The 113915-nt window shown below is 71.3% G+C and carries 106 protein-coding genes and 1 pseudogene (1 of these 107 running past the window's edge); 59 read left to right on the top strand and 48 right to left on the bottom strand.

Annotation, left to right across the window (positions count from 1 at the left end; translation table 11 throughout):
- On the top strand, window positions 1-770 hold the 3' portion of the coding sequence (locus AB0F29_RS30540) for a cytochrome P450 (RefSeq protein ID WP_361878698.1). The gene continues 448 nt to the left of window position 1, outside the view; the window shows 770 of its 1218 coding nt (coding positions 449-1218); its start codon lies beyond the left edge, outside the window; its stop codon occupies window positions 768-770.
- Between the two features lie 31 nt (window positions 771-801).
- Here AB0F29_RS30540 and AB0F29_RS30535 read toward each other — a convergent pair whose 3' ends face one another.
- The 3 genes from AB0F29_RS30535 to AB0F29_RS30525 all read right to left on the bottom strand — a co-directional run bounded on the left by AB0F29_RS30535 (window position 802) and on the right by AB0F29_RS30525 (window position 3214).
- Window positions 802-1404, bottom strand: a complete 603-nt coding sequence (locus AB0F29_RS30535; protein ID WP_361878695.1) for a hypothetical protein — start codon at window positions 1402-1404, stop codon at window positions 802-804.
- Window positions 1405-1469: 65 nt separating this feature from the next.
- Window positions 1470-2378 (bottom strand): zinc metalloprotease HtpX, encoded by a 909-nt coding sequence (gene htpX, locus AB0F29_RS30530; protein WP_361878692.1) that lies wholly within the window; start codon window positions 2376-2378, stop codon window positions 1470-1472.
- A gap of 155 nt (window positions 2379-2533) precedes the next feature.
- Window positions 2534-3214 carry a pyridoxal 5'-phosphate synthase gene (locus AB0F29_RS30525; protein ID WP_361878689.1) on the bottom strand — a complete coding sequence of 227 codons (681 nt, stop codon included), beginning with the start codon at window positions 3212-3214 and terminating at the stop codon, window positions 2534-2536.
- A 123-nt stretch (window positions 3215-3337) separates the two neighbouring features.
- Here AB0F29_RS30525 and AB0F29_RS30520 point away from each other — a divergent pair, with 123 nt between their 5' ends.
- Window positions 3338-3961, top strand: a complete 624-nt coding sequence (locus AB0F29_RS30520; protein WP_361878686.1) for a hypothetical protein — start codon at window positions 3338-3340, stop codon at window positions 3959-3961.
- 64 nt (window positions 3962-4025) lie between these two features.
- On the opposite strand, the gene AB0F29_RS30515 is transcribed toward AB0F29_RS30520, so the two are convergent.
- A complete protein-coding gene (locus AB0F29_RS30515; RefSeq protein ID WP_361878822.1) occupies window positions 4026-5159 on the bottom strand; it encodes an acetyl-CoA acetyltransferase in 1134 nt (377 codons plus the stop codon).
- A gap of 430 nt (window positions 5160-5589) precedes the next feature.
- Here AB0F29_RS30515 and AB0F29_RS30510 point away from each other — a divergent pair, with 430 nt between their 5' ends.
- Both AB0F29_RS30510 and AB0F29_RS30505 read left to right on the top strand, forming a co-directional pair.
- Window positions 5590-6801, top strand: a complete 1212-nt coding sequence (locus tag AB0F29_RS30510) for an acyl-CoA dehydrogenase family protein (protein WP_361878683.1) — start codon at window positions 5590-5592, stop codon at window positions 6799-6801.
- Complete coding sequence (locus tag AB0F29_RS30505; RefSeq protein ID WP_361878680.1) at window positions 6798-7283, top strand: nitroreductase family deazaflavin-dependent oxidoreductase; 486 nt, start codon at window positions 6798-6800, stop codon at window positions 7281-7283. The genes AB0F29_RS30510 and AB0F29_RS30505 overlap by 4 nt, the downstream gene beginning before the upstream one ends.
- Window positions 7284-7499: 216 nt before the next feature.
- On the opposite strand, the gene AB0F29_RS30500 is transcribed toward AB0F29_RS30505, so the two are convergent.
- A complete protein-coding gene (locus AB0F29_RS30500) occupies window positions 7500-8147 on the bottom strand; it encodes a TetR/AcrR family transcriptional regulator (protein WP_026290968.1) in 648 nt (215 codons plus the stop codon).
- A gap of 344 nt (window positions 8148-8491) precedes the next feature.
- Here AB0F29_RS30500 and AB0F29_RS30495 point away from each other — a divergent pair, with 344 nt between their 5' ends.
- Together AB0F29_RS30495 and AB0F29_RS30490 are read left to right on the top strand one after the other, a co-directional pair.
- Window positions 8492-9301 (top strand): VOC family protein, encoded by an 810-nt coding sequence (locus AB0F29_RS30495; RefSeq protein WP_361878677.1) that lies wholly within the window; start codon window positions 8492-8494, stop codon window positions 9299-9301.
- A gap of 346 nt (window positions 9302-9647) precedes the next feature.
- A complete protein-coding gene (locus tag AB0F29_RS30490) occupies window positions 9648-12062 on the top strand; it encodes a PQQ-binding-like beta-propeller repeat protein (protein ID WP_361878674.1) in 2415 nt (804 codons plus the stop codon).
- Window positions 12063-12191: 129 nt separating this feature from the next.
- Here AB0F29_RS30490 and AB0F29_RS30485 read toward each other — a convergent pair whose 3' ends face one another.
- The 6 genes from AB0F29_RS30485 to AB0F29_RS30460 all read right to left on the bottom strand — a co-directional run bounded on the left by AB0F29_RS30485 (window position 12192) and on the right by AB0F29_RS30460 (window position 20812).
- Window positions 12192-13301 carry a hypothetical protein gene (locus AB0F29_RS30485; RefSeq protein WP_361878671.1) on the bottom strand — a complete coding sequence of 370 codons (1110 nt, stop codon included), beginning with the start codon at window positions 13299-13301 and terminating at the stop codon, window positions 12192-12194.
- 88 nt (window positions 13302-13389) lie between these two features.
- The gene (gene fxlM, locus AB0F29_RS30480) at window positions 13390-15471 is read right to left on the bottom strand and encodes a methyltransferase, FxLD system (protein ID WP_361878669.1); all 2082 of its coding nucleotides are present in this window, start codon (window positions 15469-15471) and stop codon (window positions 13390-13392) included.
- A 21-nt stretch (window positions 15472-15492) separates the two neighbouring features.
- Entirely contained in the window at window positions 15493-16758 is a 1266-nt protein-coding gene (locus AB0F29_RS30475; protein WP_361878666.1) for a lanthionine synthetase C family protein, read from the bottom strand.
- Window positions 16755-19709 carry a lantibiotic dehydratase gene (locus AB0F29_RS30470; protein WP_361878664.1) on the bottom strand — a complete coding sequence of 985 codons (2955 nt, stop codon included), beginning with the start codon at window positions 19707-19709 and terminating at the stop codon, window positions 16755-16757. The genes AB0F29_RS30475 and AB0F29_RS30470 overlap by 4 nt, the downstream gene beginning before the upstream one ends.
- A gap of 220 nt (window positions 19710-19929) precedes the next feature.
- Window positions 19930-20109: an FxLD family lanthipeptide gene (locus tag AB0F29_RS30465; RefSeq protein ID WP_361878661.1), complete on the bottom strand. Its 180-nt coding sequence runs from the start codon at window positions 20107-20109 to the stop codon at window positions 19930-19932.
- 256 nt (window positions 20110-20365) lie between these two features.
- On the bottom strand, window positions 20366-20812 hold the full coding sequence (locus tag AB0F29_RS30460) for an ATP-binding protein (protein WP_361878658.1): 447 nt from the start codon (window positions 20810-20812) through the stop codon (window positions 20366-20368).
- A gap of 223 nt (window positions 20813-21035) precedes the next feature.
- On the opposite strand from AB0F29_RS30460, the gene AB0F29_RS30455 reads away from it, so the two are divergent.
- Together AB0F29_RS30455 and AB0F29_RS30450 are read left to right on the top strand one after the other, a co-directional pair.
- On the top strand, window positions 21036-22319 hold the full coding sequence (locus AB0F29_RS30455; protein WP_361878655.1) for an XRE family transcriptional regulator: 1284 nt from the start codon (window positions 21036-21038) through the stop codon (window positions 22317-22319).
- A complete protein-coding gene (locus tag AB0F29_RS30450; RefSeq protein WP_361878652.1) occupies window positions 22316-22855 on the top strand; it encodes a GNAT family N-acetyltransferase in 540 nt (179 codons plus the stop codon). The genes AB0F29_RS30455 and AB0F29_RS30450 overlap by 4 nt, the downstream gene beginning before the upstream one ends.
- A gap of 124 nt (window positions 22856-22979) precedes the next feature.
- Here the strand turns inward: AB0F29_RS30450 and AB0F29_RS30445 are convergent, their stop codons facing one another.
- On the bottom strand, window positions 22980-23666 hold the full coding sequence (locus AB0F29_RS30445; protein ID WP_361878649.1) for a hypothetical protein: 687 nt from the start codon (window positions 23664-23666) through the stop codon (window positions 22980-22982).
- A gap of 203 nt (window positions 23667-23869) precedes the next feature.
- Between AB0F29_RS30445 and AB0F29_RS30440 the strand changes: the two genes are divergently transcribed.
- Entirely contained in the window at window positions 23870-24397 is a 528-nt protein-coding gene (locus tag AB0F29_RS30440) for a hypothetical protein (protein WP_361878646.1), read from the top strand.
- Window positions 24398-24463: 66 nt separating this feature from the next.
- Here AB0F29_RS30440 and AB0F29_RS30435 read toward each other — a convergent pair whose 3' ends face one another.
- The 3 genes from AB0F29_RS30435 to AB0F29_RS30425 are packed head-to-tail and all read right to left on the bottom strand — an operon-like array spanning window position 24464 to window position 26862.
- Window positions 24464-25240, bottom strand: a complete 777-nt coding sequence (locus tag AB0F29_RS30435; RefSeq protein ID WP_361878643.1) for an enoyl-CoA hydratase/isomerase family protein — start codon at window positions 25238-25240, stop codon at window positions 24464-24466.
- Window positions 25241-25244: 4 nt separating this feature from the next.
- On the bottom strand, window positions 25245-25709 hold the full coding sequence (locus AB0F29_RS30430) for a Zn-ribbon domain-containing OB-fold protein (RefSeq protein ID WP_361878640.1): 465 nt from the start codon (window positions 25707-25709) through the stop codon (window positions 25245-25247).
- A gap of 4 nt (window positions 25710-25713) precedes the next feature.
- On the bottom strand, window positions 25714-26862 hold the full coding sequence (locus AB0F29_RS30425) for a lipid-transfer protein (protein ID WP_361878637.1): 1149 nt from the start codon (window positions 26860-26862) through the stop codon (window positions 25714-25716).
- A gap of 96 nt (window positions 26863-26958) precedes the next feature.
- Between AB0F29_RS30425 and AB0F29_RS30420 the strand changes: the two genes are divergently transcribed.
- Both AB0F29_RS30420 and AB0F29_RS30415 read left to right on the top strand, forming a co-directional pair.
- Complete coding sequence (locus tag AB0F29_RS30420) at window positions 26959-28512, top strand: FadD3 family acyl-CoA ligase (protein WP_361878634.1); 1554 nt, start codon at window positions 26959-26961, stop codon at window positions 28510-28512.
- A gap of 76 nt (window positions 28513-28588) precedes the next feature.
- Entirely contained in the window at window positions 28589-28939 is a 351-nt protein-coding gene (locus AB0F29_RS30415; protein ID WP_361878819.1) for a hypothetical protein, read from the top strand.
- Between the two features lie 130 nt (window positions 28940-29069).
- On the opposite strand, the gene AB0F29_RS30410 is transcribed toward AB0F29_RS30415, so the two are convergent.
- Window positions 29070-29231, bottom strand: coding sequence for a hypothetical protein (locus AB0F29_RS30410; RefSeq protein WP_361878631.1), 162 nt, complete (start codon window positions 29229-29231; stop codon window positions 29070-29072).
- A gap of 189 nt (window positions 29232-29420) precedes the next feature.
- Window positions 29421-32387 carry a BTAD domain-containing putative transcriptional regulator gene (locus AB0F29_RS30405; protein ID WP_361878628.1) on the bottom strand — a complete coding sequence of 989 codons (2967 nt, stop codon included), beginning with the start codon at window positions 32385-32387 and terminating at the stop codon, window positions 29421-29423.
- 302 nt (window positions 32388-32689) lie between these two features.
- Here AB0F29_RS30405 and AB0F29_RS30400 point away from each other — a divergent pair, with 302 nt between their 5' ends.
- Entirely contained in the window at window positions 32690-33910 is a 1221-nt protein-coding gene (locus AB0F29_RS30400) for an amidohydrolase family protein (RefSeq protein ID WP_361878625.1), read from the top strand.
- Window positions 33911-33996: 86 nt separating this feature from the next.
- On the opposite strand, the gene AB0F29_RS30395 is transcribed toward AB0F29_RS30400, so the two are convergent.
- Both AB0F29_RS30395 and AB0F29_RS30390 read right to left on the bottom strand, forming a co-directional pair.
- Window positions 33997-34824 carry a MerR family transcriptional regulator gene (locus tag AB0F29_RS30395; RefSeq protein WP_361878622.1) on the bottom strand — a complete coding sequence of 276 codons (828 nt, stop codon included), beginning with the start codon at window positions 34822-34824 and terminating at the stop codon, window positions 33997-33999.
- Between the two features lie 106 nt (window positions 34825-34930).
- A complete protein-coding gene (locus tag AB0F29_RS30390) occupies window positions 34931-35821 on the bottom strand; it encodes a MurR/RpiR family transcriptional regulator (protein ID WP_026290973.1) in 891 nt (296 codons plus the stop codon).
- A gap of 197 nt (window positions 35822-36018) precedes the next feature.
- On the opposite strand from AB0F29_RS30390, the gene AB0F29_RS30385 reads away from it, so the two are divergent.
- The 6 genes from AB0F29_RS30385 (at window position 36019) to AB0F29_RS30360 (ending at window position 42694) form a co-directional block, all read left to right on the top strand.
- Window positions 36019-37272: a C45 family peptidase gene (locus AB0F29_RS30385; protein WP_361878619.1), complete on the top strand. Its 1254-nt coding sequence runs from the start codon at window positions 36019-36021 to the stop codon at window positions 37270-37272.
- On the top strand, window positions 37269-38966 hold the full coding sequence (locus tag AB0F29_RS30380; RefSeq protein ID WP_361878617.1) for an ABC transporter substrate-binding protein: 1698 nt from the start codon (window positions 37269-37271) through the stop codon (window positions 38964-38966). Before AB0F29_RS30385 ends, AB0F29_RS30380 begins: the two co-directional genes overlap by 4 nt.
- A gap of 6 nt (window positions 38967-38972) precedes the next feature.
- Window positions 38973-39920, top strand: a complete 948-nt coding sequence (locus tag AB0F29_RS30375) for an ABC transporter permease (RefSeq protein ID WP_361878614.1) — start codon at window positions 38973-38975, stop codon at window positions 39918-39920.
- Window positions 39917-40768 carry an ABC transporter permease gene (locus AB0F29_RS30370; protein WP_361878611.1) on the top strand — a complete coding sequence of 284 codons (852 nt, stop codon included), beginning with the start codon at window positions 39917-39919 and terminating at the stop codon, window positions 40766-40768. The genes AB0F29_RS30375 and AB0F29_RS30370 overlap by 4 nt, the downstream gene beginning before the upstream one ends.
- 82 nt (window positions 40769-40850) lie before the next feature.
- Entirely contained in the window at window positions 40851-41867 is a 1017-nt protein-coding gene (locus tag AB0F29_RS30365) for an ABC transporter ATP-binding protein (RefSeq protein ID WP_361878816.1), read from the top strand.
- A complete protein-coding gene (locus AB0F29_RS30360; RefSeq protein WP_361878608.1) occupies window positions 41864-42694 on the top strand; it encodes an ATP-binding cassette domain-containing protein in 831 nt (276 codons plus the stop codon). The genes AB0F29_RS30365 and AB0F29_RS30360 overlap by 4 nt, the downstream gene beginning before the upstream one ends.
- Window positions 42695-42819: 125 nt before the next feature.
- On the opposite strand, the gene AB0F29_RS30355 is transcribed toward AB0F29_RS30360, so the two are convergent.
- Entirely contained in the window at window positions 42820-43023 is a 204-nt protein-coding gene (locus AB0F29_RS30355) for a cold-shock protein (RefSeq protein WP_003984261.1), read from the bottom strand.
- 342 nt (window positions 43024-43365) lie between these two features.
- Here AB0F29_RS30355 and AB0F29_RS30350 point away from each other — a divergent pair, with 342 nt between their 5' ends.
- From AB0F29_RS30350 to AB0F29_RS30305, 10 genes are all read left to right on the top strand, one after another.
- The gene (locus tag AB0F29_RS30350; RefSeq protein ID WP_361878605.1) at window positions 43366-44247 is read left to right on the top strand and encodes a menaquinone biosynthesis protein; all 882 of its coding nucleotides are present in this window, start codon (window positions 43366-43368) and stop codon (window positions 44245-44247) included.
- Window positions 44248-44576: 329 nt separating this feature from the next.
- Window positions 44577-46616: a protein kinase gene (locus tag AB0F29_RS30345; RefSeq protein ID WP_361878602.1), complete on the top strand. Its 2040-nt coding sequence runs from the start codon at window positions 44577-44579 to the stop codon at window positions 46614-46616.
- Window positions 46617-46688: 72 nt separating this feature from the next.
- The gene (mqnC, locus tag AB0F29_RS30340; RefSeq protein ID WP_361878599.1) at window positions 46689-47888 is read left to right on the top strand and encodes a cyclic dehypoxanthinyl futalosine synthase; all 1200 of its coding nucleotides are present in this window, start codon (window positions 46689-46691) and stop codon (window positions 47886-47888) included.
- Between the two features lie 14 nt (window positions 47889-47902).
- Window positions 47903-48553, top strand: a complete 651-nt coding sequence (locus tag AB0F29_RS30335; protein ID WP_361878596.1) for a hypothetical protein — start codon at window positions 47903-47905, stop codon at window positions 48551-48553.
- A 72-nt stretch (window positions 48554-48625) separates the two neighbouring features.
- A complete protein-coding gene (locus AB0F29_RS30330) occupies window positions 48626-48772 on the top strand; it encodes a hypothetical protein (RefSeq protein WP_361878593.1) in 147 nt (48 codons plus the stop codon).
- A gap of 86 nt (window positions 48773-48858) precedes the next feature.
- On the top strand, window positions 48859-49575 hold the full coding sequence (locus tag AB0F29_RS30325) for a hypothetical protein (protein ID WP_361878590.1): 717 nt from the start codon (window positions 48859-48861) through the stop codon (window positions 49573-49575).
- A 412-nt stretch (window positions 49576-49987) separates the two neighbouring features.
- Window positions 49988-50374: an SdpI family protein gene (locus tag AB0F29_RS30320; RefSeq protein ID WP_361878587.1), complete on the top strand. Its 387-nt coding sequence runs from the start codon at window positions 49988-49990 to the stop codon at window positions 50372-50374.
- Window positions 50375-50394: 20 nt separating this feature from the next.
- Complete coding sequence (locus AB0F29_RS30315; RefSeq protein ID WP_361878584.1) at window positions 50395-51081, top strand: hypothetical protein; 687 nt, start codon at window positions 50395-50397, stop codon at window positions 51079-51081.
- Window positions 51078-51710, top strand: a complete 633-nt coding sequence (locus AB0F29_RS30310) for an SdpA family antimicrobial peptide system protein (RefSeq protein ID WP_361878581.1) — start codon at window positions 51078-51080, stop codon at window positions 51708-51710. Before AB0F29_RS30315 ends, AB0F29_RS30310 begins: the two co-directional genes overlap by 4 nt.
- Entirely contained in the window at window positions 51692-52690 is a 999-nt protein-coding gene (locus AB0F29_RS30305) for a sporulation-delaying protein SdpB family protein (protein ID WP_361878578.1), read from the top strand. Before AB0F29_RS30310 ends, AB0F29_RS30305 begins: the two co-directional genes overlap by 19 nt.
- Window positions 52691-52948: 258 nt before the next feature.
- Here AB0F29_RS30305 and AB0F29_RS30300 read toward each other — a convergent pair whose 3' ends face one another.
- Genes AB0F29_RS30300 through AB0F29_RS30290 form a run of 3 tightly spaced genes read right to left on the bottom strand, consistent with a single transcriptional unit; the run spans window position 52949 to window position 55392 of the window.
- Window positions 52949-53938 (bottom strand): DUF3152 domain-containing protein, encoded by a 990-nt coding sequence (locus tag AB0F29_RS30300; RefSeq protein ID WP_361878575.1) that lies wholly within the window; start codon window positions 53936-53938, stop codon window positions 52949-52951.
- Window positions 53935-54873, bottom strand: a complete 939-nt coding sequence (locus tag AB0F29_RS30295; RefSeq protein WP_361878572.1) for a hypothetical protein — start codon at window positions 54871-54873, stop codon at window positions 53935-53937. The genes AB0F29_RS30300 and AB0F29_RS30295 overlap by 4 nt, the downstream gene beginning before the upstream one ends.
- A 9-nt stretch (window positions 54874-54882) precedes the next feature.
- A complete protein-coding gene (locus AB0F29_RS30290; protein WP_361878813.1) occupies window positions 54883-55392 on the bottom strand; it encodes a SigE family RNA polymerase sigma factor in 510 nt (169 codons plus the stop codon).
- Between the two features lie 207 nt (window positions 55393-55599).
- Between AB0F29_RS30290 and AB0F29_RS30285 the strand changes: the two genes are divergently transcribed.
- On the top strand, window positions 55600-56292 hold the full coding sequence (locus tag AB0F29_RS30285; protein WP_361878569.1) for a demethylmenaquinone methyltransferase: 693 nt from the start codon (window positions 55600-55602) through the stop codon (window positions 56290-56292).
- 150 nt (window positions 56293-56442) lie between these two features.
- On the opposite strand, the gene AB0F29_RS30280 is transcribed toward AB0F29_RS30285, so the two are convergent.
- A complete protein-coding gene (locus AB0F29_RS30280) occupies window positions 56443-56970 on the bottom strand; it encodes a GNAT family N-acetyltransferase (protein WP_361878566.1) in 528 nt (175 codons plus the stop codon).
- Between the two features lie 97 nt (window positions 56971-57067).
- Here AB0F29_RS30280 and AB0F29_RS30275 point away from each other — a divergent pair, with 97 nt between their 5' ends.
- The 3 genes from AB0F29_RS30275 to AB0F29_RS30265 all read left to right on the top strand — a co-directional run bounded on the left by AB0F29_RS30275 (window position 57068) and on the right by AB0F29_RS30265 (window position 60658).
- The gene (locus AB0F29_RS30275; protein WP_361878563.1) at window positions 57068-58351 is read left to right on the top strand and encodes a geranylgeranyl reductase family protein; all 1284 of its coding nucleotides are present in this window, start codon (window positions 57068-57070) and stop codon (window positions 58349-58351) included.
- A gap of 459 nt (window positions 58352-58810) precedes the next feature.
- Window positions 58811-58987 carry a hypothetical protein gene (locus AB0F29_RS30270; protein ID WP_265599953.1) on the top strand — a complete coding sequence of 59 codons (177 nt, stop codon included), beginning with the start codon at window positions 58811-58813 and terminating at the stop codon, window positions 58985-58987.
- A 459-nt stretch (window positions 58988-59446) separates the two neighbouring features.
- On the top strand, window positions 59447-60658 hold the full coding sequence (locus tag AB0F29_RS30265; protein ID WP_361878560.1) for a Cmx/CmrA family chloramphenicol efflux MFS transporter: 1212 nt from the start codon (window positions 59447-59449) through the stop codon (window positions 60656-60658).
- Between the two features lies 1 nt (window position 60659).
- Here the strand turns inward: AB0F29_RS30265 and AB0F29_RS30260 are convergent, their stop codons facing one another.
- On the bottom strand, window positions 60660-61520 hold the full coding sequence (locus tag AB0F29_RS30260) for a C40 family peptidase (protein WP_361878557.1): 861 nt from the start codon (window positions 61518-61520) through the stop codon (window positions 60660-60662).
- An 857-nt stretch (window positions 61521-62377) separates the two neighbouring features.
- Between AB0F29_RS30260 and AB0F29_RS30255 the strand changes: the two genes are divergently transcribed.
- The 15 genes from AB0F29_RS30255 (at window position 62378) to recQ (ending at window position 80826) form a co-directional block, all read left to right on the top strand.
- On the top strand, window positions 62378-62737 hold the full coding sequence (locus tag AB0F29_RS30255; protein WP_003967084.1) for an NADH-quinone oxidoreductase subunit A: 360 nt from the start codon (window positions 62378-62380) through the stop codon (window positions 62735-62737).
- Between the two features lie 18 nt (window positions 62738-62755).
- The gene (locus AB0F29_RS30250) at window positions 62756-63310 is read left to right on the top strand and encodes an NADH-quinone oxidoreductase subunit B (RefSeq protein WP_018960437.1); all 555 of its coding nucleotides are present in this window, start codon (window positions 62756-62758) and stop codon (window positions 63308-63310) included.
- On the top strand, window positions 63307-64035 hold the full coding sequence (locus AB0F29_RS30245; protein WP_361878552.1) for an NADH-quinone oxidoreductase subunit C: 729 nt from the start codon (window positions 63307-63309) through the stop codon (window positions 64033-64035). Before AB0F29_RS30250 ends, AB0F29_RS30245 begins: the two co-directional genes overlap by 4 nt.
- A complete protein-coding gene (locus AB0F29_RS30240) occupies window positions 64035-65357 on the top strand; it encodes an NADH-quinone oxidoreductase subunit D (protein ID WP_265599949.1) in 1323 nt (440 codons plus the stop codon). Before AB0F29_RS30245 ends, AB0F29_RS30240 begins: the two co-directional genes overlap by 1 nt.
- A gap of 29 nt (window positions 65358-65386) precedes the next feature.
- On the top strand, window positions 65387-66241 hold the full coding sequence (gene nuoE, locus AB0F29_RS30235) for an NADH-quinone oxidoreductase subunit NuoE (protein ID WP_361878810.1): 855 nt from the start codon (window positions 65387-65389) through the stop codon (window positions 66239-66241).
- Window positions 66238-67620 (top strand): NADH-quinone oxidoreductase subunit NuoF, encoded by a 1383-nt coding sequence (gene nuoF / locus AB0F29_RS30230; protein WP_361878549.1) that lies wholly within the window; start codon window positions 66238-66240, stop codon window positions 67618-67620. Before nuoE ends, nuoF begins: the two co-directional genes overlap by 4 nt.
- The gene (locus AB0F29_RS30225) at window positions 67617-70127 is read left to right on the top strand and encodes an NADH-quinone oxidoreductase subunit G (protein WP_361878546.1); all 2511 of its coding nucleotides are present in this window, start codon (window positions 67617-67619) and stop codon (window positions 70125-70127) included. Before nuoF ends, AB0F29_RS30225 begins: the two co-directional genes overlap by 4 nt.
- A complete protein-coding gene (gene nuoH, locus AB0F29_RS30220; protein ID WP_361878543.1) occupies window positions 70124-71527 on the top strand; it encodes an NADH-quinone oxidoreductase subunit NuoH in 1404 nt (467 codons plus the stop codon). Before AB0F29_RS30225 ends, nuoH begins: the two co-directional genes overlap by 4 nt.
- The gene (gene nuoI, locus AB0F29_RS30215) at window positions 71520-72227 is read left to right on the top strand and encodes an NADH-quinone oxidoreductase subunit NuoI (RefSeq protein ID WP_361878540.1); all 708 of its coding nucleotides are present in this window, start codon (window positions 71520-71522) and stop codon (window positions 72225-72227) included. Before nuoH ends, nuoI begins: the two co-directional genes overlap by 8 nt.
- On the top strand, window positions 72224-73090 hold the full coding sequence (locus tag AB0F29_RS30210) for an NADH-quinone oxidoreductase subunit J (RefSeq protein WP_361878537.1): 867 nt from the start codon (window positions 72224-72226) through the stop codon (window positions 73088-73090). Before nuoI ends, AB0F29_RS30210 begins: the two co-directional genes overlap by 4 nt.
- Window positions 73087-73386 (top strand): NADH-quinone oxidoreductase subunit NuoK, encoded by a 300-nt coding sequence (nuoK, locus tag AB0F29_RS30205; protein ID WP_018960446.1) that lies wholly within the window; start codon window positions 73087-73089, stop codon window positions 73384-73386. The genes AB0F29_RS30210 and nuoK overlap by 4 nt, the downstream gene beginning before the upstream one ends.
- A 12-nt stretch (window positions 73387-73398) precedes the next feature.
- A complete protein-coding gene (gene nuoL / locus AB0F29_RS30200; RefSeq protein WP_361878533.1) occupies window positions 73399-75294 on the top strand; it encodes an NADH-quinone oxidoreductase subunit L in 1896 nt (631 codons plus the stop codon).
- A 4-nt stretch (window positions 75295-75298) separates the two neighbouring features.
- Window positions 75299-76870 carry an NADH-quinone oxidoreductase subunit M gene (locus AB0F29_RS30195; RefSeq protein ID WP_361878530.1) on the top strand — a complete coding sequence of 524 codons (1572 nt, stop codon included), beginning with the start codon at window positions 75299-75301 and terminating at the stop codon, window positions 76868-76870.
- On the top strand, window positions 76867-78531 hold the full coding sequence (gene nuoN / locus AB0F29_RS30190; protein WP_361878527.1) for an NADH-quinone oxidoreductase subunit NuoN: 1665 nt from the start codon (window positions 76867-76869) through the stop codon (window positions 78529-78531). The genes AB0F29_RS30195 and nuoN overlap by 4 nt, the downstream gene beginning before the upstream one ends.
- A 147-nt stretch (window positions 78532-78678) precedes the next feature.
- Window positions 78679-80826 (top strand): DNA helicase RecQ, encoded by a 2148-nt coding sequence (recQ, locus tag AB0F29_RS30185; protein ID WP_361878524.1) that lies wholly within the window; start codon window positions 78679-78681, stop codon window positions 80824-80826.
- A gap of 34 nt (window positions 80827-80860) precedes the next feature.
- Here the strand turns inward: recQ and AB0F29_RS30180 are convergent, their stop codons facing one another.
- From AB0F29_RS30180 to AB0F29_RS30160, 5 genes are all read right to left on the bottom strand, one after another.
- Window positions 80861-81481 carry a Uma2 family endonuclease gene (locus tag AB0F29_RS30180; protein ID WP_361878521.1) on the bottom strand — a complete coding sequence of 207 codons (621 nt, stop codon included), beginning with the start codon at window positions 81479-81481 and terminating at the stop codon, window positions 80861-80863.
- Window positions 81482-81599: 118 nt separating this feature from the next.
- Window positions 81600-82292, bottom strand: coding sequence for a GPP34 family phosphoprotein (locus tag AB0F29_RS30175; protein WP_361878518.1), 693 nt, complete (start codon window positions 82290-82292; stop codon window positions 81600-81602).
- Window positions 82289-83518, bottom strand: coding sequence for a fumarylacetoacetase (gene fahA, locus AB0F29_RS30170; protein ID WP_361878515.1), 1230 nt, complete (start codon window positions 83516-83518; stop codon window positions 82289-82291). Before fahA ends, AB0F29_RS30175 begins: the two co-directional genes overlap by 4 nt.
- A gap of 161 nt (window positions 83519-83679) precedes the next feature.
- On the bottom strand, window positions 83680-85674 hold the full coding sequence (locus tag AB0F29_RS30165) for a CocE/NonD family hydrolase (RefSeq protein WP_361878512.1): 1995 nt from the start codon (window positions 85672-85674) through the stop codon (window positions 83680-83682).
- 39 nt (window positions 85675-85713) lie between these two features.
- Window positions 85714-87213: a peptide MFS transporter gene (locus tag AB0F29_RS30160; RefSeq protein WP_361878509.1), complete on the bottom strand. Its 1500-nt coding sequence runs from the start codon at window positions 87211-87213 to the stop codon at window positions 85714-85716.
- A 159-nt stretch (window positions 87214-87372) separates the two neighbouring features.
- Here AB0F29_RS30160 and AB0F29_RS30155 point away from each other — a divergent pair, with 159 nt between their 5' ends.
- From AB0F29_RS30155 to AB0F29_RS30135, 5 genes and pseudogenes are all read left to right on the top strand, one after another.
- On the top strand, window positions 87373-88383 hold the full coding sequence (locus tag AB0F29_RS30155; protein ID WP_361878506.1) for a polyprenyl synthetase family protein: 1011 nt from the start codon (window positions 87373-87375) through the stop codon (window positions 88381-88383).
- A gap of 190 nt (window positions 88384-88573) precedes the next feature.
- Window positions 88574-89818 (top strand): DUF2092 domain-containing protein, encoded by a 1245-nt coding sequence (locus tag AB0F29_RS30150; protein ID WP_361878503.1) that lies wholly within the window; start codon window positions 88574-88576, stop codon window positions 89816-89818.
- A gap of 131 nt (window positions 89819-89949) precedes the next feature.
- A pseudogene (locus AB0F29_RS30145) lies at window positions 89950-91082 on the top strand (ABC transporter ATP-binding protein).
- Complete coding sequence (locus AB0F29_RS30140; RefSeq protein WP_361878500.1) at window positions 91069-91986, top strand: ABC transporter permease; 918 nt, start codon at window positions 91069-91071, stop codon at window positions 91984-91986. The pseudogene AB0F29_RS30145 and the gene AB0F29_RS30140 overlap by 14 nt, the downstream one beginning before the upstream one ends.
- Before the next feature lie 254 nt (window positions 91987-92240).
- Window positions 92241-92831: a TetR/AcrR family transcriptional regulator gene (locus AB0F29_RS30135; protein ID WP_018960460.1), complete on the top strand. Its 591-nt coding sequence runs from the start codon at window positions 92241-92243 to the stop codon at window positions 92829-92831.
- Window positions 92832-93171: 340 nt separating this feature from the next.
- On the opposite strand, the gene AB0F29_RS30130 is transcribed toward AB0F29_RS30135, so the two are convergent.
- Genes AB0F29_RS30130 through AB0F29_RS30110 form a run of 5 tightly spaced genes read right to left on the bottom strand, consistent with a single transcriptional unit; the run spans window position 93172 to window position 98478 of the window.
- Entirely contained in the window at window positions 93172-94398 is a 1227-nt protein-coding gene (locus AB0F29_RS30130; RefSeq protein ID WP_361878495.1) for an MFS transporter, read from the bottom strand.
- 3 nt (window positions 94399-94401) lie between these two features.
- Window positions 94402-94875, bottom strand: coding sequence for a GNAT family N-acetyltransferase (locus AB0F29_RS30125; RefSeq protein WP_361878807.1), 474 nt, complete (start codon window positions 94873-94875; stop codon window positions 94402-94404).
- Window positions 94876-94931: 56 nt separating this feature from the next.
- On the bottom strand, window positions 94932-96101 hold the full coding sequence (locus AB0F29_RS30120; protein WP_361878492.1) for a type III PLP-dependent enzyme: 1170 nt from the start codon (window positions 96099-96101) through the stop codon (window positions 94932-94934).
- Window positions 96098-97432 carry a DUF6271 family protein gene (locus AB0F29_RS30115; RefSeq protein WP_361878489.1) on the bottom strand — a complete coding sequence of 445 codons (1335 nt, stop codon included), beginning with the start codon at window positions 97430-97432 and terminating at the stop codon, window positions 96098-96100. Before AB0F29_RS30115 ends, AB0F29_RS30120 begins: the two co-directional genes overlap by 4 nt.
- Window positions 97414-98478, bottom strand: coding sequence for a phytanoyl-CoA dioxygenase family protein (locus AB0F29_RS30110; protein ID WP_018960465.1), 1065 nt, complete (start codon window positions 98476-98478; stop codon window positions 97414-97416). The genes AB0F29_RS30115 and AB0F29_RS30110 overlap by 19 nt, the downstream gene beginning before the upstream one ends.
- Window positions 98479-98948: 470 nt before the next feature.
- Here AB0F29_RS30110 and AB0F29_RS30105 point away from each other — a divergent pair, with 470 nt between their 5' ends.
- Window positions 98949-100475: a glycoside hydrolase family 3 N-terminal domain-containing protein gene (locus AB0F29_RS30105; protein WP_361878485.1), complete on the top strand. Its 1527-nt coding sequence runs from the start codon at window positions 98949-98951 to the stop codon at window positions 100473-100475.
- Between the two features lie 167 nt (window positions 100476-100642).
- The gene (locus AB0F29_RS30100) at window positions 100643-102832 is read left to right on the top strand and encodes a SpoIIE family protein phosphatase (RefSeq protein WP_361878482.1); all 2190 of its coding nucleotides are present in this window, start codon (window positions 100643-100645) and stop codon (window positions 102830-102832) included.
- A 163-nt stretch (window positions 102833-102995) separates the two neighbouring features.
- Here AB0F29_RS30100 and AB0F29_RS30095 read toward each other — a convergent pair whose 3' ends face one another.
- From AB0F29_RS30095 to AB0F29_RS30045, 11 genes are all read right to left on the bottom strand, one after another.
- The gene (locus AB0F29_RS30095) at window positions 102996-103769 is read right to left on the bottom strand and encodes a calcium-binding protein (protein ID WP_361878479.1); all 774 of its coding nucleotides are present in this window, start codon (window positions 103767-103769) and stop codon (window positions 102996-102998) included.
- A 259-nt stretch (window positions 103770-104028) separates the two neighbouring features.
- Window positions 104029-104544 (bottom strand): lytic polysaccharide monooxygenase auxiliary activity family 9 protein, encoded by a 516-nt coding sequence (locus AB0F29_RS30090; RefSeq protein ID WP_361878476.1) that lies wholly within the window; start codon window positions 104542-104544, stop codon window positions 104029-104031.
- Window positions 104545-104668: 124 nt separating this feature from the next.
- The gene (locus AB0F29_RS30085) at window positions 104669-105571 is read right to left on the bottom strand and encodes an HAD family hydrolase (protein ID WP_361878473.1); all 903 of its coding nucleotides are present in this window, start codon (window positions 105569-105571) and stop codon (window positions 104669-104671) included.
- Window positions 105572-105640: 69 nt separating this feature from the next.
- Entirely contained in the window at window positions 105641-106108 is a 468-nt protein-coding gene (locus AB0F29_RS30080) for a MarR family transcriptional regulator (RefSeq protein WP_361878470.1), read from the bottom strand.
- Window positions 106109-106333: 225 nt separating this feature from the next.
- Window positions 106334-106804, bottom strand: a complete 471-nt coding sequence (locus AB0F29_RS30075) for a hypothetical protein (RefSeq protein ID WP_361878467.1) — start codon at window positions 106802-106804, stop codon at window positions 106334-106336.
- 56 nt (window positions 106805-106860) lie between these two features.
- Window positions 106861-107085, bottom strand: a complete 225-nt coding sequence (locus AB0F29_RS30070; protein WP_018960473.1) for a DUF397 domain-containing protein — start codon at window positions 107083-107085, stop codon at window positions 106861-106863.
- Between the two features lie 161 nt (window positions 107086-107246).
- Window positions 107247-108080, bottom strand: a complete 834-nt coding sequence (locus tag AB0F29_RS30065) for a Scr1 family TA system antitoxin-like transcriptional regulator (protein WP_361878464.1) — start codon at window positions 108078-108080, stop codon at window positions 107247-107249.
- Window positions 108064-108594 (bottom strand): DUF6879 family protein, encoded by a 531-nt coding sequence (locus AB0F29_RS30060; protein WP_361878461.1) that lies wholly within the window; start codon window positions 108592-108594, stop codon window positions 108064-108066. Before AB0F29_RS30060 ends, AB0F29_RS30065 begins: the two co-directional genes overlap by 17 nt.
- Window positions 108578-108790, bottom strand: coding sequence for a hypothetical protein (locus AB0F29_RS30055; RefSeq protein ID WP_361878458.1), 213 nt, complete (start codon window positions 108788-108790; stop codon window positions 108578-108580). Before AB0F29_RS30055 ends, AB0F29_RS30060 begins: the two co-directional genes overlap by 17 nt.
- A gap of 180 nt (window positions 108791-108970) precedes the next feature.
- Window positions 108971-109180, bottom strand: a complete 210-nt coding sequence (locus AB0F29_RS30050; RefSeq protein WP_361878455.1) for a DUF397 domain-containing protein — start codon at window positions 109178-109180, stop codon at window positions 108971-108973.
- Window positions 109177-110013 carry a helix-turn-helix transcriptional regulator gene (locus tag AB0F29_RS30045; protein WP_361878804.1) on the bottom strand — a complete coding sequence of 279 codons (837 nt, stop codon included), beginning with the start codon at window positions 110011-110013 and terminating at the stop codon, window positions 109177-109179. Before AB0F29_RS30045 ends, AB0F29_RS30050 begins: the two co-directional genes overlap by 4 nt.
- 107 nt (window positions 110014-110120) lie before the next feature.
- Here AB0F29_RS30045 and AB0F29_RS30040 point away from each other — a divergent pair, with 107 nt between their 5' ends.
- The 3 genes from AB0F29_RS30040 to AB0F29_RS30030 are packed head-to-tail and all read left to right on the top strand — an operon-like array spanning window position 110121 to window position 111261.
- On the top strand, window positions 110121-110381 hold the full coding sequence (locus tag AB0F29_RS30040; protein WP_361878452.1) for a hypothetical protein: 261 nt from the start codon (window positions 110121-110123) through the stop codon (window positions 110379-110381).
- Window positions 110382-110437: 56 nt separating this feature from the next.
- Entirely contained in the window at window positions 110438-110809 is a 372-nt protein-coding gene (locus AB0F29_RS30035; protein WP_361878449.1) for a hypothetical protein, read from the top strand.
- 11 nt (window positions 110810-110820) lie between these two features.
- Complete coding sequence (locus AB0F29_RS30030) at window positions 110821-111261, top strand: hypothetical protein (RefSeq protein ID WP_361878446.1); 441 nt, start codon at window positions 110821-110823, stop codon at window positions 111259-111261.
- On the opposite strand, the gene AB0F29_RS30025 is transcribed toward AB0F29_RS30030, so the two are convergent.
- On the bottom strand, window positions 111258-111395 hold the full coding sequence (locus AB0F29_RS30025) for a hypothetical protein (RefSeq protein WP_361878443.1): 138 nt from the start codon (window positions 111393-111395) through the stop codon (window positions 111258-111260). The two genes, AB0F29_RS30030 and AB0F29_RS30025, sit on opposite strands and share 4 nt — an antisense overlap.
- A gap of 202 nt (window positions 111396-111597) precedes the next feature.
- On the bottom strand, window positions 111598-112053 hold the full coding sequence (locus AB0F29_RS30020) for a VOC family protein (protein WP_361878440.1): 456 nt from the start codon (window positions 112051-112053) through the stop codon (window positions 111598-111600).
- Between the two features lie 127 nt (window positions 112054-112180).
- Here AB0F29_RS30020 and AB0F29_RS30015 point away from each other — a divergent pair, with 127 nt between their 5' ends.
- Together AB0F29_RS30015 and AB0F29_RS30010 are read left to right on the top strand one after the other, a co-directional pair.
- Window positions 112181-112804, top strand: a complete 624-nt coding sequence (locus tag AB0F29_RS30015) for an ABATE domain-containing protein (RefSeq protein ID WP_361878801.1) — start codon at window positions 112181-112183, stop codon at window positions 112802-112804.
- 616 nt (window positions 112805-113420) lie between these two features.
- Window positions 113421-113759, top strand: coding sequence for a MerR family transcriptional regulator (locus AB0F29_RS30010; RefSeq protein ID WP_018960139.1), 339 nt, complete (start codon window positions 113421-113423; stop codon window positions 113757-113759).
- The last annotated feature ends 156 nt before the right edge of the window (window positions 113760-113915 follow it).

Here is a 113915-nt window from a genome sequence, read left to right as displayed (position 1 = left end):
TGCGGATCACCGTCATCTGCGAACTGCTCGGCATTCCGGAGCTGGACCGGGACGCCTTCAGGCGGTGGTCCGACGAGATCACCGCGCCCACCGGTGCGGAGGCGGCGCGGGCCGCGCAGGCGGAGGCGGTGCCGTATCTCGGCGGGTTGATCGCCGCCAAGCGCGAGGCGCCGGGGGACGACCTGCTCAGCGATCTGATCCATACGGTCGACGAGGGCGGGGACCGGATGAGCGAGGACGAACTGCTCTCGATGGCTCTCCTGCTGCTCCTGGCAGGACACGAGTCCACGGTGAACTTCCTCTGCAAAGGCGTCCGCGCCCTCTTTGCTCACCCCGAGCAGTTCGCCCTGCTCCGTGGCGACCTGGACGGCCTCGTGGAGGGGGCGGTGGAAGAGATGCTGCGCTACGACGCCCCGGTGGAGACCGCGCCGCCCCGGGTGGCCGTCGAGCCGGTGGAGATCGGCGGCCGGCTCGTCCCGGCGGGGGCCGTGGTCCTGATCGCCCTGGCCGACGCCGGGCGGGACCCCGCCCGTTCCACCGCCCCGGACCGCTTCGACATCCGGCGCACCGCCGCCGGGGACCGGGCGCACCTGGCGTTCGGCCACGGCGTCCACTACTGCCTGGGCGCACCGCTGGCCCGGCTGGAAGGGCGCATCGTCTTCCGCACCCTGCTCGGCCGCTGCCCGACGCTCGCCCCGGACGGGGCCGAGGGGGGCCGGATGTCGGGGCTGCTCGCGCGCGGAGAGCGGAAGGTGCCGGTCCGGTGGTGAGGGTGAGGCTCCGGAGTGCGGGCGCGGGCCTTCACAGCCCCGGCGCGCCCCACACCGGGAACCACCGGGACAGGTCCTTCTCCACCCGGAGGTCGTCCCCGAGGACGCCCCGCACCTGGAGCTCCAGTTGGTTGTCCCGTTTCTCGGCACCGCCGGGCAGCGGGGCGAACGGGTAGAACGTGCCGCGTTTGTAGAGGTAGACCAGCGCCAGCGACCGGCTCTCCGCGCCCTCCCCGTCCCTCCCGTCCCGGAAACCGATCAGCGAGCAGAGCAGGTGCGGGCCGAAGCCGCCGTCCTGGAGCAGCGTGTTCACCGCGTGGAGGTCGTTGACCAGGGCGGCGGAGTCGTCGGCGGGGTGGCGGGCGAGCAGCCAGGTGTAGCCGTACGCGTCCCGGCTGAACTCCACCGGGATGCCGCCGCGCTCCGTGTCCGCGTCCAGCAGTTCGCGTACGTCCTCCTGGAGCCGGGCGAAGCCGCCGCCCTCCACGCCCGCGAAGCAGACCGATCCCAGGCCGGTCGGTGCGAAGCCGGCGGCGGCCTGGAGGGTGAGGGCGGCGGAGGGGACGGCGAAGAGCTGGTCGAGGTCGGGGCGGACCGGTTTGCTCCGGCCGAGGATCGCGTCGAGCAGGCCCACGGGCGTAACTCCTCACTGTTCTTTACTGCGTGCTCAGCGGGACAGGCCGGCTCTTTGCTGCGTGCTCAGCGGGACAGGTCGGTGGAGATGCGGGACAGCTGGTCCAGGCGCTGCTCCAGCGTCGGGTGGGACGAGAACAGGCGGCCCAGGGACTCCTTCGCGGAGAACGCCGGCATGAAGTAGAACGCGTTGTACGGCTCCGCCTTCCGCAGGTCCTCGGTCGGGATGCGGGCCATCTGCCCGCTGACCTTCGTCAGGGCGGAGGCGAGCGCGGAGGGCCGGCCGGTGAGCAGGGCGGCGGCCCGGTCGGCGGACAGCTCGCGGTAGCGGGAGAGCAGCCGGGTCAGCAGGAAGCTGATCGCGTACACGACGGCGCTGATCAGCGGGATCAGCAGCAGGAGGATGCCCGCGGGGTCGTTGCCGGGCCTGCTGCGGGCGAAGCCGCCCCACAGGGCGATACGGGTGATGATGCCGGCCAGCACCCCGAGGAACGAGGCGATCGTCATGACGGCCACGTCCCGGTGCGCGACGTGCGACATCTCGTGGGCGAGGACGCCCTCCAGCTCCTCCGGCTCCAGTCTGCGCAGCAAACCCGTCGTCGCGCAGACCAGGGCCGTCTTCTCGCTGCGGCCGGTGGCGAACGCGTTCGGTACGTCGCTCTCGGCGATGGCCACCTTGGGCTTCGGCATGTCCGCCAGCGCGCAGATCCGGTCGATGGTGCCGTGCAGTTCGGGGGCCTGCTCGGGGGTGACCTCGCGGGCCCCCATGCCGTACGCGGCGATGCGGTCGCTGAACCAGAACTGGGCGATGAACAGGCCGCCCGTGATGACCAGGATGATCGGCCAGGAGCCCCGCAGGGCCGCGAGGAGCACGCCCACGAAGACGACGTAGAGCAGACCGATCAGGAACATGGTGGTGACCATGCGACCGGTCAGGCCCCGGTCGGGGGCGTAGCGCGAACGGGCTCGTGGCATCGGTGCCTCCCAACAGCTCACCTCTCACCTGCCTCCCATAGTGCCCCTTAACGGTGAGAACCGGATAAGCGTGCGGTCTGCACCGGTCGAGGGCGGAACGGTTCGGGGCCGCCCGCACCGGTCGGCGGCGGACCGGCTCGGGGGCCCCGCGCCGCTCACGGCCAGAGCAGCTCGCGCGTCCAGGAGCCGCCTGCCGGGCGCCGGTAGCGCAGCCGGATGTGGCGGCGCCGGGCGTCGCCCTGGAAGAACTCGACCTCGGCCGGCTCGACCACGTACCGGGTCCAGGTCGGAGCCTCCGTGTCCGGCTCCGCCCGCGCCCGGTCCCAGGCCGCGTCCGCCGCCAGGTGCAGCTCCGCCGCAGAGCCCACGACCTCGCTCTGCGACCCGGTCAGCGCGGCGGCGAGCGCCCCCGTGGACCGCGCGTGCAGGTCGGCGTGGCTCTCGGCGGGCGTGCAGCGGACGACCGGGCCCCGGATCCGTACCTGCCGACCTTGCGCGGGCCAGTAGAAGCCGAGGGCGGCGTGCGGGCGGGCGGCGAGCTGGTGGCCCTTGGCGCTGGTGGCGTGGGTGGCGAAGTGGAAGCCGCGCTCGTCGGCCTCGTGGAGGAGCAGCGTGCGTACGTCGGGGAGGCCCTCGGCGTCGGCGGTGGCCAGCGACATCGCGTGCGGCTCCGGCTGACCCGCAGCGACGACCTCGGCGAACCAGGCGTGGAAGAGGGGGACCGGGGCGGACGGGGCCGACGCCGGATCGAAGGACGGCAGCTCGGTGTCCCAGACGCGCTGGGCGCGCAGGAGGTCGCGGAAGTGGGGCGGGGCGGGGGAGTCGGCTTCGCTCATGGGCCCATTCCATCCGGTCCCGGCCGTGAGGGGGTAGTGGGGTGGGCGGCGGCGCGCCTCACGCGAACGCACTCGTCGACAACAACAGTTTACGGGCCGTCGAATGTTAACTACGGTTGTCGCATGACTGCATTCGGGATCACTCCGGAAGAACAGGTGGAGCTCGACAAGGCGCTCTATGACGCCCTCGACCCCCTCGCGTCGGCCATCCGCTCCCGGCTGTCGGGGCTGCCCGAGGACCGCAAGTGGGAGGCGGAGCCCGTCGAGGTGGCGTTGTCCGTCCTGGCCGCGTGGAAGGTCGTGGACACGGAGGTGAAGCGGCTGACGGCGATCGCGGCGGGCACGGCCGGGACGTATGGCGCGAGCTACGAACAGTTGGGGTCCGTATGGGGCATCACCCGGCAGGGCGCTCGGAAGAAGTGGCCCGAAGCCGTCAGCCGCCCGGCGGCCCCGGGATCGTCGACGAACCGGACCGTCGAACTGTGCGGCGGAACGGCCGAGCTGACTCGGGAGTCCACGTCCGGCGGCTGGCGGTGGACCGGCGTGGGTGCGGACGGGACGCGGGGGGCGGCCGACGCGGAGGTCTCGTACGCGACGCCGGAGGAAGCCGCCGCCCACGCGGGCGCCTTCCTGAAGGGGCACTCGCGGGTGGACGGCGCGGCGATGCGCCGTGAGGCGGACGACTTCTTCGGCACGGAGGATCGGGTCGGCCACGAGGACCCGTGGGGGCGCGGGGCGCAAGGGTGATTGAGGGGAGCGGGGGCGATTGAGCGGCGCCCGCTCGCGTGGGCGGCCACCCGCTCGCGCCTGCTCACCCCCGCCCCAGCACCACCGTCCCCGACGAGCAGAACCAGCCGCCCGTCCCCGAGGCCACCGCCAGCTCCGGGAGGCGGCCCCCGGCCTTGCGCACCTGGCGTTCGCCGGCCTCGCCGCGCAGTTGCCGTACCGCCTCCACCAGCAGGAACAGCCCCCGCATCCCGGGGTGGCAGGCGGACAGTCCGCCGCCGTCCGTGTTCACCGGGAGTTCGCCGCGCAGCCCCGTGCGGCCCTTCTCGACGAACGCGCCGCCCTCGCCCTTCGCGCAGAAGCCCAGGTCCTCCAGGGTCACCAGCGTCATGTACGTGAACGCGTCGTAGATCTCGGCCAGGTCGATGTCGGCGGGCCGCACCCCGGCCCGTTCGAAGGCCAGGCGGCCGGAGACGGCGGCGGGCGAGACCGTGAAGTCCTCCCACTCGGACATCGAGGAGTGCGAGACGTGCTCCCCGGTCCCCAGGATCCAGACGGGCCTTCTCGCCGTGTCGGGTACGTACTCCTCGGCGGCCAGCAGCACCGCGCAGCCCCCGTCGCTGCGGATGCAGCAGTGCAGCTTGGTGAACGGGTCCGCGATCATCGGGCCGGAGAGGACGTCGTCGACCGTGATCGGGTCCCGGAACATCGCCTCCGGGTTCGCCGCCGCGTTCGCCCGCGCCGTCACCGCCACCTCGGCGAGCTGTTCCAGTGACGTGCCGTACTCGTGCATGTGGCGGCGGGCGGCCATCGCGTACTTGGCGATCAGCGAGTGTCCGTACGGCACTTCGAACTGCGCCGGCCCCCGCGCCCCGAACGACAGGTTCGACGTGCGGCGGCCCGCCTTGATGTCGGCCCGGGCCGTCGACCCGTACACCAGGAGCACGGCACGGGCCCGGCCCGCGGCGATGGCGTCCGCCGCGTGGGCGGCCATCACCTCCCAGGTGGCGCCGCCCACCGCCGTGGAGTCGACCCAGGTGGGCCGCAGCCCCAGATACTCGGCGACCTCGACCGGGGCGAGCGTCCCGAGTCCGGCCGAGGCGAAGCCGTCGACGACCGAGCGGTCGAGGCCGGAGTCGGCGAGCGCGCGGCGGGCGGCCTGGGCGTGCAGGGCGTACGGGGTGGCGTCGTCGACCCGGCCGCAGTCCGCGAGAGCCACGCCGACGACGGCGACCCTGCGCGGACGGCAGGAGGCGGCCGGGGCGGAGCGGTCCGGGGCGGCGGATGACTGGCGGGAGCCGGCCGGGCGGGAGCCGGCCGGGGCAGAGGAGGAGGGGGAGGGAGCCGGGTCGGAGGGACCCGGGGCGGCGGAGGCCTGGCGGGAGGCAGCCAGGCCGGAGGGGGCCGGGCCGGAGGGGGCCGGGTCGGGAGAAGCCGGGCGGGAGGTAGCCGGGTCGGGGGAAGCCGGGGCTGAGGCCATGAATCTGACGGTACATCAGATAGTGGTGGCCGCCGCAACCGTTCGGGCACGACGGCTTCCGCCGCCCAAGCGCGTGCGGGACCCTGGGAAATGCCGCACCCCGCGCCTAACATGACGGCTCGTCAGATCAGGGGCCGGTCGTCGGCCCCTGGGTGGAAGGAGCCCGCAGATGGACGCCGCCTTCACCGCGGAACAGCACGAGATCCGCCGCACCCTGCGCGAACTGCTCGCCCGGAGCGCCGGCCCCGACGCGATCCCCGCCGCCGTGCGCACCGCCGAGGGCTACGACCCGGTTCTGTGGCGCAGGCTCGCCGGGGACCTCGGGCTGCCGGGGCTCGCCGTCGCGGAGGAGTACGGCGGGGCCGGGTGCACGGCCACCGAGCTGGCCCTCGCCTGCGAGGAGACCGGGCGTGCGCTGCTGCCCACACCGCTGCTCGCCACCGCCGCCCTCGCCGCACCCTTGATCGCCGCCCTCGGCACCCCGGACCAGCGGGCCGCCCTGCTGCCCCGGATCGCCGGCGGAACCCTGACCGCCTCCCTCGCCGTCCCCGGCGGCTCGCTCGCCACCGCCCTCGGCCTCACCGGCGACAACGCCGACGGGGCCTGGGCGGGCGGCGGCCGGGCCGGCGGCATCCAGGCCCGCGGACCCGGGGAGGGCGGCGGCCGGCGGCTCTACGGGGAGGCGGAACGGGTCCTGGACGGGCACAGCGCGGGGGTGCTCCTGGTCGCCGCCCACGCCGGGGGCTACCCGCGCAGCCGTACGCTCCTGTTCCTGGTGGACCCCGGAGCGGCGGGGCTGGCACGCACCCGGCTCACCGCGCTCGACGAGACCCGCCCGCTGGCCCGCGTCGAGCTGCGCGACACCCCGGCCGAGCTCCTCGGCGCGGACGACACCGCCGACGCGGCCGCCGCGCTCGCCGCCGCCGGACGCACCGCCGCCGCGATCCTCGCCGCCGAGGCGGTCGGGACGGCGGCGAGCGCCCTGGAGCGCACCGTGGAGTACGTGAAGGCGCGCGAACAGTTCGGCAGGGCCGTCGGTTCGTTCCAGGCCGTCAAACACCGCCTCGCCGACCTGTACGTACGCGTCGAGGCGGCCCGCTCCGCCGCGTACCACGCCGCCCGGGACCCGGAGGCCGGGCCGCTCGCGCTCGCCCAGGCCCTGGAGGCGGCCCGGATCACCACCGGTGAGGCCGTCCAGCTGCACGGCGGCATCGGCTTCACCTGGGAGCACGAGGCGCACCGGTACCTGAAGCGGGCGGCGGGCGACGAACTGCTCTTCGGCCCGGTCCACCGGCTGCGCGACCACGCGGCGCGGCGGGCCGGACTCTTCGGGCCCGACCGGATGCCGCTCGCTGCGGCACCCGGGGCGGGCGTCCGATGACCGCCGCCCGCGGTGTGCGTCTGGTCCAGAAGGTCTCCTCGACCCGCGCGTTCGGGCGGATCGCCCCGCACGTGGTTCCCGCCCTGGACCGGGCCGTGCACCGGCTCACCCGGGGAAAGGTGCTGCTCAGCGCCCGGATGCTGCCGGGGCTCGTCCTCACGGTGCCGGGGGCGCGCACGGGCCGGCCGAGGACCACGCCACTGGCCTGCATGCCGGAGGGCGAGGTGGAGGGCAGCTGGATCCTGGTCGGCAGCAACTTCGGGCGCCCGGGTCACCCGGCCTGGACCGCCAATCTGCTGGCCCGCGGGGGCGAGGCCGTCGTCAACTGGCGCGGCCGGGACATCCCGGTGCGCGCGAGCCTGCTGGAGGGCGAGGACCGGGAGCGGGTGTGGCAGGCCGCACTCGCGTTCTGGCCGCCGTACGCGGCGTACCAGCGGCGGCTGGAGCGGCAGATCCGGCTGTTCCGGCTGGAGCGCCGGTAGCGGGGGTGAGCCCGATGGCCCGTCCTGGTCCTCCGGGAACGAGGCAGGGCGGCCCCGGCGCGACCCCGCCTCCGGGAACACCGACGGCGGACCACCCGCAGGGTGCCTGGGTGGTCCGCCGTCGGTGAGACAGGACGTGGGGCGTCCGGGCGAGCGGGTGCCCGCCCGGTGGCGTGGGGCGTCCGGGGCCGGCCGGCCTCCCGCGCCCCGGGCCGCCTACTTCGTCGGCTTCTTGCCGGTGATGCCGAGGTGTACCAACAGGGCCAGATTGGGCCGCAGTTCGGCCTGCTTCACACCCCAGGTGGTGAAACCCTTCTGGTGCGAGGCGACCGCGGCCAGCATCGCCACCAGGGAGCCCGCCATCGCCGCCGGACTGACGTCCTTGTCGACCTTGCCCTTGCTCTGGAGCTCCTTCACGGAATCCGTGAGGGAGTTGGTGACCGAGTTCAGGATCTTCATACGGATCTTGTAGAACCGCTTGTCCCCCTCCGCCGCTCCGAGGTCGATCACGCGGAGGATCGCGTCGTTGTGCCGCCAGAAGTCGAGGAATCCCTCGACGAGTTGTTCGGCGGTGGTCCAGCCGGCCTTGCCGACCCAGGAGCGTCCGGCGACCAGTTCGGTCAGGCCGGCGCCCTCCTTGGCGACCTCCTCGGCGATTTCGAGGACGGCGCCCTCCACGTCGGGGAAGTACTGGTAGAAAGTCGCGGGTGAAGTCCCGGCCTTCCGGGCGACGTCGATGACTTTGACGTCCCGGTACGGCGAGGAGCTGAGCATCTCGCTGAGGCAGTCGAGCAGCTTCTGCCGCGTCGCCTGACCGCGTCGACCGGCCACGCGGCCGTCGACGGTACGTACTTGTCCTGTCATGCCGTCAGCTTACCGAGGGGTGATGGGAGCGCGATTCGGCCGACTGCAAATGGGGAACGCCGCAGGACCAGCGGGGTGCGCGGGGGTGGCGAGCGGCGGTTTTCAGCCGCCGCGCGAGAGGTGCCGGAGCGTGGAGAGCGGCCGGGTGCGGCCAGGGTCGCAGTCGGAGTAAATGTTATCAACAGCCTGTGGACAACTTCGGTGGACAACTTTCGTCCACATGGTGAGCGCACCCTTCATCAATCGGTCAAAGGTTCCCTTTAGGTGCTTCCGGGGCGCGCGGGGCCGGGCGCGACGTTACGTTGACTGTGACGGGCGTCACTGCTACGGAAGGACCCGGTCCCATGGCCGCATTCGCGCATTCCGCGCCGTGCTGGGCGGACGTGCAGCTCTCCGACCTCGAAGCGGGCAAGCGCTTCTACGGCGGGCTCTTCGGCTGGACCTTCCGGGCCGGCGACGGCATGCCCTTCGCGGACGCGCTCAGCGACGGCCGCCTCGTCGCCGGCCTCGCCGCCAAGAAGGACGGCCGGATGCCCACGGCCTGGGGCGTCCACTTCGCCACCGACGACATCCGGGCCACCGTCGCCGCGATCCGCGAGCACGGCGGCCAGATCATCACCGACCCCGTACGGGCGGGGCGCGCCGCCATCGTGGCGCAGGCGGCCGACCCCGGGGGCGCCGTCTTCGGACTCTGGCAGCCGGAGGAACGCGCGGGCTTCGAGAAACAGAACGACCCCGCCTCCTTCTGCTGGACCGAGGTCTACACCCGGCAGCCGGACAAGGTGGACCCCTTCTACGAGAAGGTCTTCGGCTTCCACGGCACCGACCTGGACGAGGCGGGCCACGACATCTCCGGCGACTCCGAGGCGCTGGTCGACTTCCGGATGTGGTCCCCCGAGGGCGCCGAACCGGGCCCGGACACCGCTGTCGGCGGCCGGAGCGTCATCACGGACGCGTTCCCGGCCGAGATGCCGAGCTACTTCCTCGTCTACTTCGCCGTCGCCGACTGCGACGCCGCCGCCGAACTCGCCGTACAGCTCGGTGGCCGGGTGGCCCAGCCGCCCTTCGACATCCCCTCCGGGCGGATGGCCGTGCTGCACGACGACCAGGGGGCCGCCTTCGCCGTGCTGGAGCCCGCCGAGCCGCGTCCGTAACCCCGGCTCCCGCGCCTCCGTAACCGCGGCTCCCGCGCCTCCGTAACCGCGGCTTCCGTACCTCCGTAACCCCGGTTCTCGCGCCCCCGTAACCCCGGCTTCCGCACCCTTCGCTCCCTCTCCGCACCCCCGGTGTGGGGGATACCGCCCGAAGTGGCATGAGACATCCCCATCCGCCCCCGGGTTCGCAACCGGGGCCCGGGCCAGGAAGAATCGGGGTGCGTACCGCCAGGTGATGCCCAGTGGTGAGACCCTGCACAGGGCGAGCTGCGCAGTGCGGAATTCGACCGGGCGGTAATTCGCGGACTTCGTCGCCGAGGTCCGTCTACGGGGAGGTGGCAGGCAAGTGGTGGAGCAGCTGACGCAGCACGACCCGAGACGGATCGGCCCGTTCGAGGTGCTGGGACGGCTCGGGGCCGGCGGCATGGGGCTGGTCTATCTCGCGCGGTCGGCGTCCGGCCGACGGGTGGCGATCAAGACGGTGCGGACCGAACTCGCCGAGGACCAGCTCTTCCGGGTCCGCTTCACCCGCGAGGTCGAGGCCGCCCGCGCGGTCAGCGGGTTCTACACCGCCGCCGTGGTCGACGCCGACCCGCGGGCCGCCGTGCCCTGGCTCGCCACCGCCTATGTGCCCGCACCCTCGCTCGAAGAGATAGTGAACGAGTGCGGTCCCATGCCGACCCAGGCGGTGCGCTGGCTGGCCGCCGGCATCGCCGAGGCCCTCCAGTCCATCCACGGCGCGGGCCTCGTCCACCGCGACCTGAAGCCGTCCAACGTCCTCGTCGTCGAGGACGGCCCCCGGGTGATCGACTTCGGCATCGCGTCCGGCGTCTCCAACACCCGGCTGACCATGACGAACGTCGCCGTCGGCACGCCCGCGTACATGTCGCCCGAACAGGCCCGGGACTCCCGCAGCGTCACCGGGGCCAGCGACATCTTCTCCCTGGGCTCCACGCTCGTCTTCGCCGCCACCGGGCACGCCCCCTTCCACGGGGCCAACCCGGTCGAGACGGTGTTCATGCTGCTGCGCGAGGGCCCCGACACCGAGGGGCTGCCCGAGGACCTGCGGCCGCTGATCGAGTCCTGCATGCAGATGGACGCCACCCAGCGGCCGAGCCCCGCCGACCTCCAGGCCCAGCTCGCCCCGCACCTCTTCGCCTCCGGCAGCGACGACAGCGGCACGGCCTCGGCCTGGCTGCCGTCCGTGGCCACCGCGATGATCGAGCGGCGCAGGGGCGGCGGGCGCACCGCGCCGCCCGCCCCGGCCGTGCCCCCGCCGCCCCCGCAGCGGCCCCCCAGGGCTCCGGAGCGGGACACCGCCTGGCGCAGCGGGGCGGACCTGCGCTCGCCCTCCCCGCTGTCCTCGCCCTCGCCGCTGTCCGGCGCGTCCGGCCCGTCCGCGGGCCTTTCCGCCGCTCCCGGTGGCGGGCCCGTCCAGCTGCCCGGCGCCAAGGTGCCGATCGGCCCCGGTCCGCGTGCGGGGGAGGGGCGCGGAGCCGCCGCCGCGCACCCGGCCGCCGCGACCGGCTGGGTCCGGCCGCCCGCCGGAGTGAACGGCTCGTCGCCGGTGGCGGCCCCCGTCCCGGCCCCCGGCCCCGCCCCGGACGGCGCGGCCCCCGCCCCCGACCGCTGGCGGCCCTGGCGCTTCCGCATGTCCAACGACGTGTGGGGCACGCCCGTCGTCTCCGGCGACCTGCTGTACGTGACGTCCTTCGAGGTCCACGCGCTGGACGTGGGCAATGGGCGGCGCCAGTTCAAGACCCGGGACGTGGCCTGGGCGATGGCCGTCGAGGGCGGCAGGATCCACGCCTCGGACGGCCCCTCGCTGTACGCGCTGGACGCCACGACCGGCGCCGAGCAGTGGCGGCTGGCGACCGACGCCTGGGTGTACGCCCTCAAGGCCGACCGGGGCACGGTCCTGACCGCGACCCGGGGCGGCGGCGTCCAGGGCTGGGAGGCCTCCAACGGCGAGAAGCTGTGGGAAGTCACCGGTGCGCAGAGCGACTTCGAGACGGCGGAGGCCGGCCCGGTCATCCACGACGGCACGGTGTACGTCTGGCAGGACGCCCGGCTGCGCGCGCTGGACGCCCGTACGGGCATCGAGCGCTGGTCGTACCCGATCGGCGACGCGGCCTCCTGCGGCGGCGTCCCGGTCCGGGTCACCCCGGCCCCCGACGGCTACGTCTACATCGCGGCGGGCACCCGGGTGCTGGCGGTGGAGACCGGCTCCGGCCGGGTGCGCTGGCACTTCGAGTCGCCCGCGGTCTTCCTCTCCCCGCCCGCGTTCGCCCCGGGCCCGGCGGTGACCGGCGGCGGGGTGTACCTCGCGGACTACCTCGGCACGGTGTACGCGCTGGACGCGACGACCGGCAAGGACCGCTGGCGGATCGCCACGGAGGCCCGCTCCTCCATCGAACCGGTGCTGGTCGCCGTGGGCAACGTGCACGTGGGCAGCGGCAGCGCGCTCTACACCCTGGACGCGGTCACCGGCACCCCGAAGTGGCGCTTCGCGGCGGGCGGCGACGTGGTGGGCTCCCCGGTGGTGGCGGACGGCCGGGTCCACTTCGGCTCGGCGGACCACGTCCTCTACACCCTGGACGCGGCGGGCGGCCAGCTGCGCTGGAAGCTCGCGACGGGCGGCGAGATCACGGGATCGCCCGTGGCGCAGGCGGGCGTGGTCTACGCCTGCAGCAAGGACCGCTGCGTGTACGCGCTGGACGCGCTGAAGGGAACGGGCACGGGGAACAGGGCCCGGACCTGAGCCGGGTGCGGTCCTCGAACCCCGGAGGGGTCGAAAGATGTCCTCGATCGCCGGACGGGCTTGATTTCCAGGCCCGCCCGGCGCATACTCAGCCGCGCTCCTTCTCCCACCTCCGTGTGCCGGTGGGACTCAGGGGCAGAGTGACGGCGCGATGCTCTTCCGGATGACGTTGCCGCCGGCACTCAGAGCCGCCTCCAGTTCGCCTCGTAGCCGCTCCGGCAGAGTCCCCGTCCGGAGGGCACAAGCCCGCACCAGGGCACGGCAGTCCCGCACTTGCCGATCCGTGGCGAGCTCGATGAACAGTGGGTGCGCCAAGTTGTCCCGGGCTGCGTAGCCGTCCTCGGTCTCCGTCGCTCTCCGGTGCAAGTCCTCAACGATGCGGCGCGCGGCGGGAAGATCGGCGGACTCCATCACGCCGAGGACGGTCAGGCCCAGCCGGATGTCGAAGACGGTCATCCCCGGTTCGGCCGCCCGCTCAAGGTAAGTGGCTGCCAGATTCGCCAGGGGGCCGTCGACTGGTTGCCCCGCGGCTCGGTGCCGCAGGACAGTCAGACATGCCGTGACAGTCCGCTCCCACGGCTCGCCGGGCACCGTCTCGGCGAGGAGTGCCGAGGCGTGTGCCGTATCTCCCGCAGCGAGCGAGGCGATTACCGCTACTTGGCGTCCGTCGAGCATTCGTTTGCCCACGCCTCGGAGGGCCTCAACGTGCGCCAAGGCCTCGGACCATCGGGCCTGGATGGTGAGAGCGCGTGTGCCGTCGGCGAGGAGCACGCGCCACAACCACGCGACGACCTCGTGACGGTCCTTGTCCGTGGCGGTGAGGTCCGCCGGGATCGCAACGCCTTCGAACCGGACCGGTATGCCCGCCTCGACGGCCGCGTATAGGTCGAGCAGCCCTTGACGGCCCACATCGGCGTGGCCGCCACGGATCTGGAGGCGGGCGAGATTGACGACGGGCTCCAAGCCGCGGATCGCGCTCATGGCGGGCAGGGGGCAGGCAGGGAGATAGGCGGCGGCGTGCTCGTGGCACATCGTGCGTGCCAGGTCGGGAAGGCCGAGATCGGAGGCAATGAGCGCGGCCTGGTTGTAGACGGAGGACGCCACCCCCTGATCGGTCTCCGCCATCGCGCTGTCGGCCAGGTCGGCGAGCGCGCGCACGCGCTTCGGCAGGGGAAGGCAGGCGGGCCGGAATCGGGCGACGAGCGGAAAGCGCTGAGCTGTGGATCCGTGCGGGTCCATGAACTCCCCCAGGTGTGCGTGAGGACGGGTAAGGCGACGGTGGCCGCCGGTTGCGCGCCGACGTCCACGGTCCACTACGCGAGGGGCGTCATCGCCAGTCGACGACGATGCGGTTGAGCGGGGTGACGAGCGCGAAGAGGTCGGCTCGCTGCTCGATCGCGGGGGAGTCGAGGGGCTGGATCTCGAACGTTGCCTCGCGGCCCCGGTACTCCAGGTCCCACACGCGGATGGCCGCAGCGACCCTTGCTGCCAGTTCATCGCTGCCGGGACCATGGCCGATGACCCCGAACTCCCACAGCTTGCCGCCCTCGAGTGTCTTCTTCTCCGACAGGCGCCGGGCGAGATAGGTGACAGCCCCCTTGTCGACGGCTGCGGTCGAGGAGGGGTAGGGGTCCTCGGTGAGCAGAGTGCCCTTGGCGGATTGCGGGAACAGCATCCGGATCAGCCCGGAGGGAAGGGAGCAGGTGAGGAACAGTTCCATCCACTCCGGCGACTCCATGGCACGGAACGTCATGCCCGTCCACTCCTCGGTGCTCGGCTCGTGCAGGACACCGGCGAGGGCCTCGGCGTCGACTTTCTGCCCGGCGGGGGCCTGGAGCCGTACGGTTCCGTCCGCGCTGAGCGGGATGACCTGGCGGTCGTCGTCGGCGATGCCCCGCCTGAGCGGCATGAAGGTGTTCATCTCGCTACCGAGAGACACCCACCGGCCATCGCGCTGCTCATAGGCGATGGACCGGGACACCGTGCCCTTGAGGCGCTGCGGGACGAGGAGCCGGCCCCCGGGAGCAAGCTGCTGCAACCAGGCATGCGGCACGCCGTGCGCGCCCACGGTAGCGATGATGCGGTCGTACGGCGCACCTTCCGCATAGCCGAGGGCCCCGTCTCGGGTCATCGCCTCAACATTCGTGGTTCCGGCGGCGGACAGATGCGCGCGGGCGCCCTCCACGAGGTCGTCGTCGACATCGAGCGTGGTGACGTGCCCGCTCTCACCGACCAGATGGGCGAGCAGACCGGCGTTGTAACCGGTGCCTGCGCCCAGTTCGAGGACGCGCTCGCCGGGCCGGGCGTCGAGCTGGTCCAGCATGAGGGCGACCACGCCCGGCTGGGAGGCGCAGGAGATCGAGCTGCCGTCGGTGTCGTACTTGATGTGCACCGGCGCGTTGGCGTATGCGTCTTCGATCGGCACATCAGGCACGAACACGTGACGGGGCACGGCCCGCAACGCGGTCTCCACGGCGGGAGTGCGGGCGATTCCGTCAGCGTGGAGCTGGTCCACCAGGGCGTTGCGGAGGCGCTCGGCGTCGGACGCCGGGGTGGTGATCGTGTCGGTGTTCACCGCTTTCACGCTATCGGCGTTGGTCGTTGACCCGGTCGGCGACGCGGTGTGGTCACTCGTTCCCATGACTGCCTCCCGTGCGATGTTGGACAGAGCGCTCTGGTCGTCCCTGAGGAGACCGGCGCGGTTGGCGTGGAAGATGATGTGGTGGGCGATGACGGCTCGCAGACCGCGTGTGAGGGCGCCCCGTTGCGCGAGGTCTGCGAGTGTGGCCCCCGCCCGCTCGAAGGCGGTCACCCATGCGCTGTGCCCGTGGAGTGGGCCGTCGCGGAGGGACAGGCTGTGGGCATCAGCGCTCATGAGCTTACGCACGAACGGGGTCAGTTCGGCGACTCGTGCATGTGACAGAACGCCGGCGACCGGCCGGAGGTTAGCGACTTTCGCCCATACGTCGCCCTGCTCGAACCAGTCGAGTCCGGCGCCGCGCATCATGGCGCTCGCCAGCAGGACCGCAGTCTCCTTGCGCCCAAGGTGCTCCGGGCCCGGCTGGTAGATGAGCAGGTGGCGGGAGTCGCTGTGGAACAGACCGTGGGCAGCGTCCATGGCGTCCGGGCCCCCGAACGCCTCGGCCTCGGGCTCGTAGACAGAGGGCAGCCATGACACGACCACCCCGTCACCCACGAGATCGCTCAGCAGCGACTCGATGATCGGGGAGGGCGCGTCGGCGAGGTACCGCAGCGGCCAGGGCTGTTTGTTCATGAACCACCAGCCGGTGAGCTGTCCCTCGGCCTCGGCTGTGATCAGGGCGGGTCCGAGGTGTTCGTCGATGGCGTGCCGGGCGCTCTCGCGGTCGATGAAGGTGATGTTGTGCTGGTGCCAGCGGTCAGGGGGCATCGAAGTCCTTCGGTCGGTGAATCAGGCGATGAGCAGGCAGGAATCCCAGGCGGACCGGGGCGGAGCGGCGGTATCGGCAGCGAGAAGAGCCAGGGCTGTTCCGGCGGCTCCGTCGAGCAGGCCGGGCCCCGCTCCGGTGCCACTGACCAGTGCCGTGGCCGCGCGTTCGAGGTCGTCGTCCACCGGGCAGATCGCGGCCAGAAGTCCCGGGATCGCGGCTCGGATTCGACCGACGGTTGAGGGATGGGCGTCTGCGGCCGTGCGGACGGCGAGGTGAGTGAGGCCGGCGAGACCGTGGCAGAGGCCGTTGCCCGTTGTGGCTCCGAGCTGGTCCGGGTCGGTGAGGGCGGCGGCGAGCGCGCTCTCCGCCGTGATCTGGCGTTCGGTGTCACCGGTAGCGAGCGCGGCAAGTTGCTGGGCGCGGGCGAGGCCGGCTGTGCCGTAACACCATGACGGCCGCCGGAGCTTGGACCCGGGGCGGCGACCGGTGCGTAGTTCGCTCCGAGTGACCCAGTATGGCCAGGTTGATCCTCGGCCTGTCTCCTCCTGCCAGCGGTCGAGCCAGGTCAGGATGGTGCGCAGCGCTCTGTGTTGCCCGTCGGTGGCGGTGCCCTTCCGCGCAGCGAGGGCCAGGAGGGCGAGCACTCCGCCGATGCCGTGTGCCATGCCGGTGTTGGCGTGCCCACCGGGGAATCGTTCGTCCGGGCTGCCCGAGGGCCCGGTCGCAGTCCACCAACCTGGAAGTTCCTCGCCGGAGTGCCTGATCGGTTCGGTAAGGCGTACGCAGTAGTCGACGACAGCGCGCACCGCAGGGCTGCCTGGGTTCCGGCGTAGAAGGTAAGCGCCGTATCCGGCCAGGCCCCGGATGGCGTCGAACTCGGCGAGCTGCGGCAGACATCCAGCATCGATGCGGCGATGCGCGGCGTCGAGACGGCGTCTGACGTCGGTCGCGATCTGCCGGTCCATCGCGTCCAGGGCGCGCTGGTAGGAGGCAGGAAGATGGTCGGCGGCGCAGGCAAGGGCATGGGCGAAGGCGGGCATCCCGTAGAAGGGGTGGCTGTCGGGTCCGCTCGTGAGGGGCCCGTGAGACGCGGCAGCGAGCCAGCCGTGCGCATGCTGCCACGGTCCGAGGCCGTTCGCGGCCCGCTCGATGTGGAGAAGCGCGATTCCGGGCGGGCCATAGGCGAGATGTTGCCGATATGCCTGATAGACGGAAGGCGCCGTGCCGGGGTCGGCGAGCTGCGCAGCAACGGCATCGGCCAGGCCGAGCATCGGGTGCACAGTCACGCCGGCCTCCTGGTGGTGCGGGCAGTCCACGCCAGAGCAGCAGCGCGCGCCAGGTAGAGGCACACCTCTTCCTCGGGGAAGTTCACCGCGACGTGCCGCACGAAGTGGACGTGCAGGAGGGAGGTCAGGACGTCATCGACGGCGATGCCCTGGGTGCCCGGGCCGGGAAGGTGCAACCGGTAGGCGGCGAGTGCCGCATCGCGCTCTGCCCAACCCGACACGATGGCGTCTCCGCCCTGTACCTCGCGCAGGGCGGCCCAGTCGTCGGCCGGGTTCGCGAGCCGTACGGCCTCGCTGAATCGCGGGCGGGGGACGGGCGCGGGTGCTGTCGGTGAGACGTGGTCGGCCAGCCAGCGCATCGCGGCCTCCGTGCTGCCGAGGAACGCGGAGGCGATGGCAACGGTGTGGGCCGCCACCCATGCGCGTTGCGCCAGCCTCTGTGGCTCTGAAAGTTGGGCCAGGACGCTGCGCGAGTCTGCCCGGAACACCTCCTCGGCAGCCTCCCAGGCGGCTCCGGAGCCCCAACGGCCCATCTCTCGATATGAGGTGGGGTAGCGCAGATCTGCCAGCAGACCGGCGTTGCGCAAGTCGTCGGCCCACGCGCTCACGGTTCGCGCCGTCCGAGCGAAGGCTCCGCGGTCAGGGAGGGCGATGCGTACGCGGAGGTGCTGGTCCGGGTCACGGAAGCGGATGAACCACCACGGCGGGTTGCCCAGTCGTTCGAGGAGTCCGGGAAGGTGCTGGGAGAGCAGGGTGTCCTGGCGGCGAGGGTCTCCGTACAAGGCGACGAGCAGCACCGACGAAGCGGCGGGAGTCTGCAACTGAGCCGCAGCGAGGGCGCGGGCCTGAGTGGGAACGGGAAGGGGCGGCCAGGACTGCGTTCGGGTCGCCTTGAGTGGCACCACGACCTCGTGGGCTCGCCCGTCGCACCAGCCGTACGCCTCTGGTTCCGGGGCTTCAATGAGCACGGCCCGGTGCGAGCGGTCGAGGTGTCGGCGCAGGAGCGTCCGGTGGCCGGCTTCGTCCAGGTCGAGGAAGAGACGCCGGTCGTCGTCCACGAGGAACACGCGGCGAGGCAATCCCCGTTGTGCCCGCCATTCGGCGAGCGCGGTGTCCCACTCAGTACGAGGGCGAGCGCGACCGGGTAATTCGGACGCCTCCAAGCGCCAGCGCGCCGGGGCCAGCACTGTACGCCCGTACCGCAGGCGCGGCAGGAACGGCATCGCTGCTGCGACGCCCCAGTCGAAGACGGTGACCTGCGCGCACTGGGCGCGGGACAGCTCGGTGAGGAACCGCGCCAACGGCGGAGTGTGGGTGCGCAGGTTCAGGGCGTTCATGCCGACGGCCTCGACGCGGTGCCCCCGTAGCGGAGCGGCCAGGTACATGCGGCGACCGTCGCACCCCACGGCCAAGTCATCCGGGGTGAGCACGGAGTCCTTCGGTGCGCGGTGCTCCTGGAGACTGATCACCGTGGGCAGGACCTTCGGTGCGCGGGTTACGTGAGCGCTCGCCGGGAGCAGCGGTGGAAAAGAGAGCTGAGCGGGCACGGTGTCGCTGTCCGCAGCCGGAAGATCAGCCAGTTCTGCGCCCAGGGCCTGACGCTTGGTGGGAGCCAGCACGCCGAGGAATCGACCTGACGAGACGCCGGCCCCGCGCGACACGCTCACGACCTCCAGCCGGAATCGCCGACCCCGCAAGTCGTCCAGGCTGGCGCAATGTACGCGCACCCCCACCTCCAGATGCGGCGGCAGCCGTGGTTCGTCGGGTCCCACGTCCAGTCGACCGATCTGTTCGTCAGTGAGCACGACCTCGTCACAGCCGTCGAGCGCGGCACCCTGCGCCAGGCGTACGAGGGCGTCGTCCCGAGCGGAGACGCGAGGCCGACCTGGGCCGGCAGGACTGCCTGGGTAGCCGTCGGGGTAGCCGGTCCCGCTGTCCGCGACGACCTCCGCGAGCGGGACCATCGTGCCGATGCCGTACCGCTCGTAGAAGCGCTGGTGGTAGACGTTCCACTCGGCCGGCCCGTACGGGCGGGTGCTCACCCGGGTCAGGACGAAGGCGGCGCGCTCGATCTCCCGGGCCACTTCCTCGGGTAGGACGAGTTGCGCATCCAACCGCAGGTCAAGCGCGACAGGGTGCCGACGTAGGCCGGGCACGAGGGCCCGCATGCGCGCTGCGGTGCTGTCCCGGCCACCGCGCGTGGCGCACTCCTCCAAGCCTCTCCGGACCCCGTGCAACTCGCGTGTTGTCTCCACGACCGGCGCAAGGTGGTCGATGTCGATCGCGTCGAGTTGGTCGAGCAGGTACCCGAGGGCGTCGGTCTCGGTGCTTGGCGCGTGCAGGCTCGTGATCAGCACTCGCCGGCGGACCAGCTCCGTCAGTAGTTGGCGCGCCTTCTCCGGACCGGCGTCGGGGAACTCGGCCCGGAGCTTCGCCGCGAGGGCTCCGCAGCGAATCGGCGTCCGGGTCACGGCGAGGACCGCACGCACCGGTTCTGTCAGGGCCAGGGATGCCTCGACGGCGCGAACCAGGTCGTCATCGGTGTCGGGCTGGAACGGCACGATGAGCCGGTCTCCCCTGCTCGTCACGGTGTTGTTGACGACGACGGGCAGTCGGTCGAGGAGTTCCGGGCAGGACTCCAGCCGTTCGATCACAGCGGCGAGCCATTCGGCTCCCGCACGACCGACGGCTACGTGTTCCTCGCCCCAGTCCGCACGCACCCGAGGTCCGAACGCCGCGGTGGTCACGCCGGCGAACAGTCCGAAGGGCGTCGCCCGGTGCTGGGCCCGTAACAGGTAACGGGCCACCGACAGCGCCGCGCGCTGCACCTCCCGGAGGGCGGGATGCTCGACGGTACAAAGAGCCTGGACCCGAGCGGCCAGGACCGGGCTGGAGTGCTGGAGTGCCTCGGCGACGTCCCTGTCCGCCCAGACCGACCGTAGCCACGCCACACGGGCAGACGAACCGCCGGGCGAGCGGTCATTGCTGTCAGGGCATGGAGGAAACGGCAGCGAGGGGCGAGCCACGGCGCGCACGACAGCAGTGGGCCCGGTGCGGAACGCTGCGGGCGGAGCAGCAACCACCAAATACCTCCGTAGGTGAGGAGCGGGCGGCTGGTGCCGCCGCGCGGAGACGCGACGGCACCAGACCGAGGTGAACCGGGGGGCTGGTTCAGGCAACGTTGGTGGTGCAGGCTCCGCAGGTGGAACCGCAGTTGTCGTCGGTCAGGTTGACCAGGCCCGCCGGGTCGGCGATCTCGACGAGAGAGACGTCCAGGTCGAAGCCGTCCGATGCCCCCGGGATCTGCGGGAGTACCTCGGTGCGGCTGGGAACTACGGTGCTGCGCGTCATGCTGCACTCCTTTTCATCGTTGGTTGTTGCTGAGCTGGGCTGGAATGCCCACCAGGAGCTGGCAGAGGGGCGATGCCGGACGGCTGGTCCTCGGATCAGCTCCGGGCCTCCCGGCACGAGGGGGCGGGGCCCGCGCAGAAGGCACTGGCCAGACCGACCACTCACACCGGGAAGTTCTGTGTCGGAGCCGATTCGGGTGGAGCTGGCCGTGGGCGGGCGAGGGCCCAGAGGAAGCGAGGGCACCGCAGAAGGGCTCTCACTCGTCGCCCCCGGCGCGGAGTTCGGCCCAGACCTCTTTGCCCCGCAGACGTCCGCCCGCACTCTGAAGGTCACAGCCCCAGCGGTCGGCCACAGCATCGACGAGGAGCAGCCCTCGGCCCGACTCGTCCTCGATACCCGCATGGCTCAGCGCCGGTAGGCGCGAAGGTTCCTCGTCCGCGATCCCGACACGTACCCGTGTCGCGCTCGGCCGTCCGACAACGAGACGGATCTCGGAGCACGGAGTGTGCCTGGAAGCATTCGCGATCAGCTCCGTGATGATCAGCTCGGCGCGGTCGGCGAGGTCGTCGAGGTGCCAGATCCCGAGAACTCCCCGGACGAGTCTGCGTCCGGTCTCGGCCGTGGACGGCTCGCACGGGAAGACCTCGCTGTACGTGGGATGGCTGGTGAGGACCGCCTCAACTGGTTTCCTCGGGATCGGCATGGGATGAGCCTTCGTGTCGTCTCGGCGCCCGTTCCACCCCCACGACTCTTCAGGGCGGACCGAGCCGTCAACAGCCGCTCGCGGGGAGCGACCGACACCCAGATAACCCCGTTGCCTGGGAGGCTGGTTAGGGCGTTCAGGTGCTCGCCTGACGGGATTGCCTAGGGCGTTTTGACCTGCCCTTTACCTGGCGAGGAGGGAGTGCGCGGGCTACCGTGCCCGCATGGACGCGATCCGCAACACCGTCCTTGAGGCGTGGATGACCGAGCACGGATACAGCTCGAACAGCCTGGCCGACGCCGTGAACATGGCTGTCGAACGGCTGACAGGCCACCCTGGCGGGCTTGACGGGTCATCGATCCGCGCGTGGAAAGCAGGCCGGGTTACCTGGCCGAAGTCAGCGACTCGTAGCGCACTTGAGGCCGTCTCCGGATTACCGGCCGTCGCCTTAGGGTTCGTGCCACGGGGGCGGTCGTCGCCCGCCCCAGCACCATCACAGCAGGAGGATCACGACATGAAGCGCCGTACCCTCGTCGGCGGCATCGCAGCGGCAGCTGCCGCAGCAGCAGCCCCGGGGACCGCGTCACCGCGCCGCATCGGCATGAGCGACGTCAACCGGCTGAACAAGCGCTTCGCCGAGATCATCGCCAGCGACCACCGCCACGGCGGGCAACCCGGCATCGAGGAGCAGGCCGCCGCGCTCGCCGACGAGGCGCTGAACCTCCAGAACGCGGGCAGCGCCACGCAGCGGGTACGCAGCAGTCTCTACGCCTCCGGCGCCGCCTTCCGCTCGTCTGCGATGTGGGCGGCCATCGACGGCCGGCGCTACGACGTCGCGAAGGCACACATGCGCGAGGCCCAGACCCTCGCGGAGATGTCGGGGGACCAGGCGATCAAGTTCCGCATCTGGAGTCACGCGGGCACCATGTACCGCCACATGGGCCGTCCCGCCGACGCGTGCGCCGCCAACGATGTCGCCCGTAACCTGCACCTCACCCGCCGCGACCCACTGTTCGCGTCCCTCGGCCTGGCCCGCCAAGGCGCCATCCACGGTACGGCCCAGAACCGGACCGATGCCCGTCGAGCGTTCGATCAGGCGCAGGACGCCATGCTGCGCGCCGATCCCGCGGACCACCGGCCGGTCTGGTTGCTCGCCTTCTACGACCAGGCCGAATTGGACTCCTTGGCCCTCTCCGGGTACCTGTCGCTCGGCGACTACCCGACCGCTGAATACCACGCTCACCGCTGCCTGGCTTCGCTCCGGCCCCATATGGTCAGGTCCCGGGCCATCACCACAACCCGGCTCGCACACGCCCTACTCGCCCAGGGCGCTGCCGAGGCCGCAACGGCCACCGCGATGAAGGTCCCCGTGGATGCTGCCACCCACCACGCTCGCGTGTCACGCATGCTCCAGGAGTTCGGTGCCGCGCTCCGCGCCACCGCCCCACGCAGCGCCACCGTCCGAACCTGGACCGAGCACACGACCTCCTGGAGGACCGCCGCATGACCACGGCACCCGCCACCGACCTGCGCACCAGCACCGACCTGGACGCCATCCGGGGCGATCTCCTCGACGTCTACGCCGAGGTACGTGCCCCGCTGCTCCACCTGCCGAACTACGCGGTGACTGCCTTTGGAGAACGCATCGACCGGCACGCCATCGAGCCAGGCTTTACCGCCGTGCTCGCGTACGCGGCCGGCCAACCGGTCGGCTACGCGTACGGCAACACCATCGAGCACGGCGACCGCTACTGGCAACGCACCAGCCCGACGCCGGCGGAGAAGTTCACCGGACACCCGGCCATGGCCCTGAAGGAGATCGGCGTTCGCCCGGCCTGGCGCAAGACCGGCACCGCCCGCCGTATCCACGACGCCCTCCTCGCCGCCCGCGACGAGAAGTACGTCACGCTGATGGTCAACCCCATGGCCGGCGACGGAAAAGTTCACACACTTTACAAGTCGTGGGGGTACGTGGACATCGGCCGGAGCCAGCCGTCACCGGCCTCACCAGTCCTCACGGTGATGATCCGCACCAGCCGCTGATCGGTACCGACTGTGCCCTGCCCTCCTCGATCTCGAACAGCGCACCGCTCGAAGGGGACGGCCGCGACGACGGGTGATCCAGCCCGTCCGGCGTTTGAGGACGGAACCCTCGACCGGGCGGCCGTCAACCCTGCGTCGGCGGCGCAGGCGGCGGCCGGTGCGGCGGGTGTACCGGGTCCCGGGGATCGTCCTCCGGATGCTGGGTCCGGGGAGAGGGCCGCGTACGGGGGTCATGCGGGTCGGGCCCCGTGTACGGGTCCACCTCCGGCTCCGGCCACGGCGACGTCTGCACGGACATCCCCGGCTCCTGCGTCGGCGGCCAGGTGTCCACCTGGTCCGGCCCCGGCGCGGCGTACGGCTCCACCGGCTCCCGCTCCCGCCGGCTCCGCCGGCCACGCCGGGCCCGCCCGCTCATGAGCAGCGCCCCGATCAGCATCAACAGCCCGCCCGCCAACGCGTTCACCACGCCCACCTGGAGCCCGGACCCGTCCCCGGCCACCACCAGCGACCCCGCGGCCTGCCCCTGGCGGACCATCCACAGGATCGTGAAGCCCAGCACCACCAGACCCGCGAGGGCGACCACGAGCCGCGAGCGGAGCACCACGCCCACGATCACCAGCAGCGCCGCGCCGAGGAACGGCAGCAGCATCGAGACCAGCACCCCCGGCTCCGCGGCGGTGATGCCTCCGAAGAGGTCCTCCACCCGGTAGTCCTGCCCCGCGCGCCCGGCGTACCAGTCGCGGAACGGGCTCAGCACGGCCGAGGCCGCCCCGGCCAGGGCGACGAGGGAGCCGAGGACGTTGCGGATCATCGTCAGCCTCCAGGGCGTCGTCCCGCGAACACGCACCCCCCGCAGCCGACGCTACGCCGGGAGGATCACCCCCGCCATGCGGACGATGACGGGACCGTGACAGGGTCATGACTTGGACGTGGGTCGCGTGCGGCATGCTGAGGGTGACGACGCACGCCATCGGCGCGACGTACCGGCAACGAAACTCAAGGGGGGCTGCATCCATGATGCGGCGACAGACGAAGCTCGCGGCGGTTCTGGTCGTGGTGGTGCTCGCGCTCACCGGGTTCTCCACCTCGTCCAGCGGCGGCAAGGGCAAGAGCGGCAAGAGCGGCAGCTCGGGCGGCGGCGGTTGCTCCAGCTCGAAGAAGAGCAACAACGGCTACCGGGACAACGACTTCGACGAGGACTACGACGACTCCTCGTCCTCCGGCTCGTCCGGCTCCTACGGAACCCCGACACCCACCGCGTCCGACGCCCCCGCCTACCGGGTCGTCCGCTGCGCCCAGCCCCGCAAGGGCAAGCGCAAGGCGGTCACCTCGTCGGTGATCGAGCTGAAGGCGAACGAGCCGGGCTCGCGGGCGTACGAGATCGACGTGCGGTTCGTCGACGCCTTCGGCAACACCATGGACACCGCCGAGACCACCGTGAACCTCGACGACGGCGAGGTCCGCACCTTCACCCTGCGTATGGAGAGCCCCCGCAAGGTGTCCAAGGTCAAGGGCTGCGAAGTGACCGTCGAGGTCCTCTGAGACCGGGTGCCTCGCGCGGACGCGACGGACGGAGAGGGCTCATCGCGCCGGGCGCCCCTCGAACGCTCACCGCACCCGAGGCTCCCCGCCCCCGCCCCGCCCCTCGAACAGCCCCGCCTGCCGTTCCGGCGGCAGACTGCCCAGGGCGATCAGCGCCGGGGCCTGGGACATCGCCTGGGTCCTGGCCGCCTCCTTCGCGGACCACACCGCCCGGACCGTGCCCTGCACCGCCTCCGTCGGGTAGCGGGCGATCACCGTCGCCGACCGCAGCGCCGCCGCCACCGCACAGCCCGGCTCCGTCACCTCGCTGACCAGGCCGACCGCGTACGCCCGCCCGGCGCTCAGCCGTTCCGCCGTGCCCATCAGGGACATCCGGGCGACCTCGCCGAACGGCATCCGCTGGGCCATCGCGATGGCCTCGTACGCCGAGACCATCCCGTACGTGGTGTGCGGGTCGAAGAACGTCGCCTCCCGGGACGCGACCACGAACTCCGCCTCGCCCAGCAGATAGAACGCCCCGCCGCAGGCCATCCCCTCGACCGCCGCGACCACGGGCTTCCACAGGTCGTTCGCCTTGGGGCCGATCCGCAGGAGGGGATCGTCGACGGCGTACGGGGACGGGGGCTGCGGCACGGTGACGCCCCGGTCGATCCCCGTACAGAAGGCACGCGTCCCGGCCCCGGTGAGGACGACCGCCCGCACCGACTCGTCGAAACGCAAGCCCCGCCACAGCCCGACGAGTTCCTCGGCCGTCTCCAGATCGATCGCGTTGAGTTTCGCCGGTCGGTCCAGGGTGACGAGCGCTACCCCCGTCTCCGCGTCCCGCTCGATGCGCAGGGCCATCCGCTCACCGCTCCAGGAGCCAGCGGACGAGTGTGATCCCGCCGCCGGGCCCCGCCGGGCAGAACACGGCCCGCACCGGAGCACCGATCCGCAGCCGCGCCGGGTCCACCGAGTTCAGCGGAGCGTCCGGGGCGGCGACGACGTTCCCGGCCATCCGGATGTGCGGGGCCTCCGCCAGCTCCACCAACGCCGCGTTGTACGGGGCCTGTTCGGCATAGGCTGGGAGCAGCGGCGGATGCGGGACGACGTACGACCAGAGCCGGCCGCGCCCGCTCATCACCCGCCACTCGCTCTCGAACGACCCGCAGTGGGGGCAGCAGGGCCGGGGCGGGAAGCGCAGTTCGCCGCAGGCGGGGGAGGCGCAGGCCTGAACGCGAAGCTCGCCGCGTGCGGTGTACTCCCAGAAGGGTGCGCCGTCCTCGTCGGCGACGGGAAGCAGCAGGGAATCGTTCGAATCGTTCACGGCCATGTCCTCAACTCCTCAGCAGTACGGCCGACGTCGGAACGCCCTCACCTGCGGTGACCAGGCAGGTGGCGGCGTCGGGAACCTGGGCGGTGGAGGTGCCGCGCAGTTGTTTCACACCCTCGGTGATGAGGTTGAAGCCGTGGACGTACGCCTCGCTGAGGCCGCCGCCCCCGGTGTTGACGGGAAGCCGGCCGCCGCTCTCCAGCGCCCCGCCCTCGGTGAACGCGCCGCCCTCGCCGCGCCCGCAGAAGCCGTAGCCCTCCAGGGAGAGCGGGACGAGCGGGGTGAACGCGTCGTAGATCTGAGCCACATCGACGTCTTCGGGTCCGAAGTCCGCTTGTTTCCATAGTTGTCGGGCGGCGGTCCAGGCGGGCCCGGTCAGCGGGTCGTCGTTCCAGTAGTTGACCATCCCGTGGTGCTGGGCGGGCAGCCCCTGGGCGACGGAGTGGAGGTAGACGGGCTTCTGCCGGCAGTCGCGGGCGCGTTCGGCGGAGACGATCACGCAGGCCAACGCCCCGTCGGTCTCCAGACAGTTGTCGAAGAGGCAGAGGGGTTCACTGATCCAGCGGGACGTCATGTACATCTCGCGGGTCAGCGGGCGGTCGTACATGATCGCGGCCGGGTTCTGGTTGGCCCGGTTGCGGCAGGCGAGCGCCACGTTGAAGAGGTGGTCGCGGGTGGCCCCGTACTCGTGCATGTAGCGCCGGGCCAGCATGCCGATCTCGTCGGCGGGCCGCAGCAGCCCGTAGGGGCGGGTCCACTGGGCGGGTGTGGGGAGCTGGACGGCGGTGTTCTTCCAAGGCCGGGGTCCGGAGCCGCGTTTGCGCGACCGCCAGGCCACGCCGACGCTCGCCTGTCCGGTGGCGACGGCGGCGGCGAGGTGCGCGAGCGTGGCGCAGGAACCGCCGCCCCCGTAACCGACCTGGGAGAAGAAGGTGACGTCCCCGGCGCCGATCGCCTTGGCGACCTCCACCTCGTCGGTCTCCTCCATCGTGTACGAGGCGAAGCCGTCGACCTCGGCGGGGGCGATGCCCGCGTCGTCGAGGGCCGCCAGGATCGCCCGGCAGGCGAGGGTCTTCTCCGACTCGGGGAGCCGTTTCGCGAACGCCGTCTGCCCGATCCCGGCTATCGCCGTCGCGTCCTTGAGCGTTGCCATCCGCTGACCTCCCGCACCGTCGCCCCTGCTGACAGCGGCAGAGGCTACCGCTAATCTGACGGATAGTCAGCTATTGCGACGGCGGGAGGGCGCGTGATGCGGGGAGACGAGGAATGGGGCAGCATCCCTGAGCTGGTGCGGGCGGCGGCGCGGCGGTACGGCCCCGCCGAGGCGGTGGCCGACGGCCGTACCCGGCTCTCGTACGCCGAGCTCGGCGAGCGGGTGGAGCGGGCCGCGGCCGCGTGCCTCGCCTCCGGTGTGGAGCCGGGGGACCGGGTGGCGATCTGGGCCCCGAACACCGCGGACTGGATCGTCTCCGCGCTCGGGGCGGTGACGGCCGGCGCGGTGCTGGTCCCGCTGAACACCCGCTTCAAGGGCACGGAGGCGGCGTACATCCTTCGGCGCAGCCGGGCCAGGCTGCTGTTCGTCACCGGCACGTTCCTGGGCACCTCGTACGTGGCGTCGCTGCGGCGGGCGGAGGTGCGACTGCCGGACCTGGAGCGGGTGGTGGTCCTCGCGGACACGGCCCCCGAGGACTACACGAGCTGGCCGGACTTCCTGGCGGCGGGGGAGGGCGTCCCGTCCTCCGCCGTACGGGAACGGGCCGCCGGCATCTCCTCCTCGGACCCCTCCGACATCGTCTACACCTCCGGCACCACGGGCCGCCCGAAGGGCGCGGTGATCACCCATGCGCAGACGCTCCGCGCGTACGCGGTCTGGAGCGACCTGGCGGGCCTGCGCGAAGGCGACCGCTACCTCATCGTCAACCCCTTCTTCCACACCTTCGGCTACAAGGCGGGGATCATCGCCTGCCTGATGCGGGGGGCCACGATGGTGCCGCAGCCGGTGTTCAACGTGGACACGGTGCTGGCGAACATCGCGGCGGAGCGGATCTCGGTCCTGCCCGGTCCGCCGACGCTCCACCAGTCGCTCCTGGACCACCCGGCACGCGACGCGCACGACCTGTCGGCCCTCCGCCTGGTCGTCACCGGCGCGGCGGTGGTCCCTCTCCAGCTGGTGGAGCGCCTGCGCGAGGAACTCCACATCGCGACGGTCCTCACCGCGTACGGCCTCTCCGAGGCGAGCGGCATCGTCACCATGTGCCGCCGGGGCGACGCGCCGGAGGTCGTGGCCACCACGTCCGGCCGCGCGATCCCCGGCACCGAGCTCCGCGTCCTGGCGGAACCGGGCGCTCCGGGCGAGGTGCAGGTGCGCGGCTTCCACGTGATGAGCGGGTACTTCGAGGACCCGGACACGACGGCCGCCACGATGACCGAGGACGGCTGGCTCCGCACCGGCGACGTGGGCGTCCTGGACGCGGCGGGGAACCTGCGGATCACGGACCGGATCAAGGACATGTTCATCGTGGGCGGCTTCAACGCCTACCCGGCCGAGATCGAGCAGCTCCTCGGCCTCCACCCGGACGTGGCCGACGTCGCGGTCATCGGCGTCCCGGACCCGAGGCTCGGCGAGGTCGGCAAGGCGTACGCGGTCCGCCGCCGGGGCGCGACGCTCACCGCGGACGACCTGATCGCCTGGTCCCGCCGCGAGATGGCGAACTTCAAGGTGCCGAGGGCGGTGGAATTCGTCCCGGAGCTGCCGCGCAACGCGAGCGGGAAGGTGGTGAAGGGGGAGTTGCGGGGGCGGTAGATCTCGGATTGCGGGCGTTTGTTCGGTGTCGCTGGATGGGGTGAACGAGGGAGGGCGTCGCAACGCGCTTTCCAGGATCGCGCTGCGGGACCGCACGTTCACGGGCATCCTGACGAAAGCCCACCAGTCGGGCATCCGGGTGGTGACCAGTTCCATGACGCTCATTGAGGCGTATCACGGCAAGATCCGCATGCCGGCGTGGAACTGGGCGAGGGCACGGGTGGTCGTCGAACCCGTCACCAAGGACATCGCCGAAGAGGCGATCCCCCTTCTGCGCGAGGCCGGACTGGACGGCCACAAGTACGCCATGGACGCCGCGCTTGCCGCGCTCGCGAACCGGCAGCCGGGCCGGACGGCGCTCTTCACGTCCGACGTGGACGACCTGGGGAAGCTGTGCCGGCCGAGGGTTCAGCTGCGCGGCCTGTAGGCACGGTCCCGGACATGCGGGAGGGGCCCGATCGCTTCCCCCGACTCGGGCCCCTCACACATCCCCCCGTACCGCGACCGCGGCGGCTCCCCCTCGGCGTCGCCGCGGCCGTTCCATGTCGCCCGGTCGGCTAGGGCTGCTCTCCGGACATGTGGTCGTCCTGGGGCTTCGCGACATTCTTGTCGGCACCGGACATGTGGTCGTCCTGGGGCCCCACGAGACCCTTGTCCGCACCGGACATGTGGTCGTCCAGAGGCTTCGGATTGATCGTGGGCTTGTTGATGTCGCTCATGGTTCGCTCCAACGTGGATCAGCGGACAAGGCCGGAAAGCCCGTCCGGAGACTCCCCCGGAGGTCGCCGGACGGGCTGGGGCCGCCTAATCTAACGCCGCGGCCGCCGGAGGATCCGTCTGCCCCCCGACGCGACGGATTCCTAGGGATGAGAGTGCCGTGGGGGGATAAACGAACGATGAACGCCCTGTCAGCGGCGCCTTTGGTCCGCGTCCAGGGGGGACAGAAGGCCGCGAACCTCCGCCGCTTCCTGCGAGCCGTGGTTCTCGAAGATCGTCAGCGCTTCGACCCAGCACGCGTGCCCCCGGTCCACCTGGCCCAGAAGCTTCAGAGCCTTTCCCAGGACGGTCAGCACGGTTGCCCGCCGCCACTCCCCTCCGATACCCCGGAGTGCGATGGCCTGCTCGGCATGTGCGGCAGCCTGCGTCGGACGGCCGGCGAGAAGGTGCAGTTCAGCCAGGCGGAAGTGCGTCATTCCTTCCCAGAGCGGCTGACGGCTCTCGTGGAAGATGTCCAGCGCGTCGCTGAGTTGGGTGAGCGCGTCAGTCAGGTCTCCCGCTTGGGTGAGGGCGATGCCCAAGGCGTAGCGCCCGTTCGCCAGGCGCAGACTCAGCCCCTGGCGGTCGTATATGTCGACCCCTTGCCGGGCCAGGGTCACCGCGCTGTCCGTCCGGCCCATGGCCAGCTGCGCCCGTGACAGGTTGCAGAGGGCGCTCGCCTCGCTCGGCCAGTTGTCGTCGTTCCTGAAACTGGCGATCGCCACCTGCAGGTACTTCTCCGCCTCCGCGTAGCGGCCCTGGTAGACCGCGATGAAGCCCCGCGTGTTCGCCGCGTACCCGCCGGGGATCGGATCCTCGTCGGCCTCGGAGAGGGCCATGGCCTTCTCGGCCTCCTCCTCGGCCTCGTCGAACCGGCCCGCGAAGTGAAAGACGTTCGTGAGAGCCGTACGAGCCCTGCCCTCGGTGTGGACATCGCCCGTACGAACGGCGGCGGAGAGCACCGCCTGAGCGGCCAGCTCGTACCGCCGGGAGTTGGCCCCGGATTCGGGTAGATCCTTCGCGGCGAGCAGGAGGTCGGCCGCTCGGCGCAAGGAAGCCGAGTCGGTGGACTGGTGGGCGCACGCCAGGATGCACTCGGCCTCCGCGTGGATCCAGTCCAGCGCCGGGCCCCGCCGCTCGAACACCAGGCCCGGCTGGTCGACGCGCGCCAGGTGATCCACCAGCCGGTCCCCCGGCCGCTCCAGCGCGTACACCCCCGCCGCCGTCGCCAGGTAGAAGTCCAGCAGCCTCGACAGGGCCAGCTCCCTTTCCACCGGCGGCTGTTCGTCCCGCTCGGCGCACGCACGCGCGTAGAGGCGCACCAGGTCGTGGTACCGGTAGCGGCCCGGGGCGGCCGACTCCACCAGGCTCGTGTCGACCAGGGCCTCCAGGAGGTCCTCCGCCACGTGCGGGTCCAGGTCGAGCAGGGCCGCCGCCGCGGCCAGGGAGATGTCCGGGCCGTCCGCGAGGCCCAGGAGGCGGAAGGCGCGGGCCTGGGCCGGTTCCAGCTGGCCGTAGCCGAGTTCGAACGTGGCCTTCACCGCGAGGTCGCCCGCCTGGAGCTCGTCCAGGCGGCGGCGCTCGTCCGCGAGCTTGGCGGCGAGGACCGAGACCGTCCAGGTGCGGCGCGCCGCCAGGCGCGAGGCGGCGATGCGGATGGCCAGGGGGAGGAAGCCGCACGCGGCCACGACGTCGAGGGCCGCCTCGCGTTCCGCGCCGACCCGCTCCGCCCCGACGATCCGGGTGAAGAGCTGGAGCGCCTCCTCGGGCGACATGACGTCCAGGTCCACCAGATGCGCCCCGGCCAGGTCCACCATCCGCACCCGGCTCGTCACCAGCGCCGCGCACCCCGGCGTACCGGGCAGCAGCGGGCGGATCTGGGCGGCGTCGTGGGCGTTGTCGAGGAGGATCAGGATGCGGCGGCCGTCCAGCGTCGAGCGGTACAGCGCGGCCCGCTCGTCCAGGGTGTCCGGGATCGCGGAGTCCGCCGTGCCCAGCGCCCGCAGGAACGAACCGAGGACGGTCTCCGGCTCGGCCGCCCGCGCCCCCGCGCCCTGGAGGTCGACGTAGAGCTGCCCGTCGGGGAAGTGCCGGCGGGCCTGGTGGGCCACGTGCACGGCCAGCGTCGTCTTGCCGACGCCGCCGATCCCGGCCACCGCGGAGACGGCCATCACCGAACTCCCGGCGGTGGCCAGCCGGCTGCCCAGCTCGGACACGAACGCGCACCGGCCGGTGAAGTCCGGCACCGTGGCGGGAAGCTGCGCGGGCTTCAGCGGCGCGGGCGCGGGGGCCGGCTCGTCCGCCGGGCGCGCCAGCTCCTCGTCGGCGCGCAGGATGCGCTGCTGGAGCTGGGCCAGTTCGGGGCGCGGGTCGACGCCCAGCTCCTCCGCGAGGAGCCGGCGGGTGTCCGCGTACACCGCGAGGGCCTCGGCCTGCCGGCCGCTGCGGTACAGCGCCACCATCAGCAGCTCGCGCAGCCTCTCGCGCAGCGGGTGCGCGGCGGTGAGCGCCGTCAGCTCGGAGACGGCCTCCGCGTGGCACCCGACCTCCAGGTCCAGGTCGAGCCGCGCCTCGGTGAGCTGGAGCCGCCACTCCTCCAGCCGGGTCCGCTGGTTGTCCGCGTACGGGCCCGGCACCGAGGCCAGCGCCTCGCCGTCCCACAGGCCCAGCACCTTGTTCGTCAGGGTGCGCGCCTGGGCGCGGTCACCGGCCGCCCGGGCCTTTTCCGCCTCGGCCGCGAGGTCCTGCGCCAGCGTCAGGTCGAGCGCCGTCCGGTCGGTCCGGATCGCATAGCCGCCGGACTCGCTCACCAGGGTGTCCTGGCCGAGGATCTTGCGCAGCCGCGAGGCGTACGTCCGGATCGTGGCCAGCGCCTGCGAGGGCGGGTCCTCGCCCCAGAACGCGTCGATCAGCTCGCCCGCGGTGGCCGTCCGGCCCTCGCGCAGCAGCAGCGCGGCCAGCAGGGCGCGCTGCTGGGGCGAGCCGGAGGAGAGCAGCTCCGAGCCCCGCCAGGCCCGTACGGGGCCGAGCACGGTGAATCTGAGGGCGTCCGCCGTAACCGGTTTCTCCGGAGCTCGCTGCTCCGGTACGCGCACGCGTGGCCCGTTGTCACGGTCCATTGATGCCCCCTGTCCTGCTCGCCTGCCGGTCCCGCTCGGCTGCGGATCCTGCCGGTGCTGCCCGCGTCCGTATGTCCGCCCGTGCGTCGAAGTGCGGTAGGCATCCGGATGGCGCGGTACCGCTGGTATCGCGCTCAACAGTCTGCCTTGTCTCGGGCGGGCTCGTCAGCAGTGGGTGATGCTCTGCACAAGCCCTCGACAACGATTCGGGAACCGTGCCACGCGTCGTACACCCGCTGTGCGACATGTCAATGCGCACGCGATAGCTGACGGTTCGTCAGATCGGCGCTACCGTGGAACGCATGGAGACCTTCCCGAAGATCATCTCGGTGGACGACCACACGGTGGAGCCCGCTCATGTCTGGCGGGACCGGCTCCCGTCCAGGTACGCGGACTCCGGGCCGCGCGTCGTCCGCGCACCGCTGAAGGAAATGACCTTCCTGGGCGGCAAGTTCGCGCCCGTGATGGGGGCGAAGGGCGACGACGGACCGGTCGGCGACTGGTGGGTGTACGAGGACCTGCGCCGTCCGCTCACCCGCCTGGACACCGCCGTCGGCTACGACAGGGACGAGATCAAGCTGGAGATCATCACCTACGAGCAGATGCGGCCGGGCTCCTTCTCGGTGCCCGACCGGCTCGCCGACATGGACGTCAACCACGTGCAGTCCGCCCTCTGCTTCCCGACCTTCCCCCGGTTCTGCGGACAGACGTTCACCGAGGCGAAGGACCGCGAGCTGGGGCTCCTCGGCGTGCGAGCGTACAACGACTGGATGGTGGAGGAGTGGTGCGGCCCCGAGGCGCACGGCCGCCTCATCCCGCTGACGCTCGTCCCGCTGTGGGACGCGGAGCTAGCCGCCGCCGAGGTCCGGCGCAACGCGGCGCGGGGCGTGCGCGCGGTCGCGTTCTCCGAGATACCGCCCCATCTCGGACTTCCGTCCATACACGCGGACGACTGGGATCCGTTCCTGGCGGCCTGCGACGAGACGGGCACCGTCATCGCCATGCACATCGGCTCCTCGTCGAGGATGCCGTCCACCTCCGCCGACGCCCCGCCCGCCGTCGGCTCCACCATCACCTTCGCCAACTGCTGCTTCTCGATGGTCGACTGGCTGATGAGCGGCAAGTTCGAACGCTTCCCCAACCTGAGGATCATGTACGCGGAGGGGCAGATCGGCTGGATTCCGTACATCCTGGAGCGCGCCGACGTGGTCTGGGAGGAGAACCGGGCCTGGGGCGGCGTCGCCGAGAAGGTCCACCGGCCGCCGTCCGAGCTGTTCGCCGAGCATGTCTACGGCTGCTTCTTCGACGACACGTTCGGGCTGAAGAACCTCGACGCGATCGGCGTCGGCAACGTGCTGTACGAGACGGACTACCCGCACTCCGACTCCACCTGGCCCCGCTCCCGCGAGGTCGGCGAGGAGCAGATGGGCCACCTGGCCCCGGACGTCGTCGACCGGATCGTGCGCGGCAACGCGATCGAGCTGCTGAGGCTCACCGAGGACGGGCTCTGGGCGGGGGCGTAGAGCTGGGCGTGGGCGTGGGCCCGCGTACGGGGAGGGGGCGGGGCCTCTCGCGGCCGTCGCCCCCTCCTCGTACGCACCGGATCGGATCAGGCCTTCGCCACCGGCTCCTGGAGCTCCGTCACCCAGCTCTCGGGGTCCGGCGGGCACTCCAGGTTGACCTCGCGGGTGTAGCCGGTGGAGCGGTAGCCGTTGGCGTCCAGCCAGCGGGCCAGGGTGTGGGTCGTCGACAGGACGTCGTCCATCGCGCCCCGGTGCACGATCGTGGCCGCCTCGAACGGCGGCAGCTCCACCACCCGCACCCCCGTCTCCCCGACCGCGCCCACCGGGGCCGACACCGTCACCCCGGCGTGCACCGTGATCGCGCCGCCGCCCTCGGGGGCGTCCTCGTAACGCGCGATCCCGGGACCGGCGGGCCGGAGGCCGGCGCCCGCCAGGAGCGGGAAGAGCCGCTCGTACAGCGGGCCGATCACCGGCCCGATGTCCTGCGGCTGGTAACTCGCGGCCGTCCCGGTCAGCTCGGCCACCCGGACCGCCGGAACGGTCTTGACCACAACGTCGTCAGCAGGCATGTGCCCCTCGCTCTCGATCGACCGGAGCCTCGCCTCGACCCGGGCCAGCCGCGCCGACGCGGCCGCCACCGCCTCCGCCAGCTCGGCCCGGCGCAGCCGCAGCATGCCGCGCAGCTCCTCCGGGCCCACCCGCTCGTCCAGGACCGCCCCCACCTGCTGGAGCGTGAAGCCGAGGTCCTTGAGCGCGATGATCCGGTTGAGCCGGGCGAGCTGGGCCGCGCCGTAGCGGCGGTAGCCGGTGGCGGGGTCGGTGCGGTCCGGGCGCAGCAGTCCGATGGCGTCGTAGTGACGCAGCATCCGGGGCGACACCCGTCCGTACCTGGCGAAGTCTCCGATGGTGAACATGATGGCTCCCACTGCACCCCTTCACACGGGGTCAAGGTCAAGCGTCGCCGGGGCGGGGTTCGTCGGAGGCGCTCTCGGCCGTTCCGCTCGCCAGCCATTCCGCTCGCTAGCCGTGCCGCTTCGGGTCCAGCAGCTGTTCGCGCAGGGCGGTCAGCTGGTGCGAGGAGCCGACGGCCCGGTCCTCGTCCAGGGTGGCCAGCGCCAGCAGCAGCGCGTCCGCCACCAGCAGCCCGGTCAGGGACTCCGCCGTTATGCCGGTCGGCGTGTGCGGCGCGGTGAGCACCGCCTCGACCCGGTCCGCGTACGCCTCGCCCAGCTCGTCCGTCACCAGGACCACCTTCGCGCCGACCGAGCGGGCCCGTTCCATCAGGACCGACAGCTCCATCAGCCGCCGCCCCGGCTGGAAGATCACCACCGCGTCGCCCTGCCCGAGCGCCAGCAGCTGATCCGCCAGCGCGAACCCGGTCTCCGAGACGGCCCGGGCCCGGCGGCCGATCCGGCCGAGCGCCAACGCCAGGTGCCGTGCGCCCGGTTCGGAGGCGGCGACCCCGTAGGCGAAGACCTCACGGGCCTCGGCCAGGACGGCGACCGCCCGCTTCAGGGAGTCCGGGCCGGTCAGCCGGCGGGCCTGGTCGATGCGCTCCTGGGCCTCGTCGAAGACATCGGTCCAGATGGAGTCCAGGTCCTGGCCCACGTGCGCGATGCGCCGCTTGAGCCGCACCTCGGGGGCGACGGCCGAGGTGAAGTCGTTGGCCAGTTCCCGCTTGAGCGCCGGGAGGCCCGCGTAACCGAGGCGTTGCAGGGCCCGTACGACGGTGGCGTTGCTGGTGGAGCTGGCCGCGCCGAGCTGCTGCGCGCTGGCGAAGAGCAGCTGCTCGACCGGCGCGCTCACCAGGTACTGGGCCACGGCCCGTTCCGAAGTGGACAGATCGTTCCATTGGTCACGAATGGCAGCACGGAGGCGCGTCACTCCGGTCTCGTTCTCTGGAATTTCCATTACAAGCATTGACTTCCGTGTGACCGGCGTTACTGTCCTGGGCAGAACGTTCCAAAGGGAACGCATTCTGAAATCGACGTTACAGGACCGTGCCGGCTCCCGGTTCCCGGTTCCTGGTTCCCGGTCTCCCGTTTCCCGGGGCCCGGTCTCCGGTCCCTGTCCGTCGGTCGTCGAAGCGTTCCGTCGCGAGGAGAAGAATGGCACCCCTTCCCACGGAATCCGCCCCCGTCCCCACGGATTCCGCACCCCCGCCCACGGATTCCGCCGCCCGGATCCTCCCCGTCATCGAGATCTCCGGCTCCCCGCTGGAGCGCGGCCGGCAGTACGGCGAGGCCGTCCGGCCCCAACTGCACGCCGCCCTCGGCTACTACGAGGAGGCGTTCGGCCGCTCCGCCGGGCTCACCTGGGACAAGGTCACCGCCCGCGCCGCCCGCTGGCTGGAGCCCGTGAGCGCCTACGCCCCCCACCTCGTCGAGGAGATGCGGGGCATCGCCGACGGCGCGGGCGCGGACCTCCTGGACGTCCTGGCGCTGAACGCCCGGGGCGAGGTCATCTACGACAAGTCCTTCGCCGAGATCGCCGCCGACGGGCCGGGGGAGGAGCCGGCCGACGAGGAACCCGCCGAGGGCTGCACCTCGTTCGCCGCGTACGGCCCGGCCAGCGGCGACGGCCACGTCTACGCCGGGCAGAACTGGGACTGGCGGGCCGGGGTCGCCGACACCGTCGTCATGATCCGGATCGTCCAGCCGCCCAAGCCGACCCTGATCATGCAGGTGGAGGCCGGACAGATCGGCCGCCAGGGCGCCAACTCCGCCGGGATCGCCTTCAACGCCAACGGCCTCGGCGGCCGGTTCGACGACCGGATCGGCCTGCCCCAGACCGTCGTCCGCCGTACCGTCCTCGACCAGGACAACATCGCCGACGCCCTCGACGTGCTCTGCCGCACCCGGGCCCACATCGCCAGCAACGCCCTGCTCACCTGCCGCGAGGGCTTCGCCATCGACCTGGAGACCACCCCCGCCGGGCACGGCTGGATGTATCCGACCGACGGCCTGCTGGTGCACGGCAACCACTACCAGGCGGGTATCCCCGCCCCGCTCGCCGCCGCCGGCTACCGCCCGATGTCCTCCGACTCCCTGGTCCGCGTCCCCCGCGCCGAACAGGGCCTGGCCGCCCTGCGCCACTCCACCGGGCCCGAGGAGTCCCGGAAGCTGATCCGCCGGGCCATGTCCGACCACCTCGGCCACCCCGAGTCCCTGTGCACGCACCCCGACCCGCGCCGGCCGGCCGTCGAGCACTGGACCACCCTCGTCTCCTCCCTCGCCGACCTCACCACCGGCGACTACCACGTGACCGCCGGAACCCCCTGCGACCGCGAGTACCAGCACCTTCCCTGGAACCTCTACGACGGCCCGCACGGCGGCCCGGAACCGACAGGAACCCAGCCATGACCCACCGCACGCCCACCGCCTCCTCCTGTCCGACCGCCACCGGAGACCGCCGCGCCCCGCGCCGTACCGTCCCCGTCGCCGCAGCCGTCGTCGCCGCCCTGCTCGCCGCCGGGTGCAGCGGGGCCACCAAGCCCGCCGGCAGCGGCTCCGCCGCCGACGCCGGGCGGCTCACCCTCACCCCGACCACGGCCGCCGCCAAGGGCGAACTCGCCGAAGCCCGCTGGCTCCTGGAGGACGAACCGGACTCCCTCGACCTGGACACCCAGGGCTCCAGCGCCGGCCGGGTCGTCCTCACCAACGTCTGCGAGCGGCTCTACCAGCTCCAGCCGGACATGACGACGAAGCCGTTCCTAGCCGAGAGCGTCGAAACCCCCGACGACACCACCCTCGTCCTGAAGCTCCGCTCCGGCGTCACCTTCCACGACGGCACCCCGATGACCGCCGACGACGTCCTCTGGAGCCTTCAGCGGCACGCCGACCCGGACATGGAGCAGGGCGATGAATTCGAGAACGTCGCGTCCATGAAGAAGACCGGCGACCGCGAGATCACCCTCTCCTTCAAGGCGCCCGACGCCCTCTTCCTCAAGGCGCTCGCCGGCGACGCGGGCATCGTCTGGAACAAGGAGCAGGTCGAGAAGGCGGGCCGGGACTTCGGCACCCCCGGACAGCCCGACGCCTGCACCGGCCCCTACCGGCTGGCGGACTGGAAGTCCGGCGACTCCATCACCATCGAGCGCTACGACGGCTACTGGGGCGAGGCGCCGCTGACGAAGCGCGTCACCTTCCGCTGGGCCACCGACAGCGCCCTGGTCAACGCGCTCACCACCGGGGCCGCCGACGGCGCGTACGCCGAATCGCCCAACACCGCCGCAGCCCTCGACGGGAAGAAGGGCATCACCCAGTACTACGGCCCCTCCACCTCCTCTCTCGTCCTCATCCCCACCGCACGCGGCGGACTGAAGGACCCGGCCGTGCGCCGCGCGCTCTCCCTCGCACTCGACCGCAAGGGCATCGCCGCCTCCGGCTACGGCGGGATGGTCCAGCCCTGGTCCACCCCGGTCGGCTCCGGCGCCTGGGGCTACGAGAAGCCGGTCTTCGAGGCCGCCCAGCGCGCCGCCGACCCGGTCGCCCCCGCCAGCCCCGACGCCGAGGACATCGCCGCCGCGAAGAAGCTGGTGAAGGACTCCGGCGCCGACGCGGCCACCCCGATCGTCATCGGCACCGACGCCAGCCAGGGCCGCACCGTCGTCGCCAACGCCGTCCGGGCCGCCCTCCAGCGGATCGGACTCACCGGGCAGATCAAGACCGTGCCCACCGCCCAGTTCGAGCAGTTCTACAGCGACCCCGAGGCCCGCGGCGGCATCGACGTCCTGGTCGGCGACTGGTACATCTCCAAGGCCGACCCGATGGGCTTCTACGACAACGCGCTCACCGGCTCCTCCAACAACTGGGTCGGCTTCGCGGACCCCGCCTACGACGCCACGGTCAAGAAGGCGCTCGCCACCCTCGACGACGCCGAGCGCGCGAAGCTCGCCGCCGAGGTCCAGAAGAAGTTCACCGACGCCGCCGTCTGGATCTCCGTCGCCCAGGTCCCCTCCGTCCTCGTCCTCGACGAGAAGCTGACCGGACCGCCCGCCTCCATGGCGTACCTCTACTACCCCTGGGCCGCCGACCTCGGCGCCAAGAAGGGCTGACCCGCGATGCTCGCCCGGATCTCCCGGCGGCTGGCCGGACTGCTGGCCACCCTCCTCGCCGCCTCCTTCGTCATCTTCGCCGCCGTGTACGCGGCCCCCGGCGACCCCGCCGTCTTCCTGGCCGGCGGCCGCGACAAACTCACCCCGGAGAAGCTGGAGCTGGTCCGGGCGCAGTACCACCTCGACGAACCCCTCGTCGTGCAGTACGGCCGCTGGCTCGGCGACTGCCTCCACTTCGACCTCGGCCGCTCCTTCAAATACAGCGACCAGGTGGCCGATCTGCTCGTCGCCCGCTTCCCGACCACCCTGGCCCTGGTGGCGTACGCGACCGTCCTCTTCGTCGTCCTCGGCGTCGGCGCGGGCATCCTCGCCGCCGTCCGGCGCGGGACCTGGGTCGACTCGGCCGTGGTCGGCGGTACGACGCTGGCGGCCTCGGTCCCCTCGTTCGTCTCCGCCATCGCGCTCGCCGCCGTCTTCGGCGTCCAGCTCGGCTGGTTCCCCGTCACCGGAGGAGGCGAGGGCTTCACCGGCACCCTGCACCATCTGACCCTGCCCGCCCTGGCGCTGGCGCTCGGCGCGCTCGCCATCATCAGCCGCGTCACCCGGCAGGCGATGGCCGACGCCGGGGCCGCCGACCACGTGGAAGCCGCCCGCTCCTCCGGCATCCCCGAGCGCGAGATCGTCCGCCGCCACATCCTGCGCAACGCGCTGGGCCCGATCGTCACCATGTGCGGCCTGGTCATGGCCGGGATGCTCGCCGGCACGGTCGTCGTGGAGACCGCGTTCGGCATCAGCGGCATCGGCTCGCTGCTCGTCGGCGCGATCAACACCCACGACTTCCCCGTCGCCCAGGCGGTCCTGCTGCTCATGGTCACCGGCTACATCGTGGTCACCACCCTCGTCGACCTCGTCCACCCGCTGCTCGACCCGCGCGTGAAGGAGGCCGCCGTATGACCGCCCCGACCCTGGCCCCCACCCCGGTGGAGCTCCCGGCCGCCCGGCGCCCCTACGGGGCGATCCTCGCGGGCGCGGTCCTCGGCCTGGTGGTGCTCGCCGCCCTCCTCGCCCCGCTGATCGCCCCGTACGCCCCCGACGCCATCGACCTCTCCGCCTCGCTCGCCGGGACCACCGGCGACCACCTCCTGGGCACCGACTCCTCCGGCCAGGACCTGCTGTCGCGGGTGCTGTACGGGGCCCGCACGAGCCTCGTCGCCCCGGCGCTCCTGCTCGCCATCGCCGCCGTCCTCGGCATCGCGCTCGGCACCCTGGCGGCCTGGCGCGGCGGCTGGGCCGACACCGTCATCTCCCGGCTCACCGACGTCATGTACGCGTTCCCGGGGCTGCTGTTCACCGTGCTGATCATCGCGGTCTTCGGCGCCGGAATGACCACCTCCGTGCTGGCGCTCGGCCTCGCCTACACGCCGACCGTCGCCAAGTACACCCGCTCCGTGGCCATCGGGGAACGGCGCAAGCCCTACATCGACGCCTACCGCGTCCAGGGCATGGGCGGCCTGCGGATCTGCGCGTTCCACCTCGTCCCCAACCTCGGCCGCTCCGTCATCGGCTATCTGGTGGTCCTCTTCGGCGAGGCCCTGATGTCCCTGGCCACGCTCTCCTACCTCGGCTTCGGCGCCCAGCCGCCCAGCTCCGACTGGGGGCTGATGGTGCAGGAGGGACAGGCCGCCGTCGTCCAGGGAGCGCTGCTGCCCGCCCTGGTGCCCGGCATCGCCATCGCCCTGGTGGTCGTCTCCTTCAACGTCGTCGGGGTCCGGGCCGCCGACCGACTCGCCAACGGGAGGTAGGAAGCCCATGCCTTACGACACAGCGGCGCTCGCCGCACCGGGACACGACACAGCGGCGCACGCCGCAGCAGGAAGTGACACCGTGCTCCTCGACATCGACCACCTCACCCTCCGCCTCCCCGGCACCGCCCGGCCCGTCCTGGACCAGGTGTCCCTGCGGGTCGCGAGCGGCGAAGTCGTCGGCCTGGTCGGCGAGTCCGGCTCCGGCAAGTCCACGACCGCCAAGGCCGCCCTCCGTACGCTCCCCGAAGGGACGGCCCTCGACGGTTCCGTACGGGTGGCGGGCCGCGACGTCCTCGCCCTGCGCGGCGAGGAGCTGCGCGCCCACCGGGCCCGGACCGTCGCCCTGGTCCACCAGGACCCGCGCGCCGCCCTCAACCCCGTCCGCCGCATCGGCGACTTCCTCGTCGAGCGGCTCGCCGCCGCCGGGACCGGGGTGACCGGAGCGGCCGCCCGGAACCGCGCGGTCGAGCTGCTGGACGCCGTCGGGCTCGACGAACCGGAGCGCCGGGTCCGCCAGCGCCCGCACGAACTCTCCGGCGGGATGCTCCAACGCGTCGTCATCGCCGGGGCGCTCGCCGCCGAGCCCCGGCTGCTGCTGGCCGACGAGGCGACCAGCGCCCTGGACGTCACCACCCAGGCGGAGATCCTCGCCCTCCTGCGCACCCTGCGCGCCGAACGCGGCCTCGGCCTGCTCTTCATCACCCACGACCTGCACCTGGCCGCCGCCTACTGCGACCGCGTGTACGTGATGTACGCGGGCCGGGTCGTCGAGGAGCGGACCGCCGGGGACCTGTTCGAGCGGCCCCGCCACCCCTACACCCGGGGGCTGCTGGCCTGCTCGCCGACGCTGGGGGAGGAGCACCGGGAGATCCGCCCGATCCCGGGGAAGCCGCCGTCGCTGGCCGACGCCTTCACGGGCTGCTCCTTCGCGGAGCGCTGTCCGGACGCCGAACCGGAGTGCGTGACCTGGCGGCCCGAGCCGGTGGCCCTCGCGGACGGCGGTACGGGCTCCGCCGCCTGCCGCCGACTGCCCGAACTCGTCCCTGTACCGCGAACACCGAAGCAGCAGACCGTGCGGAAGGGCACCGGCCGATGACGCTCTCCCCAGGACAGGACCCTTCCCCGCTGCTAGCGGTCGAGGGGCTGCGCAAGACGTACCCGCTGCCCGGCAAGGGCCGCCTGACCGCCGCCGACGGCATCGGCTTCACCGTCCCGGCGGGCGGCTCGCTCGGGATCGTCGGGGAGTCCGGCTCCGGCAAGACGACCGTGGCCCGGATGCTGGTGGGCCTGGTCCGCCCGGACGCCGGAACGGTCCGGGTCGAGGGCCGGGCCCGGGGACTCGCCGCCCCGCGCGGCAGGGCGGCCCGGCTGGCCCGCGCGCGGGAGATCCAGATGGTCTTCCAGGACCCCTACCTCTCGCTCGACCCCCGGCTCACCGCCCGCCGTTGCCTCACCACGGCGCTGCGGCTGCACGGCCGGCCGGCCGAGCTGGCCGACGGGCTGCTGGACCGGGTGGGCCTCGGCGCGCGCGAGGCCGAGGCCCTGCCGCACGCGCTCTCCGGCGGGCAACGGCAGCGCCTGGCCATCGCCCGCGCGCTCGCCGTCGACCCGAAGGTGCTGGTCCTGGACGAGGCGGTGGCGGCGCTCGACGTGTCGATCCAGGCCCAGATCCTGCACCTGCTCGACGGGATCCGCCGGGACACCGGGGTCGCGCTGGTCTTCGTCAGCCACGACCTGGCGGTGGTGCAGCACATCACCGACGAGGTCGTCGTGATGCGGCGGGGAACGGCCGTCGAACAGGGCCCGACCGCTGACGTGCTCGCCGACCCCAGCGACCCCTACACCCGGCTGCTGCTGGCCTCGGTGCCGCGCGCCGGCTGGGACCCGGCCGACGCGGTCGCCGCCCGGTCCGCCGTGGCCTGACCGGTCCGGTCGTCCACAGACGATCCGGGTCGTACACAGGCAGGAGCCCCGTTCCTCCGCCGAAGCGGGGGAGCGGGGCTCCTTGGGCACTGCTATGTACGGCCGCGATCGACCGACCCGGGCAACTAGACCGGGGTGACGTTCTCAGCCTGCGGACCCTTGGGTCCCTGAGTGACGTCGAAGTTCACCTGCTGGTTCTCCTCGAGAGAGCGGAACCCGGAGGCATTGATCGCGGAGTAGTGAACGAAGACATCCGGGCCGCCGCCGTCCTGGGCGATGAAGCCGAAGCCCTTTTCAGCGTTGAACCACTTGACGGTTCCGGTAGCCATAAGCCCTCCTTGGGCCAAAGGGTTGCCCTGCTCCAGAACCTGCAAACAAGTCTGAAAACTACAAAAGCCTGCGGGTTACATGCTCCGCAGGCTCTGTACTGCAAGGGAAACCAAACTGCAACTTGCGGGCGAGCCTAGCACGCAGTCTCCGGCGAGCGGTAGAGGGAAAGATCACTTCACCCGAATGTTTGACAGCCCTCATCGGGCTCCGGCGGGAGGCCCCGGAAAGGGGGCGTGGGCCGGGGTGCGGACAGGGGTGCGGGCAGGGCGCGGGACGGGGCGCGGTACGGGGCGCGCGGCCCCGGTGATGCTCGCGGACGGCTGCGGGTCTAGCCTCGCGATGTGGACAATTCAACCGTCTCCCCCCGTGAAGGCGACGACGACCGTCGCAGTCGGCCCCGCGTCGGCCACATCCAGTTCCTGAACTGCCTCCCGCTGTACTGGGGTCTGGCGCGGACGGGAACCCTGCTCGACCTGGAGCTGTCCAAGGACACCCCGGAGCGGCTCAGCGAGCAGCTGATCAGGGGGGACCTGGACATCGGCCCGGTCACCCTCGTGGAGTACCTGCGCAACGCGGACGACCTGGTGGCCTTCCCCGACATCGCGGTCGGCTGCGACGGGCCCGTCATGTCCTGCGTGATCGTCTCCCAGCTCCCGCTGGAGCAGCTCGACCGGGCCCGGGTGGCGCTCGGCTCGACCTCCCGCACCTCGGTGCGGCTGGCGCAGCTGCTGCTGGCAGAGCGCTACGGCGTGCGCCCCGACTACTACACCTGCCCGCCCGACCTGGGCCTGATGATGCAGGAGGCGGACGCCGCCGTGCTGATCGGCGACGCCGCGCTGCGCGCCAACCTGCACGACGCCCCCCGGCTCGGGCTCCAGGTCCACGACCTGGGCCAGATGTGGAAGGAGTGGACGGGGCTGCCGTTCGTCTTCGCCGTCTGGGCGGCCCGCAAGGACTTCCTCGCCGCCCACCCCGAACGGACGGCGCAGGTCCATGAGGCGTTCCTGGCCTCCCGGGACCTCTCCCTGGAGGAGGTCGCCAAGGTCGCGGAGCAGGCGGCCCGCTGGGAGGCCTTCGACGCGGAGGTGCTGGAGCGGTACTTCACGACGCTCGACTTCCGCTTCGGACCGGACCAGCTGGCCGGCGTCCGCGAGTTCGCCCGCCGCACGGGGCGGGACACCGGTTACCCGGCCGACGTCCACGTGGAGCTGCTCGGCGGCTGAGCGGCTGAGCGGCTGAGCGGCTGAGCGGCCGGGCGACCCGGCGAGTGCGCGGCCGGGCGGCTGAACCGGAGAATGAGGGGAATTCCCTTTCCGTACCCGCAAAGGGTCCGTACCGCAAAGGGAATGGGCGGGAGAGGCCCTGCAACAACACATTCGCGCCTTTCCCCGGGGCGAAAAGATCCCCTCCTGACCGGAGAAGGGGGAATGGTCCGGCCGTTTCCCGGTGACCGCCCCCTTGGCGCCCCCTAGGCTTCGGTCCGGGTCCGGACCGTCCACCGGGTTTACCGTCCACGGGTTCACCGTCCGCAGGGTTCACAGGGGGAGTCCATATGCAGCCGCTGGAAGCGGGCGAACCGCACACCATCGGTTCCTACCGGCTGCTCGGCAGGCTAGGGGCGGGCGGTATGGGCCGGGTCTATCTCGGCCGCAGCGCGGGCGGGCGCACGGTCGCGGTCAAGGTCGTCCACCCCCACTTCGCCCTCGACGAGCAGTTCCGCGCCCGGTTCCGGCGCGAGGTGGAGTCCGCCCGGCGCATCGGCGCCCAGTGGACCGCCCCGGTCCTGGACGCCGACCCGGACGCCCCGGTGCCGTGGGTGGCCACCGGGTACGTCGCCGGGCCGCCGCTCTCGCAGGCGATCACCGAGCACGGCCCGCTGCCCGAACACGCGGTGCGCACCTTGGGCGCGGGGCTCGCCGAGGCCCTCGCCGTCGTCCACGGGCAGGGCATCGTCCACCGTGACGTGAAGCCGTCCAACGTGCTGCTCGCCCTCGACGGGCCCCGCCTCATCGACTTCGGCATCGCACGGGCCCTCGGCGCGACCGTCTCGCTCACCTCCACCGGGGTCTCCGTCGGCTCGCCCGGCTACATGGCGCCCGAGCAGATCCGGGGCCGGGACGTCTCCGGCGCGGCCGACGTCTTCTCGCTGGGCGCGGTCCTCGCGTACGCGGCGACGGGCGCGGCCCCCTTCCCGGGCGACTCCTCCGCCGTACTCCTCTACAAGGTGGTCCACGAGGAACCCGAACTGGGCGACCTGGAGGGCGAACTGCTCGAAGTGGTCGCGGGCTGCCTCGCCAAGGACCCGGAGGCCCGCCCCGCCCCGGCCGATCTCGCCCGGGTGCTCGCCCCCGGCGGGGCGGCGGCGATGGTGGCGGGCGGCTGGCTGCCGGGCGGCCTGGTGCGCGAGGTGAGCCGGTCCGCGGTGGCGCTGCTCGACCTGGAACCGCAGGACGCGCCGGACCGGTCGGGGCCGGTGCCGTTCAGCAGCGCGTCACTGGGGGCGTTCCCGGGAACGGCCGCACCGGGCAGGGGCGGTCAGTTCGGCCCGCCCGCCCCGGGCCCGCAGGAAGCGCCGTACGGGACCCCCCGCTCACAGGAAGCGGCGCGGCAGGAAGCCCCGTACGGGACACCGCGCCCAGAGGAAGCGGCGCGGCAGGAGGCCCCGTACGGCACACCGCGCCCGCAGGAAGCACCGCAGGAAGCACCGCAGGAGGCGACGCAGGACGCGCCGTACAGGATCCCGCACCCGCAGGACGACGCGTACGGCACGCCGCATCCGCAGGACGACGCGTACGGCACGCCGCCCCCGCCCCCGCCTTCGCCCCCGACGCCTCCGCGCGCGAAACCCGCCTCCACCGTGCCCCCGCCCCCCAGGCACGCCGGGACCTACCGCCAGGGCGGCGACGGCGCGCACGGACTGCCGGACCGGCGCGTCGGCGACCCCCGCCTCTCCCTCACCGTCAGCGCCGAGAACCGGCAGACCCCCGGGGAGCGCCGGAGCCGCCGCGTCAGCTGCACGGTCGCCCTGGCGGTGGCGGGCGCGCTCGCGGTCGTCACCCTCGGCACGGGCCTGCTCGACGGCTTCTTCCCGGGCGGCGACGCCGACCGGGACCGGGGCAACGGCGCCGCGACGACCCCCTCGGGCTCCGCCTCTCCGCCCGACTCCGGGAAGCCGACGCCCGCCGAGTCCGCCGACGCGAGCGGGGCCCCGGTCGGCGAGCTGCCGAAGGCGTATCCGGGCACCTGGAAGGGGCCGGTCACCGAGAAGACGACCGGCCAGCCGCACGGCACGCTCACCGCCGTCTTCACCGCGGGGAAACGCGGCGAGCAGGTCGTCCGGATGAGCACGACGATCACCCAGCTCGGCCTCACCGTCACCTGCAACAGCGTCGGCACCCTCGCCTCCGGCACCGCGAAGGAGCTGAACATCCGCGAGCGCACCGACCCGGACCGCCCCAGCACGCCCGGCCTGTGCACCAGCACCGAGGCGGACGTGGTCTTCCGCCTCGCCGGCGACGGCACCCTGGACTACCGCTCGAAGGAACGCGCCGCGGGCCTCCCGTACGGCAAGCTCACCCGGTCCGGCGGCTGACGGCGTCAAGGGCTGGCGTACGCTGGATCGGTCCGAGGAACGTCAATAAAACCGCCGAAAGGTGACAGCCCGGTGACCGAGAAGGCCGACCTCCAGCCCGTCCTCGACCGAGCCGCCGAAGGCGGTCGGATCACCCCGGAGGAGGCGCTCGACCTCTACCGGTCCGCGCCCCTGCACGCGCTGGGCGCCGCCGCCGACGCCGTACGCCGCCGCCGCTACGCCGGTACGGAACACATCGCGACGTACATCATCGAGCGCAACATCAACTACACCAACGTGTGCGTGACGGCCTGCAAGTTCTGCGCCTTCTACGCCCCGCCCAAGGACACCGCCAAGGGCTGGACCCGCGACCTCGACGACATCCTGCGCCGCTGCGCGGAGACCGTGGAGCTGGGCGGCACCCAGATCATGTTCCAGGGCGGGCACCACCCGGACTTCGGCGTCGAGTACTACGAGGAGCACTTCTCCGCGATCAAGAAGGCCTACCCGCAGCTGGTCATCCACTCGCTGGGCGCCTCCGAGATCGATCACATGGCCCGGATCTCGAAGGTCTCCGCCGAGGAGGCCATCAGCCGGATCCACGCCGCCGGGCTCGACTCCTTCGCCGGCGCCGGCGCCGAACTGCTGCCCGCCCGGCCGCGCACCGCGATCGCCCCGCTCAAGGAGTCCGGCGAGCGGTGGCTGGAGATCATGGAGATCGCGCACGGCCTCGGCGTCGAGTCCACCTCCACCATGCTGATGGGCACCGGCGAGACCAACGCCGAGCGCATCGAGCACCTGAGGATGATCCGGGACGTCCAGGACCGTACGGGCGGCTTCCGCGCCTTCATCCCGTACACCTACCAGCCGGAGAACAACAAGCTGAAGGGGCAGACGCAGGCCACGCTCTTCGAGTACCTGCGGATGATCGCCATCGCCCGGCTCTTCCTCGACAACGTCGCCCACATCCAGGGCTCCTGGCTGACCACCGGCAAGGAGGTCGGCCAGCTGTCGCTGCACTACGGCGCGGACGACCTCGGCTCGATCATGCTGGAGGAGAACGTCGTCTCCTCGGCCGGCGCCAAGCACCGCTCCAACCGGCTGGAGATCATCGACCTGATCCGCAAGGCGGACCGGGTCCCCGCGCAGCGCGCCACGACGTACGAGCACCTCGTCGTGCACGACGACCCGGCGATGGACCCGGTCGACGAGCGCGTCGTCTCGCACATCTCCTCCACGGCGATCGAGGGCGGCACGGCCCACCCGGAGCTGAAGCTCCTCAACGCCAACTAGGGCCTCGGCTTCCCGTGCTGACGATCCACGCCGCGCCCCTGGTCCTCCCGGTGGGCGCGGCGGCCGTCGTGAACGGCGCCGTCGCGGTGGACGGGGAGCGGATCGCGGCCCTCGGCCCGTACGAGGAGGTCGTCGCCGCGCACCCGGCGGCCCGGGTCCGCCGCTGGCCCGGCCTCCTCACGCCAGGACTGCGCCAGGACCGGGCCCGGGAGCTGCTCACCCGCTGCTACCACCCCGACCCCCGAGAAGCCGACGAGCTGGGTGAACTCCCCCTGTCCGGCGAGGAGTACGAGCGGCTGGCGGCGACGATGGACACGGCCAGGCGGGCCGGTTCCGTCCGTCGCGGGCTCCAGCGGATGCTGCGCCACGGCACGACGCACCTGGCGGGCTCCCCCGACGCGGAGGAACCCGCGCTGCGCACGGCCGTCGCCCGGTCGGGCCTGGTCCGGGTCCCGCCGAAGCCCCCGCAGGCGGGCCCGCCGGACCTGGACCCCTTCGCGACGGGCGGCGACCTGGCCCGCACGGCGGGCGCCCCGCTGACCGTGGGCGGCCGGGCGGACCTCGCGGTCTTCGACGTACCCGACGAGGCGGCCCTGCGCGCGGACGGCGCACGCGCCTGCGTGGCGACGGTCCTCGGAGGGCGACTCGTGCACCGCGCCCGCTGAGGCGGGGGCCGGCACGCTTGGGCCCGCGGCGAACCGACTCCGCGGCGGGACCTCTTCCGTAGGCTCGCGACCATGACCGCATGCGTACAGGTCTCCACCACGACCGTTGACGGCCGCCCGGTGACGGCCTCTGCCCGCGCGATCGTGGAGGACCTCCGGCAGCGGCCGGCCCTGATCCGGGAGAACCACCCCGTCATGACCAGTACCAAGCTCGCCTGATCCGACCCGGACGTCACCCGCCCGTGATCAAGCCATGGGTACGCGCACTCATGTGCCCCATGTGAGCGTGTGGCAAAGATTCATCCATGCCATCAATTCGCTTCACTGCGTCCGTCGTCATAGCGGCTGCGGGCTCCCTCGCCCTGACCGCCTGCGGCACCCAGACAGCCTCATCCACATCCACCACCCCGGCCGGCTCCCAGGTCTCCGCCTCACCCGCCCGGCAGCCCACCGAGAAGCAGTTCCTCGACATCCTCGACAAGTTCGCGCGCCAATGCTCCCCCGACGCCCCCAGCGGCAGCGGCGCCGTACCAGATCCCGGGACACTGCCCGGCGGCATCCCCAGCGGTGCAGCCCCCCGCACCGACAAGCCCGCCGGGACACCTGACGCGAACGGCGACATACCCATCCCCGTCGATGAGTCAGGTGAGATGCCCGACAAGCCCATGCAGTCCGGCCCACCACGGGAAGTCGAACTCGGCGAAACCGAAATGTGCGCCGCGGCCAAGCACGCCGAGCGCCTGACCACCAAAGCCGCCGGAGAGCCGCACACCACCTACAGCACACTTCAGCAGACCATTGTCGCCGCCGGATACCGTTCCGACCGCGTCCACAAGATGCCCGACCTCGGCGGCGACCCGCGCGCCCGAGTGGACCTTCGGTTCATGGGCTCCGGCCTGGCAGTGGAAGTCATCGGCACCGGAACAGGCGTGATCGCGGAACCCTTCGGCGCCCCCGAAGACGAGAGCGTGTCCGTGACTGAGGTGAGGCGGAAGCCGAACCTGGACGCACCGTCCTCCTGAACTGCGAGTGAGCCGTTCCGGGTCGACCACGGAGGAGTCCACGCAGGTCAAGGCGCTGAAGAAGGGGATCGCCCAGAAGCCGGAGCCTCCCACCCGGCGTCAGAAGAGTCCCCATTGGCCGAGATTGAGCATGGTTGACAAATTTAAGGCACTTGCGGGCTTCCTCCCGAACCGGTGCAGGATGCAAACCACCTGTAATGCGCCATACATCTATCGCGGGTGTCTTGAATCGATCTTCAACTACCTCAAACGATCACGTTACTCTCGCAACACTGCAATGCCCCGCTTGAGGTTCGGGCATATGCGGGGGGTGGGGGAGAATTTGGCGTGTTGGCAGGCGATCTGATCCCTGCCGGTAGGGGGAGGCCTCTCCGAACGGGGAGCGCCGATCTACGCTCTTGGAGGAAAAGCAATGGATCCGGTCGCGGGATTCACTTTCGGCGCGGGGTTGATGGCGCTGGGTGCGGTGATTCATTACATGAAGAGCCAAGTCGCGAGCGGCAGCATCCAACGTAATTCTGCGATAGGAATTCGCACCAAGGCGACGATGTCCTCCGACCGCGCATGGGAAGCAGGGCACGCCTCCGCGGCTCCGATGCTGACGGTAACCTTCCTGACCGCCTATGTCACAGGTGTCATTTCGTTGGCACTCGGCCTGGCGTTCACGCTGAGCGATACCGTGAATGCGACTGTCATCATCGTTCCGTCGGCCGGGCTGGTAGGAGTTCTCACACTTCTCACCGCAGCAGCGATCAAGGCGAATTCGGCTGCACGTGCAGTCGGCCATTCAGACAGATAGCTCGGCTCGCACCGAGCTGTATGACGGAGGACAACGTGAAGTTCAGATCGAGAAACACGGTCGTCGCGGTGGCTGCCGGTGCCATCCTCGTGGCGGGCGGTGTCACCACCCACACCGCCTTCGCCGCCGACGGGCGCGAAGCTACCGCGCCGGGCAAGGCGCAGCTCAAGGTGACGGCGCAGGGGACCGTCAAGTACACCGATGCCGAGCTTCTCCAGCTGCTGCTCGCTGCCCAGGGCCCGATCGCGGACGCGAACCCCGAGCTGAAGCAGATGCTCGGATTCAACCCCGACAAGCCTCACACCGACGAAAAGGCACTGAACCAGATCATCACGCAGTTCCTGGCTGCTCACCCCGGGTTCCATGAGCAGGTGGCGGTGCCGTTCTATTCCGGCGACCCCGTGCGCGTCGACGCGGCCCTCCGTGACTTCTCGATCTCCTTCAACAAGTGGGTCGAGGAAACCGCCGAGCCGACGCCCAACGGCGAGGCCCAGCCGGCCGGCTGGTTCTGGATGGGTGCGAACGTGGCCATCTACGTGAACGCCGTGGGTGCCGCCAACGCCGTCGCGTACACGAATGCCGGGGTTGCCACCAACGCCCTGGCGACCCTCGTGGTCGTCACGTGGTACCTCGAGGACGGCAGCCCGACCGGCTCGGGTATCGAGCGCGACGCGTTCGTGGAAGCCCTCACCTCCGCGCTGACGTGAGTCACGGCCCGGCGACCACCGAGCGGAACGCCGACGAGCGGGCCACCGGGAGGGAAGGGGTCGAGTCGAGTCGCTCGGTATCGGCCCTGGTCTCCGCTACGGGCGGCATTCTCCTGGTCGGAGTTCTGCTGGCTGGATCGATCTTTTTCTCGCTCCCGAGCAACGTACTCTCCACGCGCGACGGAGGTGATCTCCGGTCACTGTCAGCAAGGTTTCTGCCCCAGAGCTGGGCATTCTTCACGAAACCTCCGAATGATCCGGAGTTCGTCCCGTACGTCGTGTCTGACGACGGTGTCGGCTATGCGGCGCAATTGCCCAACTCGCGCTCGGACAACCTCTACGGTCTCACGCGACGTCAGCGTGCTCAGGGACCCGAGGTGGCCAGTATGGCGAACCAGGTGCAGGAGTGGGAGGACTGCGAGGAGACGGAAGGGGATTGTCCAGCGGTGGTCGCCGGGTCTTCGGCGCCTGTCCCTGTCACCAACTCGTCGCCGGTTCCCACCCTCTGCGGGAGACTGGTGCTCGTGGAGACGAGGCCCGTCCCGTGGAAGTTCCGCGAAAAGTATGAGGGGTGGCGGCTCGACAAGAGGGCTGCTCTTGTGGAGGCGAAGTGCTCACGAAGAAACTAGTCACTTCGATGGAACGGGCCCTCCGGCACTTCCCCGCCGAGTCCCGTGCGCTCGGTGCGGGCAGGTCGACGATCGCGCTTGCCCAGGCGTCGATCATGATCTTCACGCCGGCCTCCTACCTCTTCGTTCCGGTGGGTGCGGACGAGATAAAGGTCGACTGTTCAACGTCGGTCCAGGCCCTCTCGTTGTACTGCCTGGCCGACTCCACGGATCGACAACTCCTCAACCTTCTCGTCCTGGCTTTTCTCCTGATAATTGCGAGCGGCATCCTTCCCCGCTACACGACGGTACTCCATTTCTGGACGTCCCTTTCTGTCGGGCAGTCGATATCACTGCCCGACGGCGGCGACGCCGTCGCGCAGGTCGTCACCTTCTTCCTCATTCTGGCCTGCGCCAACGACAGGCGGACGTGGCATTGGCAGAAGTCGGACAATGACGAGGGGAAAGGATCGGTCTGGCAAGGCATCGCCTGGGCCGGCTGGTGGGGTGTGCGCATCCAGGTCGCGTACATCTACCTCAACAGCGCTCTGGCGAAGTTGCCCGTCGACCAGTGGGCGGAAGGCAGTGCGACATACTATGTCGCACGCATGGAGAACTTCGGGGCAGGCGGCCTTTTCGCCGATCTCTTCCGGTGGGCGACGAGCGTTACCCTCATCGCCCTCCTGTCCGCATGGGGAACGATTCTCGGAGAGTCCCTGATTGCGTTTCTTCTCCTGCGGCGCGGATCCCGGCAGGCGATTGCCGCAGCTATCAGTACGTGCCTCCACCTCCTGATCATCCTGCAGCTCGGGATCGTCTCCTTCGGATTCGTCATGGTGGGGGCGGTGATCTGCGCGGCTTCCAGAGGTATCGACGAGCATGCTCCACGAGTGAAAGACACGCTTGCGCGCGCTCGTGGCCCCGTCCCGGGTGGTCCCACCTCCGCACCCGCGGATCCTGAGCCGGCCGACAAGGCCGACGCGGTGAAAATCGGAGCGTAACCTCGAAGTTCCGTGGCGGGCGCCGGGCCTGGCTGATCATCGCAGTGCACACCCGGACCAGGCAGGCCGCTCGGCTCGAAGAACCAGCGGCCCGCCACCCGCTACGACGTGGGCAAGACCGTGAGACGACCCGCCGGCATGACCGAACGAAACCGACTCAGGCCATAACGAGCAAGCTGAGAGCCTGTCGGAGGTCGCCCGACAGGCTCTCAGGCCGGAGTCGAGGCCGGAGCCGGCTCCGTACGGGGGCACCGCAGGTCACGGCACCTTCGGGCCGCCCAGGTAGCGTCCCTTCGTGTCGTACGGCCAGGCGTTGGCGACGCAGCCCTTCAATCCGTCGATCTGCTGCATCATCGCGGGAGCGGGGAGCCCCTTCCCCGGGCAGGTCTCGTGGCCGCGCCCCAGCCAGTGGCCGACCTCGTGGTTGACGATCAGCGCCCGGTACTCCGCCACGGGCCCGTCGAACTGCGGTGAACCGAGCTGCCAGCGCTTCAGGTTGACCATCACCTTCTCGCCGCCCCGGCAGTTGACCTCGCCGCGCGTCCTCAGGCCGTACTCGCCGCAGATCCGGTCCGTGGTCGCCGGGGTGGCGATCTTGATCACCAGCCCGGCCGGTCCGTCGGCGACCTGGCGGAACGACTGTTCGCCGCCGTGGCCCCAGCCGCGCGGGTGGGCGAGAACGGCGGCTATCTCCTCGGCCGCCCGGTCGGGGTCGACGCCGCTGCCGTTCTCCACCTCGACCCGGTACGCGCTGCCCCTGCCCTTCGCCTCGACCCCCGCACGGGCCACGGTGAACGTGCCGGGGCCCGAGGCGGGGATGTCCTCGGCCCGGACGTCGTCGTCCTTCTTGTCCTTGGCCGAGGCCGAGGCGGAGGGTTTCGGGGACGGCGGGGGAGTGGACGGCGGAGGGTCCTCCAGCGGCTCCGACGCGTTGTCCGGTCCGTCCGCCGGGGCCGTACGGGACGAGCCCGGCGCCGCCGCGTCCGCCGGGCCGCCCCCGTCCTGCCAGGGGCGGCCGACCACCAGGGCCGCGCCCGCCACGACCACGAGGGCCAGCACGGTGAGCGAGGCCGCCCGGCGACGGTTGCGGCGTCTGCGGCGCACCCGGGAGCGGGCCGCCGACCGCGAGCGGCCCGGTGCGCGCCCCGGGGCCCGGGGCGGCGGCACGCGCAGCCGGAACGTGTCCTCGTCGCGGTCCGGTTCCCCGTACGCGCGCGGCAGGGTGCCCGTGGGGCGGCGGCGCGTCACGAGGCGGCCCCGCTCCGCTCCACCGGGTTCTCGTCGGCGTACGCGATCAGCTCACGGAACCGCGGGCTCTGGACGACCCGGACGAGGTCCCCGGCGGTGACGGGAGCACCGCCCGCCCCGGAGGGCGCGGGCGAGACGGAGAGGGCCACCGTGCTGCGGCCGGAACGGTACTGGAGGGAGACCTCCGTTCCCGTTCGGCCCTCGGCGGGCTGCCGGTACACCCGGGCGGGCGTGCCGTCGTCCAGGGTGAGGCCCTCGCAGGTCAGCCCCTTCTCCGGGATGTCGCGACAGGCGGGCGCCGGGCCACCCGGCGCCGGGCCCCCAGACTCCGGGCGCACCGACAGGCGGACGGCGTGCACGATGGAGCCGCGCCGCGCCTGGTACCTCTCCGGGTCCTCGCCGACCGGCAGGACCGTCCCGACCGACGCGGGCAGCAGGGCGTCCAGCGCCCCGGCCGCCCACTGCCGGAAGTCCGCCAGCCGCTGGGCCTCCTCGGGGCCGAGGCCGGGCGGGACCGACGGGGAGGGCGTCGAGTAGGGGGGTGTCGCGGGAACGGCCGCGGACTCCGTCGGCACGGGGGTGGACGTGGGGCTCGGCATCTCGGGGCGTGGCTCCGTACGTTGGGGGGACGGGGTGGCAGTGGCAGCGGGCAGGGAGAGGGACGGGCCGGCGGGCGCGGCGGGCCCCGTGTCCGGTCCCGCCAGCAGCCAGGGGCCGAGCACGGCGAGGCCCAGGGTCACGGCGGTGACCGCGACGAAGGTGCCCGCGACCGCGAACGCCCGGGTCCTGGCCCGCCGCCGGCACCCCTCCCGGACGGCGTCGGGGACGAGATCGGGCTGGAGGGACAGTGGGTCGACGGTCCGTCGCAGGGCGTCCCGGAACAGCTCTTCGTCGTGGCTGCGGGGCGGCAGGTGCTCGTGCGGTTCAGGGATCATGACCGGCCCTCAGCTTCCGGAGGAGTAGAGCTGGACGTCGCCCATCCGGGCGCGCAGGCGGACGAGCGAACGCGAGCACTGGCTCTTCACCGTGGACTCGCTGCACCGCAGCAGCGAGGCCACGGTCTCCACGCTCAGGTCGTCCCAGTAGCGCAGGACGACCATTGCCCGTGCCCGGGGAGGGAGTTCGGCGAGCAGGGCGAGCAGCGTGACCCGGAGATCGGCGCCCGGCGCGGGGTTGGGCTGCGGGCGGGGCGCGTTGCGTCGGTGGGCGAGCAGATCGGCCACGGTGCGGCGGCGTTCGGCCACGAAGGTACGGACGAGCACGGTCTTGGCGTAGGCGTCGAGGTTGTCCGCCCTGCTCGCCTTCCGCCAGTGCTGGAACAGCTTGGCGAGCGTCGTCTGCGTCAGGTCCTGCGCGCCCTCGACGTCTCCGCACAGCAGGTAGGCCGTCCGGTACAGCCGGCGCTGCCCGGTCCGGGCGTACGCCTCGAACGCGGCGCCCTCGCCGGCGGCCATGGCGGGCTCAGCCGCTGCGGGCATCCGCCCTCCCCTCTCCTCGCGCTTCCGTGCTCCCCCGGACTCCGCCCCTGGGCGGACTCCCACCCCTTACAGAGCACCGGGGTGCCGAAAAGGTTGAAGAGAAGTGAAGATCAGTTCGAGGGAGGGGCGGGACCCGGCGACCGCCCCCGCTGATCCGGGTAGCCGGGCTGCTTGAATGGCAGGGTGACCCGAGCCTCCCTGGAAAAGCAGCCGCACGAAGTCGCCTCGATGTTCGACGGTGTGGCGGCCAACTACGACCTGACCAACGACGTGATCTCGCTCGGCCAGGCCCGGCTGTGGCGCAAGGCGGTCGCCCGGGCGGTCGACGCCCGACCCGCGCAGAAGATCCTCGACCTGGCGGCCGGCACGGCGACCTCCTCGCAGCCCTTCGTGAAGGCGGGCGCCTACGTCGTACCGTGCGACTTCTCGCTCGGCATGCTCAAGGTCGGCAAGGAGCGCCACCCCTGGATGCCGTTCACCGCGGGCGACGGGATGAAGCTGCCGTTCAAGGACGAGACGTTCGACACCGTCACGATCTCCTTCGGGCTGCGCAACATCCAGGACACCGAGGTCGCGCTGCGCGAGCTGTACCGGGTGACGAAGCCCGGCGGCCGCGTCGTGATCTGCGAGTTCTCCCAGCCGGTCTGGACCCCGTTCCGCACGGTCTACACGGAGTACCTCATGCGGGCGATCCCCCCGGCCGCCCGCGCGGTGTCCTCCAACCCGGACGCGTACGTCTACCTCGCCGAGTCCATCCGCGACTGGCCCGACCAGCCCGCCCTCGCCGCACTGCTCCAGAAGGCCGGCTGGTCGAAGGTCGCCTGGCGCAACCTGACCGGCGGCGTGGTGGCCCTGCACCGGGCCACCCGCGCCTGACGTTCCCGTGACGGTCCGGGGTCCGTGACGGCCCGGGGTCCGTCACGGTCCGGGGCCGGTCACGGTCCGGGGCCGGTCACGGTCCGGGCTACGGCTCCCGTCCGTGGACCCGGACCGGGACCGTCCACGGGCCCGGATACGGCCCCGGGCTCACAGCTCCAGCCGGAAGCAGACGGCCTCCTGGCCGCGCGGGGTGGCGTACGACTCGGCCCGCCGCATCCCGAGCCGTTCCGCGACCGCCATCGACCGGGCGTTGCGCGAGTGGACCATCGCGACGACCTCGCCCACCCCCGCCGCCCGTACCCGCTCCAGCGTCGTGCGGGCGGCGGCGGTGGCGTAACCCCGGCCCCACGCCGGGCGCCCCAGCCGCCAGCCGATCTCGGTCGCGCCGACCGGCCCGTAATGCGAGTGCGGCCACGGCTGCGCCCCGGTGAAGCCGAGGACGGCGTCATCCTCGTCCGTGACGGTCCACAGGCAGTAACCCAGCACCGCGTCGTGCCGCCGCTGGCGTGCGGTGAGCTCCTCGTACGCGGACAGCTCCGCGCTCCGCCCGCCGAAGAACTCCATCACCCGCGGGTCGTCGAAGACCCGATGCCAGGCCAGGGCGTCCTCGTCGGTCGGAACCCGGAGGCGTACGGCGGGGGCCGAAGCATGGGGGAGGACAGGTGCTGTCGACATGAGGGAGCCCTTCGGAGGGTTGGTTCGCAGGCCCCCATAGACTGCACGGGACATGTGCCGCGCGGCACGCGAATTCGAGTCTTCGGGAGATCCGACCGTGACCGAGCCCCTCTCCGAGCACAGCGCGGACGTGATCGTCGTCGGAGCGGGCCCAGCCGGCTCCACGACCGCCTACTACCTCGCCAAGGCGGGACTCGACGTCCTGCTCCTGGAGAAGACCGCCTTCCCCCGCGAGAAGGTCTGCGGCGACGGGCTCACGCCCCGCGCCACGAAACAGCTCGTCTCCATGGGGATCGACATCTCCGAGGAGGCGGGCTGGCTGCGCAACAAGGGCCTGCGCATCATCGGCGGCGGTGTACGGCTCCAGCTCGACTGGCCCGACCTCGCCTCCTACCCGGACTACGGTCTGGTCCGCAAGCGCGACGACTTCGACGAGCAGCTGGCGCGGCAGGCGCAGAAGGCCGGCGCCCGGCTGTACGAGCGCTGCAACGTGGGCGCGCCCATCAGGGACGAGCGCACCGGCCGCATCACCGGCGTCGAGGCGAGGATCGGCGAGGAGAAGACCCCGGTCACCTTCCACGCCCCGCTCGTCGTCGCCGCCGACGGCAACTCCACCCGGCTCTCCCTGGCGATGGGCCTGCACCGCCGCGAGGACCGCCCCATGGGCGTCGCCGTGCGGACCTACTTCACCTCGCCCCGCCACGACGACGACTACCTGGAGTCCTGGCTGGAGCTGTGGGACAAGCGCGGCTCCGAGGACCGCCTGCTGCCCGGCTACGGCTGGATCTTCGGCATGGGCGACGGCACCTCCAACGTGGGCCTCGGCATCCTCAACTCCTCCTCCGCCTTCAAGGAGCTGGACTGGCGCGAGGTCCTCAAAGCCTGGTGCGCCTCGATGCCGGAGGACTGGGGCTACACCCCGGACAACATGACGATGCCGATCCGCGGCGCGGCCCTCCCGATGGCCTTCAACCGCCAGCCGCACTACACCAAGGGCCTCCTCCTCGTCGGCGACGCGGGCGGCATGGTCAACCCGTTCAACGGCGAAGGCATCGCGTACGCCATGGAGTCGGGCCAGATCGCGGCCGACGTCATCGTCCAGGCCCACGCCCGCGCCACCCCCGCCCAGCGCGAACTGGCCCTGAACAACTACCCGAAGGTGCTCAAGGAGACCTACGGCGGCTATTACACGATGGGCCGCGCCTTCGTGAAACTGATCGGCAACCCGAAGATCATGAAGATCGCCACCCAGCGCGGTCTGACCCACCCGTTGCTGATGAAGTTCACCCTGAAGATGCTGGCCAACCTGACCGACCCGCAGGGCGGCGACGCGATGGACCGCATCATCAACGGCCTGTCGAAGGTGGCCCCGAAGGCCTGAGGCCGCTCAGGAAGGGTCCGCCGCACGCGTGCGCTCGTAGGGGCGGGCCACCCGGGCCCGGGTGCCGCAGGAGGGCCTTCACCACTCGGAGGGCATCAGGGGGCGGGCCCCGGCCGGGCTGGGCGGCGCCGAGGCCGACCACCCGCACGAAAGGGACGTCAGGCGGGGGAGTGCCGTCGGCGGCCGGCCACGCACTTCCGCGTCGTCCCCTGAGCACCCCGAATCCGGCGCTCCGGCCGCCTCCGGTGTTAATCCTCATCCCCCCAGGTGATCGTGTGCGATGATTTGCGCGCCCCCGGTCGTCGGCAGTACCGGACCGGACGGCGCCCGCCCGCCCCCGCCCGCAGTGGCGGCACGCGGTGCGTGCCACTCTTCTTGACGCACGCTCACATCGAACGCAGGCCAGCGGGGTACGGAACAAGCCGATACAGCGCTGCTCGACCCCAAGGACAGACAGCCATGACCACCGCCTCCCTGCCCCAGCACCACGGGCTCTTCCTGGAGCCCCGCTTCGCCGTGGACCCCACCGCGACGGACGAGGACGAGGACTTCGACGCCACGTACGACGCGCTGCCCGCGCCCACCACCTCGGCCAAGGAGCCGGAGCGGACGACCCGCCGCCCGCGCCGCCGCTGATCCGGGCGGCGGTACCCTCCGGCCCGGAACCGAGGTGGCGGTCCCCTCCGGCCCGGAAAACCGCTGGAGGCCCCGCCGCCCGCCCGGTAGCCTCTCTGCCATGGCCAGCCCCGAGTCCGACAGACTCAGGCCACCGGTGCGCCGGTGGCCGTGTTCGTGCTGAGCGTCGCCGGCTGACCCACGGGTCACCGGCCCCCTTCATCACGGTTCCACGCCCCCCGCTCACCGCGGGCACGGGCCGTTCCCCCTCGCGTACGCGCTGAAGCACCGCCGTACGCGGGGTTCGTGCCACCGGCCGATCGTCACCGCAGGGCACTTCTCCGTGCCACCGGCCGATCACCGCCGGGCACTTCTCCCGCACCGTCCCGCCGGACCACCGGCGGACGTCTCCGCGGCCCGTATCCCCGCACTCCGGTCTGTCTGTCCACCCGACGGTTCCGTCCAAGGGGCTACTCACCCATGCCATTCGCCGTCTACGTCCTGGGGCTCGCGGTCTTCGCCCAGGGCACCTCCGAGTTCATGCTGTCCGGGCTCGTCTCCGGCATCGCCGCCGACCTCGACGTCTCCCTCTCCGCCGCCGGCCTCCTCACCTCCGCCTTCGCCATCGGAATGGTCGTCGGCGCACCCCTGATGGCCCTTGCGGGCCGCGCCTGGCCCCGCCGCCGTGCCCTGCTCCTCTTCCTCGCGGTGTTCGTCGCCGTCCATGTCGTCGGCGCTCTCACCCCGAGCTACGAGGTGCTCCTGGCGACCCGTTTCGTCGGGGCCCTCGCCAACGCCGGCTTCTGGGCGGTCGCGCTGACCACGGCCATCGCGATGGTCCCGGACCGGCTGAAGGGCCGGGCCACCGCCGTGGTGGTCGGCGGCGTGACGATCGCCTGCGTCGTGGGCGTACCGGCCGGTGCGGTGCTGGGGGAGCGGTGGGGGTGGCGGTCGGCCTTCTGGGCGGTCGCGATCGTCTCGCTGCCCGCCTTCCTCGCGGTCCTGCGCTCCATCCCGGGCGGCCGGGGCACGGACGCGGGCGCCGCACCCGTACCCGTGCGGGACGAACTGCGCGCGCTGACCGGCCCCGGGCCGCGGCCGGTCCTGCTCACGATGGCCCTGGTGCAGGGGGCGACCTTCTGCGCCTTCTCCTACCTGGAGCCGCTCCTCACCCGGGAGACGGGGCTGGGCGCGGGGTGGGTGCCGGTGTCCCTGGCGCTGTTCGGGGCGGGTTCGTTCGCCGGGGTCACGGTGGCGGGCCGGTTCGCCGACGCCCGCCCGGTCGCCGTCATCGCCACGGGCATGACCGCCCTCACCCTCGGCTGGGCGGCCCTCGCCCTGACGGCGGGTCGCCCGGTGCTCGCCCTGGCGCTGATCCCGCTCCTCGGCATGCTCGCCTTCGGTACGGGCACCGCCCTGATCACCCGGGTCCTGGGCCTCGCCGCCGGGGCCCCGACGCTGGCCGGCGCCTTCTCGACGACCGCGTTCAACCTGGGGGCGGCGGTGGGCCCGTGGGCGGGCGGCCTGGCCCTGGACGCCGGGTTCGGCTACCGGGCCCCGGTCTGGGTGAGCGCCCTGCTGATGGTGCTGGCCCTGCTCGTCGCCGCGACGACGGCGAAGGGCCGCCGCTCCCGAGCGGGGGAGCGGCGGCCCTCAGAGGCTGTCGACCTGAGCGCCGACGGGCGCTTGTGAATCAGAGAACGCGGACCGCGCCGGTCGGCCGGTCGTAGTCCATGGAGCGCTGCACCGTGCCGGTGTTGGAGTTCTGCGCACCGACGAACTCGCCGCCGCCGATGTAGATCGCGACGTGGTACGCGCTGCCCGCGCTGCCCCAGTAGAGGATGTCGCCGGGCTGGAGGTTGTCCAGGGAGACCTGGGTGCCGAACGTCGACTGGGACTGCGAGACGCGCGGCAGGTCGATGCCCGCCGTGCGGTACGCGGCCTGGGTCAGGCCGGAGCAGTCCCAGGAGTTGGGGCCGGTGCCGCCGGGCACGTACGCGTCGCCGACCTGCGCCTTGGCGAACGCCACGATGGAGGCGGCGGAGCCGCTCACGTTCGAGGAAGAGGAGGAAGAGGGTGCGGAGGCGGAGCTGCCCGAGTCCGAGGAGCCCGACGAGCCCGAGGAGGCGCTGAGCGTCGTGCGCTCGGAGGTCCGGGAGGCGCGCTCGGCGCGCTCCTCGGCCTCGGCCTCCGCCTTGGCCTTCGCGGCGGCTTCGGCCTTCTTCTCGGCCTCGGCCTTGCGGACGGCCTCGGCGTGCGCCTTCTTGGCCGTCTTGGCGGCCTTCTCGGCCGCGGCGTCCTCGTCGGCCTGCGTCTCCAGGTCGAGGGCGACCTGCTGGGTGGCCTGGGCGGAGGCGGCCACGGCGGTGGAGAAGCCGGACGTGATCGTGGGCATCTCGATCGTCTGGGTCACCGGCTCGGCCTGGGCCGGACCGGCGGCACCCGCGACCGCGATGGTGCTGAGGACGCCACCGGCAACTCCGGCTCGCAGTGCCGACTTCGAGGCGCGCTGACGGGGCTTCCGGTGGCTGGGTATGTGAGCGGTGAGGGACATGGGTACTAGCGCTATCAGGGCTGTAGGGGTCCCATCAAGAAACGTGTGTTGCGACACAGTTACGTTCGGAATCTGTGAATCCGCTTTCTGGCCGCCCTTATTGACGCCGTAACGGGCAAATCGGGCAGAGCTTAACAGGGCCGTGAACATTGCCTTTCGGTAATACGCCCGAATTGCCCGTCGCCTACCATCCGTTCACACTGATGGCCAAGCCCGGCTTTCGGGGGTGCGGGGTCGAGTGGCGCAGGTCACAGTGTGGGTCCGTCGGCACGGGCAACCCTCGCGACCGTGATCCGCGTGGGTGCCCCGCGGCGGCCCTCGGTCGCCCGCGGGTCCCCGCGATCACGTCGAGGCCGTCCCTGGCCGGCGGAGGCGGCGACTCCACTCGGGCGCCGGGCCGACGCGGGGGCGGCCTCCGGGTGCTCGATCCGGAAGTTCGTGAATGCGTGCACATGTCCGGATCGGCCCCCACCGCTCCTCGTGCGGGCCGTCGTCGATCACGACCGGCACCCTTATCACCCCGGGGCATTCCATCGCCAATTTGCTTGTACGGGCTGTCGATTGATAGCGCGGCACGCCTTTGACCAGCGGTAACGCCATCGAATGTCACGTCTCGTGATCACTCGGCCGCTTCGCGTACGAAGATCACCGCTCATAGGACTTCATGATCCTTCGTCAGGTGGTGGAGATCACAAAGCCGTTGTCGTACCCCGTGTCGCAGATCACAGGGGGCCGGGCATAGGATGCGGGGCAGTCGGGCTTGTGAACTGCCTCACATGTGCACGATCTTGGTGAGGTGGCGAGCCGGTCGCCCGATGCGGTCCACAGGTCAAGGACGACTGGAAGGAGCGAGGAGCGTGAATGCCTACGCGCCCATCCTCGTGCTCGGCGCCCTCGGGGCAGGGTTTGCGATCTTCTCCGTGGTCATGGCCACGCTTATCGGCCCCAAGCGGTACAACCGGGCAAAGCTCGAAGCGTACGAGTGCGGTATCGAACCCACCCCGACTCCCGCCGGAGGCGGCCGCTTTCCGATCAAGTACTACCTGACGGCGATGCTTTTCATCGTCTTCGACATCGAGATCGTCTTCCTCTATCCCTGGGCGGTCTCCTTCGACGCCCTGGGGATCTTCGGGCTCGTGGAGATGCTGCTCTTCGTGCTCACCGTCTTCGTCGCCTATGCGTATGTATGGCGTCGCGGCGGCCTGGAATGGGACTGAGGGGCTGAGGGGCACACCATGGGACTCGAAGAGAAACTGCCGAGCGGCTTCGTTCTGACCACGGTCGAGCAGGCCGCGGGCTGGGTGCGGAAGTCGTCCGTCTTCCCGGCCACGTTCGGACTGGCCTGCTGCGCCATCGAGATGATGACGACCGGCGCGGGCCGCTACGACCTGGCCCGGTTCGGGATGGAGGTCTTCCGCGGATCGCCGCGACAGGCGGACCTGATGATCGTCGCGGGACGGGTGAGCCAGAAGATGGCGCCCGTCCTGCGGCAGGTCTACGACCAGATGCCGAATCCCAAGTGGGTCATTTCCATGGGGGTTTGTGCGTCATCGGGTGGCATGTTCAACAATTACGCCATTGTGCAGGGTGTTGATCACATTGTCCCGGTCGACATCTATCTGCCGGGCTGCCCGCCTCGCCCCGAGATGCTGCTGGACGCCATCCTCAAGCTCCACCAGAAGATCCAGAACGGCAAGCTCGGGGTCAACGCGGAGGAGGCCGCCCGCGAGGCGGAGGAAGCGGCCCTCAAGGCACTGCCCCTGATCGAGATGAAGGGGCTGCTGCGGTGACCGAGAACTCCGACGCCAACGGCGAGCAGAACGGCAACGCCGTACCCGCCCCGCGCGACACCGGCGGCGAGGTCATCCGCGTCCGCAAGGGCATGTTCGGCGCCAACAACGGCGGCGACACCTCCGGCTACGGCGGCCTCGTCCGCACCATCACCCTGCCGGGAGCCGCCTCCCGGCCGTACGGCGGCTGGTTCGACGAGGTCGCCGACGAGCTGGAAGGGGCCCTGGAGGAACAGGACCTGCTCCCCTCCAACGCCATCGAGAAGACGGTCGTCGACCGCGACGAGCTGACCTTCCACATCGCCCGTGAGCACCTGGTCCAGGTCGCCCGCACCCTGCGCGACGACCCCGCCCTGCGCTTCGAACTCTGTACGGGCGTGAGCGGCGTCCACTTCCTGGGCGACAAGGGCCGCGAGCTGCACGCCGTCTACCACCTGCGGTCCCTCACCCACGGTCGGCTGATCCGGCTGGAGGTCTCCGCCCCGGACAGCGACCCGCACATCCCGTCGCTCGTCGAGATCTACCCGACGAACGACTGGCACGAGCGCGAGGCGTACGACTTCTTCGGGCTCGTCTTCGACGGGCACCCGGCCCTGACCCGGATCATGATGCCGGACGACTGGCAGGGCTTCCCGCAGCGCAAGGACTACCCGCTCGGCGGCATCGCCGTCGAGTACAAGGGCGCCCAGATCCCGGCTCCGGACCAGCGGAGGTCGTACTCCTGATGACCACTCCCCACGCAACGCCCCGTGCCACGACCGAGGGGACTGTATATACAGTCACCGGCGGCGACTGGGACGAGGTCGTCGAATCCGCGGTGAAGTCCGACGACGAGCGCATCATCGTCAACATGGGCCCCCAGCACCCGTCCACGCACGGCGTGCTGCGCCTCATCCTGGAGATCGACGGCGAGACCGTCACCGAGGCCCGCTGCGGCATCGGCTACCTCCACACCGGCATCGAGAAGAACCTCGAATTCCGCAACTGGACGCAGGGCACCACCTTCGTCACGCGGATGGACTACCTGACGCCGTTCTTCAACGAGACGGCGTACTGCCTGGGCGTCGAGAAGCTCCTCGGCATCGAGGACCAGATCCCCGACCGGGCCACCGTCCTGCGCGTCCTGCTGATGGAGCTCAACCGGCTCGCCTCGCACCTCGTGTGCATCGCCACCGGCGGCATGGAGCTCGGCGCGACCACGATCATGATCTACGGCTTCCGCGATCGTGAACTGGTTCTCGACCTCTTCGAGCTCTTCACCGGCCTGCGGATGAACCACGCGTTCGTCCGCCCCGGCGGCCTCGCCCAGGACCTGCCCCCGGGCGCGGTCGACCAGCTGCGCGAGTTCATCAAGACCATGAAGAAGAACCTGCCGGAGTACGACAAGCTCGCCACCGGCAACCCGATCTTCAAGGCCCGGATGAAGGACGTCGGCTACCTCGACCTCACCGGCTGCATGGCGCTCGGCGCCACCGGCCCGGTGCTGCGCTCCGCCGGACTCCCGCACGACCTGCGCAAGAGCGACCCGTACTGCGGCTACGAGACCTACGACTTCGACGTCCCGACCGCCGACACCTGCGACTCCTACGGACGCTTCCTGATCCGCCTGGAGGAGATGCGCCAGTCGCTGCGCATCATCGAGCAGTGCATCGACCGCCTGGAGCCCGGGCCGGTCATGGTCGCCGACAAGAAGATCGCCTGGCCCGCGCAGCTCGCCCTCGGCCCGGACGGACTCGGCAACTCGCTCGACCACATCCGGAACATCATGGGCACCTCCATGGAAGCCCTGATCCACCACTTCAAGCTGGTGACCGAGGGCTTCCGGGTCCCGGCCGGTCAGGTGTACACCGCCGTCGAGTCCCCCAAGGGCGAACTCGGCGTGCACGTCGTCTCCGACGGCGGCACCCGCCCCTACCGGGTCCACTTCCGCGACCCGTCCTTCACCAACCTCCAGGCCATGGCGGCGATGTGCGAAGGCGGCCAGGTCGCCGACGTCATCGTCGCCGTCGCGTCCATCGACCCCGTGATGGGAGGCGTCGACCGGTGACCACATCACGCCAAGACGTCAGTCTGGGGATGCCGCAGCTCCCCGCCACCCCCTACCCGGCCGAGGTGCGCGCCCGGCTCGACGCGGACGCCAAGGAGGTGCTCGCCCGCTACCCCGGCAGCCGCTCCGCCCTCCTGCCGCTGCTGCACCTCGTGCAGTCCGAGGAGGGATACGTCTCCCGTACGGGCATGGCCTTCTGCGCCGAGACGCTCGACCTCACCACCGCCGAGGTCACCGCCGTCGCGACGTTCTACTCCATGTACCGGCGCAGGCCCAGCGGCGACTACCAGGTCGGCGTCTGCACCAACACCCTGTGCGCGGTCATGGGCGGCGACGCCATCTTCGACACGCTCAAGGAGCACCTCGGCGTCGGCAACAACGAGACCACCGACGACGGCAAGGTCACCCTCGAACACATCGAGTGCAACGCCGCCTGCGACTTCGCGCCCGTCGTGATGGTCAACTGGGAGTTCTTCGACAACCAGACGCCCCAGAGCGCCACGCAACTCGTCGACGACCTGATCGCCGGCCGGACCGTAGAGCCCACCCGGGGCGCGCCGATCTGCTCGTACAAGGAGACGGCCCGCATCCTGGCCGGCTTCCCCGACGAGCGGCCCGGCGCCGTCGCGGCGACCGGCGGCGCGGGCCCCGCCTCCCTCGTCGGGCTGAAGCTCGCCAAGGGCGAGGCGCTCCCGCAGGCGCGCGTGGTCTCCCCGCGCGCCGGACAGCCCCAGGACGCGCAACCGCAGGACGCGCAGCCCCAGGACGCGCAACCGCACGACCCTTCGCCGTCCGAGCACATCAGCTCGCACGACGCACCGCAGCAGACCTCGGCCTCCGACCCGGAGCACCCGGCCGGGCCCGCAGCCGAGGAGGGGGAGTGATGACCTTGGCCGCCGAGATCGACCACAACGGGACGAGCCCCGAGAAGCTGCTTGCACCGGTCCTCTCCGCCTTCTGGGACCAGCCCGAATCCTGGACCCTGGACACCTACCGCCGCCACGACGGCTACGAAGGGCTGCGCAAGGCACTCGCCATGACGCCCGACGACCTCATCGCGTACGTCAAGGACTCCGGTCTGCGCGGACGCGGCGGCGCGGGCTTCCCCACCGGGATGAAGTGGCAGTTCATCCCGCAGGGGGACGGCAAGCCGCACTATCTAGTTGTCAACGCCGACGAGTCGGAGCCGGGGACCTGCAAGGACATCCCGCTCCTCTTCGCGAACCCGCACAGCCTCATCGAGGGCATGGTGATCGCCTGTTACGCGATCCGTTCGTCGCACGCGTTCATCTATCTGCGCGGTGAGGTCGTTCCCGTGCTGCGACGACTGCACGAGGCCGTACGAGAGGCGTACGAGGCGGGTTATCTGGGGACGAACATCCTGGGTTCAGGACTCGATCTGGAACTCACGGTGCACGCGGGCGCCGGTGCGTACATCTGTGGTGAGGAAACCGCGCTGCTCGACTCTCTCGAAGGACGGCGTGGCCAGCCCCGGCTGCGGCCCCCCTTCCCCGCGGTCGCCGGTCTGTACGCCTGCCCCACTGTCGTGAACAACGTCGAGTCCATCGCCTCGGTTCCCGCGATCCTGAACAAGGGCAAGGACTGGTTCAAGTCGATGGGCAGCGAGAAGTCCCCGGGCTTCACGCTCTACTCGCTCAGCGGCCATGTCACCAGCCCCGGCCAGTACGAGGCCCCGCTCGGCATCACGCTGCGCCAGCTCCTCGACATGAGCGGCGGCATCCGGTCCGGTCACCGCCTGAAGTTCTGGACCCCGGGCGGCTCCTCCACCCCGATGTTCACCGAGGAGCACCTCGACGTCCCCCTCGACTACGAGGGCGTCGGCGCCGCCGGGTCCATGCTCGGGACCAAGGCGCTCCAGTGCTTCGACGAGACGACCTGCGTCGTGCGGGCCGTCACCCGCTGGACCGAGTTCTACGCCCACGAGTCCTGCGGCAAGTGCACACCCTGCCGCGAAGGGACGTACTGGCTGGTCCAGTTGCTCCGCGACATCGAGGCCGGCAAGGGCGAGATGGCCGACCTCGACAAGCTCAACGACATCGCCGACAACATCAACGGCAAGTCGTTCTGCGCGCTCGGCGACGGCGCCGCCTCGCCGATCTTCTCCTCGCTCAAGTACTTCCGCGAGGAGTACGAGCAGCACATCACCGGCAAGGGCTGCCCCTTCGATCCCGCCCGGTCCACGGCCTGGGCCGACGACAAGAACACCGACGGCAAGAACGCTCACCGGGGGGTGAACGCATGACAGTCACCACGAGTGCGCCCTCCGGGGGCGGCGAGGCGGCGATCCCGCCCGAGGACCTGGTCACGCTGACCATCGACGGCATCGAGATCAGCGTCCCCAAGGGGACCCTGGTCATCCGCGCCGCCGAGCTCCTCGGCATCGAGATCCCGCGCTTCTGCGACCACCCGCTCCTCGACCCCGCCGGCGCCTGCCGCCAGTGCATCGTCGAGGTCGAGGGCCAGCGCAAGCCGATGGCCTCCTGCACCATCACCTGCACCGACGGCATGGTCGTCAAGTCGCAGATCACCTCTCCTGTCGCCGAGAAGGCGCAGAAGGGCGTGATGGAGCTGCTGCTGATCAACCATCCGCTGGACTGCCCCGTCTGCGACAAGGGCGGCGAGTGCCCGCTCCAGAACCAGGCGATGTCGCACGGCGGCGCCGACTCCCGCTTCGAGGGCAAGAAGCGGACGTTCGAGAAGCCCGTCCCGATCTCCACCCAGGTGCTGCTGGACCGCGAGCGGTGCGTGCTCTGCGCGCGCTGCACCCGGTTCTCCAACCAGGTGGCGGGCGACCCGATGATCGAACTGATCGAGCGCGGCGCCCTCCAGCAGGTCGGCACCGGCGAGGGCGACCCCTTCGAGTCGTACTTCTCCGGCAACACCATCCAGATCTGCCCGGTCGGCGCGCTGACCTCGGCGGCGTACCGCTTCCGCTCCCGCCCCTTCGACCTGGTCTCCACCCCCTCGGTGTGCGAGCAGTGCGCGGGCGGCTGCTCGACCCGGACCGACCACCGGCGCGGCAAGGTCATGCGCCGCCTCGCGGCCAACGAGCCCGAGGTCAACGAGGAGTGGCTCTGCGACAAGGGGCGGTTCGGCTTCCGTTACGCCCAGCAGCGCGACCGGCTCACCACCCCGCTGGTACGCAACGCCGAGGGCGAGCTGGAACCGGCGAGCTGGCCCGAGGCCCTGGCAGCCGCGGCGGCCGGGCTCCTCGCCGCCCGCGGCCGTACCGGCGTCCTGACCGGCGGCCGGCTGACCGTCGAGGACGCCTACGCGTACAGCAAGTTCGCCCGGGTCGCCCTCGACACCAACGACGTCGACTTCCGCTCCCGGGTGCACAGCGCCGAGGAGGCCGACTTCCTGGCCGCCCGGGTCGCCGGACGCGGCCGGGACCTGGACGGCGAGGGGGTCACGTACACCGCGCTGGAGAAGGCACCCGCGGTCCTGCTCGTCGGGTTCGAGTCCGAGGAGGAGGCGCCCGGCGTCTTCCTGCGGCTGCGCAAGGCCCACCGCAAGAGCGGCCAGAAGACCTTCGCGCTGGCGTCGCACGCCACCCGGGGCCTGGTGAAGGCGGGCGGCACGCTGCTGCCCGCCGCCCCCGGCACCGAGACCGAGTGGCTGGACGCGATCGCGGGCGGCGTCGGCCTGGAGGCCGAAGGGGCCGCGGCGGCCGAGGCGCTCCGCGCCGAGCACTCCCTGATCATCGTCGGTGAACGGCTCGCCGGAGTGCCCGGAGCGCTGTCCGCCGCCGTACGCACCGCCACCGCCACCGGCGCACGCCTGGTGTGGATCCCGCGCCGGGCGGGCGACCGGGGCGCGGTGGAGGCGGGCGCGCTCCCCACCCTGCTGCCCGGCGGCCGCCCGGCCACCGACCCGCGGGCCCGCGAGGAGGTCGCGGAGCTGTGGCGCGTGGCCGAACTGCCCACCCGCCACGGCCGCGACACCGGCCAGATCGTCGAGGCCGCGGCCACCGGCGAACTGGGCGCGCTCCTCGTCGCCGGGGTCGGCGTCGAGGACCTGCCCGACCCGAACCGCGCCCTCCAGGCGCTGAACGGGGTCGGCTTCCTGGTCTCGCTGGAACTGCGGCCGAGCGCGGTATCCGCCCGGGCGGACGTGGTCTTCCCGGTCGCCGCCGTCGCGGAGAAGTCCGGCACCTTCCTCAACTGGGAGGGCCGGGTCCGGATGTTCCAGGCGGCGCTGAAGCCGGAGCAGCTGCCCCGGACGCTGGCGCCGACGGACTCCCGGGTGCTGCACATGCTGGCCGACGCCATGGACGTGCACTTCGCCCTGCCGGACCTGACCGCCGCCCGCCGCGAGCTGGACCGGCTCGGCGGCTGGGAGGGCGGCCACGCGGAGGACCCGCGCGAGAGCGCGCAGCCGCTGCCCCGGCCCGGCGACGGCGAGGCGGTCCTCGCCGGCCACCGGATGCTGCTCGACCTCGGCCGGCTCCAGGACGGCGACACCGCGCTCGCCGGGACCCGGCACGCGGCCGTCGCCCGGCTCTCGGCGGTCACCGCCGCCGAGTCCGGCGTCAAGGACGGCGACCTGCTCGCCGTCACCGGCCCCGCGGGCACCGTCGAACTGCCCCTCGCGGTCACCGACATGCCGGACCGGGTGGTCTGGGTGCCGCTGAACTCGATGGGGCGCGGCATCCCCGCCGACACCGGCGCGAACCCCGGCGGCCTGGTGCGGATCGGTCCCGCCGCCGCACCGGGTGCTCCCGTCGAACCATCGGAGGTACGAGCGTGACTGGCCTCGCCGCATTCACGACGGCGCCCGAGAGCGTCGTCCTCGCCGCCGAGGATCTCTCGATGTTCGGCACCGACCCCTGGTGGCTCGTCGCCATCAAGGCGGTCTTCTGCTTCGCGTTCCTGATGCTGATCGTGCTGTTCTCCATCGTGTGGGAGCGCAAGGTCGTCGCCTGGATGCAGCTGCGCGTCGGCCCCAACCGGCACGGCCCCTGGGGACTGCTCCAGTCGCTCGCCGACGGCATCAAGCTGATGCTGAAGGAAGACGTGATCGTCAAGCGCGCGGACAAGGCGGTCTACGTCCTCGCGCCGATCCTCGCCGCGATCCCGGCGTTCATGGCGATCGCGGTGATCCCCTTCGGCCCGGCGGGCAACGAGGTCTCGATCTTCGGGCAGCGCACCACGATGCAGCTCACCGACCTCCCGATCGCCGCGCTCTACATCCTCGCCGTCGGCGCGGTCGGGGTGTACGGCTTCGTCCTCGGCGGCTGGTCCTCGGGCTCGACGTACCCCCTGCTCGGCGGAATCCGTTCGTCCGCCCAGATGATCTCGTACGAGATCGCCATGGGCGCGGCCTTCGCCTCGGTCTTCCTCTACTCCGGGTCGATGTCCACCTCGACGATCGTGGAGGCGCAGGCGGACCGCTGGTACATCATGCTGCTGCCGGTCTCGTTCATCATCTACATGGTGACCATGGTCGGTGAGGCCAGTCGGGCGCCGTTCGACATGCCGGAGTCCGAGGGCGACCTGGTCGGCGGGTTCAACACCGAGTACAGCTCCATCAAGTTCGCGATGTTCATGCTCGCCGAGTACATCCACATGGTGACCGTGTCGATGATCGCGGTGACGCTGTTCCTCGGCGGCTGGCGGGCCCCGTACCCGATCTCCGCCTTCTGGGAGGGAGCGAACCACGGCTGGTGGCCGATGCTCTGGTTCTTCCTGAAGCTCCAGGTGCTGATCTTCTTCTTCATCTGGCTGCGCGGCACGCTTCCCCGCGTCCGCTACGACCAGTTGATGAAGCTGGGCTGGAAGGTCCTCATCCCGGTCTCGGTCGTCTGGCTGATGCTCGTCGCCACCGTCCGCGCCCTGCGCAACGAGGGCTACGACTTCTCCCGGATCGTGCTGTACGTCGGTGCGGCCGTGATCGCGATCCTGCTGATCTCGTTCGTCGTCGACATGTTCCGCGACCGCAGGAACCGTGCCGAGGAGGAAGCGGCCGGACCGGAGCCCGCCTTCGACCCGATGGCGGGCGGGTTCCCGGTGCCTCCGCTGCCCGGACAGACCCTGCCGCCGGTGCCCAGGCGCACACCACGACGGGAGCGGGAGCTCGTTGTCAGTGGTGGAGCGGATACTCAGAGTGACGAAAGCGCGAGTGACGGAAAGGAGGCCGGCGGTGTCTGAGAAACCAGAGCTCACGGGCTCATCGGGATCCGCTGGGTCCTCGGGGCAGGCAGGTCAGGCAGGGGAGTCGGGGGAGAAGTTCCAGAACCCCGTGGCCGGCTTCGGCGTGACCTTCAAGGCCATGTTCAAGAAGCGGCTCACCGAGCAGTATCCGGAGACGCCGAAGGTGACGGCGCCCCGCTTCCACGGCCGCCACCAGCTCAACCGCCACCCGGACGGCCTGGAGAAGTGCGTCGGCTGCGAGCTGTGCGCCTGGGCCTGCCCGGCGGACGCGATCTACGTGGAGGGCGCGGACAACACCGAGGAGGAGCGCTACTCCCCGGGAGAGCGCTACGGCCGCGTCTACCAGATCAACTACGCGCGCTGCATCCTGTGCGGACTCTGCATCGAGGCGTGCCCCACCCGGGCGCTGACGATGACGAACGAGTTCGAGCTGGCCAACACCACCCGCGAGAGCCTCATCTACACCAAGGACGAGCTGCTCGCGGGCCTGGAGGAGGGCATGGTCGACAGCCCGCACACAATCTTCCCCGGCATGGACGAGCAGGACTACTACCGGGGCGTGGTCACCGAGGCCGCCCCCGGCACGGTCCGTCAGACGGCCGTGTCCAAGGGCGAGAGCGACAAGCCCGACGAGGACCCCATCGAGTCCACCCGGGCCGCCGACGCCACCCGGCCGGACAAGGGGGTGGGGGCGTGAACGCGCTGGCCGCAGCCACCACCACCTCGACCGGCGAGGCCATCCAGTTCTGGATCCTGGGCACCGTCGCCGTGATCGGCGCGCTCTCCACGGTGCTGATGAAGAAGTCCGTGCACAGCGCCCTCTCGCTCGCCGGGACCATGATCGTCCTCGCGGTCTTCTACCTCGCCAACGGCGCGTATTTTCTTGGCATCGTCCAGATCGTCGTCTACACCGGCGCGATCATGATGCTGTTCCTCTTCGTCGTCATGCTCGTCGGCGTCACCGCGGCCGACTCCCTCCAGGAGACCCTCAAGGGGCAGCGCTGGCTGGCCCTCGGGTGTGCTCTCGGGTTCGCCGTGCTGCTGATCGCGGGCATCGGCAACGCCTCCCTGAGCACCTTCAACGGGCTCGGCGCGGCCAACGCGCAACACGGCGGCAACGTCGAGGGAATCGCCAACCTCATCTTCACCAAGTACGTCTTCGCCTTCGAGATCACCGGCGCCCTGCTGATCACCGCGACGGTCGGCGCGATGGTGCTCACGCACCGCGAACGCACCGAACGGGCCAAGACCCAGCGGGAGATGTCCGAGGAGCGCGTGCGCGGCAAGCACCTCCCGCCGCTGCCCGCCCCCGGCGTCTACGCCCGGCACAACGCGGTGGACATCCCCGGCCTGCTGCCCGACGGCACCCCGTCCGAGCTGACCGTCATGCAGACGCTGCGTCAGCGCGGTCAGATCCGTGACGTCTCGCAGCAGTCCCTCGCCGATCTCAAGGCCCTGGAGCAGCGCTCCGGGGAGCGGCTCGGACGCGAGGACGCGGACGCCGTGGCGCGCGGAGCCAATCCCCCGTCCGCGGCGGAGAATTCGGAGGCCGCCAAGTGAACCCGGTCAACTACCTCTACCTCGCGGCCCTGCTCTTCGCGATCGGCGCCTCCGGGGTGCTGATCAGGCGGAACACGATCGTGCTGTTCATGTGCGTCGAGCTGATGCTCAACGCCTGCAATCTGGCGCTCGTCACGTTCTCCCGGATGCACGGCAACCTCGACGGGCAGATCGTCGCGTTCTTCACGATGGTCGTCGCCGCCGCGGAAGTCGTCGTCGGACTCGCGATCATCGTGTCGTTGTTCCGCTCCCGCCACTCGGCCTCGGTCGACGACGCCAGCCTGATGAAGCTGTAAGGGGTCGGAAACGTGGAGAACCTGATTGCGCTGCTCGTCGCGGCGCCCCTGCTCGGAGCGGCGGTCCTGCTCTGCGGCGGACGCCGCCTGGACAAGACCGGCCACTGGCTCGGCACCGTCCTGGCCGGCGCCTCGTTCGTCGTCGGACTGATCCTGTTCACCGACATGCTGGGGAAGGACGCCGAGGACCGGGCCCTGCACCAGCACCTGTTCAGCTGGATTCCGGTGGAGGGCTTCCAGGCCGACATCGCCTTCCAGCTCGACCAGCTGTCGATGACGTTCGTCCTGCTCATCACCGGTGTGGGCACGCTGATCCACATCTACTCCATCGGTTACATGGAGCACGACGAGCGCAGGCGCCGCTTCTTCGGCTATCTCAACCTGTTCCTCGCGGCGATGCTCATCCTGGTCATCGCCGACAACTACCTCCTGCTGTACGTCGGGTGGGAGGGCGTCGGTCTGGCGTCGTTCCTGCTCATCGGCTTCTGGCAGCACAAGCCCACCGCGGCCACCGCCGCGAAGAAGGCCTTCCTGGTCAACCGGGTCGGCGACATGGGCCTGTCGATCGCCATCATGCTGATGTTCACCACCTTCGGCACCTTCGCCTTCGGGCCGGTGCTGGAGTCGGCGGGCGAGACGAGCCAGGGCAAGCTGACCGCCATCGGGCTGATGCTGCTGCTGGCCGCCTGCGGCAAGTCGGCCCAGGTGCCGCTCCAGTCCTGGCTCGGCGACGCGATGGAGGGCCCGACCCCGGTCTCCGCCCTCATCCACGCCGCGACCATGGTCACCGCCGGCGTCTATCTGATCGTCCGCTCCGGCGCGATCTTCAACGCCGCCCCGGACGCCCAGACGGTCGTCGTCATCGTCGGCGCGGTCACGCTGATCTTCGGTGCGATCGTCGGTTGCGCGAAGGACGACATCAAGAAGGCCCTGGCCGGCTCCACGATGTCGCAGATCGGCTACATGATCCTGGCCGCGGGCCTCGGCCCCATCGGCTACATCTTCGCGATCATGCACCTGGTGACGCACGGCTTCTTCAAGGCCGGGCTCTTCCTCGGCGCGGGCTCCGTCATGCACGGCATGAACGACGAGGTCGACATGCGCAAGTACGGCGGCCTGCGGAAGTACATGCCGGTCACCTTCGTCACCTTCGGCCTCGGCTATCTGGCCATCATCGGCTTCCCCGGCCTGTCCGGCTTCTTCTCCAAGGACAAGATCATCGAGGCGGCCTTCGCCAAGGGCGGCACCGAGGGCTGGATCCTCGGCTCCGTGGCCCTGCTGGGCGCAGCGATCACCGCGTTCTACATGACGCGCGTGATGCTGATGACCTTCTTCGGCGAGAAGCGCTGGCAGCCGGACGCGGAGGGCCACGAGCCGCACCCGCACGAGTCCCCGAAGTCGATGACGATCCCGATGATCGTGCTGGCCTTCGGCTCGGTCTTCGCCGGCGGGTTCTTCGCCATCGGTGACCGGTTCATCAACTGGCTGGAGCCCGTCACCGGTTACGACCACGGGCACGCCCCGCTCAGCGCGGCCACGGTCACCGGAGCCACCGTGGTGGCCCTGGTCATCGGCGTCGGGATCGCCTGGGCGATGTACGGGCGCAAGCCCGTGCCCGTCGTCGCCCCGCGCGGTTCGGTCCTCACCCGGGCCGCCCGCCGCGATCTCCTCCAGGACGACTTCAACCACGTGGTTCTGGTCCGCGGCGGCGAGCACCTCACCCGCTCGCTGGTCTACGTGGACCACTCCCTGGTCGACGGCGTCGTCAACGGCACGGCCGCCTCGGTCGGCGGGCTCTCCGGCCGGCTGCGCAAGCTGCAGAACGGCTACGCCCGCACCTACGCGGTCTCGATGTTCGGCGGTACGGCGGTCGTCATCGCCGCGACCCTGCTGATGAGGGCGGTCTGATCACATGTCCTTTCCCCTCCTGACCGCGACGGCGGCGCTCCCGGCGATCGGCGCCATCGCCACCGCCGCGGTCCCCGCCGCGCGGCGCACCGCGGCCAAATGGCTCGCGCTGCTCTTCTCGCTCGGCACGCTCGTCCTGGCGGCCGTCGTCTTCCTCCGCTTCGAACCGGGCGGCGACCGCTACCAGCTCACCGAGTCCCGGTCCTGGATCGCCGACTTCGGCGTCCGCTACGAACTGGGCGTGGACGGCATCGGGGTGGCGCTCCTCGGCCTCACCGCGCTGCTGATCCCGTTCGTCATCGTCGCGGGCTGGCACGACGCCGACCCCCAGGAGACGAAGTCCTCGCGCTGGCGTCCGACGCAGGGCTTCTTCGCCCTGATCCTCATGGTCGAGGCCATGGTGATCCTGTCGTTCGTCGCCACCGACGTCTTCCTCTTCTACATCCTGTTCGAAGCCATGCTCATCCCGATGTACTTCCTCATCGGCGGCTTCGGCGACCGGGCCCACGCGGGCACCGACGAGAACGCCGCGACCCAGCGGTCGTACGCGGCGGTCAAGTTCCTCCTCTACAACCTGGCCGGCGGCCTGATCATGCTGGCCGCCGTCATCGGGCTGTACGTGGTCGCGGGCAGCTTCTCGCTCTCCGAGATCACCGAGGCCCGGGCCAACGGCTCCCTGGAGATGGCGACCAGCACCGAACGGTGGCTCTTCCTCGGGTTCTTCCTCGCCTTCGCGATCAAGGCCCCGCTCTGGCCGCTGCACACCTGGCTGCCCAACGCGATGGGCGAGGCGACCGCGCCGGTCGCCGTGCTGATCACCGCGATCGTCGACAAGGTCGGCACCTTCGCGATGCTCCGCTTCTGCCTCGGGCTCTTCCCGGAGGCCAGCAAGTGGGCGACGCCGGTGGTCATCACCCTGGCGCTCGTCTCCATCGTGTACGGGGCGCTGCTCGCGGTCGGCCAGCGCGACATCAAGCGGCTCATCGCCTACGCCTCGATCTCGCACTTCGGCTTCATCATCCTGGGCATCTTCGCGATGACCAGCCAGGGCCAGTCGGGCGCCACCCTCTACATGGTCAACCACGGGATCTCGACGGCCGCGCTGCTGCTGGTCGCCGGATTCCTCATCACCCGGCGCGGATCGCGGCTCATCGCGGACTACGGCGGGGTGCAGAAGGTCGCCCCCGTGCTGGCCGGGACGTTCCTCATCGGCGGGCTCGCCACCCTGTCGCTGCCCGGACTCGCCCCGTTCGTCAGTGAGTTCCTGGTCCTCGTCGGCACGTTCAGCGCGTATCCGGTGGCCGGCATCATCGCCACCTCCGGCATCGTGCTCGCCGCGCTCTACGTCCTGGTCCTCTACCAGCGCACGATGACCGGCCCCGTGAAGGAATCGGTCCGGTCCATGCCGGACCTCAGGGCCCGGGAGCTGGCGGTCGCGCTTCCGCTGATCGCCGTGCTGATCTTCCTGGGCGTCTTCCCGAAGCCGCTCACCGAGGTCGTCAACCCGGCGGTGGAGCACACCATGTCCGACGTACAGAAGAAGGACCCCCAGCCCGAGGTGGAGGCCGCCAAGTGAGCGCAACAGCTGTCCACAGCCTGTGGACGACGGCGAGCGGGGTGACATCGGCGGCACCGGGCAGCACGTTCACGGCGCCGAAGATCGAGTACACCCAGCTGATGCCGGTCCTGATCATCGTGGTCGCCGCCGTCCTGGGCATCCTGGTGGAGGCCTTCGTGCCGCGCCGGGCCCGCTACCACGCCCAGCTCCTCCTGACCGTGGTGGCGGTCGCCGGCTCGTTCGCCGCGATCGTCGGCCTCGCGGCCGGCGGATACGGCACCACGGACGCCGGGATCGTGGCCATGGGCGCCATCGCGATCGACGGCCCCACCCTGTTCCTCCAGGGCACCATTCTCCTGGTCGCCATGGTGGCGGTGTTCACCTTCGCCGAGCGCAGGCTGGACCCCACCGCCCACGGAAACCGGGTCGACTCCTTCGCCGCCCAGGCCGGAGCCGTACCGGGCGGTGAAGGCGAGAAGGCCGCCGTCCGGGCCGGCTTCGCCACCACCGAGGTCTTCCCGCTCCTCCTCTTCTCGGTGGCGGGGCTGCTGGTCTTCCCGGCCGCCAACGACCTGCTGACCCTGTTCATCGCGCTTGAGGTCTTCTCCCTCCCGCTCTACCTCCTGTGCGCCGTGGCCCGCCGCAAGCGGCTGCTGTCGCAGGAGGCCGCCGTGAAGTACTTCCTGCTCGGCGCGTTCTCCTCGGCGTTCTTCCTCTTCGGGATCGCCCTCCTCTACGGCTACGCGGGCTCCCTCTCGTACGCCGACATCGCCAATGTCGTCGACGGGTCGGTCCTGGAGATCGACCCGGCCCTCGCCGACACCATGGGCAACGACGCGCTGCTGCTCATCGGCGGCGCGATGGTCCTGGTCGGCCTGCTCTTCAAGGTCGGTGCGATCCCGTTCCACATGTGGACCCCGGACGTCTACCAGGGCGCCCCGACCCCGGTGACCGGCTTCATGGCCGCCGCCACGAAGGTCGCGGCGTTCGGCGCGATGCTGCGCCTGCTGTACGTGGCGCTGCCGGGCCTGGCCTGGGACCTGCGGCCGGTCATGTGGGGGGTGGCCATCATCACGATGCTGGGCGGCGCGGTCGTCGCGATCACCCAGACCGACATCAAGCGGCTGCTGGCCTACTCCTCGATCGCGCACGCGGGCTTCATCCTCGCGGGCGTCATCGCGGCCAGCCCGGAGGGCATCTCCTCGGTCCTCTTCTACCTGCTGGCCTACTCCTTCGTGACGGTCGGCGCGTTCGCCGTCGTCACCCTGGTGCGGGACGCGGGCGGCGAGGCCACCCACCTGTCGAAGTGGGCCGGGCTCGGCCGACGCTCGCCGCTGGTCGCCGCGGTCTTCGCGGTGTTCCTGCTGGCCTTCGCGGGCATCCCGCTGACCTCCGGGTTCTCCGGGAAGTTCGCGGTGTTCAAGGCGGCCGCCGAGGGCGGGGCCGGCGGGCTGGTCGTCGTCGGTGTGCTCTCCTCGGCCGTCGCCGCCTTCTTCTACATCCGCGTGATCGTCCTGATGTTCTTCAGCGAGCCGAAGGCGGACGGCCCCACGGTCGCCGTCCCGTCCCCGCTGACCATGACGACGATCGCGGTCGGCGTCGCCGTCACCCTGGTGCTGGGCCTGGCCCCGCAGTACTTCCTGGACCTGGCGAGCCAGGCGGGAGTGTTCGTGCGGTAGCCCGCGCAGTATGAGCGACAGCAGCGCCGGACGGTCGGTTATCCACAGACCGTCCGGCGTTGTCGTTGCCGCCGCCTATCGTGGACGGGGACGAGAGCAGGACGGACAGGGCCGGACGCGCGGACCTCGGGGGACAGAGCATTGGGTGTGACCATGGATGTGACCGGGACGGTGACCGACACCGACACGGGCGGCGAGAGCGCCACGGGCGGTGAGAGCGGCACGGGCGGTGAGAGCGAGGCGCGTCGGACGCTGCACCGCGTCTTCGGGTACGAGTCGTTCCGCGGCGAGCAGGGCGCGGTCATCGAGCATGTGGTGGCGGGCGGCGACGCGGTCGTGCTCATGCCCACCGGTGGCGGAAAGTCCCTCTGCTACCAGATCCCGTCCCTGGTCAGGCGGGGCACCGGAATCGTCGTCTCCCCGCTGATCGCCCTCATGCAGGACCAGGTCGACGCCCTGCGGGCGCTCGGCGTCCGGGCCGGCTTCATGAACTCCACGCAGGACTTCGACGAGCGCCGCTCGATGGAGGCGCAGTTCCTCGCGGGCGAGCTGGACGTGCTCTACCTCGCACCGGAGCGGCTGCGGCTGGACTCCACCCTCTCCCTGCTGGCCCGGGGCGAGATCTCCGTCTTCGCGATCGACGAGGCGCACTGCGTCGCCCAGTGGGGCCACGACTTCCGCCCCGACTACCTGGCCCTGTCCGTGCTCGGCGAGCGCTGGCCGGACGTTCCGCGCATCGCCCTGACGGCGACCGCGACCCACGCCACGCACGAGGAGATCACCCGCCGCCTCGGCATGCCGGACGCGAAGCACTTCGTCGCGAGCTTCGACCGGCCGAACATTCAGTACCGGATCGTGCCGAAGTCCGAGCCCAAGAAGCAGCTCCTCTCCTTCCTCAAGGAGGAGCACGCCGGGGACGCGGGCATCGTCTACTGCCTCTCGCGCAACTCCACCGAGAAGATCGCGGAGTACCTCTGCCGCAACGGCGTGGAGGCCGTGCCGTACCACGCGGGCCTGGACGCCGGGACGCGCGCCACCCACCAGGCGCGCTTCCTCCGCGAGGAGGGGCTCGTCGTCGTCGCGACCATCGCGTTCGGCATGGGCATCGACAAGCCGGACGTCCGCTTCGTCGCCCACGTCGACCTCCCCAAGTCCGTCGAGGGGTACTACCAGGAGACCGGCCGCGCGGGCCGTGACGGGGAGCCGTCGACGGCCTGGATGGCGTACGGACTCCAGGACGTCGTCCAGCAGCGCAAGCTCATCCAGGGCGGCGAGGGCGACGAGGCGTTCCGCCGCCGGGCCGCCTCCCATCTGGACTCGATGCTGGCCCTGTGCGAGACGGTCCAGTGCCGCCGGGCCCAGCTGCTGACCTACTTCGGCCAGGCACCCACGGCCCCCGCCTGCGGCAACTGCGACACCTGCCTGGCCCCGCCGGAGACCTGGGACGGCACGGTCGTCTCGCAGAAGCTGCTCTCCACGGTGGTGCGGCTGAAGCGCGAACGGAACCAGAAGTTCGGCGCCGGCCAGATCATCGACATCCTGCTGGGCCGCAAGACCGCCAAGGTCATCCAGTTCGACCACGACCAGCTCTCCGTCTTCGGCATCGGCGAGGAGCTGGCGGAGGCGGAGTGGCGCGGCGTGGTGCGCCAGCTGCTGGCCCAGGGGCTGCTCGCGGTCGAGGGGGAATACGGCACGCTGGTCCTGACCGACGAGAGCGCGACGGTCCTGGGGCGGGAGCGGGACGTGCTGCTCCGCAAGGAGCCGAAGAAGCCGACGTCCCGGTCGTCGTCCTCCGCCGGCGGCGCCAAGGGCGCCAAGGGCAAGGCGGCCGCCGCCGATCTCCCCGAGTCCGCGGTCCCGGTCTTCGAGGCGCTGCGCGCCTGGCGCGGGGCGACGGCGAAGGAGCAGGGCGTCCCGGCGTACGTCATCTTCCACGACGCCACGCTGCGCGAGATCGCGACGCTGCACCCGAGCTCCCTCGCGGAGCTGGGCGGCGTCAGCGGCCTGGGCGAGAAGAAGCTCGCGACGTACGGGGAGGGCGTGCTGGAGGTCCTGGCGCAGACGTCCCCGGGGGCGGCGGCGGAAGCTCCCGCACCGACGGCCCCGACCCCCGCGGCCGCCCCTGCGGCTCCCGTGCCCGCGTCGCGCCCGGCGGCGGCCCCGGCCCGTACGCAAGCCACGAACCCGGCCCCCGCGTCGCGCCCGGCGACCGCCCCGGCCCGAACACAAGCCCCGGCCCCGCAGCACAGCGACCCCGAGTTCGGCTGGGACGAGGAACCGCCCGAGTACGAGTGAGGCGTACCGGGCGGTGGGGGAGGGGCGGCGGGACCTATGCCAGGTCCGCCGCCCGGCGGCGGGGCGTGATCGCCGTGAGGTCCAGGTCGACGGCGAAGGGCACCGACACCTTCATCCGGTCGTGAAAGATCCCCGTCGAGGTGTACGCGCCGGTGGCCGGCTCCCGCTCGAAGACGTACACCACGGCCTGCCCGTCGTGGTTCTCCACCCGCCAGTAGTGGGGGATCTTCGCGCGGGCGTACTTCACGGGCTTGGTCTCGCGGTCGCGGGTCAGTGTCTCGTGGGAGACCACCTCGATGGCCAGAGCCACGGAAGGGCCGGGCACCCGCGTCTGGTCCATGCTCCGGATGACGGATCGGGGGACGACGATCACGTCGGGTTCGGGCCGGTTGTACCGGTCGACGTCGATGGTGAAGCGGCTGAGCGTCTCCAGGGAGGCGGGTGCGGCTGCCCGTACGTGCTCGCCGAAGAAGGTGATCGCCCACGAATGGAACAGGGTCTGCGGGCAGGCGAAGACCAGACTTCCGTCGATCAGCTCCGTGTGCGGAGGCAGATTCGGGAGGGTGTCCAGGTCATCGGCGGTCCAGCCGCCCTCGGGCGGGACCGCCCACCGCGGCTCGGAGGCCTCGGGTTCGGTGCTCGTCGGTGCTCTCATGGGGAGGAGTCTCGCGGGCCTGACCTGCTGGTCCGCCGAGACCGGACAAGGCTCCCCCGAACGTGTGAACGCCTCACGCACCGCTGACCGGGCCCGCTCTCACGGCCTCCGCCGCCTTCTACTCCCCGCCGCCCCCTCCGCAGCCACCGCTCTCTCCGCCCTCGCCGCTCCAGCCGTCGCCGGACTCGTGCTGCTTCACGTTGTAGTGGACCGCTGCGGCGGTCCACTCGGTGCGGCGCATGACCTTCATCACCGTCCGGCCGGTGCGGCCGAGGCGGGTCAGGTCGCCGGCCAGGCCGATGGCGGAGGCCAGGGCGGCCAGCACCCGGTCGCGGTGGTCCGGATACCCCGCCGCCTCGGCCGCCGCGAACCGGTCGAGGACGCCCGGCGCGAGGTCCGGCACGCCCGGGTAGTGGCGGTGGTACGGGAAGACGCCGAGGATGCGGTGGGTCTTCCGGGACAGGACGGAGCGGTCGACCAGGGAGTCCAGGTACTTCTCCTGTACGTACCGGTCGTAGTCGCCCACCCAGCGCCGGGCGCGGATCCCGGGGCGGCGGCGACCCTTGACCGGCGGGTCCAGGGTCCGGAGCAGGGCGGCGAGGAGCGGGTCGGCCGGGTCCAGCGGGTTCACCACCTGGATCCGGCCGCCCTCCTCCCGTATCCGGCCCTGTATCTCCAGCTCCGCCAGGGCCGCCCCGGCGGTCCCGTACGCCAGCTCGCGGGCCCCGCACGTCGGCTTGCCCCGGTCGGGATCCAGGGCGAGCAGGATCAGCTCTTCCGGCAGCGTCAGCGCGGGGGCGTCGTGCGTCATGGCGCGGTGACGATCCTTCCGGTCACGTCGCCGAGGCCCACGCGGGTGCCGTGCGGGCCGGGGGCCCAGGCGGTCAGCGTGACCGTGTCGCCGTCCTCCAGGAACGTCCGCTTGCCCTCGGGGAGTTCGAGCGCGTCGCGGCCGTTCCAGGTCAGCTCCAGGAGCGAGCCGCGCTGGGCGGGCTCGGGGCCGCTGACGGTGCCGGAGCCGTACAGGTCGCCGGTGCGCAGCGACGCGCCGTTCACCGTCATGTGGGCGAGCTGCTGGGCGGCCGTCCAGTACATCGAGGCGAACGGCGGCTCGGCGACCACCTGCCCGTTGATCTCGACGCTGATGCGGATGTCGAAGCCGCCCGGCTCCTCGTCCGCCGCGTCGTCGAGGTAGGGGAGCAGGGGGACGTCGCGGGCCGGGGGCGCGGTGCGGGCGGCGTCCAGGGCCTCCAGCGGGGTGACCCAGGCGGAGACGGAGGTGGCGAAGGACTTGCCGAGGAACGGGCCGAGCGGCACGTACTCCCAGGCCTGGAGGTCGCGGGCGGACCAGTCGTTGAGGAGCGAGAGGCCGAAGACGTGCTCGCGGAAGTCGGCCAGCGGCACCGGGGTGCCGTGCGCGGAGGGGACGCCGACGACGAAGCCGACCTCGGCCTCGATGTCGAGCTTCACCGAGGGCCCGAAGACGGGGGCCGGGTCGGCGGGGGCCTTGCGCTGGCCGCTGGGGCGCACCACGTCGGTGCCGGAGACCACGACGGTGCCGGAGCGGCCGTGGTAACCGATCGGCAGGTGCTTCCAGTTGGGGGTGAGCGCGTCGCCGTCCGGCCGGAAGATCTGTCCGACGTTGGTGGCGTGGTGCTCGCTGGCGTAGAAGTCGACGTAGTCCGCGACCTCGTACGGCAGGTGCAGGGTGACCGCGTCCACCGGGTGCAGCAGCGGCTCGATGTCCGCGCGGTGGGCGGGGACCGTCAGCCAGGCGGTGAGCGCGCGGCGCACGTCCCGCCAGGCCGTGCGGCCCGCCGCGAGCAGCGGTGTCAGGCTCGGCTGCGCGAGCAGCCCCGCGTAGGGGGAGCCGAGCGCGTGGGCGGCGGCCCCGGCGTCCAGGACGTGGTCGCCGATGCGGACGCCGACCCGGCGGTCGTCGGGGTGGTCGGGGGTGGAGAACACACCGTACGGAAGGTTGTGCGGGCCGAAGGGGTCGCCCTCGGCCAGATCGAGCGGGCTGCTCTGCTCGGGCATGTGGTGCTGCCTCGCTTTCCAGGTCGCGTTGGGGGACACGTTACGTCGGTGCTCCTACCCAGCGGCAGTGCCCCGACTATCCCCAACTGTGCGCATTGCCCGGAAAGTTCGTCGGGTCCCCCGGAAAACCGGGGGACCCGAACACGAGAACCGCGCGCCGCTCAGCCCGCCGTGCGCGGGACGCGCTTCTCCCAGGTGCGGTGGAAGACGACCTCCTCGCCGTCCTTGCAGATCACCTCGTTGGAGGTGATGAAGTCCTGGTCGTCGGCGGCGATCTCGGAACGCGTCTCGATCTCCACGTCCCAGGCCATCTCCGGGCGGTGCAGCCGGATCCGCCAGTCGGAGCGGGTCCGCGCGGAGAGCGGGTCGTCCTGCTGGATCGTGTACGCCTCCAGGGCGTCCTCGGTGAATTCGAGGCCGTCGGGGTAGACGCGCGTACCGCCGTAGCGGGGGTCGACCTCCAGGCGCCATTCGCCCTTGGCGACATCGCGGACGACGAGGCGTTCGGGGCGCGGCTCCTCCAGGGTGACCGGGTGGACCACGCCGAGCGGTTCGGACTGCTCGGGCTCCCCGAAGGCGATCGCCGGGTCCTCGGTGTGGCGGCGCACCGGGAGCTCGACGAAGCTGCCGTCCGCGTCCAGGGTGAAGCCCGCCGAGCCGGCCTGCGGCCAGATCCAGGGCCAGTACGAGGAGGAGACGGCGAGCCGGATGCGGTGGCCGGGCGGGAAGGTGTGCCCGATGCCGTTGAGGTCGAGGACCACGTCCTCGGTCTCGCCCGGGGTCCAGTCGTCGGTGCGGTCGCGGCCGTGCCGGGCCGCGAGGTTGAGGACGCCCCGGGTGACCAGGGTGGAGGATCCGTCGGGCGCGACGTCGCAGAGCCGGGCGATGGCCTGGCCGCGCGGCACGTCCATCCGGAGGCGGAGCTTCACCCGGGGGCGGCCGAGGATCTCGATCGGCGCGTCCGCGACGGGGAATTCGAAGGACACCGACTTCGCGTCCTCGTCCCGCTGGTCCGGCGGCAGGTCCGCGTCGTTGCCGAACGGGAAGAAGCGGCCCGCGTCCAGGCCGGTCTGCTGCGGCGAGGCGACGATCCGCTCGCCGCCCTGGAGGGCGTACGCCACCGGGGAGACGTTCTCCGAGGGCCAGCTCGCGTCCCCGACCCAGCGGCCCGGCAGCGTCTCGTACACCGTGGCGGGCGGGTGCGAGCCGCTGATCCAGGACCGCAGCAGCGGCTCCCGCATCACGCCCGTCTCCTGGCCCTTGAGGTGCTGGTCCCACCAGCGCAGCGTCTCCTGGAGGAAGCCGATCGCGGGCCCCGGCGGCAGCCCCCGGTCGGGGTACTGGTGCGACCAGGGGCCGATCACCCCGCGCACCTGCTCCGGGTCCAGGTGCTCCACGAGCCGCAGGACGGTGTCCCGGTACGGGTCGTGCCAGCCGCCGACCGCGAGGACCTTCGCCTTGATCGCGCCGTAGTCCTCGCAGACGCTGCCGTGTCTCCAGTAGGCGTCGCGGCTCTGATGGGCGAGCCAGGTGTGGATGAAGGGGTCGACGGCCTCCAGCCGCTTCAGCCACATCTCCTTCCACTCGTCGCCGACCTGCGCCGGGTCCGGCGGGCGGCAGACGAAGGCGAGCATGGTGGCGGCCCAGGCGTGCATGTCCACGGCGAGGACGGAGCCGCCCATGTAGTGGACGTCGTTGTCGTAGCGGTCGTCGGCCGAGCAGACGGTGACGATCGCCTTCAGCGGCTCGGGGGCGAGCGCGGCGATCTGGAGCGAGTTGAAGCCGCCCCAGGAGATGCCGAACATCCCGACCCGGCCGGAGCACCACTCCTGCTGGGCCAGCCAGTGGATGACGGCGACCCCGTCCTCCAGCTCCCGCGCGTCGTACTCGTCGCCCGGCAGCCCCTCGCTGTTGCCGTGGCCCCGGACGTCGACCCGTACGGAGGCGTAGCCGTGGCCCGCGTACCAGGGGTGGCGCTGCCAGTCGCGGGGCGCGGTCCAGTCGCTGAGCCGGTAGGGCAGGTACTCCAGCAGGGCCGGGACCGGTTCGTCGGTCAGCGGCCGCCAGATCCGGGCGTAGAGCCGGGTGCCGTCGGGGAGCGGGATGTACACGTCCTCGCGGGTGGTCTCGTACGGGAACTCGGTCGTGATGTTCATGGGTCACCTCGATGTACGACGACGGGGGCGAAGGCGCGCTCAGTGGACGGGGTGCATGGTGCGTTTCAGCCACGGGGCCGCGGCGATCATCGCCACGCCCGCCGCCACGGCGATCGCGCCGTTGACGCCGAAGTAGGCGGGGTTGGAGACCTCGCCGTACAGCTTCACGATCTGGGCCTGGATGCCGTTGGCCAGCGCGAGCGAGAGGAACCACAGGGCCATCGTCTGGCTGGCGAACGCCTTGGGGGCGAGCTTGGTGGTCGCGGACATGCCGGAGGTCTCCAGCAGGATGTCGCCGAGCCCGAGCAGCAGGTACGAGCCGACGATCCACCAGGCCGCCATGCGGTACGTGTCGTCGGCGTGCCCGGAGGTGGGCAGGACCATCAGCAGGAAGGAGAGCCCGCCGAGGATCACGCCGAAGGCGATCTTGTTGGAGGCGTGCGGCTGGCGGGGGCCCATCTTCGCCCAGACCGCGGCGACGACCGGGGCGAGCGCGACCTCGAAGGCGCCGAGCGCGGAGGCGTACCAGCTGGCCGGGAAGGTGAAGCCGAGGATCTCGGTCCGGGCGTTCGTCGACGCGAGCAGCATCATCGTCGAGTACGCCTGGAAGAGAATGAAGTTGAAGACGACGGACCCGAGGAAGAGGACGATGTACGGGCGGAGCCTGCCGCGTTCCTCGGCGGTGACCCGGGGGGAGCGGAACATCACCACGAAGTAGACGATCGGCGCGATCACCGAGATGACGGTGAGGACGTCGACGAACCGGTCCATCGTCAGCCAGCCCGCCAGGGCCAGGGCGGTGGCCACCGCGGCGACCACGACGGCCCCGCCGATGATCAGCCGGACCGCGCGGCGCATGGCGTCGGGGGCCAGCGCGAACTCGGCGGCGCGCTTACGCCCGGCCAGGTGACGGCGGCCCGCCACGTACTGGATCAGACCGAGGGTCATGCCGACCGCGGCGGCCGAGAAGCCCCAGTGCCAGCTGACGTGGTCGCCGAGCCAGCCGGTGATCAGCGGTCCGGCGAACGCGCCGATGTTGATGCCCATGTAGTAGAGCGCGAAGCCGGCGTCGCGCCGCTCGTCGTCGGTGCGGTAGAGCTTGCCGACCATGGAGGCGACGTTGGGCTTGAGCAGGCCCGTTCCGGCGCTGATCAGGCCGAGGCCCACCCAGGTCATGGCGTCGGTGGGCACGGCCATGCTGTAGTGGCCGCACGCGATGAGGATGCCGCCGTAGAGCACGGCGCGGTACGAGCCGAGGATCCGGTCGGCCAGCCAGCCGCCCGCCACGGAGACCAGATAGACCAGCGTCCCGTAGGCGGCGGAGACGGAGGCGGCGGTTCCGGGGTCCATGCCCATGCCGCCGTCTCTCACCGTGTCGGCGAAGAACAGCACCAGGATGGCCTGCATGCCCAGGAACGAGAACCGCTCCCAGACCTCCAGGCCGGACAGGGTCATCAGACCCCGTGGGTGCCCGAAGAAGGCGTGGTCGTCCTCGGGCGGGGGCTTGGCCGGCTCGGTGCCGGCGGTGCTGTGCGACAAAACGGGGACTCCTGATCGTATGAGCTGATCCCGAACATACCGGCGGTCATGGGAAGCCGCCCACGGTGATCCATAGCGGACCGGATACGCTGAAGTCGCTAGGAGAGACAGCGACACATCGACATTGCGTGTGATCGTCAGCAGACAGGAGATGCCCTCGTGACCGTCGTCGGGCCGTTCGGACTGCACGTGCGGGACCAGGCTCTTGAGGCCGATGTCCAGTCGGGCCTGGCCGCTGTCGAGGCGGGGCTGCTCGAAGCCACCAAGAGCGATGTCCCCTTCATCACGGATGCCGCGCAGCATCTGGTGCGGGCCGGGGGCAAGCGGTTCCGCCCCTTGCTGGTCATGCTCGCGTCACAATTCGGTGATCCGGGCGCGCCGGGCGTCGTCCCCGCCGCCGTCGTCGTCGAACTGACCCACCTGGCCACGCTGTACCACGACGACGTGATGGACGAGGCCGACGTGCGGCGCGGGGTGCCCAGCGCCAACACCCGCTGGGGCAACTCCGTCGCCGTTCTCACCGGCGACTTCCTCTTCGCCCGTGCCTCCCACATCCTGGCCGACCTCGGCCCCGAGGCCGTCCGCATCCAGGCGGAGGCCTTCGAACGGCTCGTCACCGGCCAGATCCTGGAGACCGCGGGCCCGCGCGACGGCCGCGACCCGGTCGACCACTACCTGGACGTCCTCAGCGGCAAGACCGGCTCGCTGGTGGCCGTGTCCGGCCGCTTCGGCGCGATGATGTCCGGCGCCGACGAGCGGACCGTGGACGTCCTCACCCAGTACGGGGAACGGCTCGGCATCGCCTTCCAGCTCGCCGACGACGTCCTCGACATCGCCTCCGACTCCCACGAGTCCGGCAAGACCCCCGGCACCGACCTGCGCGAGGGCATCCCGACCCTCCCGGTCCTGCGGCTGCGCGCCCAGGCGGCGGCCGACGGCAAGCCCGACGACCTGGAGCTCGTCGAGCTGCTCGACGGCGACCTCGGCGACGACGCCGCCCTGGACGAGGTGCTGCGCCGGCTGCGCGCCCACCCGGCGCTGGAGCAGGCCCGCCAGGACACCGTGCGCTACGCCCAGGCGGCGCGCGCCACGCTCGCACCGCTGCCCGAGGGGTACGCGAAGTCCGCGCTGGAAGAGCTGTGCGACGCCGTGGTGCACCGCGCGGGCTGAGCCCGCGCCGCCGCCGCGGCTGACGCGGCGTCACCGGGGCCCCTACCCCTACTGGATGGCGCGCGCGCCCCGCCCCGGTGTCATACCGGAGCAGTAGGCGGAGTTGATCCCCGGGTCTGACGCTTCAGGCCGTCCGATTTGGTCAGATGGATACCAACGGAAGCCGCCGACCACGGAGGTAGGGCACACCATGGCACCGAACGACAGCGCAGAGACCACCGGCGAGGCCACGAGCACTGTCGTGGGCCGCCGGAAGGCGGCGCGCTACATCGTCCCCGTCGCGGTCGCGGGGGTGGCGGCCGCGACCATCGGGCTCGTCCCGGCGCTCGCCAGCACCGGCGACCCGGACCTGCCGAAGATCACCGCACAGCAGCTCATCGAGAAGATCGCCGCTTCCGACGAGGAGCAGCTCTCCGGCACGTTCAAGATCAGCACCGACCTGGGCCTGCCCCTCGACGGCCTCGCGGGCTCGCTCGTACCGGGCGGCGCGGGCGGGGACAAGGAGGGCGGCGCGGCGGCCCCGCAGGACAAGCTCATGGAGCTGACGTCCGGCACGCACACGCTGCGCGTGGCCGCCGACGGCCCGGAGCGGCAGAAGCTCTCCATCCTCGGGGACGCGTCCGAGTACAGCCTCATCCACAACCAGGGCGAGGTCTGGGCGTACGACAGCGAGTCCGACGAGGTCTACCACGCCGAGGCTCCCGAGGGCCGGGACGGCGGCAAGCTCGCCGAGAAGACACCGAAGGCCCACAAGGGCGCTCCGGCCACCCCGAAGGACTTCGCCGAGCAGGCGCTCGCGGCGGCCGGGGACACCACCTCGGTCACCGTGGACGGCACGGCGCAGGTCGCCGGGCGGGACGCGTACCAGCTGCTGATCAAGCCGAAGCAGTCCGGTTCGACGATCGGCTCGGTCCGTATCGCCGTGGACGCCGAGAACGGCGTACCGCTGAAGTTCACCCTGTCGGCGGCGAGCGGCGGCAAGGCCGTGGTCGACGCCGGGTTCACCAAGGTCGACTTCTCCAAGCCCGCCGCGTCCACGTTCGACTTCACCCCGCCCAAGGGGGCCGAGGTGACCGAGGCCGACGAGCTGGAGACCGGCGAGGACGAGCACGGCGCGGCGCAGCAGGCCCTCCCCGGACAGCTGGCCGAGCTGGACGGCTTCGAGGGCCTCAACGTCATCGGCAAGGGCTGGACCTCGATCGCCGAGATCAGGACCCCCGGCGGCACGGGGCTCCCCACGGCCGGCTCGGGCGACGTCCCGGCCGAGGCGCAGGGCTTCCTCGACGCGCTCGGCGACAAGGTCACCGGAAAGTTCGGTTCGGGCACGGTCTTCAAGACGCGCCTGGTCAACGCCCTGCTGACGGACGACGGCAGGGTGTACGTCGGAGCGGTGACGAAGGACGCGCTGGTCCGCGCCGCCGACGCCGCCAAGTAGGACACCCCGGCGCCCGTCCTGCCGGACGACCGGCGCCGGACACCCCGCCCCGTCGCACACCGTGCGGCGGGGCGGCAGTGCCGCAGGGGCGCTGCCAGCCGCGCGGACGGGACGGGAGAGGTGCGACCGGGATGACGACGACGGGGACGGCCGGGGCGACCGGATCGGCCGGGTCTGCCGAGGCGGGCGCGCGAGCCGCGTCGGGCGGTGAGAGCGGTGCGGGCACGGCGGGTGCGGGCACGGCGGGTGCGGTGCGCGCGTCGGACACGGCGAGCGCCGACGCCGCGGGTACGGCGGGTGCTGCGGGTGCTGCGGGTGCGGAGGAGACCGGTCCGGTCATCCGCACCCGTGGCCTGACCAAGCGCTACCGCGGTGGCCAGCTCGCCGTGGACGGCCTCGACCTGACCGTGCCCGGCGGCAGCGTCTTCGGCTTCCTCGGCCCCAACGGGTCGGGGAAGACCACCACGATCCGGATGCTGATGGGCCTCATCGACCCGACGTCCGGCACCGCCGAGGTGCTCGGCCGCCCGATGCCCGGCGCCGCCGTACGGTGCTGCCGGAGGTCGGCGCGCTGATCGAGGGGCCCGCGCTGTACGGCTTCCTGAACGGCCGGGACAACCTCCTGCGCTACGACCGGGCCGATCCCACCGCCGACCCGCGCACCCGCAGGACCCGTGTCGACGAGGCCCTGGCGCGGGTCGGGCTCGCCGCCGCCTCCGGGAAGAAGGCCAAGGCGTACTCCCTCGGCATGAAGCAGCGCCTCGGGCTCGCCGCCGCCCTGCTCCGGCCGCGTCGGCTGCTGGTCCTGGACGAGCCGACCAACGGCCTCGACCCGCAGGGCATGCGCGAGATCCGTTCCCTGGTCCGGGAGCTGGCCGCCGAGGGCACCACGGTGTTCCTCTCCTCCCATCTGCTGGACGAGATCGAGCAGATCTGCACGCACGCCGCGGTGATGGCCCGCGGCAGGCTGATCATCCAGGGCCCGGTCGCCGACCTCGCCGCGGGGGCCCGGGGCCGGCTCGCCGTCACCACCCCGGACCCCGGGGACGCGGCCCGCATCCTCGAAGGGCACGGGCTCACCGGCCTGAGCGCCGACGGCGACCGGCTGACCGCCGACGCGCCGCCCGCCGCCGTGGACCTCGCCGACCTCAACGCGGCGCTGGTGTCCGGCGGGGTGCGGGTGCGGTTCTTCGGCGTCGAGCGGGGCTCGCTGGAGGACGCCTTCGTCGCACTCACGGGAGAGGGATTCGATGTCGCGGGCTGAGAAGGCCACACCTGCGGGGAGCACGGGTCCCCGCAACCCGTTGTGGGGGCTGGGTCTCCTCCGGTCCGAGATCATCACGCTGCTCCGCCGCCGGCGGACCTTCGCCCTGCTCGGCGTGGTCGCCGCCGTACCCGTACTCATCGGGATCGCGGTCCGGATCGAGACGGGCGGCGGTGGCGGGGCGGGGGGCCCGGACGGCGGGGCGGGACCCGCGTTCCTCGCCCAGGTCACCAACAACGGCCTGTTCCTCGTCTTCGCCGCCCTCGCCGCGACCCTGCCGGTCTTCCTGCCGATGGCCGTCGGCGTCGTCGCGGGCGACGCGATCGCGGGTGAGGCGAGCGGCGGCACCCTGCGCTATCTGCTGGTCGCCCCGGCCGGCCGGACCAGGCTGCTGCTGGTGAAGTACGCCTCCGTCCTCACCTTCTGCCTGGTCGCGACCCTGGTCGTGGCGGCCTCGGCGCTGGCGGTGGGTGCGCTGCTGTTCCCGGTGGGCGAGGTCACCACGATCTCCGGGACCCGGATCGGTTTCGGCGAGGGGCTGGTGCGGGCGGCACTGACGGCGCTGGTCGTCGCGGTCTCCCTGACCGGGTTCGCCGCGCTCGGGCTGTTCGTCTCGACGCTGACCGGCAGCGGGGTCGGGGCGATGGCGGCCACGGTCGGGCTGCTGATCACGGTGCAGATCGTGGACAGCATTCCGCAGCTGAGCGGCGTGCACCCGTACCTGTTCGCGCACCACTGGATGTCCTTCGCGGACGTCCTGCGCGAACCCGTCCACTGGGACGACCTGATCAAGAACTTCCAACTGCAGGGGCTGTACGTCGCGGTGTTCGGCTCGGCGGCCTGGGCACGCTTCACGGCCAAGGACATCACGGCCCGAGAGGCCCGAGAGGCCCGAGAGGCCTGAGACGTCTGGGCGGCGATCCGGGAGAGCGCGTCTCCTGGCTGGCTGGCTGGCTGGATCGGATCGGCGGGAGGCCGTCCGCGCCGTCGGCCGGGCGAGCCGTCCCCCGATCGGCTCGTCGCGGCACGAACGGCACGAACGGTGCGGACACCGGGAACGACACGACACGGTACGTTCCGTTTCCGCCTGGGTATTGTTCGGTCTTTGGCGACGAGATGTCAACAAGAGATTGGCTGGAACCCCCCTATGCTCACCGAATGATCACATCGCCGAGCAGTGTGCGCCGTAGCGAACGTTCACGCCGCGCGATCCTGCGGTCCGCTCTCGATCTCTGTACGGAGCGGGGGTACGGGCACGTCACGATAGAGGCCATCGCGGCCGGTGCCGGGGTCAGCAAGAAGACGATCTACCGCTGGTGGCCCTCCAAGGGCGCGGTGCTGCTGGAGGCGTTCACCGACGCCCTGATCGACGCCACGCCGTTCGTGGACACCGGCGACATCGGCGCCGACCTGCGCGCCCACGTCGCCGGCGCGGTGAGACTGCTCTCGGTCCCGCCGTTCGGCCCCGCCTACGCGGGCATCCTGTCCGAGCTGCACCACGACGACCTGCTGGCCCAGCAGCTGCGGGAGGAGCTGGTCGACCCGCGCGTCGAGGAAGCGATCGGCCGACTGCGCAGCGCCCAGGAACAGGGCCAGATCCCGCCCGGTGCGGACCTCCCGCTCGCCGTGGAGATGCTGTACGGCCCGGTCTACTACCGCCACGTGCTGCGCAAGCCCGTCCAGGACGAGGAGACGATCGCCACCCTCGTGAACCACGTACTGCGCTCGCTGCGCGCGCCGGGGTACTAAGCGCCCCGGTGCGCCGGGCGCGTCGTTGCCCACGGCGGTGCGCCCCTCGGCGTCGGTCCGGCCGAACTCCGCGTGCAGCTGTTCAGAGCGAGGACGTGTCTTACGTCGACCCGTCCTCGAAGCCACTCGCTGAGGAACCCACAGTCGGTACAGCGCACCGGGCAGGGCCGCGGACGACCGGGTGATCAAGCAGGTGTCGGTGTACGCGAAGTCCGGTAGCCGTTCAGCGGAGCACGCCGGAGCACGCCGGAGCACGCCCGAGCCGCCACGCCGCCCGAAGCCGCGCGACACATCTCAGGTGTGCCGGGCGGCTTCGGGCGACGTCGGCAGCCCGAGGGCCCTAACGGACGCTGTCGCCCTCGGCCGCCTCGGCGGGGGAGGGGTCGGCGGGGGAGGGCTCCGCGGCGGGCTCGCGCGGTTCCCAGGTGATCCTGGTGCTGCACACCGCCACGACGAGCGCCGAGAGCGAGACCAGCGCCAGGCCCCAGACCAGGCTGCTCGCGTCCGCCACGAAACCGATGAGAGGCGGCCCGGCCAGCAGGCCGGTCGTACCCATCGCGGCCACCAGGGGCAGCGTGCTGGACCCCTGCTTCGCGGCCGCCACATAGACGCAGGGGGTGACCACGGCGATCCCCAGGCCGACGAAGGCGAAGCCGATGAGCGCCGGTACGACGCCCCCGGCCGCCAGCGCGAAGGCGAGGCCCGCGCCGGCCAGTACGCTGCCCACCAGGACAACGCGACCGTCGCCCCAGCGGCTGCGCCAGCCGTCCGCGAAGATCCGGGCCACCAGCATCATGCCGGACACCACGGCGATGCCCAGGGGCGCGATCTGCCGGGAGGCCCCCGCGACGTCCTCCATGTAGAGGGTCGACCAGTCGTTCATGGAACCCTCGGTGACCGTGCCGAAGGCCATGGCACAGCACATCCACAGCGTGACGCTGCCCGGCATCGCCCAAGCGGTACGCCGCTTCTTCTCCTTCTTCGGCTGCTCGGCCGGCCTGTCGTCGGCCAGGAGACTGCCCTGCGCACCCGCTGCGAGGAGCACGACAAGGACCGCCGCCACGCTGAAGTGGACCATGACGGACGAGGTTCCCGCCATGACGGCCGAGGCGAGGACCGCCGCGAGCAGGGAGCCCGCGCTGAAGGTGGCGTGCAGCTTGGCCATGGTGGTGCGTTCGTGCCGGACTTCGAGGGCCGCGCCCTGGGAGTTCATCGCGGTGTTCAGGCATCCGACGAGGACACCGTCCACGCAGAGCACCAGGAGCGCCGTCGGGTAGTTGGGCGCTGCGGCCAGGGCGACCAGGACCCCGGCGAGGGCCAGCGCCGACCAGAGCGCGAGCAGCCGTGTTCCCATGCGTCCGACCAGGTAGGTCACGATGGGGAACGACACGGACGCTCCGACGCCGGCCGCCATCAGCAGGACGCCCACCTGGGCCGGCGTCAGGCCGAGATCGGTCTTGAGGGCAGGGATACGCGAGGCCCACGTCGCGTACTGGAAGCCCAGAGCGCAGAAGAGCGCCCCCGTGGCCAACTGGCCGCGGCGGAACGGGGTGAGAGCAAGGGACACGTGTCAGTCCGATTCGGTCGGCGGGGAGGATCGCGGTGTGGGAGCGGCCAGCGCTAGGGACATGTACACGGCTAATGGGTCGTAACCGGTGGTGACCACATCGGGACGTGTGGTGAACCCCTGGTGCGACCAGAACGCCCTGCTGTTCCCCACCGCGACCAGCGAAAGCTGCTCGAATCCGAGGTTCCGTGCCGTCGCCACGAGGTGATCCAGCAGCCGCCGGGCCAGGCCCCTGCCGCGGAACGGGGAGGAGACGACGAGGTCGTGCAGGTGAAGGTTGGGCGAGGCGAAGGCGGTGGTCTCGGACTCCCGCAGGCCGGGGTACCGGTCGGCCGGGTAGGGGAGGGCCAGCAGGTATCCGGCGATCCGGTCGTCGGCCTCGACGACGAAGCAGGTCCCGGGAGAGACCCGGGCCCGTGAGCGCAGCGCGTCGAGGCCCTCGGACAGGCCCAGTTCCGCGTAGGCGGCCGACTCCATCGCCACGACGGCTCCCCAGTCCCCGGCTCCGACAGGGCGTATCAGTACGTCATCCGTCACCGGTCGCCGCCGATGCAGCTCTGGGGCAGTGGCGCGAAGCCGTTGAAGCCGGCGGTCATGTAACTGACCGTGTAGGCGCCGCAGGACGCGATCCGTACCGGGTCGCCCGAGGCCAGCCCTTCCGGGACCTGGACCGGGCTGTGAGCGGATGAGTAGGCGTCGTCGCTGTCGCAGGTGGGCCCGGCCAGGACGGCGGGGACGGTGCGCCCCTCGGGATGCGAGGGGAAGGCGAGGCGGTACTGCAGCATGTCCACCTCGTACAGGCCGTTGAACTTGCCGACACCCAGGTAGAGCCACTGCTGCCGCGTACCGTCGGGGAGGTGACGTGTCGTCAGCCTGGAGACCCGCGTGTGGATCGTGCCGTGGTCGGCGACCAGGTAGCGCCCCGGCTCCATGACGACCGCGAGATGCTCGCCGTGAGCACGGCGCAGGGCCGCGATCCCCTCGCGCAGCACGAGGAAGATCTTGTCGATCGGCGGTTGCAACGGGACTCCGCGCCGGTCGAGGGAGTCGAGTGAGGGAAGCCCGCCGCCGAGGTTCACGTGGTCGAGGGTGATCCCGCGGGCCGTGAGCGACGTCATCACGGCGTCGAACTGCTCGAAGGCGGCCCGCCAGGCGTCGGGGTTCATCTGCTGGGAGCCCACATGCACCGACAGCCCCGAAGGGATGAGGCCCCCGGCCTCTGCCTCGGTCAGGATCCCCACCGCGTCGTCGGGGGAGCACCCGAACTTGTGCTTCAGCCCCCACAGCGCGCCCTCGCCGGTGGTGGAGAGCCGGCAGTAGACGCGTGCTCCGGGGGCGTGGCGCACGAGGGCGGCGACGTCCTCGGGACTGTCCGTGGCGAACTCCCGCACGCCCAGACGGAAGGCCGCGGCGATGTCCCGGTCCGACTTCACGGTGTTGCCGTAGGCGGTGCGCGCGAGGGGAGCCCCGACCCGCAGGGCGTGCTCCAGTTCGGGCACGCTCGCCGCGTCGACGCCGGACCCCAGTCCGGCCAAGTAGCCCATGACATCGTCGACCGGGCACGCCTTCATGGCGAAGCGCACGTCGACACCGGGCACCTCGCGGAGCAGGGTCTCGTACCGCTCGCGGACACCGTCCAGGTCGAAGACGATCCTGTCCTCGTCCTGGTCCCGCCGCCCGGGCACGATGGGTTCGCCGGTCATCGGTCCGCCCTCGCGAGGCCGGCCGTCGCAGAGGGGAGGCCGCTGGAGCGTGCGCTGCGCACCAGCTCCGCCCACGCCTCCGTGAGGAGGGCGAAGTCACCGGTGTCCTCGCGGGCCTCCGCCAGGAGGCCCTCCCGCCGCGGGAGTAACAGACCGGCGAAGTCCGCGTACCTGCCGCCGAGCCGCCGGTAGGCGGAGTCGATCCGGTCGAGCCGTTCCCGGTTCTCGTCCGGGGCCGTCTCCATGCTCTGTCGGGCGAAATCGGCGACGAGCGAGGCGCGCACCTGCCCGTGTTCGTCGAGCAGCGAGGGGCCGGCCTCGGCCAGCCGGTCGTAGATGGCGTTGAAGTACTGCATGGACAGGAGGAACTTCACGAACCGCGTCTGGTACGCGATGAAGCCCGCGTCGGTTCTGCGCTCGGCGGTGTAGTAGTTCTCGATGTTGCGGTTGTGCAGCACGCCGGGCAGGCCGGCGTGCTGCACCAGGTGGATGAGGAAGTAGTCGCTGCCGATGGTGTCGGTAGCGGGGGGCAGCGGAACCCGGGTGTGCACGTCGTGAAAGGCGATGTTGCACATGTCCACCCGCATCGGGTCGACCAGGCACAGCTTCGCGTGGTCCCGCTCGAACCGGTCCAGTCCCGCGCCGCGGAAGGATTCGGCCACGAGCTGCCGTCTGCGCTCGTCCGGCCAGTCCAGCGGCGCCCACAGGCCGACGACCTCCGCGTAGACCTCGGGATCGATGCGCGCGACCTCGTCGATGTCCACGGACGGTTCGCCCACGAACGAGCTGCCCACCATCGCCACGGGCCGGTCCGCGTGCTCCTCGCTCAGCACGGTCTCCGAGACGCCGCCCGCGGCGTCAGCGGCACGGCGGCCGATGGAGGCGAGCTCGTGGTGGATGGGGAAGACAGGCGCGCCGTCCGGGCCCCGCTGGTAGGAGCTGTCGGAGTCCCGCCGGTGCACGGAGGAGCATCCGAGGGCGAGGGCGATGAGGAAGGCCCGGTTGGTGCAGGCTCCGTACGACAGTCGCTCCGGGAGCATCAGGTCGAGGAGCAGCCGGGGTTTCGCGGTGTCGGCGCCCGCCGTGACCCGCTGCAGGAAGTCGCGCTGCTCGTCCTCGCTCACGTGGTGCCGGAAGATGCGCGGGTGCGCGGGCTGGGCGCGCAGGGCCTCGGCGTGCTCGGCGCGCACGGGGGGTGCGCAGGAATCGAGCACGAGGACGACCACTTCGACGTCGAATTGGTCGACGGCGTAGGTCGCCTCCCGGACGAGCGCCGCGATCGTCGCGGAGCACGGCCGATTGGTCGGAAGGGTCAGGCAGACGCGCTGCACGCGGCCTCCTCGGTCGGTGCGTCGGCGACCTCGGCCCGCCAGGGCTTCAGGCCGAGGAGCTTCTCGCCGAGCTCGTTCAGGCGGGGCGCTTCGTACCGCTCGCTCTCCGGGCGTACCGCGTCGCCGAGCAGAGTTCCGTTCCAGGTCGGGGTGGAGACGTTGCGCCAGGAGTCGACGCGTGAGTCGCGCAGTTCCGTGTGGCCGTCGAGGGCGGGCATCATCGACAGGTACTGCACGGCCCTCACCCCGTCCCGCGAGAGGTTCGCCGCGACACCGTGCGCCAGGTGGCCGTTGAAGATCAGCAGATCGCCGGCCTCCAGGTCGGGCCGGACGACGGGGAGTTCGCTCCGGTCGACCGCGGGCCGGATCGGGTCGCGGTCGGCCGGCTGGAGCGCCGCCCACCGGTCGAACGTCCGGAACAGTTCGGGGCAGCACTGGAAGCCGCCGTGCTCCTCGGTCGTGTCGTTCAGCGCGATGATGCCCTGGACCCTCTGCGGGGGTATGCCCAGGGTGGTGTCCACGTCCCAGTGCAGTTCGATGTCGAATCCGCGCTCGCGGGCCTCGATCAGGCCCCTGTCACGGTTCTTGACGTTCGGCGGGTTCAGGTTCAGCCGGTCCAGCGTCACCCACAGCTCCTCGCAGTCCCACACGTCGACGAACGCGTCGTAGACGCGCTGGGCCTGCCGGCTGTCCCAGAGCAACTGGTGGTGGTACGCCTCGACGAAGCCGTAGATGTGGAGTTCCCGGTCGAGGTCGGAGCGGTACTCCCGCTCCTCGTACCAGGTGTCCGGGCGGCCGGGGTCCAAGCCCTGGAAGTCCCAGGCGAAGTCCAGCATGCGCTGGGCGGCCTCCGGAGCGATGGCCTGCTTGACCACGACGTAGCCGTACGTCTGCCAGAACGCGAAGTCGGTCGCGGACAGGACCCGGAGAGGGCGTGACTTCTCCAGGTCCCGCAGCCGGGTGGCAGCAAGGTAGGTATCGCCGTCAGCGCTGAAGTAGGGGGTGTCCGAGGCGGCTCGGTGGAGATAGGAGTCGGCCGTTGACATGGAGGCACTCCAGGAACTCGGTTCATTGATGATCGCTGGGCGCAGCCGAATGAACCCCCGCCGGACGGCTACGTCGGCGTCTGTGGTGGCCAGGGGCTCGGAGCAGGGCACGGAGGCGAGAGGCTCCGTTTCCGGCGTTCCACGCGTGATCGTTCGTCTGGCAAAGATGGACTAGACCAATGCGGGTTGTCAACGCGCCAATTGTCCGTGGCGAGTCGTCAACTTCTTATAGAGATGGCGAGTTGACCCACTGGGTTCCGTAGTCGTCCAAGTGATGCGATCGGAGGCGTGTCGCCTGAATCCACCGGAGCCGGCGGCGTCCGCGACAGGGCGGTCCGGGTGTCCGGATCACTTGACACGCAGACCCGGGGTGAGGCCAGAATCGTTGGTGCAGACCAATAGGCGGCCGGGCGGAAGTGGCACGGGCGGTCTCTCATGCATGTCCGCGACCCCTGCGAAAGGCACTGATCATGTCCGGTGTACGTAGTTCGGAGCTAAGGCGGTTGGCACTCGCGGTCCTGCAACCGGGGTTCGTGGGGACCACCGCGCCGGACTGGGTCCTGCGAGCCGTCCAGGACGGTCTGGGTTCCGTCGTGCTCTTCTCGCGCAATATCGTCTCGATCGACCAGGTGGCCCGGCTGACCGCGCAACTGCGCGCGGAGAACCCGGACTTGGTGGTGGCGATCGACGAGGAGTCCGGCGACGTCACGCGGCTCGAATCGGCGACCGGCTCGTCCCGGCCCGGCAACTTCGCTCTCGGATACGTCGACGACGTCGAGTTGACCGCATCGGTCGCCGCGGACCTCGGCCGACAGCTGAGCGCCGCCGGGGTGAGCCTCAACTACGCGCCCAGCGTCGACGTCAACTCCAACCCGGACAACCCGATCATCGGAGTGAGGGCCTTCGGCGTCGACCCCGACGTGGTGTCCCGGCACGCCGGCGCCTGGGTGCGCGGACTGCAGTCCTCCGGCGTCGCCGCCTGTGCGAAGCACTTCCCCGGCCACGGCGACGTGGCCATCGACTCCCACCACGGCCTGCCCGTCTACGGCGCGTCCCGTGAGGAGATCGAGGCGCAGGCGCTTCCCCCGTTCCGGGCAGCCCTGGACGCCGGCGTGCGTGCGGTCATGAGCGCCCACCTCCTGGTCCCCGCCTACGACTCCGACCTCCCCGCCACGCTGAGCCCGCGCATCCTCGGCGGCCTGCTCCGCGGTGAGCTCGGATTCGAGGGTCTGGTCGTCACCGACGCCATCGAGATGGGCGCGGTCTCCGACCGTTACGGTGCCACCGGCGCCGCCGTCGCCGCCGTAGCGGCCGGGGCCGACGCCCTCTGCGTCGGTGGGGAGCACGCGGACGAGGCGTTCGCCGTCGACATCGTCGACGCGTTGGTCCGGGCCGTCCTCGCGGGCGACCTGTCCGACGAGCGCCTCGCGGACGCGGCCCGTCGGGTCCGGGAGTTCGCCGCGGACTCCACCGGTCCCGTCGCGGCCGTCGCGGGCGGTACCCCGGCGAACGGTGCGGTCGGCTTCTCGGCCGCCCAGCGGGCGATCCGCGTGCGCGGCTCCCTGAGCGGAGTGCTGCCGGTGTCCGCCCCGCCCCACGTCGTCGAGCTGTCACCCTCGGTCAACCTCGCCATCGGCAAGGAGACCCCGTGGGGAGTGGCCGACTACCTGGTACGGCAGCTTGCCGGAACCACCTCGGTACGGCTCGGCCAGGAGGATCTGCGCCTGTCGCCCACCGCCGAGCGTGCCTCCGGGCTGGACGACGCCTCGGGACGCCCGCTCGTCGTCGTGGTCCGCGACGCCGCCCGGCATCCGTGGATGACCCGGGCTCTGGAGGCGCTCACCCGGGCGAGGCCCGACGCGATCGTGGTGGAGATGGGGCTGCCCGGCAGGGCCTGGGGAGCGGTGACCCTGGACACGCACGGAGCCTCGACCGCGTCGGGGATCGCGGTGGCGGAATTGCTGGCAGGCGTACGGGAGGCTCAGCCCGCGGCCTGAGCGGGCAGCCCGCCCGTCCCCTGCCGTCCCACCCCCGAGCCCCGGCAGCCCTGCCGTCATACCCCTGCCGCCCACCGGTGGCCGGGTCCGGTGCGGCGGGTGATGCTGGACCGGCGCGTGCCGGAACCGGTAGCCGGCGCGCCGGCTACCGGAGGGTGGGTGGACCCGTGTCGGACAGCGAGACCCCGTCCGGACCCGAGAGGCCCGTGAGGGCGGGAGACGGCCTCGGCAAGGCGCTTCTCGCGACGCTGTTCACCCAGTCCGCCGTCGGTCTGGTCGTGCTCGACCCGCGGCTCCGTCTCGTACGGACCAACTCACTCGTCGACGGTGTGGATACCGAGGAGTACATCGGCCGCCGGTTCACCGAGGCCTTCCGGCTCGACGACCCGGGCGGTGCCGAGCAGCTCATGAAGCGGGTGCTCGCCGGAGAGGGCCCGGTGCGCGACCGCCTCGTGCGCGGCCGGCTGCGCGAGGTCCCCGGCGACCGGGAGTTCCTGGTCTCCGCCTACCGCCTCGACGGCCCCGGCGGCCCCGACGCACCCGCCCTCGGCCTGCTGACCGCGGTCGTCGACGTCACCGAGCGCCAGCGGGCCCGGGCCCGGGACGCCGCGCTCACCGCCGTACGGGACGCCGTCGGCGGCTCCCTCGACGTCGCCGCCATCTGCCGTGACTTCGCCGACGCCCTGGTGTCCGGATTCGCCGACCTCGCCGTCGTCGAGGTGGTGGACGACGTCCTGCGCGGCGCCGACCCGCCGGTGGGCCCGCTGCCGCCCGGCACCCCGCTGCGCCGCGCCGCGAGCGGCCGGTGCGACACCGTCCGGGACACGGCGGAGGGCGAGGGGGAGGCCGGGGGCCGGGAGCGCTCGACGGGGGTGACCCGCCGCCTCCTCGCCCGTACGCCGTACGCGCTCGCCACCACCGACCTGCGGGCCCGGCTCGTCCCGCTCGGGCCCGGCACCCCGTGGCCGGACACCGACCCGGACGGGGTGCGCGCCCTCGCGGAGACCGACGCGCACTCCCTGATCGTGGTGCCCCTGACCCTGCGGGGCGCGGTCCTCGGGCTGGTCAGCCTCTACCGCTGCGGAGCGGCCGAGCCCTTCGACGACGACGACGTCTCCCTCGCCGTCGCGGCGGCCACCCGGGCGGCCCTCGGCATCGACAACGCCCGCCGCTACGAGCGCGAGCACGTCATCGCCTCGACCGTCCAGCGGCGGCTGCTCCCGCAGGCCGAACGGCAGCAGGCCGCCGTCGACACCGCGCACGTCCTGGTGCCCGGGCGGGACAGCGGCTGCTGGTTCGACACCATCGCCCTGTCCGGCGCCCGCACCGCGCTCGTCGTGGGCGGCGTCGCGGGCGAGGGCCTCCAGTCGGCCATCGCCATGGGCCAGTTGCGTACCGTCATCCAGGCGCTGGCGGGTCTCGACCTGGAGCCGGAGGAGGTCCTCGCCCGGCTCAAGGACACCGCCGACCGCCTCGCCCACGAACGCGCCACCCTGCCCCCGGCCGACGCCCTGCGGAGCGAACCCCTGAGCGCGGGCTGCGTGTACGGGGTCTACGACCCGTTCACCCGCACCTGCACCGTCGCGCGCGCCGGGCACCCCGCGCCGTTGATCGTCGGCCCCGACGGACGGGTGGTCGCCCTCGACGTGCCGGAGGGACCCGGGCTCTTCTCCACCGACAGTGCTCTCTTCGCCCCCGCCACCGTCACCCTGGAGGTGGGCAGCCTCCTCGCGTTCTGCACCGCCGACCTGCTCTCCGGCGACCACGCCGCCGAACGCATCACGGAGACCCTCGCCCGGCCGGGGCGAAGCCTCCAGCAACTGGGTGACGACATCGTGTACGCGCTGCCGGAGGGCACCTGCTCCGCCGGTGCCGCCCTGCTCCTGGCCCGTACGGGTACGGTCTCCGACCATCTGGTCGCCACCTGGGACCTGGCCCAGGACCCCACGACGCCCGCCACCGCCCGGGGGCTCGTACACGACCGGCTCCAGGGCTGGGGGCTGGACGAGGACACCGTCGAGGCGACGGAGCTGATCGTCAGCGAACTGGTCACCAACGCCGTCCGCTACGGCACCCCGCCCCTGCGGCTGCGGCTCCTGCTGGACTCCACGCTGACCTGCGAGGTCCACGACGGCTCCACGGCCTCCCCGCACCTGCGGCACGCCGGGACCGTCGACGAGGGCGGCCGGGGCCTGTTCATCGTCTCCCGGCTCGCCTCCCACTGGGGAGCCCGCCACGGGCCGGACGGCAAGGTGCTGTGGACCGAGCAGGATCTGCCGGGTGACGAGCAGAACGACGCGGACGGCGAACAGAGCGAGGCGGGTGACCGGCCGGACGGTTCGGGCGGCGGGCCGTAGCGGCGAGGGACGCCCGAGGCCCCGGAGGCCGGGGCCTCCGCCTCGCCGGCCCTCAGCCTCGCCGGGGCCTCCGCCGCCCCGGGGCCTCCGCCTCGCCGGGCCTTCCGCTGCCCCGGGGCCTCCGCCTCGCCGGCCCTCAGCCTCGCCGGGCCCACCGCCTCGTCTACCGGAGGACGATGTTCCGGCCAGGGCCGCCGTCGACGCTGTCCTTGCCGGGGCCGCCGACGATCAGGTCGTCACCGTCCTCGCCGTGCACCATGTCGTCGCCGGAGCCGCCGAACAGGATGTCGTCGCCCTCCCCGCCCATGACGTGGTCGTCGCCCGGGCCCGCGTACACGAGGTCTCTGCCGTCGTACGCCTCGATCATGTCGTCACCCCGGCCGCCCCACAGCCGCTGGTCGCCGTCGACGGCCATCAGGTGGTCCATGCCGTCCCCGCCGTCCAGGACCACGCGGCCCATGACCATGTCGTTCCCCGCGTCGCCCCGCACCGTGTGCGCGGTGTGGGCGTGCAGCATGTCGTCGCCGGAGCCGCCGCTGACGGTGGCGACCCCGGGGTCACTGGTGGCGATCTCGTCGTCGCCGTCGCCGAGGAAGACGTCGATCCGGTCCGGCCGGGAGCTGTCGGTGGGCAGTTCGCAGACGACGTAGGTCTCGTCCCCGGGGGTGAGGTACGCGCAGTGGTCGCCGGGTACGAGCGGGACCGCGTCGCGGAAGCCGATCCGCCGGACTCCGTCGCCCCGGTCCATGGGCACCACGTGGAGGTCGTTCACCTGTCCCGCGCCCGCGGTGAAGGTGATCGACTGCTTCGCCCAGTCGGCGCCCACGCGGGCCTTCGCCCCGGTGCCGGAGGGGGCGGCGAGCGCCGGGGAAGCGGCGAGGCCGGTGGCGAGCAGGGCCACGACGGCCGCGCGGGCGGTGAGTCGGTGTCGGTTCATGGGACCTCATCTCGATGGGGCGGCCGGTGGGCCGGCCGGTCGGCGGGGGCCTGCCCGGGGTACCGGCGGCCGGGTCGCGAGGGCGGCTTCCTCACGACCCGGCCGGCGCGCTCCGGTGCCCCGGACAGGCTCTGTCCGTCCCGGCGGATACCGGGCGGGTGCGGTACCGCGTCAGCTCACGTTGACGCGGTACCGCGTCAACTCAGCTCACGTCCACGCGGTACCGCGTCAACTCAACTCACGTACACGCGGTACCGCGTCAGCTCACGTTCACGTCCACGCAGGCGTAGAACGCGTTGGAGGTGTCGGCGATGTTCCACACGGCCAGCACCTTCTGCTTGCCGGACAGGCCGCCGAAGCTGACCTGGTGGGTGACGGTCTCGCCGGGGCGGGCCCCGCCGTCGTTGAACTCCGCGATCTTCCGGCCGCCCGCGTAGTACTGCCAGGTGCTGGTGGCGTGCCGTGCCGTCAGCCGCCAGTTGAAGCTGGTCGTCCGGCCGACCGGGGTGACCTTCCAGCCCTTGCTGTCGTTGTTGAGCTCGGCGAAGCCGGCGTTGCCTCCGCTGCAGCTCATCAGGCCCTTGGGGCCCTCGACGCTCTGCGGCTCGTACTGGATGGCGCCGCAGGGGATCGTGCGTGCGGCGCACTGGGCCTGCCGGCTGGGGGGTGACGAGATGTAGCCGTGCGCGCTCGCGCTGCTCGCGGGCAGCGTGACGGCCAGGAGCGGGGCGATTCCCGCGCCGATGGCGACGGCTAAGAGCCTCTTGCTTTTCATGACAACTCCTCTGTGGGGGTCCGTGCCCGCCCGCGCGACAGCAGGTCAGGCATGCGCATGTCAAGCAACTACGCCGTGACGGTGGGGCTGTCGCGGGTAGCGACGAAAGCGTACCGCGCTTGGTCTAGACCAAGCTAGTGCCCGGGGTGACCTCTGTGCCCGGCTGCCGGGCTTCGGCCGTGCCGAACAGGCGCTCCAGGACCACCGCGACCCCGTCCTCCGCGTTCGACAGGGTCACCTCGTCGGCCGCCGCTCGCAGCTCCGGATGTGCGTTGCCCATGGCGACCCGGTGGCCCGAACCGGCGAACATCGGCAGGTCGTTGGGCATGTCCCCGAACGCGACGATGCGCTCCGCCCCGATACCCAGCAGCTCGGCGGCCACCGCGAGACCCGTGCCCTTGTCCACCCCGCGCGGGGCCAGCTCCACCGTGCCGGGGCCCGCCATGGTCACCGTCGCCAGATCGCCCACGGCCCCCCGCGCGGCGGCGGCCAGCGCGTCGTCGCCCAGACCGGGGTGGCGCACCAGCACCTTGATCACGGGCCGCTCCCACAACGCGGCCCGGGAGCCGACGCGTTGGGCGGGAAGCGTCGGGTTCGGCATCCGGTACCCGGCCTCGATCAGGGTCACCCCGTCCACGCCGTCCTGGTCCACGGCGGCGAACACGGCCCCCACCTCCGCCTCGATCTTCCCGAGCGCGGTGTCGGCGGCCTCCCGGTCCAGGGCGACGGACCGCAACAGCCGCCCGCCGCCCGCCCCGGCCTCGTAGAGCTGGGTGCCCTGCCCGCAGACGACGAGCCCGGTGTACGCCAGGTCCGCGAGCAACGCCCGAATCCCGGGCACGGGCCGCCCGGTGACGACCAGGTGCCGGGCGCCGGCGGAGGCGGCGAGGGCGAGCGCGGCCCGGGACCGGGCGCTCACGGTGTCGTCCGGTCGCAGCAGGGTGCCGTCCAGATCCGTGGCGACGAGGGCATAGGCGGGGGTGATGCCGGGGGTGATGCCGGAGGCGTATGCGGGTGGCGTGGGCATGGCCCCAGCCTAGAAGGGCCCGAACGGCCGCTTGCGCGCCAGGGGCGGATCGGGTAGACGGGCCTGCCGTCAGGCGGCTGCGCCGGTGGCGTTGCGGATGAGCTGCCGGAGCACCTTCACCGTGGTGACGTAGTCCGTGTCGGAGATGCCCTCGTGGAGTGCGGCACGGATCGCGGGGGCATTGCGCGCGAGGTCGAGACGCGCCTGTTCCCCCTCCTCCGTGATCCACAACCGACCACCCGCGTCCCGCGCGAGCCATCCGCGCTGTACGAGCTCCTCGGCCGCGACCGCCAGGTCGTCCTCGGGTCGGATGTACGAGGCCATGGCCTGCTGAAGCTCGGGCAGGGTCAGTCCCGCACCGTCGGGCGAGATGTCGTCGGCCGACAGGTTGCGCAGGAGCCAGAACTGGGGCTGGGTGAAGCCCTTCTCCGCCTGCCGCTCCCGGGTGTACGTGATCAGGGCCTCGTAGGCGACGCCGGTCCAGTAGGCGGCGGGCTGTCCGGCGAGTTCGGTGTCGCTGAGCTGCTGATCAGGCATGACGCGTGCTCCCTTGGTGCTTGCGGTCGGGGCCGGTACGGTCGTCGCGGGCGGCGAAGCCCTTTCGGGCGTTACGGCGACCGTAGGACCTCAAGCGCGCTTGAGGACAAGGGGGTTGCGCGACGGTACACGGCCGTCCCCCGCTGAACCCCGACCGGCCGATCGCCACCGCCTCTCCGCCCGGTGCCGACAACGGCCTGAGACTCCTCGGTCATGACCCGTCCGTCAAGGCAGGTGGGAAGGGCAGGGCAGCCCGGGGACGGATCGGTTCGGTGAGCGGGTGACGAGGGCGACCGAGTGGAAGACCGTGCCACGCAGGTAGTGACCGAGGGACACGTCGTCGCCTTCCGCGAGTCGTTCGACGGCTGCCTTGACGAGTAGCAGCAGCCTGGTGGCTTCACGTTCCTGCGGCGAGGCGAACCGCGCGGCGAATTCCGCGAGTTGCCGACCCAGCCACGCTCCGGCCTCCTTGGGCTCCTCCCACGTCCCTCGAATCGTCGAAGAAGGCTTCATGAGCCAGTGGGCTGTCTGGATCGGCGGTGTTTCGGGGGACGGGAACGCGGCTACGGCTTCCCGATACCGGTGGTGCACCTCCTGCTCGCTGGTCGGCGTCGGGGCCTCGCCGGGCGGCCTGCGGACGCTCTCCTTGTCGAACATCGCCTTCTCGCCGACCCAGGCGTAACCGTGGTGGTGCACGTTTCTCCGTTCACGGGTGCGGGGCTGTGCGGCCCCGCACCCAAGGCGGTGCGCCGTCAGGCGGAGAGATCGAAGCGGGCGGGATCGATGCCGGCCGCGTCCAGTTCGGCGGTCGTGAACCGCAACGGCTCGGCCTCGGGACGCTTGCTGTCGCCCACGGCCCAGGCGTCCGGCCCGATCCGCGCGAGGGTCACGCAGGACTCGCCGTCGGGGTGGGTGTTGCCGCCGCATGCCTTGGAGAATGCGGCTCCGTCGATGGGGAGCCTGTACAGGTCATTCACGGTTGGTGCCCTTCTGGTTGCCGACGGGTGTCGTGCCGGTCCGGCGCGGTCGCTTGTGATGCGTTCGCGCCACACACCCTCCGGTGCTGGTTTGACGACACGGGCAATAATCAGTCGGCCATGAGGGCAGTTGGTCGATTATTCGCGTTGCGTGCTAAAGATCATGAGCGGAAGAGAGCCGCCCACTGCGCGAGGACACACCTTGCGTCTTCGCCGAAGAGGGCGAGGCGTTCGTACGTCTCAAAAATCCTCAAGTGCTCGGAAATGTCGCGGGCGTCCTGGAAGACTATGCGCCCTGTAAAGGTTTCGACCGTGGTGAGACGTTGATCGTAGACCGTGAATGTGTTCATGGGGCCGCGGCTCAGGGCTGGCCCGGCCAGAAGTAGTCCGATGCGCACGTTGGGCAGATAGGAAAGGGAAACCAGACGGTCGACCTGTACGGCGATGGCAGCACGATGGAGTACGGGCCATCGCACTGCCTGCTCCGTCAGTAGGAAAGTGAACGACTTGCTGGTGTCGTACAGAATGGCCTGCCTTTCCAGCTTCCTGGCGATCGTCACTGACTTGTCTCCCGGCGATCCGCTGAGGCTTGCGCTCACGTATTCGGGCGTGGCGAGGAGGCCGGTCACCATGGCGGGCAGAAAGTAGCGGAGAATCCTGGCCTCGGACTCCAGGCCGGCCAGCTCGGCTTGACGCTTCTCCAGGCCCCTACGCCACGACGCCCGTTTACCCTGCCACTCCGTATGTGCGAGCCGGGCCAGCGACATCACCTCTGCTGTGATGCCCGGTGAGGCCTCAAGGGCTCTCAGGATCAGCTCCACATCGACGAGGTTCGGGCTTACCCGGCCAGTCTCGATGTTGCTGAGTTTCGTCTGTGACATGGCGCAGCGCTGAGCGAGCCGGATCTGGGACAGTCCGGCTCGCTTGCGAAGGTCGCGAAGTGACATGGCCAGATCGGCCGCGGACCTGATCAGTTGCTCAGGTTGGAAGGTCAAGGCCCTTCACGTACTCCCCGAACGGAACGGACCGTTCCAGAGCGATCCGCTTCCATTCCCGATAGGGCGCGGGATCCCCTTCGTATGCCTCGCGGTTGATCTGCGTGCCGTCCGGGCGGAAGTTGAGGTGAGCGATGCGGCTCTCGTCGAACATCCACCAATCGCAACCGGTGAGAGGCAAGCCGAAGTCGCCGTGTGTGACATCCAGTATGCGGATGTCCTCGCCGGCTTCGATATTTCCCGGAATGCCCCAGGAGAACTGGTAGCGCTGGTATTCGGTGAGAGGTCGACGTACTACCCGTACGCGCCCGATACTGCGCCCCGCATCCTTGTGCCCCTGGACTCGCTCGTGCCAGCGTGAGTTGTGACCGAGTGGTTTGCCCTCACCTCTCAGGAACCGGGCAATGTTCTCCTGTTCCCTGGGCATTGTGTAAGTGGGTTGTGCCTCGAACCGCCATGCCTCTCGCTCGAAGGTGTCGAAGAATTCACGCCAGGCGTCACCATCCAAGAGCACGAACGGCCTCCCCGAGGACGTGCTCGGGAATTTTCACCAGAGCCTCACCGGTCGGAGGCTGGAACGCGGAACATTGGTTTCCTTGCACCACGATCCCGCCGTCCGCAGTATCCACGTAAACGTTCGGGCAGTCGTCGTCGTCACAGTTGGGCCCGCCAGTTCTTCCCGTGAGGCGGTGCAGATCACTTCGCGCCATAGTGTCTCCGCTTCGGTTCAGGGCTGATCCCTGTCAAAGATGACGCTAGAGCGGAGCGTCAATGTCCGTCTACCGAAGAAGGCGGATATTCGCGTTGTCGGGTAGACCTGGCCCGGTCCGCGCACGCCGAAGCCCCACCGTGCGGGCACGGTGGGGCCGTGGTTCGCCGGCTCGGGTGGCTCAGGCGGTGCCGAAGTCTCCGGCTCGGACGCCCGTGACGAACGCGGTGAACGCGGTGGCGGGGATGGTCAGGGCCGGGCCGCTGACGTTCTTGGAGTCGCGGACGGGGACGATGCCGTGCGGGGTGGCGAGGTTGGTGGCGACCTCGACGCACTGGCCGCCGTTGTTGCTGTAGGAGGACGTGTACCAGCGGGGGGTCTCGGTTGTCACGGGGTGCCCTTTCGCAACTGCCTGAACATGTCTACGGACGCCGCCTGGGAGGGCGCTACCGCCTGCATCTGATGGTAGGCCGTCAGATGCGGAAGCACAGAGCCACTTTCGCGCTCCAAGTAGCCCTGCTGCGCGGACTCGGCGTACGACATGAGCGTGCGGTCGGGCATGGTCAGGATGGTGACCGGGAGGTCGAACGGACGGTGCTCGCCCATGTCGAACGCCGCGACCTGGATCACGGTGTTCGGCTGCTCCGCGAACTCGATCAGGCGGTCCATCTGCGCCTTCATGACCTCCGGTCCGCCGACCGGCCTCCGGATGCAGCTCTCGTCCAGCATCGCGAAGACCAGCGGCGGCTTCTCCCGGACCAGGGCCGCCTGGCGCTCCGCGACCAGCGCGACGCGCTCCTCTGCCTGGTCGGCCGTGATCGCCTGTCGCCTGACGGCGCTATCGGCCAGGACCCTGGCGTACTCCGGGGTCTGGAGCAGCCCCGGCATGACCCCGACCTCGTACAGCCGGATCTCCGCCGCCCGCCGCTCGTAACCCAGGAACTCCGGGAAGCCCTCCAGCAGGCTGCCGTGCTTGATCTGGCCCAGCTCGCGCTCGAACGACGCCTCGGTCCCGGTGAGCCCGAGCACCCGGTCCGTACTACGCGAAAAGCGCAAGGTCGCGAGTTTACGACCAGTTTCCACCGACGAGATGTGCGTGCTGGAGTAGCCGTTGCGGTTCCCCAGCTCCTCCTGTGTCCAGCACCGCTGCTCCCGTAACCCGCGCAGACGTGCACCGTAGGCCGCCTGCGCGGAGCTTTCCGGGTTCAACTCCTTGATGTTCACGGACACCGCCCCGATCTTCCGTGCCGAATAGGCAAGTTGAATGCCTCCTCACGGTAGGTCACGCTGAATCGTCCCGGTAGTCAATTGGCTACAGAGAGGAGCGATAGGTGTATGGCGAGAACGTTTGCCCGAATGCGCAGGAGCCTCCTGACCCTCCGGCCCTCGGAACGCTCGTGGTGGACACCGGTCGTGGTGACCGGGTGGGGGAGTTCCGTGGGATCGCCGGCCCCTACTGGTCGTTGCGGCCGGTGGGTGGTGGGGCGGAGTGGGAGGCGGAGCCTCACTGTGTCCGGCCCGCGCTCCTGATAGAGCAGCTTCGGGCCAGGACGGCGCGGCTGAATGCCCGCAGTCGGGGTGAGGTGCTGTGAACGCGGTCCAGGTGCGGGGGTGTTGGTATGTCGCCGAGAGTCACGGTGGTGACGCGGTGAGGACTGTCCGGCTGGGCGGGGTTCTCGCGCCGACGCGGCGGCTGGCGCTGTGTTGGCTGCGGCGGCAGGCCCGGCGTTTCGCGGACGCGCTCGATCCGGACCCGTACGTGCCCTGGGTTCCGGCCCGTGCGCTGTACCTGGCTCCCGTGGGGGGCCGGCGTGACGCGCCGGCCGAACTCCGGTCCTGGGCGGGCAGTGTCCGTGAGCACGACTACGCGCTGGGGCGGCTCGCGGAGGGATTGCCGTACGAGTTCGTCGCCCGGGACACCGCGTCCTGGTACGGGCTGGTCATGCGCCCCCTGACCCCCGCCCCCGCCCCCGCCTATATCCCTGTCTCTGTCTCTGTCCCTCTCTCTTCTCTCCGGTAAGGATGAGCGTCGTGTTGCAGTGCACCGCCTTCAGCGAACTCCCCGAGATGGGTGCGCGGGTCGCGCTCATGGGCCTGGCGGAGGGGCCGGGGCAGGCGTCGGAAGCGCCCGATCTGGATGAGTTCCTGCTCTGTGAGCTCGGCGAGCACGAGGAGGGGGCCGAGCACGCGGCCCAGCTCTGGTCGGCCTCGGCTCCGGCCGGGCGGGATCTGTGGATGTTCTGGACCGACGGCGACGGGCGGCGGAAGTTCCGCTTCGCGGAACTGCTGCCGTGCCCGGCCGTCATCCACCGGCTGTCCGTCAAGGACGGGGACGCCTGCGTGCTGTACGACCGGCACCCCGCCGCGCACTCCTGGGACGTGAGGGATCCGCTCGCCGACCTGATGGCGGAGCGCATCCGGGAGGACGTACGCCGCGACCGAGACGGAGACGGCGGGCCGGACGTTCCCTAACGGCGCTTGCGGCCGCCGGCGTTCCGCAGGCCGCCGGTCAGCGTGCCGACGCCGGTGCGCAGGGCGATGTAGTCAAGGGCGCCGCCCACACCGCGAGCAGCCCACCTGAACGCTCTCACCAGCTGTTCGTCCATCGCGCCGTTCTTCCTCTCGGCCGTACGTCGTCGTCTTGCTGTATGACGCATCTACCGCAAGGGGGGTTGCCCCGACCGGATTCGTCGTCGGCGTCTGCCGATCGGCTTCCGTGCGGGACCACCCCCGACGGAAGCCCCGGTGCTCGACCGCAGACGCCGGTTCGCGTGCGAGCGCGGCTGCTGGGCCGACGCCCGCCGCAGGTCAGCTGAGGCAGAACTCGTTGTCCTCGGGGTCCGCCATGAGGACCCAGCTCCCGCCCTGCTCGTCGTACGTGCGCAGCACCCGCGCACCTAGCCCCACCAGCCGTTCCTCCTCCGCGTCCCGCTGCCCCGGCGCGGAGTGCACATCGATGTGGAGCCGGTTCTTCACCGTCTTCGGTTCCGGTACCCGCTGGAACAGCAGCCGCCGCCCCTGCCCCGTACCGCTGACCTCGTCGTAGGGGTCGTCCGGATGCCGGGCCGCCGCGAGGTCGTGCCAGGCGCGGCGGCCGTGGGCGTGGGTCGTGATGGCCTCCGGTACGGCTCCGGCGGCGAGCAGTCGCTCGACGAGCGGGCTGTTGTCCTCGACGAGATAGCCCAGGGCCGCCGCCCAGAATCCGGCCTGTGCGTGCGGGTCGGCGCTGTCGATCACGAGCTTCCAGGACAGTGTCTGTGTCATGGAAACCGTTTATAGTGGTTACATGAGCGAAAGGGCAACGGACGCGCCGGAACAGTCCGAACGGCCGGAGCGGCCCGTAGGACCTCAACGGTCCGTGCGGGCGGGGCAGCAGAAGCCTTCCGGGCTGTTGCCGCGGCATCCGGACGGCAGTTCGTTCCGGTTCGATCCGGGTGCGCTCTGTCTGGAGCTCCTGCCGACCGGGGGCCCGGGCGCTTTGGCGTACTTCGAGGTGCTGCACGAGCCGGCCGACCTGGTGCGCTGGGCGGAGGAGAGCCGGCTGCCGGACGGGCTCGGTACGGGCGCCGGGCCCGGCCCGGGTCCGAATTCGGGCCCGACGCTCGTCGTCAGCGCGGGGGAGGTGGCGGACGCGCGCGTTCTGCGCGATGCGCTGTGGCGGCTGGCGGAGAGCCATGTGGGCGGAGAGCCGCCCGGCCCGGACGACCTCGCCACCCTCAACGGCGCGGCGGCGCACCCGCCCCTGGCGGCCCGGCTCACCCCGGGCGGGAACCGGGAGTGGGCTCCCGGGGGCACCGGGACCGGGTTGCTGTCCACCGTCGCCCGCGACGCGGTCGAGCTGTTCACCGGGGCGTTCGCCCACCGGATCCGTACGTGCGGCGCGCACGGCTGCCGCCTGCTGTTCGTCGATACCTCCCGGCCCGGCAGGCGCCGCTGGTGCTCCATGGAGCGCTGCGGCAACCGTCACAAGGTCAGGACCCACCGCGCCCGGCTCGCCACCGCCGCCGACGAGTGAAGAGTGCTCCGCGTCCACCCGTGGTCGATGCCCACTCTCTCTGGGCAGTCGACTGCCTCTGTGCATGAGACACGAAAATCTATGGTCGCCAGAGTAGACATTGGGCGGTGCCGTGGTTATGGTTTCTCTTGTAGCCCACAGAGACAGCAGGGCCCGGCAGAGACGAACTGCCGGGCAGCAGTACAGCAGTTGCCGTTCGAAGACGGTGCGGTGGCGGAGTTTCGAAGCCAGGGTTGTTGCAGGACGGCGACGGGGCTGGCGACCGCACCGGGTGGCCCGCAGTGATCAGGGGCCGCCGCCGGCAGTACCGCGATTTTCGCGGGAGCAGTACCAGCAGTGGGCAAGTGATGCATGTCAGAGGAAGAACGGAGGAGCGAGGCGCCATCGGGATCGCCCGGGCGGAGTGATGAGCCCGGGTACCGCAGGACATCGATAGTGAGGTGGTCTCCGGTCAAGCAACCGCGATCCCCGCGACCCCGGCGACTTTCGGACCGGGTCAGCGGAAACAGAAGGCCGGCGCAGTGATCAGGGCCGGCGGATGGTGTTAGCAGTTCCTTCGGGGCCCGAGTGCCGTACGGCACTCGGGCCCCTCCACGCGTTCCACAGAGAGGTGCAAATGACAGCAGGCGACTCGTTCGGACGTCTCGATGACGACGACTTCCCCGCCTACACGATGGGCCGGGCCGCCGAGATGCTCGGTACCACGCAGGGCTTTCTCCGAGCCATCGGAGAAGCCCGCCTCATCACCCCGCTGCGTTCCGAGGGCGGACACCGCCGCTACTCCCGCTACCAGCTGCGCATCGCCGCACGCGCCCGGGAGCTTGTCGACCAGGGCACCCCCATCGAGGCCGCCTGCCGCATCGTCATCCTTGAGGACCAGCTCGAAGAAGCCCAGCGCATCAACGCCGAATACCGCAAGGCCGCCACATCGGAGAACCCGACGAGCGCAGGCTGAGGCGGCGTCGCCCCTGCCCGCCCCTGCCCGGCCCTGCCCTGATCAGTGGCGGGGCGGGCCGCAGGAGGCGTGGGCGCCCGGACGGATAGGCCCGCAGCCGCCAGGGGGCGTGTGCTGGCACTGCGCCGCCACGGACACCAGGCTCTTCGCGGGGGC

Source organism: Streptomyces sp. NPDC026589, from assembly GCF_040638385.1.
Taxonomy (GTDB): Bacteria; Actinomycetota; Actinomycetes; order Streptomycetales; family Streptomycetaceae; genus Streptomyces.
The sequence above is the reverse complement of the archived record's forward strand: the minus strand, read 5'-3'. Positions and strand labels throughout refer to the sequence as shown.

Excerpts from the sequence above, each read along its gene's own strand:
- AB0F29_RS30395 (WP_361878622.1), bottom strand. The coding sequence starts at position 34,824 with ATGTTCACCATCGGAGACTTCGCCAGGTACGGACGGGTGTCGCCCCGG.
- AB0F29_RS30440 (WP_361878646.1), top strand. The coding sequence starts at position 23,870 with ATGATGCGGCGACAGACGAAGCTCGCGGCGGTTCTGGTCGTGGTGGTG.
- AB0F29_RS30120 (WP_361878492.1), bottom strand. The coding sequence starts at position 96,101 with ATGACCGGCGAACCCATCGTGCCCGGGCGGCGGGACCAGGACGAGGAC.
- AB0F29_RS30495 (WP_361878677.1), top strand. The coding sequence starts at position 8,492 with ATGGCCGCATTCGCGCATTCCGCGCCGTGCTGGGCGGACGTGCAGCTC.
- AB0F29_RS30090 (WP_361878476.1), bottom strand. The coding sequence starts at position 104,544 with ATGAAAAGCAAGAGGCTCTTAGCCGTCGCCATCGGCGCGGGAATCGCC.
- AB0F29_RS30445 (WP_361878649.1), bottom strand. The coding sequence starts at position 23,666 with ATGATCCGCAACGTCCTCGGCTCCCTCGTCGCCCTGGCCGGGGCGGCC.
- AB0F29_RS30405 (WP_361878628.1), bottom strand. The coding sequence starts at position 32,387 with ATGGACCGTGACAACGGGCCACGCGTGCGCGTACCGGAGCAGCGAGCT.
- fahA (WP_361878515.1), bottom strand. The coding sequence starts at position 83,518 with ATGCCCGAGCAGAGCAGCCCGCTCGATCTGGCCGAGGGCGACCCCTTC.
- AB0F29_RS30360 (WP_361878608.1), top strand. The coding sequence starts at position 41,864 with ATGACGCTCTCCCCAGGACAGGACCCTTCCCCGCTGCTAGCGGTCGAG.
- AB0F29_RS30455 (WP_361878655.1), top strand. The coding sequence starts at position 21,036 with ATGGACGCGATCCGCAACACCGTCCTTGAGGCGTGGATGACCGAGCAC.
- AB0F29_RS30520 (WP_361878686.1), top strand. The coding sequence starts at position 3,338 with ATGACTGCATTCGGGATCACTCCGGAAGAACAGGTGGAGCTCGACAAG.
- AB0F29_RS30375 (WP_361878614.1), top strand. The coding sequence starts at position 38,973 with ATGCTCGCCCGGATCTCCCGGCGGCTGGCCGGACTGCTGGCCACCCTC.
- AB0F29_RS30465 (WP_361878661.1), bottom strand. The coding sequence starts at position 20,109 with ATGACGCGCAGCACCGTAGTTCCCAGCCGCACCGAGGTACTCCCGCAG.
- htpX (WP_361878692.1), bottom strand. The coding sequence starts at position 2,378 with ATGCCACGAGCCCGTTCGCGCTACGCCCCCGACCGGGGCCTGACCGGT.
- nuoE (WP_361878810.1), top strand. The coding sequence starts at position 65,387 with ATGCCGCAGCTCCCCGCCACCCCCTACCCGGCCGAGGTGCGCGCCCGG.
- AB0F29_RS30055 (WP_361878458.1), bottom strand. The coding sequence starts at position 108,790 with ATGGCGCGAAGTGATCTGCACCGCCTCACGGGAAGAACTGGCGGGCCC.
- AB0F29_RS30080 (WP_361878470.1), bottom strand. The coding sequence starts at position 106,108 with ATGCCTGATCAGCAGCTCAGCGACACCGAACTCGCCGGACAGCCCGCC.
- AB0F29_RS30265 (WP_361878560.1), top strand. The coding sequence starts at position 59,447 with ATGCCATTCGCCGTCTACGTCCTGGGGCTCGCGGTCTTCGCCCAGGGC.
- AB0F29_RS30420 (WP_361878634.1), top strand. The coding sequence starts at position 26,959 with ATGCGGGGAGACGAGGAATGGGGCAGCATCCCTGAGCTGGTGCGGGCG.
- AB0F29_RS30295 (WP_361878572.1), bottom strand. The coding sequence starts at position 54,873 with ATGATCCCTGAACCGCACGAGCACCTGCCGCCCCGCAGCCACGACGAA.
- AB0F29_RS30105 (WP_361878485.1), top strand. The coding sequence starts at position 98,949 with ATGTCCGGTGTACGTAGTTCGGAGCTAAGGCGGTTGGCACTCGCGGTC.
- AB0F29_RS30135 (WP_018960460.1), top strand. The coding sequence starts at position 92,241 with ATGATCACATCGCCGAGCAGTGTGCGCCGTAGCGAACGTTCACGCCGC.
- AB0F29_RS30195 (WP_361878530.1), top strand. The coding sequence starts at position 75,299 with ATGTCCTTTCCCCTCCTGACCGCGACGGCGGCGCTCCCGGCGATCGGC.
- AB0F29_RS30400 (WP_361878625.1), top strand. The coding sequence starts at position 32,690 with ATGGAGACCTTCCCGAAGATCATCTCGGTGGACGACCACACGGTGGAG.
- AB0F29_RS30500 (WP_026290968.1), bottom strand. The coding sequence starts at position 8,147 with ATGACAGGACAAGTACGTACCGTCGACGGCCGCGTGGCCGGTCGACGC.
- fxlM (WP_361878669.1), bottom strand. The coding sequence starts at position 15,471 with ATGCCCCCTGACCGCTGGCACCAGCACAACATCACCTTCATCGACCGC.
- AB0F29_RS30165 (WP_361878512.1), bottom strand. The coding sequence starts at position 85,674 with ATGAACATCACGACCGAGTTCCCGTACGAGACCACCCGCGAGGACGTG.
- AB0F29_RS30525 (WP_361878689.1), bottom strand. The coding sequence starts at position 3,214 with ATGAGCGAAGCCGACTCCCCCGCCCCGCCCCACTTCCGCGACCTCCTG.
- AB0F29_RS30510 (WP_361878683.1), top strand. The coding sequence starts at position 5,590 with ATGGACGCCGCCTTCACCGCGGAACAGCACGAGATCCGCCGCACCCTG.
- AB0F29_RS30370 (WP_361878611.1), top strand. The coding sequence starts at position 39,917 with ATGACCGCCCCGACCCTGGCCCCCACCCCGGTGGAGCTCCCGGCCGCC.
- AB0F29_RS30325 (WP_361878590.1), top strand. The coding sequence starts at position 48,859 with ATGCCATCAATTCGCTTCACTGCGTCCGTCGTCATAGCGGCTGCGGGC.
- AB0F29_RS30450 (WP_361878652.1), top strand. The coding sequence starts at position 22,316 with ATGACCACGGCACCCGCCACCGACCTGCGCACCAGCACCGACCTGGAC.
- AB0F29_RS30460 (WP_361878658.1), bottom strand. The coding sequence starts at position 20,812 with ATGCCGATCCCGAGGAAACCAGTTGAGGCGGTCCTCACCAGCCATCCC.
- AB0F29_RS30010 (WP_018960139.1), top strand. The coding sequence starts at position 113,421 with ATGACAGCAGGCGACTCGTTCGGACGTCTCGATGACGACGACTTCCCC.
- AB0F29_RS30110 (WP_018960465.1), bottom strand. The coding sequence starts at position 98,478 with ATGTCAACGGCCGACTCCTATCTCCACCGAGCCGCCTCGGACACCCCC.
- AB0F29_RS30250 (WP_018960437.1), top strand. The coding sequence starts at position 62,756 with ATGGGACTCGAAGAGAAACTGCCGAGCGGCTTCGTTCTGACCACGGTC.
- AB0F29_RS30385 (WP_361878619.1), top strand. The coding sequence starts at position 36,019 with ATGGCACCCCTTCCCACGGAATCCGCCCCCGTCCCCACGGATTCCGCA.
- AB0F29_RS30175 (WP_361878518.1), bottom strand. The coding sequence starts at position 82,292 with ATGACGCACGACGCCCCCGCGCTGACGCTGCCGGAAGAGCTGATCCTG.
- AB0F29_RS30290 (WP_361878813.1), bottom strand. The coding sequence starts at position 55,392 with ATGGCCGCCGGCGAGGGCGCCGCGTTCGAGGCGTACGCCCGGACCGGG.
- AB0F29_RS30020 (WP_361878440.1), bottom strand. The coding sequence starts at position 112,053 with ATGACACAGACACTGTCCTGGAAGCTCGTGATCGACAGCGCCGACCCG.
- AB0F29_RS30025 (WP_361878443.1), bottom strand. The coding sequence starts at position 111,395 with ATGGACGAACAGCTGGTGAGAGCGTTCAGGTGGGCTGCTCGCGGTGTG.
- AB0F29_RS30270 (WP_265599953.1), top strand. The coding sequence starts at position 58,811 with ATGACCACCGCCTCCCTGCCCCAGCACCACGGGCTCTTCCTGGAGCCC.
- AB0F29_RS30345 (WP_361878602.1), top strand. The coding sequence starts at position 44,577 with ATGCAGCCGCTGGAAGCGGGCGAACCGCACACCATCGGTTCCTACCGG.
- AB0F29_RS30095 (WP_361878479.1), bottom strand. The coding sequence starts at position 103,769 with ATGAACCGACACCGACTCACCGCCCGCGCGGCCGTCGTGGCCCTGCTC.
- AB0F29_RS30085 (WP_361878473.1), bottom strand. The coding sequence starts at position 105,571 with ATGCCCACGCCACCCGCATACGCCTCCGGCATCACCCCCGGCATCACC.
- AB0F29_RS30260 (WP_361878557.1), bottom strand. The coding sequence starts at position 61,520 with ATGTCCCTCACCGCTCACATACCCAGCCACCGGAAGCCCCGTCAGCGC.
- AB0F29_RS30320 (WP_361878587.1), top strand. The coding sequence starts at position 49,988 with ATGGATCCGGTCGCGGGATTCACTTTCGGCGCGGGGTTGATGGCGCTG.
- AB0F29_RS30410 (WP_361878631.1), bottom strand. The coding sequence starts at position 29,231 with ATGAGCGACATCAACAAGCCCACGATCAATCCGAAGCCTCTGGACGAC.
- AB0F29_RS30330 (WP_361878593.1), top strand. The coding sequence starts at position 48,626 with ATGACCGCATGCGTACAGGTCTCCACCACGACCGTTGACGGCCGCCCG.
- AB0F29_RS30390 (WP_026290973.1), bottom strand. The coding sequence starts at position 35,821 with ATGGAAATTCCAGAGAACGAGACCGGAGTGACGCGCCTCCGTGCTGCC.
- AB0F29_RS30380 (WP_361878617.1), top strand. The coding sequence starts at position 37,269 with ATGACCCACCGCACGCCCACCGCCTCCTCCTGTCCGACCGCCACCGGA.
- AB0F29_RS30140 (WP_361878500.1), top strand. The coding sequence starts at position 91,069 with ATGTCGCGGGCTGAGAAGGCCACACCTGCGGGGAGCACGGGTCCCCGC.
- AB0F29_RS30425 (WP_361878637.1), bottom strand. The coding sequence starts at position 26,862 with ATGGCAACGCTCAAGGACGCGACGGCGATAGCCGGGATCGGGCAGACG.
- AB0F29_RS30280 (WP_361878566.1), bottom strand. The coding sequence starts at position 56,970 with ATGTCGACAGCACCTGTCCTCCCCCATGCTTCGGCCCCCGCCGTACGC.
- AB0F29_RS30225 (WP_361878546.1), top strand. The coding sequence starts at position 67,617 with ATGACAGTCACCACGAGTGCGCCCTCCGGGGGCGGCGAGGCGGCGATC.
- AB0F29_RS30240 (WP_265599949.1), top strand. The coding sequence starts at position 64,035 with ATGACCACTCCCCACGCAACGCCCCGTGCCACGACCGAGGGGACTGTA.
- AB0F29_RS30485 (WP_361878671.1), bottom strand. The coding sequence starts at position 13,301 with ATGGACCCGCACGGATCCACAGCTCAGCGCTTTCCGCTCGTCGCCCGA.
- AB0F29_RS30125 (WP_361878807.1), bottom strand. The coding sequence starts at position 94,875 with ATGGAGTCGGCCGCCTACGCGGAACTGGGCCTGTCCGAGGGCCTCGAC.
- AB0F29_RS30150 (WP_361878503.1), top strand. The coding sequence starts at position 88,574 with ATGGCACCGAACGACAGCGCAGAGACCACCGGCGAGGCCACGAGCACT.
- AB0F29_RS30180 (WP_361878521.1), bottom strand. The coding sequence starts at position 81,481 with ATGAGAGCACCGACGAGCACCGAACCCGAGGCCTCCGAGCCGCGGTGG.
- AB0F29_RS30315 (WP_361878584.1), top strand. The coding sequence starts at position 50,395 with ATGACGGAGGACAACGTGAAGTTCAGATCGAGAAACACGGTCGTCGCG.
- AB0F29_RS30505 (WP_361878680.1), top strand. The coding sequence starts at position 6,798 with ATGACCGCCGCCCGCGGTGTGCGTCTGGTCCAGAAGGTCTCCTCGACC.
- AB0F29_RS30355 (WP_003984261.1), bottom strand. The coding sequence starts at position 43,023 with ATGGCTACCGGAACCGTCAAGTGGTTCAACGCTGAAAAGGGCTTCGGC.
- AB0F29_RS30435 (WP_361878643.1), bottom strand. The coding sequence starts at position 25,240 with ATGGCCCTGCGCATCGAGCGGGACGCGGAGACGGGGGTAGCGCTCGTC.
- AB0F29_RS30430 (WP_361878640.1), bottom strand. The coding sequence starts at position 25,709 with ATGGCCGTGAACGATTCGAACGATTCCCTGCTGCTTCCCGTCGCCGAC.